The sequence below is a fragment of the Shewanella sp. SM55 genome, assembly GCF_025654025.1.
In the GTDB taxonomy this organism is placed as follows: domain Bacteria; phylum Pseudomonadota; class Gammaproteobacteria; order Enterobacterales; family Shewanellaceae; genus Shewanella; species Shewanella oncorhynchi.
This window is the reverse complement of record NZ_JAKKRS010000012.1, coordinates 57,672-170,591: the sequence shown is the minus strand read 5'-3', so window position 1 is coordinate 170,591 and position 112,920 is coordinate 57,672. Positions and strand designations below refer to the sequence as shown.

103 protein-coding genes and 1 pseudogene (1 of these 104 cut by a window edge) are annotated in these 112,920 nt (G+C 44.6%); 51 read left to right on the top strand and 53 right to left on the bottom strand.

Annotated features, from left to right (window positions below; genetic code table 11):
• The 23 genes and pseudogenes from L5L91_RS15640 to L5L91_RS15530 all read right to left on the bottom strand — a co-directional run.
• Positions 1–1,131 (bottom strand): annotated as a pseudogene (locus L5L91_RS15640) (hypothetical protein); the annotation flags it as partial.
• Between the two features lie 280 nt (positions 1,132–1,411).
• On the bottom strand, positions 1,412–1,711 hold the full coding sequence (locus L5L91_RS15635; RefSeq protein ID WP_263200859.1) for a hypothetical protein: 300 nt from the start codon (positions 1,709–1,711) through the stop codon (positions 1,412–1,414).
• Positions 1,712–2,278, bottom strand: a complete 567-nt coding sequence (locus L5L91_RS15630; protein ID WP_173497862.1) for a hypothetical protein — start codon at positions 2,276–2,278, stop codon at positions 1,712–1,714.
• 5 nt (positions 2,279–2,283) lie between these two features.
• The gene (locus L5L91_RS15625; RefSeq protein ID WP_049821674.1) at positions 2,284–2,703 is read right to left on the bottom strand and encodes a hypothetical protein; all 420 of its coding nucleotides are present in this window, start codon (positions 2,701–2,703) and stop codon (positions 2,284–2,286) included.
• Between the two features lie 7 nt (positions 2,704–2,710).
• Positions 2,711–3,217 carry a hypothetical protein gene (locus L5L91_RS15620; RefSeq protein WP_028759493.1) on the bottom strand — a complete coding sequence of 169 codons (507 nt, stop codon included), beginning with the start codon at positions 3,215–3,217 and terminating at the stop codon, positions 2,711–2,713.
• A gap of 38 nt (positions 3,218–3,255) precedes the next feature.
• Positions 3,256–4,062, bottom strand: coding sequence for a type III secretion system protein (locus tag L5L91_RS15615; protein ID WP_173248270.1), 807 nt, complete (start codon positions 4,060–4,062; stop codon positions 3,256–3,258).
• Between the two features lie 14 nt (positions 4,063–4,076).
• On the bottom strand, positions 4,077–5,120 hold the full coding sequence (locus L5L91_RS15610) for a VspD (RefSeq protein WP_173248272.1): 1,044 nt from the start codon (positions 5,118–5,120) through the stop codon (positions 4,077–4,079).
• A 156-nt stretch (positions 5,121–5,276) separates the two neighbouring features.
• Positions 5,277–6,449: a hypothetical protein gene (locus tag L5L91_RS15605; protein WP_173248274.1), complete on the bottom strand. Its 1,173-nt coding sequence runs from the start codon at positions 6,447–6,449 to the stop codon at positions 5,277–5,279.
• Between the two features lie 20 nt (positions 6,450–6,469).
• On the bottom strand, positions 6,470–7,657 hold the full coding sequence (locus tag L5L91_RS15600) for a hypothetical protein (protein ID WP_173248276.1): 1,188 nt from the start codon (positions 7,655–7,657) through the stop codon (positions 6,470–6,472).
• A 168-nt stretch (positions 7,658–7,825) separates the two neighbouring features.
• Positions 7,826–8,314, bottom strand: a complete 489-nt coding sequence (locus L5L91_RS15595; protein ID WP_173248278.1) for a tetratricopeptide repeat protein — start codon at positions 8,312–8,314, stop codon at positions 7,826–7,828.
• 29 nt (positions 8,315–8,343) lie between these two features.
• Positions 8,344–8,835, bottom strand: coding sequence for a regulator (locus L5L91_RS15590; protein WP_263162472.1), 492 nt, complete (start codon positions 8,833–8,835; stop codon positions 8,344–8,346).
• Positions 8,822–9,367, bottom strand: a complete 546-nt coding sequence (locus tag L5L91_RS15585) for a type III secretion protein (RefSeq protein WP_173248282.1) — start codon at positions 9,365–9,367, stop codon at positions 8,822–8,824. The genes L5L91_RS15590 and L5L91_RS15585 overlap by 14 nt, the downstream gene beginning before the upstream one ends.
• Positions 9,367–9,645 carry a type III secretion system inner rod subunit SctI gene (gene sctI, locus L5L91_RS15580; RefSeq protein ID WP_263162474.1) on the bottom strand — a complete coding sequence of 93 codons (279 nt, stop codon included), beginning with the start codon at positions 9,643–9,645 and terminating at the stop codon, positions 9,367–9,369. Before sctI ends, L5L91_RS15585 begins: the two co-directional genes overlap by 1 nt.
• A 541-nt stretch (positions 9,646–10,186) precedes the next feature.
• Positions 10,187–10,561 carry a hypothetical protein gene (locus L5L91_RS15575; protein ID WP_173248284.1) on the bottom strand — a complete coding sequence of 125 codons (375 nt, stop codon included), beginning with the start codon at positions 10,559–10,561 and terminating at the stop codon, positions 10,187–10,189.
• A 40-nt stretch (positions 10,562–10,601) separates the two neighbouring features.
• Entirely contained in the window at positions 10,602–10,835 is a 234-nt protein-coding gene (locus tag L5L91_RS15570) for a flagellar biosynthetic protein FliQ (RefSeq protein WP_173248286.1), read from the bottom strand.
• Complete coding sequence (locus tag L5L91_RS15565) at positions 10,822–12,474, bottom strand: hypothetical protein (RefSeq protein WP_263162477.1); 1,653 nt, start codon at positions 12,472–12,474, stop codon at positions 10,822–10,824. Before L5L91_RS15565 ends, L5L91_RS15570 begins: the two co-directional genes overlap by 14 nt.
• A gap of 4 nt (positions 12,475–12,478) precedes the next feature.
• Positions 12,479–12,874, bottom strand: a complete 396-nt coding sequence (locus L5L91_RS15560) for a hypothetical protein (protein WP_173497860.1) — start codon at positions 12,872–12,874, stop codon at positions 12,479–12,481.
• Complete coding sequence (gene vscN2 / locus L5L91_RS15555) at positions 12,828–14,090, bottom strand: type III secretion system ATPase VscN2 (RefSeq protein ID WP_263162481.1); 1,263 nt, start codon at positions 14,088–14,090, stop codon at positions 12,828–12,830. The genes L5L91_RS15560 and vscN2 overlap by 47 nt, the downstream gene beginning before the upstream one ends.
• A 2-nt stretch (positions 14,091–14,092) precedes the next feature.
• Positions 14,093–15,556: a secretin N-terminal domain-containing protein gene (locus tag L5L91_RS15550; RefSeq protein WP_168826338.1), complete on the bottom strand. Its 1,464-nt coding sequence runs from the start codon at positions 15,554–15,556 to the stop codon at positions 14,093–14,095.
• A complete protein-coding gene (locus L5L91_RS15545; protein WP_173248293.1) occupies positions 15,546–15,833 on the bottom strand; it encodes a hypothetical protein in 288 nt (95 codons plus the stop codon). Before L5L91_RS15545 ends, L5L91_RS15550 begins: the two co-directional genes overlap by 11 nt.
• Positions 15,826–16,503 (bottom strand): type III secretion system apparatus protein VscT2, encoded by a 678-nt coding sequence (locus L5L91_RS15540; protein ID WP_263237071.1) that lies wholly within the window; start codon positions 16,501–16,503, stop codon positions 15,826–15,828. The genes L5L91_RS15545 and L5L91_RS15540 overlap by 8 nt, the downstream gene beginning before the upstream one ends.
• A 7-nt stretch (positions 16,504–16,510) precedes the next feature.
• Positions 16,511–17,206, bottom strand: coding sequence for an EscR/YscR/HrcR family type III secretion system export apparatus protein (locus L5L91_RS15535; RefSeq protein WP_168826332.1), 696 nt, complete (start codon positions 17,204–17,206; stop codon positions 16,511–16,513).
• A 43-nt stretch (positions 17,207–17,249) separates the two neighbouring features.
• Positions 17,250–17,528 (bottom strand): hypothetical protein, encoded by a 279-nt coding sequence (locus L5L91_RS15530; protein WP_014620520.1) that lies wholly within the window; start codon positions 17,526–17,528, stop codon positions 17,250–17,252.
• A 565-nt stretch (positions 17,529–18,093) separates the two neighbouring features.
• Here L5L91_RS15530 and L5L91_RS15525 point away from each other — a divergent pair.
• Positions 18,094–19,188: a YopT-type cysteine protease domain-containing protein gene (locus L5L91_RS15525; protein ID WP_173497859.1), complete on the top strand. Its 1,095-nt coding sequence runs from the start codon at positions 18,094–18,096 to the stop codon at positions 19,186–19,188.
• A gap of 240 nt (positions 19,189–19,428) precedes the next feature.
• On the opposite strand, the gene L5L91_RS15520 is transcribed toward L5L91_RS15525, so the two are convergent.
• From L5L91_RS15520 to L5L91_RS15505, 4 genes are all read right to left on the bottom strand, one after another.
• Positions 19,429–20,295 (bottom strand): hypothetical protein, encoded by an 867-nt coding sequence (locus L5L91_RS15520; RefSeq protein ID WP_168826328.1) that lies wholly within the window; start codon positions 20,293–20,295, stop codon positions 19,429–19,431.
• 233 nt (positions 20,296–20,528) lie between these two features.
• Positions 20,529–21,905: a hypothetical protein gene (locus tag L5L91_RS15515; RefSeq protein ID WP_168826327.1), complete on the bottom strand. Its 1,377-nt coding sequence runs from the start codon at positions 21,903–21,905 to the stop codon at positions 20,529–20,531.
• Between the two features lie 395 nt (positions 21,906–22,300).
• Entirely contained in the window at positions 22,301–22,852 is a 552-nt protein-coding gene (locus L5L91_RS15510; protein WP_173497857.1) for a transcriptional regulator, read from the bottom strand.
• Between the two features lie 529 nt (positions 22,853–23,381).
• The gene (locus L5L91_RS15505; protein ID WP_263237069.1) at positions 23,382–24,824 is read right to left on the bottom strand and encodes a WH2 domain-containing protein; all 1,443 of its coding nucleotides are present in this window, start codon (positions 24,822–24,824) and stop codon (positions 23,382–23,384) included.
• Positions 24,825–25,125: 301 nt separating this feature from the next.
• Between L5L91_RS15505 and L5L91_RS15500 the strand changes: the two genes are divergently transcribed.
• The 4 genes from L5L91_RS15500 (at position 25,126) to L5L91_RS15485 (ending at position 30,863) form a co-directional block, all read left to right on the top strand.
• Complete coding sequence (locus tag L5L91_RS15500; RefSeq protein ID WP_263237067.1) at positions 25,126–26,208, top strand: hypothetical protein; 1,083 nt, start codon at positions 25,126–25,128, stop codon at positions 26,206–26,208.
• 471 nt (positions 26,209–26,679) lie between these two features.
• Positions 26,680–27,405 carry a two-component system response regulator OmpR gene (gene ompR, locus L5L91_RS15495; RefSeq protein ID WP_006079507.1) on the top strand — a complete coding sequence of 242 codons (726 nt, stop codon included), beginning with the start codon at positions 26,680–26,682 and terminating at the stop codon, positions 27,403–27,405.
• A 42-nt stretch (positions 27,406–27,447) separates the two neighbouring features.
• Positions 27,448–28,764 (top strand): two-component system sensor histidine kinase EnvZ, encoded by a 1,317-nt coding sequence (envZ, locus tag L5L91_RS15490; RefSeq protein WP_113940234.1) that lies wholly within the window; start codon positions 27,448–27,450, stop codon positions 28,762–28,764.
• A 128-nt stretch (positions 28,765–28,892) separates the two neighbouring features.
• A complete protein-coding gene (locus L5L91_RS15485) occupies positions 28,893–30,863 on the top strand; it encodes a methyl-accepting chemotaxis protein (RefSeq protein ID WP_263237066.1) in 1,971 nt (656 codons plus the stop codon).
• 37 nt (positions 30,864–30,900) lie between these two features.
• On the opposite strand, the gene L5L91_RS15480 is transcribed toward L5L91_RS15485, so the two are convergent.
• Positions 30,901–32,193 (bottom strand): DUF5666 domain-containing protein, encoded by a 1,293-nt coding sequence (locus L5L91_RS15480; RefSeq protein WP_263141446.1) that lies wholly within the window; start codon positions 32,191–32,193, stop codon positions 30,901–30,903.
• A gap of 86 nt (positions 32,194–32,279) precedes the next feature.
• On the opposite strand from L5L91_RS15480, the gene L5L91_RS15475 reads away from it, so the two are divergent.
• From L5L91_RS15475 to L5L91_RS15465, 3 genes are all read left to right on the top strand, one after another.
• Positions 32,280–32,948, top strand: a complete 669-nt coding sequence (locus tag L5L91_RS15475; protein ID WP_131525518.1) for a response regulator transcription factor — start codon at positions 32,280–32,282, stop codon at positions 32,946–32,948.
• Complete coding sequence (locus L5L91_RS15470) at positions 32,920–34,185, top strand: sensor histidine kinase (RefSeq protein WP_263182170.1); 1,266 nt, start codon at positions 32,920–32,922, stop codon at positions 34,183–34,185. Before L5L91_RS15475 ends, L5L91_RS15470 begins: the two co-directional genes overlap by 29 nt.
• 154 nt (positions 34,186–34,339) lie before the next feature.
• Complete coding sequence (locus L5L91_RS15465) at positions 34,340–34,729, top strand: YgiW/YdeI family stress tolerance OB fold protein (RefSeq protein ID WP_113940229.1); 390 nt, start codon at positions 34,340–34,342, stop codon at positions 34,727–34,729.
• A gap of 71 nt (positions 34,730–34,800) precedes the next feature.
• On the opposite strand, the gene L5L91_RS15460 is transcribed toward L5L91_RS15465, so the two are convergent.
• Both L5L91_RS15460 and L5L91_RS15455 read right to left on the bottom strand, forming a co-directional pair.
• Complete coding sequence (locus L5L91_RS15460; RefSeq protein WP_263179110.1) at positions 34,801–35,274, bottom strand: peroxiredoxin; 474 nt, start codon at positions 35,272–35,274, stop codon at positions 34,801–34,803.
• 80 nt (positions 35,275–35,354) lie between these two features.
• On the bottom strand, positions 35,355–36,302 hold the full coding sequence (locus L5L91_RS15455) for a choice-of-anchor H family protein (RefSeq protein ID WP_263237064.1): 948 nt from the start codon (positions 36,300–36,302) through the stop codon (positions 35,355–35,357).
• 367 nt (positions 36,303–36,669) lie between these two features.
• On the opposite strand from L5L91_RS15455, the gene L5L91_RS15450 reads away from it, so the two are divergent.
• The 10 genes from L5L91_RS15450 to L5L91_RS15405 all read left to right on the top strand — a co-directional run bounded on the left by L5L91_RS15450 (position 36,670) and on the right by L5L91_RS15405 (position 45,775).
• On the top strand, positions 36,670–36,972 hold the full coding sequence (locus L5L91_RS15450) for a PepSY domain-containing protein (protein ID WP_105250671.1): 303 nt from the start codon (positions 36,670–36,672) through the stop codon (positions 36,970–36,972).
• Between the two features lie 2 nt (positions 36,973–36,974).
• Complete coding sequence (locus L5L91_RS15445) at positions 36,975–37,670, top strand: response regulator transcription factor (RefSeq protein ID WP_105250672.1); 696 nt, start codon at positions 36,975–36,977, stop codon at positions 37,668–37,670.
• Entirely contained in the window at positions 37,663–39,027 is a 1,365-nt protein-coding gene (locus tag L5L91_RS15440) for an ATP-binding protein (protein ID WP_105250673.1), read from the top strand. Before L5L91_RS15445 ends, L5L91_RS15440 begins: the two co-directional genes overlap by 8 nt.
• 148 nt (positions 39,028–39,175) lie before the next feature.
• The gene (locus tag L5L91_RS15435) at positions 39,176–40,678 is read left to right on the top strand and encodes a DUF3300 domain-containing protein (RefSeq protein WP_263237063.1); all 1,503 of its coding nucleotides are present in this window, start codon (positions 39,176–39,178) and stop codon (positions 40,676–40,678) included.
• 259 nt (positions 40,679–40,937) lie between these two features.
• On the top strand, positions 40,938–41,588 hold the full coding sequence (locus tag L5L91_RS15430; RefSeq protein ID WP_263237061.1) for an alpha/beta hydrolase: 651 nt from the start codon (positions 40,938–40,940) through the stop codon (positions 41,586–41,588).
• 69 nt (positions 41,589–41,657) lie between these two features.
• Entirely contained in the window at positions 41,658–41,831 is a 174-nt protein-coding gene (locus L5L91_RS15425; protein WP_011790691.1) for a YezD family protein, read from the top strand.
• Between the two features lie 89 nt (positions 41,832–41,920).
• Positions 41,921–42,934 carry a sulfate ABC transporter substrate-binding protein gene (locus L5L91_RS15420; protein ID WP_263237060.1) on the top strand — a complete coding sequence of 338 codons (1,014 nt, stop codon included), beginning with the start codon at positions 41,921–41,923 and terminating at the stop codon, positions 42,932–42,934.
• 68 nt (positions 42,935–43,002) lie between these two features.
• Positions 43,003–43,827 carry a sulfate ABC transporter permease subunit CysT gene (gene cysT, locus L5L91_RS15415; protein ID WP_011790693.1) on the top strand — a complete coding sequence of 275 codons (825 nt, stop codon included), beginning with the start codon at positions 43,003–43,005 and terminating at the stop codon, positions 43,825–43,827.
• 4 nt (positions 43,828–43,831) lie between these two features.
• Positions 43,832–44,683 (top strand): sulfate ABC transporter permease subunit CysW, encoded by an 852-nt coding sequence (cysW, locus tag L5L91_RS15410; RefSeq protein ID WP_263237059.1) that lies wholly within the window; start codon positions 43,832–43,834, stop codon positions 44,681–44,683.
• A gap of 27 nt (positions 44,684–44,710) precedes the next feature.
• Positions 44,711–45,775, top strand: coding sequence for a sulfate/molybdate ABC transporter ATP-binding protein (locus L5L91_RS15405; RefSeq protein ID WP_263237058.1), 1,065 nt, complete (start codon positions 44,711–44,713; stop codon positions 45,773–45,775).
• A 24-nt stretch (positions 45,776–45,799) separates the two neighbouring features.
• Here L5L91_RS15405 and L5L91_RS15400 read toward each other — a convergent pair whose 3' ends face one another.
• Positions 45,800–46,276: a cytoplasmic protein gene (locus tag L5L91_RS15400; RefSeq protein ID WP_263237056.1), complete on the bottom strand. Its 477-nt coding sequence runs from the start codon at positions 46,274–46,276 to the stop codon at positions 45,800–45,802.
• Positions 46,277–46,373: 97 nt separating this feature from the next.
• Entirely contained in the window at positions 46,374–50,021 is a 3,648-nt protein-coding gene (locus L5L91_RS15395; RefSeq protein WP_263237055.1) for an EAL domain-containing protein, read from the bottom strand.
• 615 nt (positions 50,022–50,636) lie between these two features.
• Here L5L91_RS15395 and L5L91_RS15390 point away from each other — a divergent pair.
• The 6 genes from L5L91_RS15390 (at position 50,637) to cyoE (ending at position 56,210) form a co-directional block, all read left to right on the top strand.
• Positions 50,637–51,026, top strand: coding sequence for a hypothetical protein (locus L5L91_RS15390; RefSeq protein WP_168826289.1), 390 nt, complete (start codon positions 50,637–50,639; stop codon positions 51,024–51,026).
• Positions 51,027–51,215: 189 nt separating this feature from the next.
• Positions 51,216–52,319, top strand: coding sequence for a ubiquinol oxidase subunit II (cyoA, locus tag L5L91_RS15385; protein WP_263237053.1), 1,104 nt, complete (start codon positions 51,216–51,218; stop codon positions 52,317–52,319).
• 2 nt (positions 52,320–52,321) lie between these two features.
• Entirely contained in the window at positions 52,322–54,301 is a 1,980-nt protein-coding gene (gene cyoB, locus L5L91_RS15380) for a cytochrome o ubiquinol oxidase subunit I (RefSeq protein WP_263237052.1), read from the top strand.
• 1 nt (position 54,302) lies between these two features.
• Positions 54,303–54,923 carry a cytochrome o ubiquinol oxidase subunit III gene (gene cyoC / locus L5L91_RS15375; protein ID WP_011787513.1) on the top strand — a complete coding sequence of 207 codons (621 nt, stop codon included), beginning with the start codon at positions 54,303–54,305 and terminating at the stop codon, positions 54,921–54,923.
• Positions 54,923–55,264, top strand: a complete 342-nt coding sequence (cyoD, locus tag L5L91_RS15370) for a cytochrome o ubiquinol oxidase subunit IV (RefSeq protein WP_011920262.1) — start codon at positions 54,923–54,925, stop codon at positions 55,262–55,264. The genes cyoC and cyoD overlap by 1 nt, the downstream gene beginning before the upstream one ends.
• A gap of 13 nt (positions 55,265–55,277) precedes the next feature.
• Positions 55,278–56,210 (top strand): heme o synthase, encoded by a 933-nt coding sequence (cyoE, locus tag L5L91_RS15365; RefSeq protein ID WP_263237051.1) that lies wholly within the window; start codon positions 55,278–55,280, stop codon positions 56,208–56,210.
• Between the two features lie 111 nt (positions 56,211–56,321).
• Here the strand turns inward: cyoE and L5L91_RS15360 are convergent, their stop codons facing one another.
• From L5L91_RS15360 to L5L91_RS15340, 5 genes are all read right to left on the bottom strand, one after another.
• Positions 56,322–56,846 carry a protein disulfide oxidoreductase gene (locus L5L91_RS15360; RefSeq protein WP_012197815.1) on the bottom strand — a complete coding sequence of 175 codons (525 nt, stop codon included), beginning with the start codon at positions 56,844–56,846 and terminating at the stop codon, positions 56,322–56,324.
• 25 nt (positions 56,847–56,871) lie between these two features.
• Positions 56,872–57,756, bottom strand: coding sequence for a thioredoxin domain-containing protein (locus tag L5L91_RS15355; RefSeq protein WP_263237050.1), 885 nt, complete (start codon positions 57,754–57,756; stop codon positions 56,872–56,874).
• 136 nt (positions 57,757–57,892) lie between these two features.
• Positions 57,893–60,004, bottom strand: coding sequence for a protein-disulfide reductase DsbD family protein (locus L5L91_RS15350; RefSeq protein ID WP_263237049.1), 2,112 nt, complete (start codon positions 60,002–60,004; stop codon positions 57,893–57,895).
• 399 nt (positions 60,005–60,403) lie between these two features.
• Positions 60,404–60,832, bottom strand: coding sequence for a hypothetical protein (locus L5L91_RS15345; protein WP_173248345.1), 429 nt, complete (start codon positions 60,830–60,832; stop codon positions 60,404–60,406).
• A 403-nt stretch (positions 60,833–61,235) separates the two neighbouring features.
• Positions 61,236–61,985, bottom strand: a complete 750-nt coding sequence (locus tag L5L91_RS15340) for a 3-oxoacyl-ACP reductase family protein (RefSeq protein ID WP_263176904.1) — start codon at positions 61,983–61,985, stop codon at positions 61,236–61,238.
• A gap of 185 nt (positions 61,986–62,170) precedes the next feature.
• On the opposite strand from L5L91_RS15340, the gene L5L91_RS15335 reads away from it, so the two are divergent.
• Complete coding sequence (locus L5L91_RS15335) at positions 62,171–63,091, top strand: LysR family transcriptional regulator (protein WP_263176905.1); 921 nt, start codon at positions 62,171–62,173, stop codon at positions 63,089–63,091.
• Between the two features lie 46 nt (positions 63,092–63,137).
• Here the strand turns inward: L5L91_RS15335 and L5L91_RS15330 are convergent, their stop codons facing one another.
• Together L5L91_RS15330 and L5L91_RS15325 are read right to left on the bottom strand one after the other, a co-directional pair.
• Entirely contained in the window at positions 63,138–63,785 is a 648-nt protein-coding gene (locus L5L91_RS15330) for a CatB-related O-acetyltransferase (RefSeq protein ID WP_263185094.1), read from the bottom strand.
• 227 nt (positions 63,786–64,012) lie between these two features.
• Positions 64,013–64,759, bottom strand: a complete 747-nt coding sequence (locus tag L5L91_RS15325) for a class I SAM-dependent methyltransferase (protein ID WP_107949945.1) — start codon at positions 64,757–64,759, stop codon at positions 64,013–64,015.
• 266 nt (positions 64,760–65,025) lie between these two features.
• Here L5L91_RS15325 and L5L91_RS15320 point away from each other — a divergent pair, with 266 nt between their 5' ends.
• Together L5L91_RS15320 and L5L91_RS15315 are read left to right on the top strand one after the other, a co-directional pair.
• On the top strand, positions 65,026–67,290 hold the full coding sequence (locus L5L91_RS15320; protein WP_105250693.1) for a GGDEF domain-containing phosphodiesterase: 2,265 nt from the start codon (positions 65,026–65,028) through the stop codon (positions 67,288–67,290).
• A 93-nt stretch (positions 67,291–67,383) separates the two neighbouring features.
• Positions 67,384–68,229 carry a 23S rRNA (adenine(2030)-N(6))-methyltransferase RlmJ gene (locus L5L91_RS15315; protein WP_173497834.1) on the top strand — a complete coding sequence of 282 codons (846 nt, stop codon included), beginning with the start codon at positions 67,384–67,386 and terminating at the stop codon, positions 68,227–68,229.
• Between the two features lie 69 nt (positions 68,230–68,298).
• On the opposite strand, the gene L5L91_RS15310 is transcribed toward L5L91_RS15315, so the two are convergent.
• From L5L91_RS15310 to L5L91_RS15300, 3 genes are read right to left on the bottom strand one after another with little or no spacing between them, the layout of a single operon-like run.
• Positions 68,299–69,054 (bottom strand): lytic transglycosylase domain-containing protein, encoded by a 756-nt coding sequence (locus tag L5L91_RS15310; protein ID WP_263237048.1) that lies wholly within the window; start codon positions 69,052–69,054, stop codon positions 68,299–68,301.
• Positions 69,054–70,091 (bottom strand): DUF3137 domain-containing protein, encoded by a 1,038-nt coding sequence (locus L5L91_RS15305; protein ID WP_263237047.1) that lies wholly within the window; start codon positions 70,089–70,091, stop codon positions 69,054–69,056. The genes L5L91_RS15310 and L5L91_RS15305 overlap by 1 nt, the downstream gene beginning before the upstream one ends.
• A 49-nt stretch (positions 70,092–70,140) precedes the next feature.
• A complete protein-coding gene (locus tag L5L91_RS15300; RefSeq protein ID WP_105250697.1) occupies positions 70,141–70,707 on the bottom strand; it encodes a LemA family protein in 567 nt (188 codons plus the stop codon).
• Between the two features lie 559 nt (positions 70,708–71,266).
• Between L5L91_RS15300 and L5L91_RS15295 the strand changes: the two genes are divergently transcribed.
• Positions 71,267–72,889: an AbgT family transporter gene (locus L5L91_RS15295; protein WP_263237046.1), complete on the top strand. Its 1,623-nt coding sequence runs from the start codon at positions 71,267–71,269 to the stop codon at positions 72,887–72,889.
• A gap of 56 nt (positions 72,890–72,945) precedes the next feature.
• On the opposite strand, the gene L5L91_RS15290 is transcribed toward L5L91_RS15295, so the two are convergent.
• The 4 genes from L5L91_RS15290 to L5L91_RS15275 form a co-directional block, all read right to left on the bottom strand.
• Positions 72,946–73,269, bottom strand: coding sequence for a hypothetical protein (locus tag L5L91_RS15290; RefSeq protein ID WP_131524445.1), 324 nt, complete (start codon positions 73,267–73,269; stop codon positions 72,946–72,948).
• A gap of 424 nt (positions 73,270–73,693) precedes the next feature.
• Positions 73,694–76,828 carry an efflux RND transporter permease subunit gene (locus L5L91_RS15285; RefSeq protein WP_105250702.1) on the bottom strand — a complete coding sequence of 1,045 codons (3,135 nt, stop codon included), beginning with the start codon at positions 76,826–76,828 and terminating at the stop codon, positions 73,694–73,696.
• A gap of 9 nt (positions 76,829–76,837) precedes the next feature.
• Complete coding sequence (locus L5L91_RS15280; RefSeq protein ID WP_105250703.1) at positions 76,838–77,983, bottom strand: efflux RND transporter periplasmic adaptor subunit; 1,146 nt, start codon at positions 77,981–77,983, stop codon at positions 76,838–76,840.
• 814 nt (positions 77,984–78,797) lie between these two features.
• Positions 78,798–79,487: a DNA-3-methyladenine glycosylase I gene (locus tag L5L91_RS15275; RefSeq protein ID WP_131524443.1), complete on the bottom strand. Its 690-nt coding sequence runs from the start codon at positions 79,485–79,487 to the stop codon at positions 78,798–78,800.
• A 206-nt stretch (positions 79,488–79,693) separates the two neighbouring features.
• On the opposite strand from L5L91_RS15275, the gene L5L91_RS15270 reads away from it, so the two are divergent.
• Positions 79,694–80,341 (top strand): glutathione S-transferase family protein, encoded by a 648-nt coding sequence (locus L5L91_RS15270; RefSeq protein WP_131524442.1) that lies wholly within the window; start codon positions 79,694–79,696, stop codon positions 80,339–80,341.
• A 24-nt stretch (positions 80,342–80,365) separates the two neighbouring features.
• On the opposite strand, the gene L5L91_RS15265 is transcribed toward L5L91_RS15270, so the two are convergent.
• Both L5L91_RS15265 and prlC read right to left on the bottom strand, forming a co-directional pair.
• The gene (locus tag L5L91_RS15265) at positions 80,366–80,896 is read right to left on the bottom strand and encodes a thioesterase family protein (protein ID WP_011791203.1); all 531 of its coding nucleotides are present in this window, start codon (positions 80,894–80,896) and stop codon (positions 80,366–80,368) included.
• A 175-nt stretch (positions 80,897–81,071) separates the two neighbouring features.
• On the bottom strand, positions 81,072–83,111 hold the full coding sequence (gene prlC, locus L5L91_RS15260; protein ID WP_263162556.1) for an oligopeptidase A: 2,040 nt from the start codon (positions 83,109–83,111) through the stop codon (positions 81,072–81,074).
• A gap of 269 nt (positions 83,112–83,380) precedes the next feature.
• Between prlC and L5L91_RS15255 the strand changes: the two genes are divergently transcribed.
• The 17 genes from L5L91_RS15255 to L5L91_RS15175 all read left to right on the top strand — a co-directional run bounded on the left by L5L91_RS15255 (position 83,381) and on the right by L5L91_RS15175 (position 103,755).
• On the top strand, positions 83,381–84,172 hold the full coding sequence (locus L5L91_RS15255; protein ID WP_263162558.1) for a hypothetical protein: 792 nt from the start codon (positions 83,381–83,383) through the stop codon (positions 84,170–84,172).
• A 152-nt stretch (positions 84,173–84,324) separates the two neighbouring features.
• Positions 84,325–84,891, top strand: coding sequence for a hypothetical protein (locus tag L5L91_RS15250; protein ID WP_263162561.1), 567 nt, complete (start codon positions 84,325–84,327; stop codon positions 84,889–84,891).
• A gap of 147 nt (positions 84,892–85,038) precedes the next feature.
• Positions 85,039–86,394, top strand: coding sequence for a glutathione-disulfide reductase (gorA, locus tag L5L91_RS15245; protein ID WP_113940197.1), 1,356 nt, complete (start codon positions 85,039–85,041; stop codon positions 86,392–86,394).
• A gap of 181 nt (positions 86,395–86,575) precedes the next feature.
• Complete coding sequence (locus L5L91_RS15240) at positions 86,576–86,776, top strand: DUF1656 domain-containing protein (RefSeq protein ID WP_263162563.1); 201 nt, start codon at positions 86,576–86,578, stop codon at positions 86,774–86,776.
• Positions 86,777–86,782: 6 nt separating this feature from the next.
• Positions 86,783–87,646, top strand: coding sequence for an HlyD family secretion protein (locus L5L91_RS15235; protein ID WP_263162565.1), 864 nt, complete (start codon positions 86,783–86,785; stop codon positions 87,644–87,646).
• 5 nt (positions 87,647–87,651) lie between these two features.
• Positions 87,652–89,718, top strand: a complete 2,067-nt coding sequence (locus L5L91_RS15230; RefSeq protein ID WP_263237045.1) for an FUSC family protein — start codon at positions 87,652–87,654, stop codon at positions 89,716–89,718.
• A gap of 163 nt (positions 89,719–89,881) precedes the next feature.
• Positions 89,882–90,058, top strand: a complete 177-nt coding sequence (locus L5L91_RS15225) for a hypothetical protein (protein ID WP_263237044.1) — start codon at positions 89,882–89,884, stop codon at positions 90,056–90,058.
• Positions 90,059–90,061: 3 nt separating this feature from the next.
• A complete protein-coding gene (gene putP / locus L5L91_RS15220) occupies positions 90,062–91,558 on the top strand; it encodes a sodium/proline symporter PutP (RefSeq protein WP_263237043.1) in 1,497 nt (498 codons plus the stop codon).
• An 11-nt stretch (positions 91,559–91,569) separates the two neighbouring features.
• The gene (gene proB, locus L5L91_RS15215) at positions 91,570–92,670 is read left to right on the top strand and encodes a glutamate 5-kinase (RefSeq protein WP_263237042.1); all 1,101 of its coding nucleotides are present in this window, start codon (positions 91,570–91,572) and stop codon (positions 92,668–92,670) included.
• A gap of 48 nt (positions 92,671–92,718) precedes the next feature.
• The gene (locus tag L5L91_RS15210; RefSeq protein WP_263237040.1) at positions 92,719–93,966 is read left to right on the top strand and encodes a glutamate-5-semialdehyde dehydrogenase; all 1,248 of its coding nucleotides are present in this window, start codon (positions 92,719–92,721) and stop codon (positions 93,964–93,966) included.
• Positions 93,967–94,368: 402 nt separating this feature from the next.
• Complete coding sequence (locus L5L91_RS15205; RefSeq protein ID WP_263237038.1) at positions 94,369–96,555, top strand: TonB-dependent siderophore receptor; 2,187 nt, start codon at positions 94,369–94,371, stop codon at positions 96,553–96,555.
• A gap of 39 nt (positions 96,556–96,594) precedes the next feature.
• Entirely contained in the window at positions 96,595–97,236 is a 642-nt protein-coding gene (locus L5L91_RS15200; protein ID WP_263237037.1) for a DUF4198 domain-containing protein, read from the top strand.
• A 27-nt stretch (positions 97,237–97,263) separates the two neighbouring features.
• The gene (locus tag L5L91_RS15195; RefSeq protein ID WP_263237035.1) at positions 97,264–98,313 is read left to right on the top strand and encodes an efflux RND transporter periplasmic adaptor subunit; all 1,050 of its coding nucleotides are present in this window, start codon (positions 97,264–97,266) and stop codon (positions 98,311–98,313) included.
• 4 nt (positions 98,314–98,317) lie between these two features.
• The gene (locus L5L91_RS15190) at positions 98,318–101,485 is read left to right on the top strand and encodes an efflux RND transporter permease subunit (RefSeq protein ID WP_263237033.1); all 3,168 of its coding nucleotides are present in this window, start codon (positions 98,318–98,320) and stop codon (positions 101,483–101,485) included.
• Positions 101,478–101,846 (top strand): hypothetical protein, encoded by a 369-nt coding sequence (locus tag L5L91_RS15185; protein ID WP_173248398.1) that lies wholly within the window; start codon positions 101,478–101,480, stop codon positions 101,844–101,846. The genes L5L91_RS15190 and L5L91_RS15185 overlap by 8 nt, the downstream gene beginning before the upstream one ends.
• The gene (locus L5L91_RS15180) at positions 101,843–103,432 is read left to right on the top strand and encodes a PepSY-associated TM helix domain-containing protein (RefSeq protein WP_263162581.1); all 1,590 of its coding nucleotides are present in this window, start codon (positions 101,843–101,845) and stop codon (positions 103,430–103,432) included. The genes L5L91_RS15185 and L5L91_RS15180 overlap by 4 nt, the downstream gene beginning before the upstream one ends.
• A complete protein-coding gene (locus L5L91_RS15175) occupies positions 103,429–103,755 on the top strand; it encodes a DUF3325 domain-containing protein (RefSeq protein ID WP_263162584.1) in 327 nt (108 codons plus the stop codon). Before L5L91_RS15180 ends, L5L91_RS15175 begins: the two co-directional genes overlap by 4 nt.
• Before the next feature lie 311 nt (positions 103,756–104,066).
• Here L5L91_RS15175 and L5L91_RS15170 read toward each other — a convergent pair whose 3' ends face one another.
• From L5L91_RS15170 to L5L91_RS15160, 3 genes are all read right to left on the bottom strand, one after another.
• Positions 104,067–105,581 (bottom strand): KAP family NTPase, encoded by a 1,515-nt coding sequence (locus tag L5L91_RS15170; protein WP_263237031.1) that lies wholly within the window; start codon positions 105,579–105,581, stop codon positions 104,067–104,069.
• 61 nt (positions 105,582–105,642) lie between these two features.
• Positions 105,643–105,810, bottom strand: coding sequence for a hypothetical protein (locus L5L91_RS15165; protein WP_263162589.1), 168 nt, complete (start codon positions 105,808–105,810; stop codon positions 105,643–105,645).
• 8 nt (positions 105,811–105,818) lie between these two features.
• Positions 105,819–107,351 carry a DUF3612 domain-containing protein gene (locus L5L91_RS15160; protein ID WP_263237030.1) on the bottom strand — a complete coding sequence of 511 codons (1,533 nt, stop codon included), beginning with the start codon at positions 107,349–107,351 and terminating at the stop codon, positions 105,819–105,821.
• A 255-nt stretch (positions 107,352–107,606) separates the two neighbouring features.
• On the opposite strand from L5L91_RS15160, the gene L5L91_RS15155 reads away from it, so the two are divergent.
• On the top strand, positions 107,607–108,170 hold the full coding sequence (locus tag L5L91_RS15155; RefSeq protein WP_011845404.1) for a malate synthase: 564 nt from the start codon (positions 107,607–107,609) through the stop codon (positions 108,168–108,170).
• Positions 108,171–108,456: 286 nt separating this feature from the next.
• Positions 108,457–109,407, top strand: coding sequence for a YeiH family protein (locus L5L91_RS15150; RefSeq protein ID WP_106648891.1), 951 nt, complete (start codon positions 108,457–108,459; stop codon positions 109,405–109,407).
• A 23-nt stretch (positions 109,408–109,430) separates the two neighbouring features.
• Here the strand turns inward: L5L91_RS15150 and L5L91_RS15145 are convergent, their stop codons facing one another.
• Both L5L91_RS15145 and L5L91_RS15140 read right to left on the bottom strand, forming a co-directional pair.
• Positions 109,431–109,577 (bottom strand): hypothetical protein, encoded by a 147-nt coding sequence (locus L5L91_RS15145; protein ID WP_105253023.1) that lies wholly within the window; start codon positions 109,575–109,577, stop codon positions 109,431–109,433.
• Between the two features lie 113 nt (positions 109,578–109,690).
• Positions 109,691–110,236 (bottom strand): helix-turn-helix transcriptional regulator, encoded by a 546-nt coding sequence (locus tag L5L91_RS15140; RefSeq protein WP_113940183.1) that lies wholly within the window; start codon positions 110,234–110,236, stop codon positions 109,691–109,693.
• 145 nt (positions 110,237–110,381) lie between these two features.
• Between L5L91_RS15140 and L5L91_RS15135 the strand changes: the two genes are divergently transcribed.
• The 3 genes in view from L5L91_RS15135 to L5L91_RS15125 are tightly spaced (at most 1 nt apart) and all read left to right on the top strand, a layout consistent with a single transcriptional unit that may run on beyond the window.
• On the top strand, positions 110,382–111,593 hold the full coding sequence (locus tag L5L91_RS15135; RefSeq protein ID WP_263237028.1) for a metal transporter: 1,212 nt from the start codon (positions 110,382–110,384) through the stop codon (positions 111,591–111,593).
• Positions 111,590–112,618 (top strand): membrane fusion-like protein, encoded by a 1,029-nt coding sequence (locus L5L91_RS15130; protein ID WP_263237027.1) that lies wholly within the window; start codon positions 111,590–111,592, stop codon positions 112,616–112,618. Before L5L91_RS15135 ends, L5L91_RS15130 begins: the two co-directional genes overlap by 4 nt.
• A 1-nt stretch (position 112,619) precedes the next feature.
• On the top strand, positions 112,620–112,920 hold the 5' portion of the coding sequence (locus tag L5L91_RS15125) for an efflux RND transporter permease subunit (RefSeq protein ID WP_263237026.1). 2,753 nt of this gene lie beyond the right edge of the window; the window shows 301 of its 3,054 coding nt (coding positions 1–301); it begins with the start codon at positions 112,620–112,622; the stop codon falls past the right edge of the window.

The window sequence follows — 112,920 nt, the reverse complement described above, 5'->3', positions numbered from 1 at the left end:
AGGTCCTTGGGTATAATTGCTGCCCGTTTGCGCACCCTGACTCAGATTTACTGGTGTAGAACTACTCACCTCCCATTTACGGCCGGTGTATCCTTGCGCAGCATTCGCCTCAGGCACTTCTGTCGCAGGGGTGTCTTCCGTAGGCACGCCATCCGTCTGTGACGTTACTGGCGTGTTTGTGGTCTTCGCCGCGACAGGCGGACGAGCAGGTGTCCCCGCATTCGTCGGTGTTTCTGCGACGGCTGTAGGCGAATCGGTTTGCGTGCCATCATCTGTCATCGATGGCGAACCGTTGCCCGTCACTGTCGCAGGTGTATCGTCCGTTTGCGTCGCAACTGGCGTTGTGATTTTCGTTGTTGTACCTGCTAAAAGCCTAGGTAAATCGGATCCCGTCGCACGATCGTGCTCATCAATAACCAATGATTCACTATTAGGAATAACAGCATACGCTGTAGCACCATCTTTCCCTTTTATTTCGACCATTTGAGCACATGCATCATCCCCGCTTAGAAGTAAATTGAATAAGGTTACCAGCTGCGGATCTGCTTGCTCTTGGCACTCAGATATTAACGTCTTTAATCGCGCTTGACGCTCCTTAACTGGCGTCTCGACAACAGTGACTTCAGCAGCATCAGCAAAGGGTAACGTGACCCGCCCGATCGATGTTGCATCAGTTGTTTGCGTGCCGATATTATTAACATGCGACTCGTTAGGGGTCTTAACTTTATCTTCTGAAACCAGATTAATGTCTGGATCCTTGGAAGAGTTAATAAAGACATACCAACTGTTATGAAAGTTACTAACGTTGTTAAAACAGTTATTAAAAACATCTCCGCGTTCGGTGTCTTTGTCCGTCACATCTTCTGTATGCTTAGGTTCCGGTAGCTCGGCCAGGGAAGGCAAATGAAAAGGGCGCTTAGTTGGTAAATCTTTGGGGGCATCAACTTTAGGCGGCTCCAACGGGGCTTTTTTCTTCTCTTTATCGCCAGCGACAAATTGGGATCCACCATACATAGCTATCGCAGATGCATTACCATACATCACCACAAATACCGTCGGTAATAAACTAAATCCTAAGGTGAAGGGAGCTAACACAGTACCGATTGTTACGGCACCGGCGATCGCAGCCAAATGAAACTTAGCCTTTTTCTCTGTGCTCACTCTATTTGATTTTTTAGTGCTTTCTTTAATCTTTTTAGGCTTAACTTTAGAATGAGGCTCTTCCGTCTCCAAAATACTAGGGGCAGTAGAGACACTCTCTGGAATTTGAGGTTCCGCAGATCTAAGTGTTGGAGCTCTAACGTCCAATAAAGAGGTAGATCGTGCTATATTCCTAGGTAGAGCCTCACAGTCTAAACGTGATAACTCTGGCATAGAAGTACTACGAGTCAACGCTGGATTAAGTGCCATATTAAAATCTCATCTTTTCAAATAAATTAATGCTTAACCGTCTCACATTATCTTCGGAATAATCTTGCTCAGCTATTGTGAGAGTAAGAAATCCATCAACACGAATAAATACACCTTTTGAGGCCATTTCAAATTGTAAAATAAGATCAATAACGGCCTCCAAGTTAACGAGATGTATTAACTGAAAAAAAGGAAAAACTGGCAGCAATAGATTGTCTGGGTAATCTCTAAAAATAACACCCTCATTTTTTTCGAGGCGCTGTAAAAATTGTTGAATGTAGTCACACGTTCTAGTTTTCATTTACTTTGGACAAACCAATACAAGGTCATTATTAGTTAACGACAATATTTCTTCAACACTAAGACTAGTTTTAAACATAGTACAAGATGCCATCAGAACTAACGTTTTCGGTAATGAAGATAAACTAGTTTTCAAATAGTTAGCATCAATAATGAGTGTATCCACTTTTAACAATGCAGATATGTTGAAATCTCCTATAATAAGTTTGCAACTCATTAACAGAGGCAACTCATCTATATCCATCTCAGGATATGATTTAAACGCTAATCCATACTGGCTTAAGACTTGAGTGATTACATAGGATAAGTAATCCTGTTCGAGATGGTTCACATCCAAACCGAGCAACCTGCCTGCTTCGCATAAAGAAACATATAGTTCAGCCTCGATACCAACATGCTTTAAGCTGAGTAATATGAAATCCTGCTGCTGAAATCGATGACATACAGCCCCCACATCAACTCTAATCTCTTGATTATTAAAAGTTGTCCCAGCAATCTGATTAACTGCTCGGTACATTGCTGGTTTCATCTCATATTTTGGCATGAGAGTGACGCGCTCTTGTTTCATATATTTCACCGATTCCTAGATAACAGTGCTAATACATCCATACTCATTTTAAAATCTATATCATCGATCCAATCACGTATTCCAGCAGGTGTTTTGCAAACAAAGTCATAAAGCTGTTGATAAGCATCTTTCGAAGTCACCTCTTCAAAATCAACACTTTGTACTAATGTTAAAATAAAGGTAATTTTATGAAATTGACTATCTAGTATCCCTTCTACCACAATCGCTTTAACTGTTGTTTCAGAATAATCGCGCAACATAGCAAACCATTCGATTACCGCTTGTTTATCGGCATATATCTCCACATCAGATAATCTATTCCAACTAAGCCGTTCTGACTTAGCCTTTAATAACTGATAAGGATCAAGTGTTTTGCCCTTTAAGTGACAATGCGAGATACGAACATGGCGATTATTTGTAGGCATTTATACTTTACTCTTGAATATAGTAACGGCGACATAAAGCCAATAATGACAGTAAACCATCTAAATTATGTTCATAAGCGACAAGTTGCTGCACTGTTTTGCTATTAGCATCCATATCCCCTGCGGAAGACTTAACATCTGCAATATATTTTTTAAGCTGTTTTCTTAACGTTAATGGATATAAGTGCTCACAGTGCTCTGCCGCATGTAATATCCAAAGTTGAGCATCATTTAATGATTTAACATCAAGTAAATTATCAGAGAAACCTTGCCAATCGCGTAACGCCTTGAGCTGATAGCTATTAAGCTGTCGAGCAAATTGCCTTTGCTGATCCAATGTTAAATTTTTACGTTTAACCCGGAACAGACGAGGATATTTTTTAGTTCGCTTGTCGACTTGCTTTATATCTTTTACTCGGCGAGGCTGGCGGTGGTCACCAGCCTTTTGAGTTCGGTTAATATCCGAAATTTTTTCGGTGCGTTGTGTCACGGCAAAAGAAACGGGTCGAAGCATAGTTAATCAGAGCGAGCTTAGGCTCGCTCTGCTCCGTATTATCGGTTAGTCACTAAACTCGCTTTCGCTACAGCTTCAAGGATCTCATTTAACTTCACCGCTTCAGCAGTCAGATCTTGAATATATTGATCAAGCTGAGCATCAAACTTCTCTTTCAAGTCTTTGCTCGCTTGAGTCTCTTCTTGTACTTTCACCTGTTCAGCATTTTGAATTTCGTTTGCATTGCCAACCATACCATCAGCCATTCCACCCATTTGAGTGACAGAGTTGTACTTGGCAGTACGCTGCTGCTGAAGATTAGCACTGTATTGATTAAGCTCTTTTGCTGTTAGATCTGAGACTTTAGGAGACTTATCAACATTAGTGACTTTACCAGACTCAAGATCCGTCGTTTTTAATAACTTGACTCCTCCTGTATCCGCAGCCCCTCGGTCGCCCATTTTGGATAAGTGTTTATCCTTCAGCGTTTTAGTTTGGCCAATTCGAACAGTTGCTGCAGTTGTCATTCCCATGTTAACCACAGATGACGCTAAGGTAATACCGAAGCGTAATTTGGCATCTTGAGATTTATCTTGCGCGAGCATAGTCGCCAACTCTGACGTAGCAACAGCTTCACCAATGCGATTCTTCATCACTTGAGCGCGAACCTGTTGAGACGACTCAATAATTTGTGCTAAAAGTGCCAGTAAATCAGCCATTGAAACCGAGCCTTTGTTGGCCTCTTTCAATGAGTTTTCATAACTGCCCCATGCTTTTTGATCTATCGGCTTGAGATTATTAACAGAAGAAGTCTCTTCAGATTTTGTCGATGGTAGTGACAGTGCACTCATTTGTACTAAATTCATAAATTAACTTCCTCTTACATATTGATTGAAATAATCTTGTCGTTGTATTCGCGCTGATCACTATTAACTTTAAAAAGTGATTCAAAAGCATGGCTTACCGCACGCAACGCCTGATTAAGCATGGTCAAGATTTGCTGGATACGTGTTTCCAACTCCTCTTGGTTTGCTTTAGCAATCTCAAGATCTTTTGTAATGTCGGCAGACTTAATCGCGTAACCGCTACTCACGACTGAAGTTGCATTTGAAGTAACCGAACTTGCTTGAGCAATCTTTGAGGTCAGCTTTTCACCACCACTTGCAAATGACTTAATCTTATCGAGTAAAGGCTCAATCAACTTCATAACTTTGTTGACCATACCCTGAATTTTTGTCGATATAGTGCTGAATGACTTCAACGTTTTAACTGCGTCGACAGCCTTATCAACCATAGTTGCGACTTTCGCAGCCCCACTCGCAACAGCCTTACCCGCAGTCGCCATCATGTTCCCAGGATTGAAACTGACCACCATACTGATAATGCCAATAGCAATCTCTAATCCCATTGATACATAGCCCCTGATCTCTTCAGAGACACCTGCGGCTTCCATAATCTTATCGACAATTTTAGGCAACACGATCGAAGCAATCATGAAACCAATCATCACTGCAGCCATAACAGGATTGAATGGCGCCATTATAATTGCCGCAAGAAAACCTAATCCCATAGCAATCTTGCCCCAAATGCCTTGGCTCTTTTGGGCTTGCTTCTGTTCTTCAATCTGCGCCATACGCTCTTTAAGCGCATCGATCTGAGTATTTTTTTGAATATCTATCAGTGTTTTTTTCGCTTCAGAGTTTTCTTTACCGGTACCAGAAAACGCTTCAGCGGCCAGTTTCATACTCTCTTGCACCATGCGCCAGAGCTGACTATCGGACACTCCAATCGTATTGCCTGGTAAGGGTTGATTCGGCTTAGCCGATTCTGTCGCAGCAGTGTTTTGGCGCTGAACACTCTGGCTCTGTTCATCGACTGTACCAATAATGCTTGGCGCAGCGACGGTAATCATGAATGTACTCATAGTTATTTCCTTTCATGTGACGATACTGGGAATAGATGCGCACTCACTATCAGAGTTACTGAAGTGAGCTTGCACATCTAAATTCTCGCGATGCGAGCGGCATGTTCCCAGTGCTACCATGCCCTTCTATTTTGTACTTAATACAAACACGACTCTTTAGATGTTCCTTGCGAATGCCATTTGCTCATCACGGCAGACCTGAATCCAATACTTAAGGGTCTGCTGCAGCATCTTGACTTGATCGCCGATACGGTTAATTTCTTTAATATCTTCATCAGTAAGCTGTCTAGGCGAGAAGTTTTTATAAAGATCTGTTAAATATTGAGCCTGAATCGTTCCGTCATAATCGAAGGCCTGAGTCACTCCAGGTGGTAAAGGCTTATTTGTGTCCGACGAATTCTGCCAACCAGGACACTTAGCACTGAACAAGTACGCCATCGCATCCATATTGGCTAATTTAGTGAGTAGTCCATCAACCTCTGCTTTACTGCCAGTGAGAATGGTCTCGACCTCGGCTGCCGATACTGTTTGATCACCGTTTAACGCGCTCAGCAACACAATTCTTGCCATAGGGCTAATATCGTTAAGGCCGCTGGTGATCCAGCCACCGGCATTGGGATCGTTATACACAGACGAGGTAAAGCGACTCGATAACTCTGTGGGCGTCGTCGATGAGATATTGCCGCCACTCATAGCTGACATAGCTTGGTAAGCAATGCTATCCGTTGGAATTTTCCCCCCCTGAATCGCACTATTCAGAGTACTCCAAACATTATTGACCTTCGCCCCCAATTGCTCAGGGGTAAAATCCCAATTGGTATGACTGCCACTACCAGTTTTTTCCAGTAGAGTCCCCAATTCTTTCAAGAAGTTAGCGTCTTCTAAACCGTACTCTTTACTATTACTCAACACATCGAGCAGCACCAGCTGGAACATGTTCTCGTACTCAATTCCGTTAATCCCGCCCTCTTTCATAGCAGTAAACATCTGCATAATGGCGGCCTCGAATGCAGGTTTTCCACCACTGGTCCACTTATTAACGATGTCTAATTGACTTCCATAGCCCTCAATACTCGTCGCAAGAGCCGAAGCAATAACGGCCTCGGAATGTTGACCCGCCATAGCCATCACCACTTGTTTCTGCTGCGCCGCAACCATTAATAGCGTTGTTACATCCCCCGTTTCGACATCGAGTGAGGCGAGCGCACGGTCAGCAATCGCCAACTTAGATTCATTCGCGACAGGCTGCATAGTTTTAAGTGGTGCATTTTCGGTTGTAGACGGCAATGTCCACTGGGGCTGAAGACCAGAAACACCATTAATACTCATAGCAAACTCCCTGTTGATTGTTAGATATTTCTAGCGAATGCCATGAGTTCATCCCGGCAGATCTGAATCCAGTACTTAAGGGTCTGCTGGATCATTTTCACTTGATCGCCGATACGGTTAATTTCTTTAATATCTTCATCGGTTAACTCGCGTGGTGGAAAGTCGGTATACATATCTTTAAAATAACCGGAATCCAATCCAACCCCCTCCCAATCAATCACCTTATGCCCATTTTGAGTGACTTCACGCCAACCGCTATCTTCCCCGTGACCATCATTTTTAAAGAGAAAATCCATAGCAGATGTATAACTTCCGCCCGGTGTATTATTTTTAATAAAGTCATTCAACTCACCCACTGACCCAGTGAGAAATAAATTTATCGTATCTTGCGTTACGTCAGGATACTTATTTAAATAGGCAGCCATTAGTGCCATACGTAACATAGGCGAGACACCTGCATCACTTGGATATCCAGCATCACCAATAAACGAATATTTATTTTCAAAATTATTTTTAAAGTGGTCGACTAATGCAGATGGTGCGCCTTGTTTATCTTTTAAAAATGTCAGTACTTCATTACACAGGCTGTCTTTCGGAGCATTTTTCAACATAAAGTCAAAGATAGCTGTACTTTTATCTGCGAATTTCTGTCCATTCCAGCCCTCATGATATCCATGTGAACCAGAACCCGTGCTCTCTAAAAAATGCATCATGTCTTCCATCATCTGTGGCGTGAGATCTGGAAAGTCAGCTGAGTGTGAAATGTAATCCATAATGGCTAGCTGAAATAAATCTTCAATTTCATTACCTGTGATACCATCTTTCAGAAAACCTTCGAACATTTCTCTCATTGCACTTTCGAACATCGGCAGACCACCAGTTGTCCAACCTTGTATATGTGCTAATTGTTTACCATAAGCTTCAATGCTTCCCGCCAAAGCAGAGGCGATCGCGCTTTCAGAGCTCAGGCCAACCATTGAGCGTACAACTTCTTTCTGATGGGCAGCAAAAGTAGCAAGCGTCTGAAATGGAGATGGCTCACTCTTAGTAAATGGCAGAGCTTTATTTGTTTTTTCTTCTTGCTGGGAGGCAGACTTAACTAACTTTTCTATATCATTTAGATTTTTTTTATCGGCATCAGTCAAAGATGAACTTTTTTGTTCAAAATTTAGCGCATCTGATAACACTCGTGCATTATTCACTATCATTTATAGAGTCTCTACAATTTAAGAATCCTGTATCCTCTTGATGGTACAGGTTGGGAATGCACTCACACAGAACAGCTAAATGTGTGAGTCATGAAATTGGCTTATATCTCAAGAAAAAACTTAGATTCAAATGGTTGTTTCATATTGACTCTGCAATACTATCTATAATTAAGGTAAATACGGGCTCAGCTGCGACTTAAGATAATGATATCGTTGCAGATAGAAATCATTTAAATTATCTTCTTTTACAATAAGCCAGGTAACACTAGCCTCGGTATATTCATTTAACTTATAATGACACAAAGAAATGTTGAGAATAGTTTCATCTAGATCATTTGTCGGGAAAGTCTTTAATATGTTTAGCACTTCCAAAGCTTTTTTAAATTGCCCTTTTTCCAAAAAAATGGCAGCTAGACATCCTGGGCCTCGATGATCATACGGATTTAAACCAACATAGGCAGAAAAAACAATCTCAGCTTCCTTAAATTGGAAGTCAGTATAAAACTTAACCCCTAATTCATAAATTGATTTTAGTTGAGTTATTGTGATTTTCTGCGACTTACGCATAGCTGCAATATCTTTTTCAATGACTGTGCCACTCAATAGCTCAAAAAAGTCATCACAGGTTTCACCTGGGCGTATTGTATTTTTTTTCATATAAATTCAATCCAATTTTAACGGTTATTTTACCCGCCGCTGAGTTCGATATCTGTATCCTTGGCGACTTGTAAGATAAAGGCATCAAGTCTAGTTGAAGATTTTACTGCTAATATGGATTCTGGCAGTGATATACCTAGTCTTAAAGCCCAAATGATGGCATGACGTGGATTGTGAATAGCCAATAATGCTACTCCAAGTTTTTGGGTGCACATATTTTTTGACACATTAGAATCGAGTTTAATTCCTAGTGTACTTGACCAGAGATATTGACTTTGATTGAGATATTGCTTGCTCAGCAGCCAAGAGCGATCACTCGCGTCACCTTTGCGAGCTTGGTATATGACTACGCTACCCAATACTTTCACTAAAGCAGTAATTTTTGAACGTCTAGGTGTAAACCATACCTGTACCTCACTCTCGGTTAGTGATGTAAGCACACTATATTGATCCGGGGAAAGTCGCCGATTGACCAGTAAATAATGTAAGTATGTTTGATGAAGTTTTTTATACTTTTTCATTACCCGTATTCTGAAAAAAATAACTGACAGTTAATGTATCCAACTCTGAAACTAAGCCTTTCAAAAAACGCTCAATATTCAACTTATTTTCACGTTCGATTTCATCAAAGCTAAAAATAATAACCGAGACTCGCTTATTTTTTTCCCCAGTGACGATAACACTGCTCCGTAGCACATTGGGAATAACACTAATTTTGTTATATATTTCGCGGCTCTCAAGCAAGTTTCCCTTCACTATCTCTAACTTACTCAAGCTAGCAAATTTTGACTCAAGCAGATCATTTAGATCTTCTCGTTCAAAATAGAAATTGAATTTTGTTAACACTTCTCTCGCCTGAGCTAAGTGATCTTTATCAACATAGACAAGATGACGATCCTTACTAATAGATAAAGAAGCGGAAACCTGATATCGGGCCAGCAGAACAACCACTTTATTAGCTGCATCAGCGGAATCAAAATTGGCAACTTCTACTCGGCCCTGATCATTACATCCAAAGAGTACAAGAAAAACTATCCAGTACAGTTTTTTCATCACTGGGCCTTCATGACATCATTTATTGCAGTGGCAGACTTCGAAGCAATTTTAGTTACTGTTTCCTGATACATGCTGTAATGAAATACCGATTGTTGTAAGGCCAACGTATCCTGCAAGGTAATCGTTTTGCCATCATTTATCTTCTGTAAATTATTCATAATCTCTTGAAAACCTTCACCAATATTATTAAAGGTATCTTCAAATACAGAAGGTTGTATCGCTTGTACATTAAGATCTACCATTTCTAAACAACTCTTTAAATCAATACGCTTCACAATGTTTGATATTTAACCGCTGCTATCGTTAGCAAGCAAATGAACAAACTGGAATCAAAGTGAAAAAACACGAGTTTAAAAATAACTTTTTAATACAATGAGTTAATTAATAGCCCCCGAGTTATTAGTTAAACTCCTAACCCGTCATATCCAAATATATGCGCTTTAGGAAAGTATTTATCGGCTTCAGTTTTACGCTTTACCCAAAACTTCAACACCTTTCCTTCTCTAAGTAAGTCATTTGTAGTCGAACAGCTTCGCTATGGCCTACAACATAAATATTCTTAATACTTTATCGGGTAGACAATTGATTGCTAAAAGGGCTATAGATGACACCATTAGTCACATGACGAACACGCGTTGCATTGGATTTAGAATCAATAGCCACTTTTTCAGTGCATTATGGAGCCAGCTTAGTCGGATATACTGGAGACAGTTGATGAACAGATAATAATGAAAGAACATTAAAATTAACTAAATCATTTCTCTTGAATCATCAACTGCAGAAATTTCATTCCTGAATAATGATGTAAATTACTGGCTAGACTTTGATATATGCAACCATGTTATTGAACAGTTTCAGCTTACCGGCCAACACTCGTTCTACATTAGCGATATCTGCGGAAAACTCTGTCACTACTGTTAATTTCTCTTTCTTTATATTAAAAAAAACGTCTTCATCAGACATGAGACTCTCTATTATTTTAGGTGCTTTATTTTTAAGCATGCGTTGATCACGCAAGGGGATTTCAATAAAAGTTTGCAATGTTCTATCATTTATATAAACAAATATCTCTTCTCCGCCATTCAATTCGATTGCGATAGGATCATCACCCTCGATGCGAGATAATAAGCTTGGTGACACATTAAAATCATCTACGAGTGTTTTATAAACAATTTCTCTGAGTTTTTTCATAATACCTTCCGTTTAAAAGTTAATATTTAACTATTCAATGTTAGAGTTGCCCAAAAAGCAGATGGAATTGATCATAAATCCCACCGCCAACTTGTGTAAGTAAAACGATAAATACAACTAATTTAGCCGCCATAGGTAAGCCTGGATCTTGCACACTAAACACAGTTTGCAACAGACCGACAATAACTCCCGTGACGACAAAACTAAGCGAAAAAATAATAATCGCACTCTTGAGAATGTCTAAGCATGCCGCTGTGACATCAATGACGGTCATAATAATCCTCAAGAAAGTTAGTCACTTTGTTATCCTCAAACTGGAATACGTAGTACTTATTGCGAAAAAATACTCGATAGGTGTTCAATTGCGCATATTGGGTAAAATACTCGGGTGCGATTTGGTAATGCAGCATCAACGAAGACAATACAGGTTGGACAGTCATGCCTGCACTCACAGCTCCAATCGCCACAAGTTTAGAACCTAGACTTGGTAATTCCATCTGAGTTACTAAAACTGAAGATTTTTCCTCAATAAAAACCTTATTTATGTGCTGACCTCCCTCCTTTACTTCTAAATTTGAATGAACTGGTACAAAAGCTTTAATAACCGGGTCTTCTTTCTTCTCTCCGGCGGATAAGCCTTTATTAGCATTCGATTCTCGCTGTACTCGAGTCAAAACAGGTACATTAGAGTGAGCAACTGTTAATTCTGATTGCTTTTGAAGATTCACTCCAGACTCCCCCTCCATAGCCGCCAACCGACTTATTGGTGGTGATTTAATTGGTGACGACTGAGTAGGTTGAGGCACTGCCGCCATAGACTGGGGTGGTGTCGTCAGTGAGCGCGTAGCCTGTTCTGAATTCACAACTGGTTGCTCTACTATCAAGGATTTGCCAACCAGCGTCGTTGACACTTGAGCATTCGCTCCAGACTCTCGTCCGATAACAGCGGACGGCTGACTTATTAGTGGCGACTTAATTGGTGACGACTGAGTGGGTTGAAGCACTGCCGCCATAGACTGGGGTGGTGTCGTCAGTGAGCGTGTAGCCTGTTCTGAATTCACAACTGGTTGCCCTACTATCAAGGATTTACCAACCAGCGTCGTTGACACTTGAGCATTTGCTCCAGACTCTCGTCCGATAACAGCGGGCGGCTGACTTATTAGTGGCGACTTAATTGGTGACGACTGAGTCGGTTGAGGCACTGCCGCAATAGATTGAGGTAATCGCGTCTGTGAGCGCGTAGCCTGTTCTGAATTCACAACTGGTTGCCCTACTATCAAGGATTTGCCAACCAGCGTCGTTGACACTTGAGCATTCGCTACTGACTCAAACCCCATTGCCGTAGTAGGTTGCTTTATTAGTGACGACTTGAGTAATGGCTGAGAAAGTTCAGACTTTGCCCTCAGAGGGAGCGTAATCTTATCCGCACCTACTGTTGACTGAGCTGTGTTCAAAGACTTGCTGACTGGCACCGTTGAAGATGACACCTGGGTATTCATCGCAACCTCATCAGTGTTGCTCACTTTTAACTGAGATTGAACATGATTCGCTACTGGTATTGCACGTCTAGGCCGCTGCAAATTAGCCACATTTGCCAATGGTTCACTGGTCTCGAGTTTAAGCCGACTGCCACTAACTGCATCAGACGAATGGATTCTGATAGCTTTACTCGCCGAAAATATATGCTGCCGAAGTGGTACATAAGCCGTGACAGGTACAACATGCCCCCAAATAAAACCCTCTTCTTGCTCAGCCTCATGGCTTTTAATGGCCTCCTTTTCACCATCAAATGTTGATGTATCATGAGAAGAAGCCTGCCGTTTTGATAGATTCAAAAGCTGTTCAAATTCGCTCTCTACTGGGCTCAAACAGGCTATTTGGGCAACTGGGGCAAGTCTATCCATCTTTGTCATTTTGTCACTCATCTCTTAACTGTTCTTGGATCTCAGCTAAAGCGTCCTTTCGTTTTTCTTGCCTTCGCTTTTCAGCGATAACAAGGGCAATCTCGGCTGCTAATTCATTAGCATTTTGCTGGGTCACAGACGCATCGAAGAATAAAGACTCGATATGAGACTTAACGCTTTCTCTTCGCTGAAACAAACGAGAAAGCCCATTTAATTCGTCTTTAACGACTAGACTTTTTAACTTTTGTTGCTCATTGGCGATTAATGCCCATGAGGCCTCTATCGAATCCAATAGCTCTTGATGCTTCAAATTTAGTTTGGCTAATTTACGTTGTTGCTTGCCAATTCTGATGTCAACTACATCAATAAGTTGACCAAATTCGATCCATTGCTTGGAGGGTTTCTTCATATTCGACCCCGTCGTAACCTTGCTTCAAAAACTCCATGATATATGGGAAGCGCTCTATCGCTTCGTCGGTCGCCAAATCGTTACCTTTCTCGTACTCACCGACTCGGATTAACAATTCAACATTAAAATAGCGATACACCATATCTTTGAACTTTTCAGAAAGACTTACATATTGAGGATCCTGAACTTTATTTTGTAGACGGCTCTTACTCTTTAGTACATCAATAGCAGGATAACGGCCAGTAGAAGCAATTGTCGTTGAGTAGACCAAATGTCCATCAATCAGTGACTTAACTTCATGTGCAATAGGATCTTCATCAATTTCTTTTTCAATCAATACCGTAAAAATTCCAGTCACAGAGCCATGAATAGAGTTACCACAATTCTCTACCAGTCGTGACAGTGCCAAAGAGACTCCGATCGGAATTCCGCCCTCGATGGGAGTACCATCTAACATGGCTTGTGCACGTGCAAAACGTGTCAATGAATCGAAATAGAGCACCACTTTCTTGCCCTGAGCCATGTAATGCCGAGCAATAGATACAGCGACTAAACCCGATCTCACTTTCTCCAACGGATTTGCTTCGGATGTAGACACTATAGTGATCGATTTTTGAATCACAGCAGGACCAATCTCCCCCTCCAAAAACTCAACCACCTCCCTTGCACGCTCACCAATCATGGCGAAAATCACCACATCGGCATCCATGTTATTTGCCATGATCGAAACCGTAGTAGTTTTGCCAGCACCTGCGGGGGCAAATAGGCCCAAACGCTGCCCTACTCCAATGGTGAATAAGCCATCAATAATTTTAATTTTTGTTGGAAAGACAGTGTCGATTGGTGCGCGAATATTAAGCGGTATAGGCTTATCGATAATGGGTAAATCATAGTAATCACCCTCACCGGCCAAATATTGTTCACCATACAATGACTCGCCATAGCAATTAATGACCTTACCAATAAGAGCGGTTTCATTCAGCGGGAAACAGAAGCGCCGTGGGGTAATTTCAACTTTACTTCCCCGTTGAATAGCCCCTGGCTGAAGCAACTTAATTTCTACTCTTTTACCAGTAATTTTCATTATCTCACCACGAATGCGCTCATTAGCGACTGTGATAATGAAGCACTCCTGCCCCACAAAAGTATTTATACTGACATGACAAATCACTGTATCTTGATAAGATTCTTTAACCTTAAAAAAATGTTTGATCATGACTAGATAACCTTAAATGACACTGATACGTAACGTTTATATTTACGTTTAGTTTCCTTCTTACTCTTAAATAATTCACCTAACCAAGGAATACTTGAAAGGATAGGGACACCACTCTCGACACTATCAGTCACTGTATTGTCAAATCCTCCAAGAATAACGGTCTGCCCTGGTTCAATATAGACTTCTGATGTCAAAGATTGAGAGTTAACTCTAGGCGCCTGAGTCGCTCCGCCTTCTGTCTTATCATCACTCAGTGACTCTTCTATATAGCTAAATTTCGCCTGCACTTTTCCTGATGGCAATAAACGGCCAGTGACATACAAACTATTTTCGGCCTCAATTTTTTGAGTTGATACTTGCTTATCAGATATAAGTACAACTGTAGCCGTTTCTTTTTTACCAAAATGCCCTTGCTGGTTCTCTAAGACTAAGAGATTAGTTTCATATACTCCTCTAGCCATATTATTAGTATACAAAGCTTGAAAATTTTTGAAAAAATCTACTGTATCCGTAAAGGGTGGAACGATAATATCGTACAGACCTCGACTGCCATTCAACCATGAACTATTAACACCTAGTGCTTCAGTTCGTTCTACCGAAACATCATAAACCCGAAGGAAAAATAGCAACTGCTGCCGTTTAACATCAATAAGAGTGGCAATACGCTTAGCTAACTGGATCTCCTCAGGGGTACCACGAACTAGCAATGCATTACTTCCAGGTAATACCTGGACTTTAGAGGTAAACTCATCCTCTTCAAGCTGTTGTTTATCATTTTGGTTAAGTTTTAGTTTATAAGCGCGCTTAACCATTTCTCCATCGCTAATATTCTCAAACTGACCAATTTTCTCAATTGCCGATGAGATTAAAGACTGCGCACCAGGAAAAATAACATTACCGTCATATGAATCAATTTGGCGATCCATAACAGATATATAATCAAACTCGATCCGTGCCAATTCCAAATTATTACCATTCTCTAAAAACTGATTTTTATCAATCATATTAGAGTAGACAACAACGTCATTAACAAACTTACGTGTTCCTGAAATAAAGATAGAGTTGCCACTGCCCACGAGTTCAATTTTCGTCGTATTATTGGCTCTGAACGTACTCTTTAATTCTTTAAGCAGGCTAGCTGGCGTAATATTTCTGGGTTTAAATGCATGATTTATATAAGCCTGACCAGAGTGAACCGTTAGTGTCCCGCCATATACATACCAATCAAAATCATAAACATCAGAAAGCTGGTCCAACAAATCGAGACCGTCACCAGAGAGTGTTTGAGTAATAGGCTGTTTAGCCTTTTTTTCTTCAATATCATCAACTAACTTTAGCTGCATATCCTTGGCTATTGCCGCCAAGGCGCCTTTCAAATCGATATCAGACTGCTTGATAAATACCTTTGCCTGACAAGTAAATGCCGTAAACAAAAGGAAAATAAGTAAGATTCTAGACTTCATCAAGTATCTCCTTCATACGTTCCTGACTAACTTTCATTTGTCTGATACTTTGATTAATAATGGCCTGCTCTACTATTTTCATCGTAAACTCTTCTTCAGTAACATAATCATTTTGCTTACTAGCGTGTACTTTTACTTGGCTATCGGAAAATTGTTCACTTAAATGTACTTCACCAGCAGCTTTGAGTTCTGACTCAAACTGAAGGGCATCCTTTTCTGAAGTGGTTTTAATTTGCTGACTATTCAATGTGACATTCAATAAATTAATGTTACTCATACCCTGCCTTTTTCATTATTTGTTTAAAAACATAAAACTGATCTTGTAACAGCCATAGGTTAAGAATAATAATCATGGTGATAGCTTTAATATCTGCTGTTATACTAATAGATAAAGAAGCTTTTTTGAAAAAAAGGTCAACATAGCCACAACAAATAGTAATACACAACAACAGAACCATGTATTTACCAGTCACCATAGCCATCATAGTTAAGCTATCAGTGATGTAAAAATACAAAGTATCAAAACCAACATTAGCACCTTGTTCAATATTCTCTGAGATCACCGCCAGCAAAGGTCTAAAAACCACACCAGAGTCCAAGGCATACATCAAAAACATCAAAGAGCTAATCTTAGATAGCGCTTCAGACTCATCAGTAAAACGTTTATCTTGTACAGACTGTTCGTTAAGCAATAATAACTGTTGTATAACACTGCCAACCATACCACTGAGCCAATAAGGTACAGATGAAAACATAGCAAAAATAATAACGCTTAATACCCAAAAAGGAGTTGGAATATTTCCTAAATCACTAGAATCTATAACAATTGCAAGTCCAATAGCAATAGCAAGTGCCGTCGAATTATCAAGATAAAGACGTGTTGGATTATAAATTTTTAAAAATAAAAATAATCCTGCAAATAACAGCCAGTTAGGAAATAAAAGCATGTCCATATCACTGGAGCGCTCTAAATAAAATAGTCCAACTATCAGAAAAATAAAATACTGCGAGTTTTACAGGTGTCGATATTACCGTCGGTGATAACATAGTCATACCTACACCACTGAGAATCACGGCAATTAAAAAATCAATACTCACAAATATCATGTATAGCTTTAGGCCAAACTCGAAACCTTGATACAAATCTAAAATCAGATTACCAAGAAAATATTTTAGTGTATCACTCCCTGAGTCAAAATTAAGTGGAATGTCAATAATGCCAGTTAGTTCATTAGTTTTACGCTGCGCCCTCGCCAACAGTTCAGGGAAAAACTCAAATACATTGCTGACCAGATAATACATAGTCACTTGTTCTGGCTTTTTATCCTCAAATAGGGAGGATGATTGCAAGACGTCAGGGTCTATTCCTCCATTAATCTGCTCAATAAAATATGGCTTAACCCTCTCTAATCCGGGTTTTATATCAGGCCAAATACTATTAAGCGCCATTAATGCCGCAAGTAAATTCACTACTATTGTAGGTGGAATTTGTTGTGTACCCACCGCATTTTTAATGATGTTAAGTACAATATTATATTTAACATATCCAGAGAAACAGATAAAAAAGACGGTAGACAACAAGATCAGAGTCAGGAGCAAAATTAAATTTGCTCCTGAAAATGCATTATCTGGATTCAATAATTGCAACATCTATAGCACTCTCTATTGCCCATAATGCATTATAAAATTAAAGTTAAATGTTTCTTGCCGCTGCAGAAATAGAGTCTTTAATTGATTTTAATGTAGTTGTTGAGGTTTGAGCGGTAATGCTTTGATCTGCCATTAACTGTTGTAGCGATAAAGAATCAGATGCACTCAAAATAAGTGTACCATCTTTATCTGGTGTAAACTTTCCATCTTTATCAACACTTCCAGTATGATCGGTAATGAATGTACTGACCTTATCGTCGGCATTATTAACTAAACCGCCAAAAACACCACTTATATACCCAGTTGATAATTGTTGAGCCATTTAATACATCCCTAGTTATTCATACGTTTATTTCTAATGCTTAACATGCCTACTTATACTTAACATGCCTACTTAATTTTACATACATGCACACATGCACAAACTTCTAGATAGCTCTAGAATGCGCAAAATATAAGCCATCTGCGCCAGGCCAAGCCAGTGAAAACTTCTGATAAAACACGGAAAAAGCTCATTAAAAGCACAATCAGCTAATGTATTAATTTATCCTTGGCGCTTTGCGCGTCTGTTGAACACGGCCAAAAACCACTGATTAATATGGTTTTTTAAAAAATCAAATTACCGTAAATCACAATGACCTGTATCTTCTGAACCTTTAAGCTGTAGGCCGCGCCGAACATTCTGCATAGATATTATCTCTTCCCATACATTTAAGTTAAATCAAGCTGCATGACTTATAGTCATTTATATGTTGAATCGACAATTTAAACTCATAAGACTTGCATGGTAACCTTTGCCTTAATATTTCATAAACAATCTTACAATTATATCTAACTAAATATACTAATATTCACTATAAATATTGCAATTAAAATTTTAGGTGTCTATGTCTCTTGTTCCAATTTCAATACGATCTAATCTTGGATTAAGTGTTTCATCGATCGAATTGAGTAATCTTGAAAATATAGATGTGAAAAGCATTAATAAAGTCGACATTTCTCGGTTAGACAAAACATTATTAGTAACAAAAAAGCCTGTTAAACGGGAAAAAGTTATAATATTGAAGGATAAAATTAGTGATGCAAAATATGGTCGAATTTTTGATGTAAAACGAGAAGAAATAAAAAATGAAGTATCAACACTTAGTACTAAAGGATTAACGAAAAGTGTATTAAAAGCATTCAATAAAGATAAACGGCTTGCAAGCATCATTCATAAGACTAATGATAAAACGATTGGCCAATCTGCTATCATTAGAGATTTCCAGCTCGTAGGGGTTAAGCTGACCACTCTCCCTAGCAATTATCGAGAATTATTTGAATTCATAAGAGCAAGCTTCTCAGATAATAGTGTGGTTGATGGCATTTTCAAAAAATATGAAAATCGTGGTCAACTTGATGAAGCTTTAAAACCTAACGCGACTAAAAAAATTCTCTCGATACTTTTTTCATTACCACAAAATCAACAACTGCTTGCCAATTATTTCGGTGGATGTCTTGATGTCACTTGGGATCAATCGAGCATACTGAAGAATATTCAAGTAGGTAAAGATGGGCTATGTTCAACGCTCGCCATAAAATGGTGTGCTGACAAACATCAGGGTGTTCACTTTTTTAATGATATGGACACAAAAGAGGGTTTAGAAGAAGTTGTTAACCTAAAAATAAACAAAGAAGTAGCATCATATTTGCAATCTAGTGGGTTAGCTGTCTCGGAAAATGAAACAAACCTTAATATAAAAAAGGCAGGTTTCCATTTATTGGGTCTTTCTCCCAAAAATAAAGGTTATGGACATGAAGTCGCAGCATTTATCGACGACCAAGCGAAACAGTACAAATATTTCGATCCTAATCTTGGAGAGTTTTCTTTTTCAACGTCAGAAAAAATGAAGTCATTTATTCTGACTTCATCGACCAGAATATATACAGACTTAAAGCTGGATCAAGACTTAATATTAACTGCAGTTGAAGAAAATAATTAGCATAGCTCCGAAAATTTCTCTGATTTCCCAGTAAAATCCACTTTTCAAAGAAGGAGGTCGTCATTGCGACCTCCACTATCTGCAACTCTTAATGGAGAAATATTAACCTAGCCTTTTTCACTTCAATTGGTTGCTCGCAGCTTTATAGTGAGGATATTGAGTAACCATTCACTTCCCGACCATTTTTGTCCAGCCGTTTAACACTAACCAATACCCAATGACTATTCAAATTAATGAGTTTTATTTATTATAATCAACATAACGTTGACCATAATAATAAGGACCATGTTGTTGCTTAAACTCACGAACCTCCCTAGAGCGTTCGCTATTGCTCCTCGTTAATCCTATCTGTTTTGCATCAATAGGCAGATAGTCATATCTTCCATGTGAATTTTTGACTTTCATAAAATTATCAGGCTTTACATCAAAAGGTCTAAAACCTGCTTGTTCCATCATAACCAGCACTGAATATGGAATTTTTTCATGATTATCTAGATGCTTTGCACCTGGTATTTTTTGAAAAGTAAACACTCTTACTCGTGGAGAGCCACATACTCTATCATCCCTCATAGTAATAAGGTCATTGTTCGCAAAAATTGCATACTTACCATCATAGAAATTATGATTACGATATACATCATTTACTCTTAAGTCGGCATTAGTTAACGCTCCCCACGTACTATCTTGTTTAAAGATCTTATACCCTCTCCCTGTTTTTTTATCGATAAATACTTCTCGATTTGTCCCCTCAAATTTTTCATATTTTCCCGCCTTAGCCTCCTCTTTTAATTGAGATATTGTTTCTGGATGACGGATGTTTATTGAGTCAACATGACTTGACAGTGCTAGATGCAATGGCAGAACTTCATGCTGCAGTTGTGGCTTCAACCTTGGTCTTGGTAGTAGTAGTTTTTGTGGTGTAGCTAGCTTAGCTAAAAATGTGGCTATTACTTCCCTTTTTTGTATATTCAGGCTCCTTATCAAAGTTTGCTTTAAGCGTAAAATATCCACATTACGAACACTTTTTACATCCAACTTTTTTAATTCACTCGATGATATATTTAACCCAAGCTTTTCTCGAAGGGAAGGAATTATAATAAGTGACATATACACCTCTAAATTTGTTGATGAAAAGCACACCATCTTCCACGAAGAATGCAATCAATGACTATGCAAAATATACATTAATATTATTCTCATACTACAAATGGCTTTAGTTTATAAATATAAAAACATTAACCACATCTTAAATAACATCTGCAATAAAAAACCACTTTTAAAAGTGGTTTTTTATTAACACTGAGACATTGTGATATCAATTAATGCCAGAGACAAACTCATTACCTACGATAAGTCGTTGCCATCAAGTCTGTGATTTTTTTATCTGCATCAGAAATGGCACTCTTTAAACTACTATACATTTCATCATGCTTCATAATTTTATCATTTTTATCCAATACACCTTTATTTATTAGCATATTGGCTATATATGCCCCCTGTATCACTTCAGGTAAACTATGATGCACAGGCTGCTTTACGCTATCACCAACTAAGTGGTCTAAGCATACATCAAGCACTTGTTCGAAATTAAATGTAGCATTGGTGGCACGACAGAGTTTAGCTGTCTGAATGGTATAATGCAGAGCATTTCCAGATACACCTGCAGTGAAACCCTCCATATCAGGACGGCTGAAATTATCCATATTGAGGTTTACAGCTAAATCAAGTATATCTTGGCCTAACGTATCGATATTATTTTGATACACTTTTTCGTTAGGCTTAAAATCAAAATGTAACCCCCCAGAAGCTAAAATCCCCTCATTAAATAAGCCACTTTTACTTTTACTGGAATCGACAGGGTCCCGCATAATACCTTGCAAGGCACCACCAAAAAGCTGACCTAAATCAACTGGCTCACCTTTTTCACTCATAAATGCGTTTAATGCATAGGTTTCATGGAGCTTAGCGCTTGGTCTATCTAAAAGGCTGCTAGGAAAGCCAAAATTCTCAACTAATATCTTATTATTTCTTGCTTCAGTTTCATTTTTAACAACCGCAGCATCACCAGGAAACTCTAACACTAAATTTTCTGGTTTCAAGAGTTTGTTTGTATAAAGGTTATTACCTTGAGTGTCCTTCAATGCATCTTTAGTTAATTTTTCAAATAAGTGTTTCTCTTCACTTTCATTCAATTTTTCATTTTTTGATAATTTGTCTCTGATTGTGTTCAAACGTTCAGATAACTCACTTTGATTAGAATTCATAAACCCATCAAAACATACTGATAACCGTGAAAAGATCTCTGCTTTATGCACTAGTGTAAATTGATCAGATGTCACTTTGACAGGCTTACTTTGATCGCATTGAAGAAAGTTTTTCACATATACCTTCTTCCCACTTAGATCTACATCATCTGTTGCCGTATTAAGAATATTAGTTAAACTAGATGCCATTGCATCGAGAGCCCGTTCAGAAGCAGTACTTTTACCATTTATTAATTTATTTTTAATTAAAGAAGAAAAAATTTCACTGCCGCTTTTTAGTTCTACTTTTACTTTTTGGTAAGGTTTTGGACTCAACAATTTACTTAAAGAAACAATGGGATCTTTATTCTCAATGTGGGAAATTTTTTTGACATCTAAATCAATATTTTTTTTATCCATGATTTCAGATGTTTCAGTCTGTCCGCATGCAGCTAGTTTGTTTAATGAAAGCATAATATCTCCTAGAGGTTGAGCTTTAATTATCCATCATCCTGCACATCAATATCACCAGATTACTTATGAAAAAATCCGTAAAAAATAACTATCACCGAACGACATGTATAACAACCAACAGTCGCGCTTATACCAAGATGTAAAAGTGACTTTAAAGGAGCAAAAAAAGCCTTATCCTTGGCTCAAATCTCTGTAGAGAAGCCCATAAATTATAGAATACTAGTAGAATATTTAAGACAATCTTGCGTATGATTTCATTTCGTTTCAAGGTTGAATTTGAACGTGAAAAATTACACTAAAAATCTTTTAGATTGAATCAACTCTTATTTTAAAAACAAAAGTCAACCAATATGAATCTTGGCACGCATAAGTTTAAATTTACGTGAAATATAATTTTAAAAAAACTTATTGAAAACGACTATTGCTCCTACTGTTAACATAGATGCAAGAAGAGCAGAGAAAAAACATACCAATAAAAAATATATATTTCTCATTGGTATGTCAGTACGAATTGATAAATTTCGTTCGATTGAATATGGAGAAACATTGATATTACTTAAGGATTCTTTACGACTCTGCTTAATATTCTTTATCTCAAAAATCGGATATTCCTCTTCAATTAAAACGCCTGAAACACTTTCATCCAGAATCAGTATATAACCTTCTTTAGAAATGGTTTTTATTTCGCACGCTAAGTTATCAAATTGCGCAAGAGATTTTCTTAAATTAGAAATGGCTTTGGTCAATGATGTTTCACTCACGAAAACCTTACCCCAAACTTTTTCTTGTATATACTCCTTACCTACAACTTCATTTACATGATCACATAGTAGTTTTAATATTACAGCCTCACGTCCACCTATGCTAACTACATTATCCTCAGTGCTAACCTGTCTTTTAAGCACATCAAAAACCATCTGATTTCCTAACGCATAGTTTCTTGCCATTGCTATTCCTCCTAAGAATTACTCGTTCATCACAAAATTAACTCAGAGTTACATTGTGGTCTTTTTTTCAGAATAAAGTAATAAAAAATCGCCAAAAAAAGATGAATTAACCAGAAAAAAATCGAAAAAAACACACTCAAAAAACAAGGTGCGGACCTTTTGCAGCTTTGAAAACAATGGAAAAACAAACGAAACCAAATGTATCAAGCTGCCGAATGTAAATACTAATTATTAAGATTACAGTACATTGTGCTGATATGCTTAGAAGGTGATAAGGAACTACGGGAACCACAGAGAATATAACTAACAAAAACCTAAATATTCATACTTTAAAATATGACACACTTTATTATACTCACCTTAATTATTTTAAATTAAAAATTTACCTTTAGGAAAGTTTAGTGTTGAAACTTAATTTATTAATGTGTACACATATGTTTATGTTTATGTTTATGTTTACAAATCTATATATATTAAGTCATAAGCCAGGTCTAAAATATCTACTTAGACCCGACTTACTATGTTTAGCTTAACTGTTAGAATAACCCAGTTTTAATTGTAATGCTTTTATTAACTCGCTCTGTTTTTTGACCAAAGCCTCCTGTCCTAAAAAGGTAAAGTCTTCAAATCCAGTTTTCATATGAGTCGATAGAAATCTTGATATATCTGCTTTAAGACTGTCGGCTCCATGGATGTTTGCCATAAATTGCTTTTCCAACTTTGCCTGCGCATCTTTACCATTCTTAGTCGCGAATCCTTCCATAAAAGGCATTTCTGTAAGAACTTTGAGTGCTGACTGACGGTAATTTTTACCCAGTAAATTCAACTTTTCTTCATTTGTCGTCAGCTGATTGGCTGTGCGACGAGCCCCATCTAAAATGGCTTCCCCTTTTTTCATCTCAATGGCGCCACGGCTACTATCCGAACGGAAAAGCCGAGTTTTTCCTGAATCGAGGCGACTCATTGCCTCAGTGGCAACACCTTTACGCTGCGTCTGGAAAGGCTGATCAGACACAACATCGGCTCGCTTCCATAGATCAGGAAAACGTTTCACTTCGGCCCAATAACTTGAAATCGATTTAGACTGCCCGTTCATTGCCGCCTCTAACGTATCAATATCCGCATACAGCCCATATTGATCGAGTAAAATGCCTTCCCAATTAACCTCCATAGCATTGACAACATAATCACTAATTTGTTGGCAGAGCAACTCTCTATTAGCTTGATTCATATTGGGCGCTGTTTTAAGTAATTCATCAGAGTAGAGTTCATCCATGGGCTCATTTTTTGTTGCAGGTGCCTGAACATCGTTATTTTTGATTCCAGTAACTGCTTTTTTAAGGTTGTTTTTATTGAAACCTGTAATTGCATTTAGCAAAGCGTCCTTTCCTCCACCTGATGGCGCAACCACGTCACTTGCCATCGCACCTACTGGCAGGATCGGAGCCGGTGGCGGCAAAGGTGGCGGTGGCAATGTACCACTTGCCATAGTTAATGCGACAGGAGGCTGAATATCTCCTTGCACTGTGGATGGTGCAGTACTTTGGCTGGATAAAACCATCCGAGCGTCTTGCATTTTTTTCAATACTTCTTGTAAAAATGAAGTATCGGCATTGGGCGTCACAGGTCGCGCTTTCTGATCTGCCGTTACCGATCGCAACTCAACGCCATCACGAATCGCTTGCATTAATGACAGTCTAGAATCCGCATTTTGCTTCGGCGCTGTAACTGCCATTTTGGCAACTTGGGCTGGTTTGGCTAACTGAAGCGGTTTATTCGCAACTGACTTTTCTTTGCCATTCTTCGAGCGAGATTTAAGACGGATAGATTGAAACAGCGATAAAAAACGCTTTTTTATACTAGGCCTATTACTCACCTGCTTAATCTCGAGTTTATCAGTTGCGGCGTTACTGACGCCCTCACTCTTGATATCTGATGAAGGTGGATTGATGATGTGATTGGAAATTGGCATCTGGTACTCCTCTGATCATAGGCTCACTAATGTTATAAATGTGTGAGCAATTAACTAACTATCTACTCCATCACTATATAAATAAGTAGAAGAGGGACACACAGACTTTGTCTGAAATATTCTGAGTAAAAGTGGAATGACTTAATCACTCTGTTTATTTAGACAAGTAAAAGTAATCACTAGTTAGTTAAAAATTAGGATTGTGCAAGTAAATTAATCATTTTTTATTCATCATTTCCCATTAACCATTAATAAAATTTTCATTTATTTTAGTATTAATATTCCACTCAGAGATTTGATAATGCCTATTCATACAAGCAATTATTCTAATTTTTCCAGCTATAAAAGCTACAATCAATTCGCAGCTATACCTAACACGCTCAATATCGTAAAACTTTCCCAACGTAGAGCTGATACGCTAAAGCCTGTGAAAACGATAAGTTCATTCGCAGAGATCAACAATGTCAAAAAATCTCCCCATCGAGTTAAAATCGAAGCGGCTCAGCTAATACAAAAAAGTTATCGCTCTTATCAACAAAAAAAAGCTGAAAAAAAGCTCAATACAGTAGGTATTAAATCACTCACAAATGCTAAGGCAGGACGTAGCTACTTCTATAATGCACAAGCAGAATTAGTCGCAAAAACACCAACTAAGTTTCAACCTGCTGGGAAAGGAACCTACAAACAGTTAGTACGCCAAGATAGTCAATTTGTGCAATTACATATTTATAATGACACGTTTGATATAGATAAAAATAAATACAACCAATTAGCAATGAACCAACTTAGATCGCACCCTTCAATTTGTCCTTCTATTTATGTAAACGATTCGACCATGATTGCCCATAATGGTGGCATTGAAGTAGCGCAACTAATTGAACAAGGGGACAAGATTCCCTTAATTCACTTTAAATCACTCTTAGAAGATTTATGTTCCTTACATAGCGAGGAGATATTCCTGCACGATATTAAACCTCAAAATCTAACCTATAAAGGCAGCCATGTGTATCATATTGATGTGGAAAATCTGGTCGCGCCGGATTATAACGATGGCGAGAATGGCATTGTCTGCACGTCAGAGTACACCACAGCGCATTTAATGAATGCTATTGATAATGGTGATCCTCTCGCCAGCCAAAACCAAGATAACTACGCCATTTTATTGAGTATGATTGAAGCCACTAGCGGTGACTTCTTCCCAAATGCCCCAGTTGTAAACCCACAACGTATTTTCGGGCTCAAGGGTAAGGATCTAATAAGAGCTCAAGGCTGGATACAAGAGCACATCAAGCCTGAGTACCAAGCGACAGCAGGAGCATTACTTCAGTGTCCAGGAACCAATAGCGATTCAACGCCCTTAATCGATATGATTAATTGGAAGTAAACTGTCTCAAACCGCTTGTAACAATCAATGATTGGAGCTCTATTTCCATAGATGGCTCCATAACCACTTTTTATGGTTATGGAGCTAACAACGGTTCTTAGTTCTGTGATGACTTTATGAGCTGAACGTGCAAATAGTACATTCATCAAAGTATGTGTACTATTCTATCCACTAAATCATCTCTGTGCATAATGGCTTTTAAATCACCTCTTTTACTGATGCCAATTTAGTTACAATTTCAGCTATAGCGTGAATAAACGCGAGTATTCCCATGCAATTTCATTTGCTTAGTATTAACATTGGGCAATCAATGTCAGCATTTATCGCATTCAAGTTACTAAGGTGAGCTAGTCGCCTTGGTTGAATGCGGCTATATTAGGCAGATTCGTTTTCAATTTCAGCCAGTTGGTTAATCTTAACTGTTTCTCATCAGTAGAATAAGCACCAATCTGAGCAATTAAAGGACATCCCATGGGACAAGAAACCTCGAAAATCCTCGTCGTCGATGATGATATGCGCCTGCGAGCGTTACTCGAGCGTTACCTGATGGAGCAAGGTTATCAGGTGCGCAGCGCGGCCAATGCCGAGCAGATGGACCGCCTATTAGAACGCGAAAACTTCCATTTACTCGTGCTCGACTTGATGTTGCCCGGTGAAGATGGCCTGTCTATCTGTCGTAGGCTGCGCCAGCAAGGTAACCCCATTCCGATCGTGATGCTGACGGCCAAGGGCGATGAAGTCGACCGCATTATTGGTTTAGAGTTGGGCGCTGACGATTATCTGCCAAAACCTTTCAATCCACGGGAATTACTTGCGCGGATCAAAGCCGTGATGCGTCGCCAAACCCAAGATGTGCCCGGTGCGCCCGCTCAGCAGGAAGCACAGATTAGCTTCGGTGAGTTCTCGCTGGATTTAGCGACCCGTGAGATGTACCACGGCGACGAATCGATTGCGCTCACTAGCGGTGAGTTTGCCGTACTTAAAGTGCTCGTCACCCATCCACGCGAACCCTTGTCTCGGGATAAGTTGATGAACCTCGCCCGTGGCCGCGATTATTCGGCGCTAGAACGCTCCATCGACGTGCAAGTGTCACGTCTGCGCCGCTTAATCGAAAAAGATCCCGCGAATCCTCGCTACATTCAAACTGTGTGGGGATTAGGTTATGTGTTTGTACCCGATGGTGCCGCGCGTCGATGAGCCACGCTGCCATCTTAATCTCCTGCGGTTATTGAGCCCACGATGAAACCTAAGTTTTGGTGGCGGTTTGTTCCTCGCAGCGCATTTAGTCAAACCGTGATGCTGATTGGTTGTCTATTACTGATCAATCAGCTGGTGTCTTATGTCACGGTCGCAGTATATGTACTTAAGCCAAGTTACCAACAAATCAATCAGTTAATCGCTCGCCAAGTCAAATTACTGTTTGTCGACGGTATAGATATTGGCCGCGAACACTTAACCATAGTCGATGCCCTTAATGCCAAAGTCCACGACGATGGCATGAAAATCTACAATCAACAGCAAGCGCATGAAGCGGGTATTGAGCAAGCCACTTACTATGGTTTCTGGTCATCGCAGATGTCGGAATATCTTGGTGGCGATGCCGAAGTCCGCGTCACCCATGGCAGCGTATTACAGATTTGGATCCGTCCACCACAGGCGCCCTCGATTTGGATAAAAGTGCCACTTATCGGCCAAAATGTTTCAGATCTTTCGCCACTCACTCTTTATTTAATGGTGATTGGCGCACTCAGTGTCGCTGGGGGATGGTGGTTTGCTCGCCAGCAAAACCGCCCACTTAGGCGATTACAAAAAGCCGCGATTTCAGTCTCCCGCGGTGAATTTCCCGATCCCTTGCCGCTAAAAGGTTCGAGTGAAATTGTCGAAGTTACCAATGCTTTCAACCAGATGGCGCACAGCATGAAGCAACTGGAGCAGGACAGAGCGCTATTGATGGCGGGGATCTCCCACGACTTGCGCACACCGCTCACCCGTATTCGCCTCGCCTCTGAGATGATGGTTGAGGAAGATCAATATCTTAAAGATGGCATAGTCAATGATATCGAAGATATGGACGCCATCATCAGCCAGTTTATTGCGTATATTCGCCAAGATCAGGAAACCAGCCGTGAGCTAGGCCAAATCAATAAACTTATTCAAGATGTCGCTCAAGCAGAGGCCAATCGCTCCGGCGAAATTGAAGTGGTGTTAACTGACTGCCCAGAAGCACAATTTCAAGCGATTGCCATTAAACGGGTACTGAGTAATTTAGTCGAAAATGCCTTTCGCTATGGTTCTGGCTGGATCCGCATTAGCTCGCAGTTCGATGGCAAGCGTATCGGTTTTAGTGTTGAAGATAATGGACCAGGGATCGATGAGTCGCAAATTACCAAACTATTTCAACCTTTTACCCAAGGTGATATCGCCCGTGGTAGTGTTGGTTCGGGCCTAGGCCTCGCCATTATCAAACGGATTATCGACAGACACCAAGGGCAAATTACCCTCTCCAACCGCGCCGAAGGCGGTTTAAAAGCCCAAGTGTGGCTGCCGCTGGAATAACGCGAGATCACATATTTGCAAATCAAATGACAACGCTGACATCCAAGTGAGCACTTGTCATATTAATGTCACCTTAAATTCATAAACTCAGCACAGTTACTGGCTCTGACCATTATGAAGATTGCAAAATGAAAATTTCAACGCTGTCGCTTTCTGCTTCTGCCCTATTGTTATTGCTCGCGGGATTGCTAGCAGCCGTAGTGCTGTGGAGCAGTGATCAGCGGCAACAAATTGAGCAGCAAACACTGACATTACAAGCTATTCAGCAGGATTTTCTCGTCGGTGTACGCCGCGATCTCGATGGCTATTTAGCCAGTGGCAACGCTAGCCAACTTGAACAAGCGAAAACCAAACTCAGCGCCATTAAAAACCAGCTCACGCAGCTTAACCTCGCAGCCATGGGCGCGACCGACAATGACTTGCAAGCCAGCCTAAGCAACTTCATTCAAGATTTAGATACCAAGTACCGCGCCGCGGGTAAACTCGCTGGCAATCCTAGGCAACTGCTCGCCCACGCCGAATCTGAAATGCTCGACTACAACCGTCGTCTGGGCAGTTATGCCGATAAAGGCTTAGCCACAAATGCGGCGGTCGCCGAACAATATCTGCAATTGAGCCGCGATTTACCTTCTATCGTCTACCAACTTTCCCAGTTGACCGATGGTTATCTGATCGGTAAAAATCAGCAGCTCAAGGGCATTTTAGACAGCACCAGCAAAGAGCTAAATACGTGGCACGACACCCTCAGCGCACTGCCGTTAATTGGCGTATATGAACAGCAAGAAGCCGATGAATTTGCACTCGGCGCCAGCGAACCGGAACAAATTGAAATCGGCGAGAGTGACCGCAGTGAACTGCTCAGTCTCGCCAATCGATATAACAAAGAAGTCGCCAATACCCACCAATTACTGCAAACAAACCAAGAGATGCAAGATCAACTCATTCAAGCGATTAGCAATGTGGAACAACAGCTTATTGGCTTAGGTGAGGCTCAGGCAGCAAAGAACCAGCAGCTGAAATATGAGTTACAGCTAATCCTCTACACTATGGTTTCCATCATGGCCTTGTTTGCGATTGGTTATTTAATCCTGCAGCAAAATCGCGTCGTCAAACCGCTAAAACGTCTCAACCAAGCTTTTATGAAATTAAGTGAATCGAACAGCCGCGAGCATTTAGACATTAATCGTCGCTGCGAAACGGGCCAAATCGCAGGTCATTTCAACCAGTTGCTGCACAGGTTTGAACAGGAAGACGAGGCACAGCGCCAGCAAATCACTAAGGTTTCTCAATCATTAAGCCAACTGGTGGCGCGTATTACTCAGCTATCACAACACACAGAGCATACCCAAACGATTGTGGCCGATACGCAAACACAGACCGAGCATATCCGCAGCCTCGCCAATGAGGTGAGCCACACTTCGGCACTTGTGGAAGACAGCGCCGCCGAAACCATGCGCCAAATGCAGTCGAGTCAAGCACAAGCCGAGGCGGTATTGAGCGCGACCGAGCAAACACAAACCGCGGTCGGTCTGTGCCATTCGTCCCTTGAAAGCCTGAATAACTCAGTGACGGATGTATCGAAAATCATTGATGTGATTGGCAATATTGCCGAGCAAACTAACTTACTCGCCCTTAATGCTGCCATCGAAGCTGCGCGGGCTGGCGAGCAAGGTCGCGGCTTTGCCGTGGTGGCCGATGAAGTGCGTAATTTAAGCCAACGCACCCAAGTGTCTTTGAATGAGATCGTGAAAATTCTGCAACAACTGACCCAATCAAATCATGCTCTCAGTGAGAGTGTCGATGGCATAGCACAGGCGACAAGCAGCCAAAAACTGCGTGCTCAGAGCCTGTGGCAAGTGGCGCAAACAGTGCAAAACCAAGCAAGTGAAATGGCTAATACCGCCAAACAAGGCTCGCTAAATGCCAAAGAGCAAGTCGATTATCTCGATGAATTTGTTCGCACTATGGATAGTTTAAAAGAACAAGCGCAAACCAGTTCACAGCAAAGTGAGGTCATCGCCCAAGAAGTACAGCAGAGTGTAGAAGATATTGAAACCAGCTTGGGGATTGGGCAAAGCCAAATAAACCGTGCGGCCTAAAACCGCACGTTTACTCACTTAATTTCTCTATTTGTGTTTAATCGTCGATTCGACAATTGTGGATATTAGAGCCATCGAACTGACATTCGACATCAACCCATTTGCCTTCAAATGGCGTTAATGAAGCATCAGTCGCTTGATAGCCCCACAAGGTCTTTTGCATCACTAAACCCGACAAATCAAGCTCATTGCTTCGCACTTCAAGATCAACTTCTTTCACTAACCACTGGTTGTCTGCGAGTTCAACACCTTCTATTTGAATCCATTTTTGGTCAAGTGTCGCTAAGGTTAAACCGTCATCGAATTGAGTTCTGGCATCAATATCAAATGTAAATCCATTAATTTGTAGCTGATTATTGGTAGTCAGTGTCGCCAGACCTTCTAGCTCGAACTTTTTACCTAAGGTTGGAGGTATTCCACCATTATCATGTGATGTTTCAAATTCAACTTCTCTGGCCCATAAACCCTGCGGCATAGATTGAATATCTACATCGACTAACTTGCCTTCAACCAAGTTAGCTTGCTTGCCATCTTCAAATTGAGTATTTGTAGTGACATAGAGTCGAGTACGGGCATTAAGCTCAAACTGCGTCTTATCTTGGTTGACCCAAGTAATAGTCCCTTCTAGCTCCATATCGTTAAAAGACGCCGTATCTTCCACCTCGACTTCAGAGGCCAAAAATGAAGCACCACTTTGCTGGCCTTCCACTTCAACCCATGCGCCTTCCTGTAAGCTGCCTTCTAAACGTGCGTTGGCATAATTAATCACTGCCGAACCGATATTGAATTGTTGCGCAGCCTTGTTTAATCCAGAGACACGTCCCTCGATTTCAGCAAACGCAAAATTGGGAATAAGGTTTATAGAATTAACCTGCCATTCTCCCATTACCGTTGGATAACCATTTACCGCCACCCAATCGCCTACTTTATACTGGGTCGCGTCCGCTGGTTTAACGACTAAATTAATCCCATTAACGGCAATAGTATTTTGATTAACGGAACTGATTTCACCCACGAGGCTTGGATCTAATATGACATTTTTAGCCTGTTGGCCTTCATTATCAATTTTGACCCTCATCCCCATTTGAATGGCATTAACCTCTAACGGCTGTTGACCATAGTGAATCTTAGCATTAGCGATATTGACGTTATATCCGTTGACCGTAATCGAATTATTGTCAGAAGCAATATTTGTTACTGTACCGTTAATTTTTGCAGGTAACGTAGGTTGTGGAACGATAGGATCAGGTTTAGAGGTATCTGTTGATGAATCATTACCACCGCAACCTGCCAGCAAAATGGCCGTAATACAGACTAAGAGTTTATTCATTTTCTTCCCTATTATGTCTTGTTAAATCAGTGCTGGGCATCTTAGTATGAAGATCGTCAAGCAAATGTGAAGAAATGAATTAACCGATGAAAGTATTAATTGTTGATGATAATCATGATGTTATTGAAACAATCATGGATTATTTAACCCTAGAGGGTATTATTGCCGACTGTGCATATCACGGGGAAAGTGCAATCAATTTAATTCAACAAAACCATTACGATGTCATCATAATGGATATTATGATGCCCAAATTAGACGGTATTAATACGGTCAAAAAATTGCGTGAAGAAATTTATTGTAATACACCGATTATATTTTTAACCGCCAAAGATAGCCTGCAGGATAAAATTGATTCTTTTACATCAGGTGGGGATGATTTTTTAAATAAACCTTTCGCGATGGAAGAATTATGCTTACGACTGCATTCACTGCATAATCGTGGCCCACGTTTAGATGTGGGTATTTTGCGCTTCAGTGATATCAGTTTAAATTTGCAAACCCATCAAGTTACCCGTGCTGGTAAAGAAATTAAGCTCAGTAAAATTCAGCGCACCATTCTTTCACTGTTACTAAAACATGCGCCCGCTATCGTGAGTAAAGAGCAATTGGTAGATACAGTATGGGGAGATGATGCACCTTCGAGTGATTCACTTCGCAGCCACATATACAGCTTACGCAGTGCACTCGATAAAGGTTTTTCAGACTCAAAATTAGAGACTATCCATGGCCAAGGTTACCGACTTATCCCCTGAGCATTTTCCGAGTTTATATAAAAAAATACGCCTCACTTTTTTAGTATTAACTAGCTTGATGTTTGCCATTTTTTGGAGCCTCATTTATATCGCCGAAGAACAAATTGAGAAGATTAGCCTCGAGCAAACGCTGGCCACAGAGACTCGCGAATATCTAAAGAATTATCAAAGGTTTGGTGATAAAGCACAGCTCCCCGATATCAATGAATTGAAAACATATTGGAGCAAAGAGTTTGTACCAGCTTGGCTGCAACCTTATCAAAATACCGGATTTTACGAACATCAACTGGGTGACGAAGATAAACACTTTTTGATATCCGCTCATCCTTCTGGGCAAGGGCTGTTGTATGTGGTTTATAAGGATGACGCGGACGATTTCCTTGATAGCTATGAAGATAGAATGCACATTTTGATCTCTATTATGGGGATCGGTTTGCTCCTGTTTATCATGGCGTATGGATTGTATTTTGTACGTCTGCTATCCAGTCCACTCGCTGAGATTGAAAATAAAATCAATCAACTATCCCCCAAAAGACCGACATCAACACCGAGTACTTCATACCGTGAAACCCGCCAGATTGAGCAAACCCTATTAAGCAACAAAGCTAAAATTGCCGCCTACTTCACTCGGGAACAAGAATTTAGCCGTTTTGCCTCCCATGAACTACGCACGCCCATTATGGTGATCCAAGGTTCGGTCGAATTGCTCAAAAAAATCCCCAATGCGACAACCGAGGCTCAACAATTAATGGTCAAAAAAGCCATTACACGTATTGATTACGCAGGGCATCAAATGAAAACGCTCACCGAGGCCTTTTTACTTCTCGGAAAAGAAGACATTGAATCCCAGCACTACAGCCAAATTGATTTAGCACCACGCCTTGAACACATTTTAGCTGAATTGGCGCAGCACTTTGCCAAGCAAGAAATCACCTACAGCTTAACGCTTAAAGATTGCTTGAGCATCAAGGCGCCACTGAGCTTTATTGACATAGTGATAGGTAATTTAATTAAAAATGCTTTCAATTACAGTGCCGGAAACATTGAAATTACGATGCAAAGCAACCAATTATGGATACTGAATCCACTAAGCACTCAAAGTACTGATACATCAGGCTATGGCTGCGGATTAATTATTATTGAACGTATTTGCGAGCGAATGGGCTGGGCATTTTCAACCCAAAACGATGGTGCTAGCTATCAGGCTTATGTTCAGTTTATAGATAATGCCCATTAACTGAAGTTAGCTTGGATAAATGACCTCGTTTTAGCAAATTCTGAGTTGCAAACCCAATCTTCACAACCGCTTCACGCTTGTCTTGGCACTATGCTCGCAACACTGTAATAGCCATTGAGGCTGAGTTACATAAAACCATAGAAAGGACAAACAGATGAATAAAATGACTCTTACCGTTTTCGCAATGGCACTTTCATTCACGACTATGGCCAGCCAAGCAGGCTTTCAACCTACAACGGGTGAACCTCAAATACAGGGTGGCTTCCAAGGGCCGAGCGCAAGACAAGTGATTCATGATGTGGTGAGCGCGCTCAATGCCAGTGATGACGCCCAAATTGAGTTAACGGGCCATATCATTTCTTCCATTGGACACGATGATTATATTTTCCGTGACGCTACGGGTGATATTAAGGTCGAAATTGATGATGATTTATGGCGCGGCAACACAGTAACACCTGAGACTCAGGTCATTATTCGTGGTGAAGTGGATAAAGATTGGTCTGAAGTGACCATAGATGCAGACAACATTCAAATCGTACAATAAATTGATTTAGTTAAAGCCAGCCAATGAATGGCTGGCTTTGGTCACATCCAAACTTCATGTCTTAAATACGCTTAGATAGCAGCCAAAACAACTTCAGCTTTACTGGCTTCAAAAGCCTTTGGCTCTTCTACATTCAGTAGAGTCACTACACCATTATCGATGATCATGGCATAACGTTGTGAACGCACACCACCAAAACCGGCAGTATCCATATCTAAACCTAAGGCTTTAGTAAAGCTGGCATCGCCATCGGCTAACATCATTAATTCAGAGGCATTTTGTGCTTCGCCCCACGCTTTCATCACAAAGGCATCGTTCACAGCAACACAGGCAATCAAATCCACGCCTTTCGCTTTAAATTGATCGGCTAATACCACATAGCCAGGTAAATGCGCTTCAGAACACGTTGGAGTAAAAGCACCTGGCACTGCAAACAATACGACTTTTTTACCCGCGAACAATTCGGTAACTTGGTGATTCACCATGCCATCTTTAGTCAGTTGACCTAATGTGGCAGCAGGTAATGTTTGACCTTGAGCAATCATGTCTTTCTCCATTTAGTTAAAATAACTCATCCATACTAGCCCTATTTACCGCAGATAAACACCGAGAGAAATAAGGGCGATTAGACTCGAGTTCGATTCAACCGCAGCCCCGCACACAAACTAAGACATAACAAACCTAATACTGAGAAGGCGCCGCCACTTTCCTCAACAACGATAATGTCGGGCTCTCTGTCTCGATCGCTACTCTCCAATGGCAGCGCATACAAACTATCGGTCTCATCGGCGCTAATGGTCGCAACAATATCGCTGTAACCCACTTCATACACATCAATCAACACATCATAGTGATCCGTCGCATAACCCGTGTAGAGCGTGGTCAACACTTCGTAATCGTCCTGTGTCGAATCGCCGTAAATGGTAAATACGTCTGTGGTGTAGTAATGCACCCAAGGGCCACCATCACGACTGAGATAAAGCTCGGCAAATAAATCAGCTCTTTCATTAAGATATGAACCATTGACATCAACGTCGAAGATCACGCTAAACGTTTGATAAAAACCATCGTAGTCAAAGTCTTCAAACAAACGACTGCTGGCATCAAAAATCGAAAAGCTGTGATACACAGGTGCGCGGTAGGGATCTTCACTGGTCGCGCTCGAACTCGGAATCCCTTGGCTCGCATGTTTCGCAGTTACTTGCTCACGCGTCATAGGCGAGGCGCCCATAAGTTGCACTCGGTTTGTCGTCGGCGCTTTGGATGATAAGGCTGCTGGCGCCAAGGATTTCACGGCCGCAGCGGCGACTTCAGTGACATTTTTTGCGGGCGCGGCTTGTTGTAACAAAGCTAAAGCTTGTTGTTCCTGCTCAGCAGCTTGCTCGCTATTTTCTGCTTTTTTGGCAATACCAACGCTGGCTGCAGTAAATGGCGTTAAGCTTTGCGATGACTCCAGTTCGCGGGGCTGAGCGCTAGCGACAGATGACGCTAAAAACAGCGCAGCAATAGCCGTTGCCATAAACAGCTTAATATTAACTGTGGCTGCCATATCTTGCTTATTGAGTATGTTCATCTTGAATATCCTATGGATAACCCGTTCAAATTGGAGCTATTAAAGTGCAATGAAGGTGAACATAAGCTGAACATCAACGCCCACTGTTCTCAGCCAGAAGATACGTTCAGCCCGAGTTCATCTGGAATGGGTAACACTCACAAAACTTAAACGATACAAACGCGAGCATAGAGATAGACTCGCCAACAGAACTTCAGTTCTGTCACGAATAACAAAATAACTGCCAGAGTTAATTTTGAAGGAATTGTGCCAACCAATTGGCTGATCTCTATGTGTTTGTTAAGGTGATGAGGTATTCTTAGTCGACTCGATAAGTTATCCATCTCACTCATTAACTTAAGATCGCTGAACATTGCGGGTACCCGATATGAAACTTGGTTTGACCTTGGCCCTAATCACTTGCTTATCAGCCTCCTTTGGTTGCATAGCAGGTAATGATAGACATGATGATCGCAATCAGCCTCGTAACCAAGGTGCGAAGAATGAGCAGCGCCGTCTAGCGGTCAATAGCCCTGATCAAGCGGTGGCAATGGCGCAACGACAATTTCAAGGCAAAGTATTGAGCGTACAATCCAGCGGATCGGGATATCGTATTAAAATCCTCAATAATGATGGCCAAGTATTTTCTGTTTCAGTAGATGCCGCAACGGGCCGAGTCTCGAGGAACTAACGATGCGATTGTTACTAGTTGAAGATGATATAGAACTACAGACTAACTTAAAGCAACATCTCCTCGATGCCCATTACAGTATCGATGTGGCGAGTGATGGTGAAGAAGGCTTATTTCAAGCGCTCGAATACAACTATGATGCAGCAATTATCGATGTCGGTTTACCTAAACTCGATGGTATCGCCTTGATCCGTAGCGTGCGTGAACAAAAACGCGACTTTCCTATCCTGATTTTAACCGCAAGGGACAGTTGGCAAGATAAGGTTGAAGGACTCGATGCCGGTGCCGACGACTATCTGACGAAGCCTTTCCATCCCCAAGAACTCATCGCACGACTAAAAGCCCTGATCCGTCGCTCCGCCGGCAAGGCCAGCCCCCTGATCTACAACGGCCCCTTTAGCCTTAACACCAGCAGCCTAGAAGTACGTAAAGGCGAAGAACTGGTTAATCTCAGTGGTTCTGAATACAAGTTATTCGAATTTTTTATGTTGCATCAAGGCGAAGTCAAATCAAAAACTGTACTCACAGAGCATATTTACGATCAGGATTTTGATTTAGATTCTAACGTCATCGAAGTCTTTATCCGCCGGTTACGCAAAAAACTCGACCCAGATAATCAATACAACTTAATTGAAACTCTGCGCGGCCAAGGTTATCGCCTAAAAGCGTTAACGTCTGGGCAAGCAGCCGATGAGTAAACGCGCCATGGCGTGGCAAGTGCTGAACTCCCTAAAAGCACGCTTAGTTGCCAGCGCGCTATTATTTATCTTAGTGTTATTGCCTTTGATCGGCGTTGCCTTAAACGATGCCTTTACCGAACAAGTTAAAAGCGCAACCAAGAATGAACTCAGTGCCTATGTCTATTCGATTCTCGCGGTGACTGAAGTCGAAAACAAACAAATCTCCATCCCAGAGTTAGTGTTAGAGAATCGTTTTAACCTCATTCAATCAGGGCTGTATGCCATTGCAACCACTGAAGACGCCAGCGGCAAACAAGATATAGTGTGGCATTCGCAATCTTTTATGGGGATTACGCCACCGCCACATTTTACCATCCCAGCCACAGGTCAAAGCGCATTTGAGCAAATCGAGCTCGCCGATCAACTCCATTTGATTTATAGCTTTAGTGTCAGTTTTGCCAGCCAAAATCAAAACGTGCCTGTGACAATCCACATCATTAAAGACGAGCGAGAATTTCAGCAGCAAATTGATCAGTTTAATCAACAGCTTTGGACTTGGCTGCTGATCTTAATGTTAGTCATGTTAGTGTTTCAATTGAGTTGGTTACTGTGGACGTTGCGACCTTTAGCACGCTTTACCCAAGAGTTACATTCCGTCGAGCAAGGTAAGTCGATGCAGCTAAGTAGCCAGTACCCCACTGAATTACAAGCGGTTGCTCGGCAGCTTAATATTTTGCTCAATACCGAACAAACCCAACGAAAACGCTATCGTAATGCCTTGGCCGACCTAGCCCATAGCCTCAAAACACCACTGGCGGTGATCAAGAGTCAGGCCGACTTAAGCGAATCCTCCAGTGAGCAAGTATCAGTGATCAGCAGGATCATTGGCCACCAGCTAAAACGCGCCCAAACCGCAGCGGCGGCCTCGTGGCATTTAGGTATTCGTGTCGATGAAGTCGCCGCTAAGTTATTACGCACCTTAGCTAAAATTTATCGAGAGCCACAAATCAATCTCAGCGGCGAGATGGTAGAACACGCAGTATTCAAGGGGGATGAAGCAGATCTGACTGAAATTCTAGGTAATTTACTCGACAACGCCTGTAAAGCCGCGAAGTCTACGGTGACATTAACGGTCACAGGCGATGCCTATCAACTGCTAATCTGTATCGAAGATGATGGCCCAGGGATCAGTGAAGCCCTGCAAAATCAAATCTTTGAACGTGGTATTCGCGCAGACTCCTACCTTCAAGGTAATGGTATTGGACTTGCTATCGTGCGCGATTTAGTCGACAGCTATAACGGCAGAATTTCTGTCTCTCGTTCAGAAACCTTAGGTGGTGCCAAATTTAGCATCAGCTTTGCACACTCAGTTTAAGTCTTTATTTTCAATGTGATAGATTTATTTCTTCTCTTAAAACTTGGCTATAAATAAATATTTAACCGCAAAACACTTTCAGCTTATGTTCATATTCACACGCCTAATATGCCCATAACATCCTCGAACAGGATTATTGGAGCAAACCATGAACAGACTACATCGATGGAATTGGCTAGTGTTAACGGCGGCATTAGTGGCCTTGCCTTTCACTACCACAGCACAGGCTGCGGGCATATCTGCGAGCCAAGGATCGAGCACAGCGGCAAGCCAAGCCGAACTCGAACAAATGCTGGCGCCTATTGCCCTGTATCCCGATAGCTTACTGACCCACATACTTATCGCTTCAACTTATCCACTCGAAATAGTGCAGGCACAGCGTTGGTTAACCCAGCGCCCCAAATCATCGATCGACCAAATTATGTCGCAAGCCGAAGATCAGGACTGGGACCCGAGCGTCAAAGCCTTGCTGGCCTTCCCGACTCTGCTGCAAAAAATGAGTGAAGATCTCGAATGGACTCAAAGACTCGGTGAAGCCTTCTTAGAAGATGAAGGCCAAGTGATGAACAGCATTCAGTCCCTAAGACAACAGGCTGATAAAGCGAATAGCTTAGCGGACATGGATAACATGGCAATTACCCGCGCCAACAATCAGATCATCATAGAACCCGCTAAGCGAGAAATCGTCTACGTCCCCTATTACGATCCACGCGTGGTTTACGGCACATGGCGTTGGGGTGTGGCTTATCCACCTGTATATTGGAAATTTGGCGGCTATGCTGGCTACCCCTATCGTCCGAGTCATAACCATTTCTACTGGTCGCCGGGCATCCATATTTCCTTTAACTACTTCTTCAGTTCGTTCCACTGGCACAACCATAAAGTGGTGGTGATCGACTATCGCCATTCACACCGATATCGCCCACGGGAAAGATACAGTGTTAGCCATGGCGCACAACCTTGGAAACATAAACCCGAACATAGACGCGGTGTGAGTTATCACAATCCAGTGGTGAAACAACGCTATTACCATGATGATAAATATCGCGGCAGAGATTCACACTCAAGCGGCAGTAAACAGCACTTCAATAGCCAATATTCGAAGTCAAAAGAACGCCAAGATACCCATAGCAATCAGGGCAATATGAGTAATCAGGGTCATAAGAGTCGTGACAATAAGGACTATCACAGCGTCAGCCGTGAACGTGATAACCGCACGCCGAGTTATCAGAAAACGCAAGCCGAGTTAAAGGAACGTCGCTCCGCCCCTATGGTACAAACACCAACCCACAAGGAGCGTAATGACATGCAATCAAGACCCGTGCAGTCAAAGCCAATGCCATCAAAGGAGCCTCAGCAAAGGCAATATCAAACTCGTGAGCCGCAACCGCGTAATATCGATCAACAAAGGGCACAGTCACAAAGGCAAGAAAAACCAAGAACTATGACCCCAAGAGTTGAAACGCCACGACCTGAAACAAGACGTACAGAGCCACAACGGATTGAACAACCAAGACAAGCTGCGCCTAGACAACACGAAGAAGTGAGAGTGAGACAAAGTGAGCCACGCCAAAATGCGCAAACCGCTCGCTCGGTAGAACATAACCAAGGTCGATCAACTCAAAGCCAAGAACGCCGTCATAGGGAATAACAAGATATAAACTGAAAACGAGTGCCCAGAAGACTCACCCTCTTACTGGGCATTTTTATGGATTATTTATCTGTAACATCACCTCACAAAGGCAACTTCCTCCAGAGTTAAGATCCTAAATACATCTCATATTCCAAAATGAACTATAAATAACAATTTTAATAACCAAATTTGCAGATATAGTCAGAGTGCGAGTCAAACTGGCTTCATCCGGTCGTCATTTGGCTCTCTTATCAACTCACATCTTGGAGGATGAAATATGGCAACCTTATTAATTGTGCCAGGGTTTGGTGGTAGCGGCCCTTTACATTGGCAAAGTTGGATTGCACAAAAATATGAATCAGCTATATGGGTCAATGACTTACCACTATTGGAGCCTAAGATTCATATCTGGGCCAATGCCATTTGCCGCGCAATCGATCAAATCGAAGGTGAAATCCTCATCCTCGCCCACAGTTTTGGCTGTTTAGCGACAAGCCTTGCCATCGCTCATCATCCACAGCGGGTAGCAGCAGCTATTTTAGTCGCGCCAGCATCACCAGCACGATTTTCTGAGAATGGACACATTCTGCCTGAACACGATGGCACTCAAACGATCAAACACTTGTTGCCAAAACATCCCTTAGGTGTCGCAGGGCTTGTCATTGCCAGTGAAAACGATCCTTGGATGCCCTTTAATCAAGCTGCAAAACTGGCAAAGAAATTTGGATTCCCAACAATCAACTTAGGGTTAAGTGGCCACATTAATGTCGATTCCGGACATGGACAGTGGCCCCTCATTGATGTGCTTATTGGTAATCTTATCTATCAAATAGAAAGTGCAACTCAGAGCCAGTCTAACGATCTCGTAAACTCAAACACACAAAAGACACACTTATTACATAAAAGAATATCAAATCGCAAAATGTAACTTTTTAGTTATCAATATTTGATTATAATTCCAATTACGTTGTCAAAAACCACTTACATGAGGACTTATATGGCAACCAAAGAAGATCTACAAACCGTGATCCCCTTGCTCGTCAATAGTTTAGAAAAACTACTGGGTAGAATTGAGTTTGGGACAGTGGAATTAACCTTTCACCATGGGAAATTAGTGCAATTAGAAAAGAAAGAAAAAATTCGTTTAGACCAAGTTACGCCGTCGAAATAAAAACGAAATTTACCACCCAATCAACACAGTTAGACCACATCGCTGACCGGTCAACCGGAAGCCTTATTAAATAATATGAGGATTTCGGTATGAATATTTTATCTCACCTACAAAAAGCAACACTCACCTTAGTTTTGGCCTCTACTAGTTTTCTCGCACTCGCTGAAGATACGCTATTGAATGTTTCCTATGATCCAACCCGTGAATTCTATCGGGAATATAACCAAATCTTCAGCCAATACTGGCAAAAACAAGGCCATAAAGCCCCAACCATACGTCAATCTCACGGTGGTTCAGGCTCGCAAGCTCGCTCAGTTATTGATGGATTAGAAGCGGATGTTGTCACTCTGGCACTGGCCTATGACGTTGATGCATTAAGGCAAAAAGCGGATTTAATTCCTGAAAATTGGCAAAGTCGCCTGCCACACAATAGCTCGCCCTATACCTCGACCATAGTGCTATTGGTTCGCAAGGGAAATCCCAAAAATATCCATGACTGGAATGACTTAGTTCGTGAAGGTGTAGAAGTCATTACCCCAAATCCTAAGACTTCAGGCGGGGCGCGCTGGAACTATCTCGCTGCTTGGGGTTATGCACTGAAGCAATACGGCTCAGAAGAAAAAGCGTTAGAGTTTGTCACTCAGATTTATAAAAACGTACCTGTGCTGGACTCAGGCGCCCGTGGCGCAACCAATACCTTTGTACAGCGAAAAATTGGCGATGTGTTCATCGCTTGGGAAAATGAAGCCATATTATCTGTTGAGCAGTTAGGAAAAGGTGAATTTGAAATCATTGTTCCAAGTGTCAGCATTCTTGCTGAGCCACCAGTGACAGTAGTAGATAAAAATGTCGAGCGCAAAGGGACACGTAAGTTAGCAGAAGCTTACCTAGCACATCTCTATACTGATGAAGCACAACACTTAGCCGCAAAACACTTTTATCGCCCGACAAACCCAGACATTGAGTTGCAATACAAAGACAAGTTTCCACAACTGACGCTCTTTACCATTGATGAGGTTTTTGGTGGCTGGAACAAAGCACAAAAAACGCATTTTAATGATGGTGGTCAATTCGATTCTATTTTAACCAAGATTAGCAAGTAATCTTTTACGCGGTTTCACTCATACGAAACCGCCCATGAGTTTCACTTATCTCGCGACGGAATAATGATATGAGCAAGGTTGTCATAAAATCTGTGCTACCTGGATTTGGTATTACCTTAGGCTTCTCAGTTTTATATTTAAGTTTGCTATTTCTTATTCCTGTAGCCGGATTAGTTCTGTTTACGCTGCAAATGAGTTGGGCTGACTTTTGGGTCGCCATTAGTCATCCTCAGGTTGTAGCCTCATACAAGCTGTCATTTACGGCGTCTTTTATTGGCGCCAGCATTAATGCCATTTTTGGGACTCTCGTCGCTTGGGTGTTAGTACGTTATCAATTTTTTGGTAAAAAAGTCGTCGATGCTTTAGTCGATCTGCCTTTTGCCTTACCGACGGCTGTCGCAGGTATCGCGCTCGTAACGCTTTATTCGACTACCGGGTGGGTAGGTCAATATTTACATTTATGGGGCATTAAAGTCGCCTACAGTCAAATTGGTGTTGTGATCGCCTTAACTTACATTGGATTGCCCTTTGTCGTACGAACAGTACAACCGGTTTTAGCAGACTTTTCAAAGGAACTTGAAGAAGCCTCAGCATCCCTCGGTGCTAATCGATTAACCACCATAAGAAGAGTGATCCTACCTGCGGTATTACCTGCATTATTAACGGGTTACGCCTTAGCCTTTGCACGTGCAGTAGGCGAATATGGTTCCGTCATTTTTATCTCGGGCAATTTGCCCTATCGCACCGAAATTACTCCGCTACTGATAGTGTCCAAAGCTGAGCAATATGACTATAACGGCGCTGCGGCTATCGGAGTGGTCATGCTCGCAGCAGCTTTCCTCTTATTGTTATTAATTAATAGCCTACAGTGGTGGGCGAGTAAAAGAGGTTAAGTCTATGGGCCAAATATCGACTGTAAATTATCACGCTACCACTGAGGCACCTTGGATAAAGTGGAGTTTAATCGGGATCGCATTAAGCTTTCTCGCACTGTTTCTGGTTTTGCCATTAGCGGTTGTGCTCTACGGCGCCTTTGAAGCGGGTCTCAAGATCTGGTGGCAAGCCGTGACCGATCCCGATGCGCTCGCTTCCATTCGCCTCACCTTATTAGTGTTAATTATTGTTGTACCCACCAATGCTATTTTTGGTGTCGCCATCGCTTGGGCCATTGCTAAATTTGAGTTTAGAGGCAAAACCATACTGATCTCGATAATCGATATGCCCTTCGCCATTTCACCCGTCGTGGTCGGGCTGATTTTTGTGATCCTCTTTGGTGCCCAAGGCTGGTTTGGGCCTTGGCTTGCTGCCCATGATTTAAAAGTGATTTTTGCCGTTCCGGGCATAGTCATTGTCATCATGTTCGGCACTTTACCCTTTATTGCCCGTGAACTCATCCCACTGATGCAGCAACAGGGCAAAGATGAAGAAGAGGCCTCACTCACCTTAGGCGCCAGTGGTTTAAAGACCTTTTGGTACGTCACTTTACCGAATATTAAGTGGGGCTTACTCTACGGCGTGATCCTGTGTAATGCCCGCGCTATGGGCGAGTTTGGGGCAGTAGCAGTAGTCTCAGGGCGCATTCGAGGTGAGACCAATACTATGCCGCTACACATAGAAGTGCTTTATAACGAATACATGTTTACGGCCGCGTTTGCCGTGTCATCCCTACTCACAGGTTTAGCACTGGTCACTATCGTGCTGAAAAGCCTTGTGGAGTGGAAAGATGAGCGAAAACATCAAATTAACTAAACGCAACGTCCTTGGGAACAGAGCATTATGAGCATACACATTCAACAAGTTAATAAGCGTTTTAGTGATTTTGTTGCCGTGGACTCGGTCAATTTAGAGATCAAAACCGGAGAGCTGACGGCCCTTTTAGGCCCATCCGGCTCAGGCAAAACAACTTTACTCAGGATTATTGCCGGACTCGAACAGGCCGACAGTGGCATAGTCAGATTTAATGGTGAAGACATCACCACACAGCATGTGAGTGAACGCGGTGTCGGTTTTGTATTCCAACATTATGCCCTATTTAAACATATGACTGTATTCGAAAATGTCGCCTATGGACTCACAGTCAGACCACGAAAAACACGTCCGAGTAAGGCAGACATTGCCGATAAGGTGCATTCATTACTCAAACTCGTCCAATTAGATTGGACTGCTAATCGCTATCCATCACAACTTTCAGGCGGTCAAAGGCAACGCATCGCACTCGCCCGCGCGCTTGCGGTCGAACCTAAGGTTCTACTGTTAGACGAACCCTTTGGCGCGCTCGATGCAAAAGTCCGCGCAGAATTACGCCGCTGGTTAAGACGCTTACACGATGAGATTAATGTCACTACCGTATTTGTGACCCATGATCAGGAAGAAGCACTCGAAGTCGCAGATAAAATTGTAGTGATGAATCAAGGTCGTATCGAGCAGCAAGGTACGCCAGAAGAAGTCTATGATAATCCAAGCAATCCTTTTGTGTACGAGTTTCTTGGCAATGTGAACCTATTTCATGCCCGGGTAAAACAAGGGCATAGCACTATAGGCAATATCCACATTCCCTCACCTGAGCACACGATTAACGAAGAGCAACAAGGCTTGGCCTATGTTCGTCCACACGAAATCGAGGTACTGACACAACCAACTGAAAATGCCCTTAAAGTCAGTTTAGACTTAGTGACCATAGTTGGCCCTGCAGTAAGATTAGAAGTCCTAACTGAGCTAAATAACCAACTGATCCATGTTGAATTATCTAAAGTGCAATTTAAACAGCTTGGCATAAACAAAGGTGATAGCGCTTGGATCCAGCCACGCTATACCAAAGTCTTTTTAGGGGAAGGCATTTAGCCACTCACCGCCATAATCAATAGATTAAAACTTCAAGGTCAAGGACTGACCTTCTCCCATTCCCTGCCACTCGACACTCAAATCCATAATCTCATTGAGAATATGATCAAAATCTGTTTGGTTAACAGTAGGAACGGCCAAGTCTCGACTGCTACAGGCTTGCTCTAACAGATAAATAAAGCCGTCATAGGTTGGCGTTTCACCCGACCACAGTAGCAACTGCAGGGTCTCAACTATGGATTCGGTTTGCCACGCCTCCGTTTTATCAGCGATGCCGCGGGAGGTTTCATTATGCTCTAAGGTAAAGCTGATATCGGCGCCAGCTCTGATCTGCGAGAAGAAAGCGCCTTGAATATGCAGGCGTTTTTCAACCACATAGTGGATCATATCGTGAGGTGCTATACCTTGTTCTGGCATTTGGGTTTGGGTCGCACTACCGTCCATGCGCACACAGCGCAACTGGCCATAACGCTGAGTACCTTTAGTGAAGATGACTTGCATAAAACCATCCTTAGTATTTTGATTAACGCATGCATAATGCGAACTCAAGTATAGTCCAACTCTGCGCCAGCATTAGAAAAACAACAACACTCTGCTGTTATAAATTACGCTGGATAAAGCGGAAACACTCTTCTGCCGCTAAGGGTTTACTAAAGTAAAACCCTTGCACTAAGTCGCACCCCATGCTCGACAATAATACCAATTGCGCCTCGTTTTCAACCCCTTCAGCGACCACAGTTAACCCCAATTCATGGGACATAGAAATAGTTGCAGCGCTAATGGCTGCATCGTTCGAGTCGGTCTCAATATCCTTCACAAAGGATCGGTCGAGCTTTAACCTGTCTAAGGGCAAGAGTTTCAAATAGGATAAAGAGGAATATCCTGTACCAAAATCATCGATGGCGAGCTCGATACCATGTTGGCGCAATTCCGCTAATAGGCGCGCATTCTGCTCAGGATATTGCATCGCCACACTCTCGGTAATCTCCAGCTCCAGTGCGCCTTTGCCCAACTTATGCTTCACCAGCACATTGGTAATATCGGCGACTATCGTATCCTTACGGAGTTGATGCGCTGACAGATTCACCGCCATTCGCAACTCAGTGGCACCCGCTGCGCGCCAGACAGCAAGTTGCGCCATCGCCGTTTCTAACACCCATTGGCCAATTGGGATGATCATGTCGATCTCTTCGGCAATGGGAATAAAACGGTCAGGCGCTATCATGCCAAATTCGGGATGCTGCCAGCGCACAAGCGCTTCGACACTGACCACTTGCCCGCTTCTAATATCAATTTGTGGCTGATAATGAAGTCGTAATTCGTCGTTTGCTAACACTTGCCTTAGGCCAGTTTCAATATGCTGGCGCTCAGTGATCAAAGTGTTCATTGCCGCAGTAAAGAATTGATAGTTATTGCGTCCAGCCGCTTTTGCGCGGTACATGGCCATATCAGCATTTTTCATCAAGGCTTCAACACTGTCACCATCATTGGGAAATAAACTGATCCCTATACTTGGCGACGAATGTAATGCTTGATTATTAATCACATAGGTTTGACTCAAACCACTGCGCAGCGCCTCGGCTAAACTGGCCACTTCATCATGGTTTGTATCGGACAAGGCAACCACAAACTCATCGCCTCCCAAACGCGCCACAGTATCATTATCACCAACGATGTATTTCAAACGTCGGGCCACCTCTAGCAGCAGTTGATCGCCCACATGATGGCCCAAGGTATCGTTGATATTTTTAAAGTGGTCCATGTCGATGAACATTACCGCTATTTGGCTGTGGGATATCAGAGCATCCTTAAACACCACTTCGAGGCGCGACTGCAAGCTCAGTCGATTAGGCAATAAGGTCAAAGAGTCATGATGAGCAAGGAAATGAATGCGTTCCTCACTGACTTTACGCTCACTGATATCGGTAAAGCTGCCAATATAGTGACTCACGGCACCAGAATCATCCCGCACCACAGACATCATCAACCATTTCGGGAAATCGTAGCCTTGTTTATGCCTGTCCCAGACTTCACCTTGCCAGAAACCCGTTTGCTCGAGGGCAGCACGGACTTGAGAATCGATACTTTTGTCCGTTCGTTCAGCCTCTATAAAACGGCAGTTTTTACCAATAATGTCCTCTCGGGAATAACCCGTGATCTGAGAAAATGCGCTATTCACATCCACAATGATATCGTTGGCATCCATAATCGTGATGCCTTCACCACTCTGCTGAAATACTTGCGCCAAGAGATTTACCCGCGCAACGGTACGCTCCTGCTCGGTAATATCTTCGACAATAAACAAAATTAGCTGTTCACCATTAGCACCAGTAACTAAAGCCCCGTTGAGGCGCACCGCCACTAATTGGCCATTTTTATGTAAATAATGCTTCTGATAGGGGCCGTAACGGCGCGTCTGCTTTAAGCGCTCTAATTGCTCAGTTTCACTTAATTGATAACGCTTTGGGGTAAGATCCCAAGGATCAAGTTGATTAAGCTCATCGAGTGAATAACCCGTAATCGCTTGAAAGGCGGGGTTAATCGCCACAAATTGACCATCATCTAAACGTTTAAGCACATGCCCCACTGGGGCCTTATCAAATAGGTTTCGATATTTTTGCTCACTTTCGACCAAGGTAGCTTGAAAAGCCTGACGGCGGGCAATTTCCTTCGACAATGCCATGGTTTTTTCTGTCACTTTTTCGGCAATACGTTGGCGCTCGCCGGAGGAAACCAGTGTCATACCGCCCACGACCGCACAAGTGATAAATGCGAGCAGCAGCATCAGTAGCGATAAGCTAAAAGTATCGCCCATCAGCACCGCATAGGATTGATAAATCACTATATGCCAATGACGATCCGCTAACATCAAGTTTGCCTGAAAATACTGCCCAGTTTTATCGCTGAAGAGCTTACTGCTAAATTCGGGAAACGATTTTTGAGTATTGCTATAAAGTAAGGTACCGCCCGCACTCATATCTGTCAGTTGCCACTGCAACCCTTTTACACTATCAACATCATCAATAATGCCTTGCAAATCAATTACAGCAGAACAAAACCCTGAGATCTTACCCAATCTGTCAAAAGCAGGAGCAATGAGTAAAGTGCCACCAGGACCATTGGGATCTTGTGCTAATTGAATCTTGGCTGTCATCACGGGTGCTAACGTCGCACGCACTTTTGCTATGGCAGCGGCTCGCGTCGGCTCACTATTGAGATCTAATCCCAAGGCCGCTTCGTTACCTATCTGCGGCTGAATATACATCACAGGGACTAGCCAACCATCAGTATTCGCCTGCCAGCCTTCGGGACGAGTCACTTTGTAGGAACCGCCAACCACAGAACGAATTGATGCCTCAAAACTTTGCTGATCGGCTGCCGCCACAAGCGGTGACCAAGACCAAGCTCTAAAGCCATCCTTCATCAACATATTGCGTTTGCCAAACTGTACAAACTCATCCTCAGAAACCTGCTCGCTATTATCGAACAAGCTTGCTAAGGCAACAATTTGTTGGAGGTTAGCATCTTGAAAACTTTCAATATTGCTAATAATCGCATTAGATTGAACCAGAAACTTATCCTGCAACTGTTGGCGCTGATTCATATCTGAGTAGTAATAAATCCCCACGCAGAATAAAAAGCCCACCAGCAAAGGCACACCCGTCTGAATGCGGCGAGAACGCCAAATAACTCGCTTATCAAATAACAACATAGTCAGAGGGATAAAAATCACGGCACCGAGCAAATCCCCAGTCCACCAATTTATTAAACTACCCAGTAAATCGGACTGTGGAATCGTACCGTTAATCACTAAGGAGAAATTGCCAAAAACAGTCGCTACAGTACAAGTTAAAGCTAAACTCAAGCAGGATTTAATGACGGCGTTAGGATTATCTAGGGTGAATAAATGATCGACTCGCCCAAGAACATAGGCAGAAAGCACTGCCTGTATAGATGAGCCAATTGAAATCGCAAAGGGCAACCACCCCCAATGGATATGTCCGCTGATGTTGAGATTAATCAACAAAGAACCAATGAACACGCCAATCCAAGGCGCATATTCTTTCCATAAAACACAAGCGGCAATAGCAATACCTGCGGCAGGCCAAATTGCAGCAGAATATCCAGGCGGCAAAGCAATCATCAAACCAATCTTACCTACAATAACGTAAGCTAAGGCGATGAAAATGTTTACCTTAAGGTATGGGATAAATGACTTTATGTGTAGTCCTTTATGCTGACGCACTTCGAGAATTGAGAAGCATCATGCCCTACTCACAGGCTCAATCTCAAGCACATATCAGGGGCGAGATAAGTTCACAGTTTAATAATCGGTTTATCTAATGTAAATAGCGTAAATGACTGACACAATCACTCATTTAACGTGATGTTTTTATTTGGGATGCCGATCTCAAATGCACTTAATCACACAGCCAAACTTGGCGAGCCCAATCTTGCGACAAACAAGCTAACCCATCAAGACAACTATCGGCAACATTAGCCCCGCCATAGAAGTTAAGCTTAGTCTTTTTACGGGTAAAGCTAACATGTTTATAGGGGCTATAATCAACTCAATGACACCACAAGCAAATCAACTTTAGTCAAAATGAATAAATGAGAGGCTTCACAATTTTTTATTTTATGAGAACAAAATCAGTTTAAACACTGTTAATTTTGTAAAATTAACGATCGCATTTAGTTTTAATTAAGGTTTTTTTAATACTTAAGCCCTTTTACTACGGGGATCCGCTTTCATTCAATAGCCGCTTCTTGGTATCCTCCTGCCGCATAAAAAAGTTACATGCTGAATATTTTTTGTTCTGCCAACTGACTCCTTTTCCCGTTCAGCCGGACTCATTAATTGAAATTAGCTCTTAGCCAATTCATTGTTGAAAGATTGAACCTAACTATTCGGCTTTCAACCTTTAGCATGACAAACCTAACCCTGTTTTTCGGGTTATTGTTTGTGCTGCCTGTAGCTGACGTTTTATACGTATTAATCGGCGGTTGTGTTGATATTAGTGAACTCATCAGCCTCAGCAATGGCTTTTTGGTCGAGTTTATCGGCGCTAGTTTGCTCAGCCTGTTATTACTCAATCCCCTCGTTATTCTGCAGTTATGGCATTTAATCGACTGCTGCTTCAAATTTTTCAATCATCTCGATTTAACTAACGCTTCACTTTTTTTAGCACCCCCAAGGCTAAAATCCCTCGAACATACCGCCCACGGTTGTCGCGCTCCGCCATTTTAACCCTCTGTTTTTAAATTCAAATTAAGCATTAAGCGCTGAAAGCGGATCTTAGATTTGCCTCGGGATGGCGGCACATTATTGTGTCATGCCTCTTGGGTTTCAGGATTTGCGCTCAGATAACGCCGCTTAGTGCGACTGCCGGTTAACGCTTGGCAGAGTTGTAAACCTTAGGGTTAGAGGAATCTTCCTTTGTTAATTCGAAAATTAAGTAAAGCAGCAATCGCGGCACTAGCACTCATGCTCGCGGGTTGTGATGGCGGTGTATTGGACCCTAAGGGCCAAATCGGTATCGATGAAAAACACCTGATTATCGTCGCCACCCTACTCATGCTCATTGTCGTTATCCCTGTGATTGCCATGACATTGTACTTCGCGTGGAAATACCGCGATGGCCGTGATCAGGAAATCTATGCGCCTAAATGGGCACACTCAACGGCGATTGAAACCGTAGTGTGGATAGTACCGATTGTGATCGTGATAGTGCTAGGTGTGATCACTTGGGGTTCGACCCATGATCTTGATCCATACAAACCTTTAGATCACGAAGCTAAACCCGTCACGGTTGAAGTGGTGTCGCTGGACTGGAAATGGTTATTCATTTATCCAGAACAAGGCGTGGCATCGGTCAATGAGTTGGCGTTCCCAGCCAATGTGCCGGTGAACTTTAAGATCACCTCTGACACTGCGATGAACTCCTTTTTCATCCCTCAGTTAGGCAGCCAGATTTATTCTATGGCGGGCATGACCACTAAGTTGCATTTGATCGCTAACGAGCCCGGCACCTTCGACGGTATCTCAGCTAACTACAGCGGCGCCGGATTTGCGGGCATGAAGTTTAAAGCGATTGCCACTCAAACACCTGCCGACTTCGAGGCATGGGTTGCCAAGTTAAAACAACAGGGCAAGACATTGGACTCAGCGGCCTACGCCACACTGGCTAAACCGAGTGAATACCATCCGGTTGAATACTTTGGCTCAGTCAGCAAAGGGATGTTTGACCAAATCGTGATGCAATACATGCACATGGACTCACATGAGGGCATGAAAGGTCACGAAGGAATGGACATGCACGCAGGCATGGAACACATGGGCACTGAGCACACATCTGACATGGCAGACATGAAAGGTATGCACGACATGGCACATATGGCAGGCGAGCACGCGATGGAAAATACACAGAACATGGCCGACATGGATAGCTCAACACCTTCTGCACCGTCATTAACACAGGATTCATCCACAGAACCTTCATCATTAGAGCACTCATCCACTCACAAAGTGGAGGCGGAGTAATCATGTCATTTCTCGGTAAATTAAGCTTAGATGCGATTCCGTATCACGAGCCCATCATCATGGTGACCCTAGCGGTCGTCGCAGTGGTAGGTTTGTATATCGCAGCCTTGATCACTAAACACAAAAAATGGAGTGTACTCTGGAATAATTGGTTAACCTCAGTTGACCATAAACGCCTCGGTATCATGTACATAGTGTTGGCTTTGGTGATGCTCATTCGTGGCTTCTCCGATGCCATTATGATGCGTACCCAGCAAGCACTCGCCACCAACGGCGCAGCAGGTTATCTGCCGCCTGAACATTACGACCAGATCTTCACCGCCCACGGCGTGATCATGATTATCTTTATGGCGATGCCATTTATGATAGGTCTAATGAACTTAGTCGTGCCGCTGCAGATTGGCGCACGCGACGTTGCCTTCCCCTTCTTGAATAACCTCAGTTTCTGGCTGACCGCCTCTGGCGCTGTGCTGATTAATATTTCATTGGGTTTAGGTGAATTTGCTAAAACAGGTTGGGTGGCGTATCCCCCCCTCTCAGAACTGGCTTACAGTCCGGGGGTTGGGGTCGATTACTATATCTGGGCACTGCAGATTTCGGGCATAGGGACGACCTTAACCGGGGTGAACTTTATCGCCACCGTACTGAAGATGCGTGCCCCCGACATGAAGCTGATGCAAATGCCAATCTTCACTTGGACTTGTACTTGGGCGAACATTTTGATCGTCGCCTCATTCCCAATATTAACCGCCGTGTTAGCCATGTTAACGCTCGACCGTTATATGGATTTCCACTTTTTCACCAATGACGGTGGCGGTAACGCCATGATGTATATCAACCTATTTTGGGCGTGGGGACATCCTGAAGTTTACATCCTGATTTTGCCTGCTTTTGGTATTTTCTCCGAGGTGATCTCAACCTTCACGGCTAAGCGTTTGTTCGGTTACACCTCTATGGTGTGGGCGAGCGGTGCGATTTCAATTTTAGGTTTCATCGTTTGGTTACACCACTTCTTCACTATGGGCTCAAGTGCCAATGTCAACGCTTTCTTCGGGGTGATGACTATGGTGATTGCGGTTCCAACCGGGGTAAAACTGTTTAACTGGTTGTTCACTATCTACCGTGGCCGCCTACGGTTAACGGTACCTGTGTTGTGGACGCTAGGCTTTATGGTGACTTTCACCATAGGCGGTATGACAGGTGTGTTATTAGCCTTACCGGGAGCCGATTACGTTCTACATAACAGTTTGTTTTTAATCGCGCATTTCCATAACACTATTATTGGTGGTGCGGTATTTGGTTACTTAGCAGGCTTTGCTTACTGGTTCCCGAAAGCGACAGGTTTCCACTTGAATGAGCGTTTAGGTAAAGCGTCATTCTGGTGCTGGCAAATCGGTTTCTACGTGGCCTTTATGCCGCTGTACGTATTAGGCTTTATGGGTATGACGCGCCGAATTAGCCATACGGATAACCCAGCATGGAACCTGTGGATCTACTTAGCCGCTGTGGGTGCTTGCATCATCATGGTCGGTATCATTCTGCAGTTTATCCAACTGTACGTGAGTATCCGTGACCGCGACCAAAACCGCGATACTGCGGGCGATCCATGGAATGGCCATACGTTAGAGTGGTCAACCGCTTCACCACCCCAGTGCTATAACTTCGCTAAGCTGCCACAGGTTGCTGATATCGATGCCTTTACCGATGCGAAAGAAAAAGGCTTGGCTTATCAAGGCCTCAAACACTATCAGCCAATCCATATGCCGAAAAATACCTCAAGCGGTATCTTAATGGCGCTGGGGATCACTGCCGCAGGTTTTGCCGCTATTTGGCACATTCTCTGGTTAGCCATTGTGGGCTTAGTGGGCGCGTTTATCGTGTTCTTATTCCGTGCCTATAACAATGACGTCGACTATTACGTGCAACCCGATGAAGTGGCTCGCATTGAAAATGCCCACTTAAACAATGTAGTAAGGGGCTGATATGAGTATTGCAATACCAGCAGATTTAGAAGTAGCTCACGCAGAAGATCACCACGAACACCATGACACCAGTGGCAACACTCTGTTTGGTTTTTGGATTTACCTGATGACCGACTGCATTTTGTTTGCTTCGGTTTTCGCAACCTATGCTGTGCTCTACATGAACACGGACGGTGGCGTTTCGGGTAAAGACATTTTCGAATTGGACTTTGTGCTGATTGAAACTGCCGCCCTGCTCGTTAGTAGTATTACCTATGGCATGGCGCTGATTTTTGCTAAGCGCCACAACAAAGCCGCGACCTTGGCTTGGTTACTCGTCACCTTCGCCCTCGGTTGTGTGTTTATCGGGATGGAAGTCTATGAATTCCATCACCTGATTGAACATGGCAATGGCCCGCAGCGCAGCGCTTTCCTGTCGTCCTTCTTCACCCTTGTCGGTATGCACGGTTTGCACGTGACCGCAGGTCTGATTTGGATGGCGATCATGATGATTGAAGTGGCGAAAACCGGTTTAGGTCATCGCAGCATCACCCGCCTGAGCTGCTTAAGCCTGTTCTGGCATTTCCTCGACATAGTGTGGATTTGTGTATTCACGGTCGTGTATTTATTGGGAGCACTGTAATGAGCGCACATAGTCATACTGATAAGCATAGCCATGGCACTGACAGTCTGGCCGCGAGCATTAAGTCATATCTAATGGGCTTTGTGCTGTCAGTGGTATTAACCGCCATTCCGTTTTGGGCCGTAATGACCCATCACTTCGAGAAAGCGACCACCCTTAGCTTAGTGCTAGTGATGGCGATAGTGCAGATAGTGGTACATCTTAAGTACTTCTTGCACTTAGATTTCTCGAAAGAAGGCAAAGTAAATACCTTCTCCTTCCTGTTTACCGCCCTGATTATTGTCATGGTCGTCGGCCTGTCGGTGTGGATCATACTCGAAGCCAACGCTTTGATGATGTAACGAGAAACAGTCTATGCAAACACAAGACAGATTTATGTCACCGCAATGGAAAGCACGCTTCAAAGGGTATGTGCAGGTGACTAAGCCTGGCATCATTTTCGGGAATCTGATTTCCGTTGCTGGCGGTTTTTTATTAGCCGCCAAAGGCGACGTAAATCTGATCTTGATGCTGGCGAGCTTAGTGGGATTGTCCTTGGTTGTAGCCTCGGGCTGCGCTGTTAATAACTGTATTGACCGTGATATCGACGCCAAGATGCAGCGAACCTGCAAACGCGTAACCGTCACGGGCGAAATTGCCGTGGGTAACGTACTCGCGTTTGGACTCGCCTTAGGTGTGTTGGGCTTTAGCATCTTAGCCTTGTTTACCAATGCATTAGCCCTGCTATTTGCCGTTATTGGTTACATCGTTTATGTGGGGGTTTATAGCCTCTACATGAAACGTAACTCAGTGTATGGCACTTTAGTTGGCAGCTTCTCGGGCGCAGTACCGCCCGTGGTTGGCTATTGCAGTGTGACAGGGCAAATGGACATGGGCGCGGCTATTTTGCTGTTGATGTTCAGTCTATGGCAGATGCCACATTCCTACGCCATCGCAATTTTCCGTTTTAATGACTATGCGGCCGCTAATATTCCTGTGCTACCGGTTGCAGAAGGCATGACCAAGGCAAAACTGCATATCGTGCTGTATATTGCTGTGTTCGCCTTAGTCAGTGCGCTGTTGCCACTCGCGGGTTACACAGGTATCGCCTTTATGGCGGTCACCTGCGCAACCAGCCTGTGGTGGCTTGCCATGGCATTAAAAGGTTATCGCCACGGCGTCGACATGCACCGCTGGGCTCGCCAAGTGTTTGGTTTTTCAATCATCACTATTACGGCGCTCAGTGTGACTATGGCGCTCGACTTCCAAGTCGTGAGTCAGGCGCCACTGCTCACCTTAGTGAAGTAAATCCTAAGCTTTCAGCTAGTTGTCTAGTCCTGAAATAAGTTGATAATACAAAAGCGCTAACCTAGATTAGCGCTTTTTTTCTCCCTTAAAACAGCCCCTGATGTATCACTTCTAAGTGAACATCATTCGCCACCACATGCCTGGCAGGCTAGTAAAGCCAGTCGTGTAGTGTTTTAACTCGCCATCTTTAAAGATCATAATGGTTGGCGTCGCCTGCAATGACCAATCACGGGCAATCTTGCTGTCACTATCGTTAATAGTGTCAAAGCCATAATCCTGATGCTGAAGATATTTTCTCAGTTTCTCATCCTCCCCCGAATTCATGGCAACCGTCACCACGGGGTAATAGGCCGACATTTGATTGACCGCCGGGCTGACAAAATTACACACAGGGCACCAAGTGCCCCAGAAGTACACCAATACCGCCTGATCTTGGCTGAGCGTGGCAATATCAAGCATCTCCCCAGCCAACGTCGTCCCTTGGAGCTGCGGCAAATTATCCCGCGGAATATCTTTGCCGCGCCAGATGTCCATCACGCTGGTCACGATAATGACAATGAGCAGCAAAAGTGCCAGCTGCTTAATCCAGCCCAATATGCGTTTAGGTAAAGATATCGAAACTTGTTCGGCGCTCATATTTTCAGTTTCCTTTGGCGGCATCTTAACTGCCCTTCTGCGTCTTATCTTTAGCGGCAATCGCGGCTTCAAGCTGCTCTTTTAACACTTCGTAAGGCACTAATCCGGGAATAAGCGTATCGGCCACTATCATACTTGGCGTGCCACCTATGCCTAACTCATTCATTAATTTCACATTATCATCGACCATTTTAGCGACGCGCTCATCTGTGTTGCCGACCCAGCGCTCGGTTGCCGTCAGTTTAGCGACCTTAGCGATGGCGGCGGCATCGAGTCCACGCGGGCTCGACATCAACATATCCTTCACCTTGAGATACTTTTCAGGCTCGTTTAACCAAACCGTTTGGGCAAAATCGACCGCCATTTTGGAGCCTTCGCCCTGCAGCGGCACCATTTTGACTATGATTTTTAACTGCGGAAATTCTTCAATCAGCTGGTTCAGCGAAGGCTCGATTTTCTTGCAGTATGGGCAGTTAAAATCGGTGAAGTACACCATCTCAATCTCAGGTGTCGCAGAGCCCTTCCACGGATCGCTTTTAGTCTCATACATGGCTTTATGATGGGTCACTAGGCTCGTTTGCATGGCGGTATTGGCACCCTCTTGCTCCCTTGCTTGCCACGCAATAATTGCTTCTCTCATTAGGTCAGGATCATTGATCAAGGCATCTTTAAGAATCGCTCGCACCTCTTGCTGCTGGGCCGCCGATAAACTGCTGTCCTTGGCATAGGCCATGGTGCTCACCGAAGGCAAGGAAACCACCAGCATGGCCATGGCGACACCCGAGACAGCAAACATCTGTAACTTACGATGTTTGAATAAAGAGCTAAATTTCGACATTTGGGCGCCTCCAATGGCTTGAGTTTTCTGCATTGATTCAGTGTTGTTTTGTACTTCAATCTTCTGTTTCATAATCGATTTCCATTGTCTTAGGTCAGAGTTATCCCTGACCTAAGTATTTGTTGAGTGCCACTCGACTCGCTATTGAATGAGACTCGCCAGTGATATTGCCGAATGACATGTCCGAGTGAATAGCTGTTCGTTCGCGTTATTCCCCTGCCGCTACGGATGACTTTTCAGGGGATGCTGAGGCCTGCTCAATCGCAGCGAGCACAAGGTCAGTCGATAGAATTTCAGGTAATTCAATCCCCTGCGGTGCACCCGGTCCGTAAACCACGTTGAATGGCACCCCGAAACGATTATGGCTTTGCAGGTAGTGAGTTATGGGCTCAGAAGGCGTGGTCCAATCGCCCTTCATCGGCACAATATGCTGCTGTTGCAACAGGCTATAGACTGGATCTTGCAAGATCACGCCAACTTTATTGGCCTTACAAGTAATGCACCAATCGGCAATCACATCGACAAACACAGTTTTGCCTTGGGCGACCTGCTGATTAATCAATGCTTGATCCAATGGCGTCCAAGCAAGATCCGTAGGTAAAGGTTTAGCCCACTGGTTCGCCGTCATAAATGCGATAATCGCCGACAGTAAAATGCCGATACCTAAGCAGCTCACAATGGCAATCGCGCCATATTTTTTAGCCATAAACACCATAAATATCAGTGTAATAATGCCAGCTAATGGCCACAGGTAGATTGTATCAATGAAGCTGGACAACAGGCTAATGAGCCACAAACTGGTGAGTAGTAACATGCCGGAGAAAAACACTTTGACTGTGTTCATCCAGCGACCGGGTTTAGGGAAATAACCCGCCACTTGCGGAAATGCCGCCACAATCAACCAAGGGAACGCCATACCCACGGCCAACGCGGTAAAGATGGCAAACAAGCTCAGTACATCGGCGCCCAAAGCGAAGGCGACCGGAGTACCCAAAAATGGTGCACTACAGGGCGTCGCCAGTAGCGTCGCAAACATGCCCTGTAAAAAGTGGCCGCTGTTATTATTGCCGCCCGTCGTCGCCAACTTAGTTTGCACGTTAGAGGGTAAGTTAATCTCAAACACACCTAACATATTGAAGGCAAACACTGTGGTCACCAGCGCCATAAAGCCGATAAACCAAGGGTTTTGGAACTGCACCCCCCAACCAATCGCCTGCCCCGTGAGCTTAAGCATTAAGATAAAGCCAGCGAGTAACCAGAATGAGGCCAATATCCCCAGCGCTGATGCGATGAACTGTTGGCGGATTTGATTACGCTTAAGATCAGGTGCTGCAACCACTGAACTGAGCTTCATGCCAAGCACTGGTAACACGCAGGGCATGACGTTTAAGATCAAACCACCGATAAGCGCTAACAAAATCATGCCAAATATCGAGGTACTTGCTTGGGTAATCACCACAGGCTTAACTTCGGCGCTGTATTCCAACGCCCGCTCGCTATCGGCGACAGTCATGTTCAGCGATTTGCCCAAAACTTCAGGCTCGCCCAGCCAACTTTTACCGCTAAAAATACCGACCAATTGCTTGCCGTTAACATCGCTTTCACTCGGTTTTAAGCTCACTAGCTTAAATGTGGTATCTGGCTCACCATCGATAATCACGGTTGGACTCTGCCAGTTGGCATCATTGAGTCTGATTTCAAGTTGACCTTTGGCGGCATCCCAACCCATTGTCATGGCAGGATTTTGGCCATCTTGGGTCAACACTTTTTGTGGCACAAGCGACACAGCTTTGTTGTAGGCCAACATGGCATCGGTATCCGCTTGCAGCGCATTAGGCGTGAAGTCGAGACTAATCTGATAATCCGTCAGTACACAGATAGTGGTACAGGTCGACAAGGTCACTTTGCCGCGCAGCTGAGTTGGCGCAGCGATATCATCAACTTTTAGGGTTAATGGAAAGGTGGTATTACCTTTATAACCAAAGGTTTGTAACCCCAATAATGAGAATTCCTCTGGCGTAGGCCATCTCCAATCCACTTGCTGTAGATTGTGTGAGCCATCCCATTTTATCGTCGGTGCGATACCGCCTTCCCCAGGACTGCGCCAATAGGTTTTCCAATCGCCCTCAAGTTGTACTTCAAGCACAGCAGGCAAAGTATTCGTTGCAGGATCAACCTCCCCCGTTAGCATAAAACGTACTTTGGCTGGAGGGTGATTATCATTAACCAACCACCCCGTCGATGCGGCCATTAGCGACGGACTCGTCACTATCAAGGCGAGTATCCAGAATCTGGTTAACATGGATTTTAATGTACTCATTTTGTCCCCCCAATATGCACTAACTGTTTGTTATTAAATTGCATATTAATCTCTTCGATATATCGTCAGCATTTGCCATTGCAATACTTAAGCGCTGTTAGACCAAGCTAAGTTAAACAAGACTCTGTGATGCTGCGTGCATGCTTACCTTGCTTCTAGGCCATATAAATATTGGCTAACGCTATGTTCTGGTTACCAATATCGTTATGGCTTAAGAAACATCAGCGTGATAGAAGGCTTAAGTTCAAGCAGTCAGATAGGGAGGTGTGATGTGTAAAATTGGATGTTCTGCAGCCGCTTAACTTTCTTTTCTACCGGCAAACTGGCGAGAAAAGTCAAATATTGACTGAGAGAAAGCATGCCTAAACAAACCCACCTATCAAATTGATAAATAAGTTTTTATTCTTGAAAGCGACAATGTGTGAGATGTATTCGCCTAGGTTTAGCTTGATAACCTTGTATGGGTAACAGTGTTATCACGCGGGAGGCGCGGGGAAGTAACGGCAGTAGGAACAGCAGGATAAGAAATGGGATGGTACTCGGAGTGTCGATACAGGTTCGGATCGATTTCTCAGACAATTCACATTTTTTAGGTTCACTTTTGACCAGCTCAGTACCCGCCGCTTGAGCATCGGCATGGCTAGCCATATTGTTTGAAGCTGAACTGCTGTTTAAAGCAGAACTTGAGTTTAAAGCTGAGTTGGCGCTAAAACCAGCACCAGAAAAAGACGTAGCCGACATCGCTTGCGCGCTCGACTCCTTGAGCAACAAGTTAAGTATTCCACTATTTTGAGTCAAACAGAACAAGGTCAGAATGGTAAACACCATCACGCCCCATAGGTTGCCTGTTTGCTTAGTCGATAACTTAGAAATTTGGATTTCCCTTCGTCTTATTCTTTGATAATAAAGATAAAAAATGAGTGTCTTTCAACAGATAGCTGAAGATAAGACCGGCGGATTGTAACAATAGTTCATCAACAAGCAAATTATTTTGCCTTGCCTGAGTCAAGCCATAGTCCACCATTTCAATAAAACCGCGCTTTGCTGACGGATAATTTGAGTAACAACGACCTAAGTTATTACCATCATACTCAACAAGTTTTTATGCTCTAACATATTGATTCTACATAACTAGCCACAACTTAAGCAAAGCCCGCCAGAGTGACTCTTGTGCAGGCTTATTAATGATTGGAATCAAACTTTTTGCCTAAAAGATAAATACAGGCAAAACTTATGCAGAAAACCCACCATCAATCATCAAACTCGCCCCTGTGATATAGCCCGCTTCTGGGCCCGCAATAAAGGCGACAAAGCTGGCGATCTCTTCGGCTTTACCATAACGCCCTAGGGCGCCCATCGCCTTAACGGGCTCGGATGAATCACCATTATCAGGGTTCATATCGGTATCCACAGGTCCAGGCTGAATATTGTTCACCGTAATAGCTCGTGGGCCTAAATCCCGCGCGAGTCCTTTAGCCAAACCGACTAAGGCCGATTTACTCATGCCGTAAATCGCACCACCTACAAACGGAATACGCTCAGCGTTTGTGCTACCGATATTGATGATGCGGCCGCCGTCATTCATATGCAGCGCGGCTTCTTGACTGGCCACAAACACACTGCGCACATTAGTATTAACAGTTCGCTCCCAGTCTTCTAGCGTCAGATTTTCAATGCTATCCCAAATCAGCGTACCCGCATTATTAACCACTATATCTAAGCCACCGAAATGCGCTTTGGTCTCGCGGATGGCACGACGGATCGCCTCAGGCTCTGTACTGTCGGCCTTAATGGCAATGGCTTGACCGCCATGAGTGATAACTTCGTCCACCAGCAATTGCGACTGCGCCTCAGATGAAACATAGGTAAAGGCAACTGCGGCGCCGTCACTCGCCAATCTTTTAACAATGGCGGCACCGATACCACGACTACCACCTTGTACAAAAGCCACTTTACCTTGCAAATTATTCGACGATTTCATAGTTTGCTCACTCAATAGGAGGTTAAGGTTGATTGTATAGAAAAACCTTTTTAATCAATTACAAAATGACGTTCGCTTGTACGTTAACGCTCATTTTCATACTGTGGTAGTAGCTTACGCGATTCACTTACCATGATTAAGTCACTAAAATGACCCTCACTAAGTCCTATAAGGAATTAATTGCCGTGATAAATAATCAATTTGTTGAGATACGCCATTTCGTCACAGTTGCCCAGCTAGGCAGTTTTACCTTAGCGGCGCAGGCGTTAGGCATGACTGGTTCGGCGCTCAGTAAAAGCATAGTGCGATTAGAAACCCGCTTAGGCACTAAGCTGCTGCACCGCACCACACGGCGTGTGAGCTTAACCAATGATGGCGATTCATACCTCACAGATTGCCAAAATGCCATGGCAATCCTAGACAATGCACAGAGCCGACTCGGCAGCGAACAGCAAATTCCCTCTGGTCGAGTGCGAGTGGATTTACCCGTGACATTTGGGCGGCGATATATACTGCCAACCCTATTATCACTATCGCAAAAATATCCCAAGCTCGAGTTATCTATTACCTTCAACGATAGAGCGACTGACTTGTTCAGTGACGGCATTGATTTGGCGGTGCGTGTCGGACAACTCGGCGACACTGTGGATTTAGTCGCCCGTAGATTAGGAGAACAACGCCGAGTGATCTGCGCATCTCCCGCCTATTTCGCTCGACTTGGCACGCCACAAGGCAAAGAAGATCTCAGCCAGCACCAATGCATTGTCGGCTGGCCGCTTGGGCAGCAACATCGCTGGTTACTTAAAAATGAGGATGGGGTCACTGAGGCCTATGACATTCCAGTACGCCACGAAATAGCTGATTGCGAAGCCATTTTAGCGGCCACACTGGCGGGAGTGGGTTTAGCGCAAGTGCCGATATGGTTAGTTGAGGACTATCTTAAAACTGGTGAACTTATCTCAGTACTAGACGAACTCGCCAGTGACGACACACCCATCCACTTAATTTGGCTTAAAACTCCTTACCTCCAACCCAAGCTACGAGTGATCATCGAAGAACTGGTCGACTTAGCGAAAGCGCCCAAAAGCAGATTTAAGGCAGGATAAGTAAAAGACCTCGACTGAGCGCGACCTTTGACTTTGGGACTAACGGTTACTTGCTTTGATGTACGGATTGGTCATAGAGAGTGATCGCTTTGCTGAGCGCGTCAAAATCCGCCGAACACAAATACCGCTTTAAACTTTCAAACTTTTCGGCAGGCCAATCGTAGATTTTTAACGCCAGTAACTCAGTAATGACGTCTTTATCAAACCGATACTTGATTAATTTCGCGGGTGATCCCGCCACAATACTGTAGGGTTCGATATTTTGGGTGACAACACTATTTGCGGCAACAACCGCACCTTCACCTATCGTCACCCCTGGCATCAACATACATCTCATGCCTAACCAAGCCCCATCATCAATATGAGTATCACCTTTGCCTACGTAGGCATCCTCGATGAAATCCATAAAGGGGTATAAACAAAACCAATCTGCTCTATGCGTATGATTTCCGCCCATTAAGATCACAACTTCGGCAGCGATACACACATAATTACCGATATAAAGTTTATCGATAGACCACTTAGGTTCCCACTCACGGCTCACTTCATCGCCATGAAGATATCTCACCGCTGCTCCCTCAAAGCCAGCATCCCAGCAATCACTGTAATAGCTATGCTGACCTTTGACTATGATATTGGGATTGGTGACCACCTCGTGCAATAACTGAACTTTTGACCAATGCTTGTTCCGCATTGCAAATCCTCTTTATAAACAAAATAGTTAATACGAAACATAATGTTATGAGAAGTTTCACATTAGAATAGTCAGTGAATACGCGGCTGTTTTAGCAGAGGAATGAGTTTCATATAAAAATCACAAGTGAGTATAAAAAAGAAAATAGCCCATAAAACTGAAAAATCGACATGAGCTAAGCCGTTGTCACTGAAAGCATACAATGTTCGCGATGAGAAAAATTTTCGCTATTTCATCGCAGCTTTTACATAGACATCAAAACGGTTTTTCTTAGTTTCGATAACTGTATTTGGCTTAACCCCATCCAAATCTTCGGCATAGTCTGGGCGCTTAACGACGACACGTTTAGTTGCTAAGGCTAAAGCTGGGGCGAGTAAGCCATCGGCATCTAAATCGGCACCGACTAAGGATTGGAATACACGCATTTCTTTTTTAACAAGGGCCGATTTATCACGGTGGGGGTACATAGGATCGAGGTAAACCACATCCACCTCTTGTGCCAATTTCGATAGTGCTTCTAGGCTAGATCCATGAAACAGGCGCATCCGCTCACGCATCCAATCGCCAATTTCAGCATCTTGATAGGCGCGGCGCAGGCCGTCTTCAAGCAATGCCGCAACCACAGGATGACGCTCTACCATAGTCACTGTACAACCAAGGCTTGCGAGCACAAACGCATCACGCCCTAAACCCGCAGTGCCATCAACCACACTTGGTGTTACCCCTTGCTTCAATCCCACCGCTTTAGCGATAGATTGGCCGCGACCACCACCAAACTTACGTCTATGGGCGACGGCGCCAGTCACAAAATCCACCACTATGCCATCGAGCTTAGGCTCATCGCGTTTATGCAGTGATAAAGTATCTGATTCAAAACGCAATTCGAAGGTCGCATTCGCATCGTAGACGAGTTGCCAACGTGCACAAATATCCACAAGTGTTGGGTATTGCTGATTGAAAAAAATCGGGGTCACAGGCTGTCTTCTAACCAACGAAAATGATGGCCATTATGCCTAAAAATCTTGTTTATGAATATGCTAGTAAGCAAAACACATCACCAAGCTCATCACTGTATTAGCCAATTTGTCTCAGTGCGCCCTTAATAATTCAAACAAGTATCACACTGTAATATACTGATTTATAAAGGCGGCAATCTATTTGTATAACAGTTTAGTGATTTATGTTATATGTTACGTCCCCAGCCAACCTGCGTGACTTCCGTACGGGATAAGGACTTTTTTTGCTTCAATGGCTAAAAGGTTTTTTGTTTATCAGGGAGCAAGATTTTTTAAATCCTGACAAAACGATATTAAAAACCAGCTTATTGCGGATTATTCTGCTCAGTGGCGCCATCTTGACCACTAGCATAGTGCTGCATAGCTCTTTAATTGCGTATGAGTTAAACCTCACTTTCATTATCAGCATTACGGTCAGTTTTTTAACCGTACTATTCCTGTCTTTATGGTTTACGCGCAAATATTTACTCGTCAGCTCTATCAGCCTGCTGGCTATGGTTATTGCAGCCTGTTTATCTATGCTGTTGTTTATCCCTGACTTTAACTTATCGCAGGTAGGTATTACTTTCTTATATACCTTGCCCTTGATGGCGCTTTTCCTGTTTGGCAGAAAAGTCGCTTTTATTATGATGTGTTTCAACGTATTGCCTTTTTTACTGCTACTGCGTAACCAAAACCTGCCTCCCATTATCGATATTGATATCAGCCTACCTGCGACCCACGCTTATCTAAACGGTTTGCTGTTTATGTTTTTTAATATCTGCATCCCGTTGTCGGCGATGCGCCTGCTAAAAACCCAGAAAATCCATGCACAGCAAATGATCCAGCATCAAAATGCACTGCAACATACATTAGATCAATATGCTGAAATCTTTGAAAATAATGGTACAGCCTCCTTCTTCTGCAATGAGGATGGAGTCATTCTCAACCTGAATAATGCCGCGAGGGAAATCGCTGGAGAAGTCACACTAAACAGCACTCGCCTATGTGACATTTTTGAACTTACCGAAGATACCAGCACGAATTTACTGGCGGCCTCGTTTCCGACCCATTTAAAGAACAATAACAGCACTAAATATCTGCTGCAAAAAGCCTCATTACAGCACCATGATACTTTGTTGTTTCACTGCCACGATGTCACAGAACAGGCAAACCATGCGATTGAACTGAGTCGACTTAAAAAGCACCACATCAGCACGCATTTCTATGATTTAGTGACAGGATTACCCAACGAAAATCACTGGTATAACCCAGCGCCAAGCTTGATCCATCAGGAAATGACCGTAGCCTTAATCAAAATTGATAATCTTAGCCAAATTAATGCTGCTTTCGGTATCAGCGTCGGAGATGCCATCCTAAAAGCCTTTGCTATTGAACTCAAAAATCGCTTTGGTCATATCGCAAAAATATACCGATTTAGAGGAGCATCGTTTGCACTCGAGTTTACTAGCCTGCCGCTTATCTCCCCTGAAAACCTAGCGCTACAATTACGCGAGCGTATTCCAACAAACCTACAACTTAAGCAAGAACAACAGACTGAATATCATCTCGAGTGCAGAGTCGGTTGCAGCTCAGGTAATAAAGCCTCACCGCAGCAAGCCGCAGAGCAATGTTTAATTGCCATAAAACAAACCACCCAAGCTAGCCCAGTGATGGTGTATTACATTGGTTTGATTAACAATCTTCTCGAAGCTTCATCGCAAAAAGCCAGAATCCGTGACGCGCTGAAACACAACCGCCTTGAAATGTGGCTGCAACCTAAAGTGATGGCCAATGGCCACATTACTAGCTTTGAAGCGCTAGCCAGAATGTTTGACGAAGACGGCACTATGATCATGCCGAATACTTTTATCCCCATCATAGAGTCATCTCAATTGCAGGCGATTTTTGCGATAAAAGTTTTCAGGCAATTACTACAACTGATCCGTTCTTGGCCTAAAAATGTGCCTCTGGTTAGGATTGCCTTTAATTTATCTGGGCAAGATATTCTGTCGGATCGCTTCTTTAAAGTGTTGATCCAAACCTATATGAATCATCCTGAACTCATCCCATTGTTGGAAATTGAAATTACTGAAACCTCTGTATTTTCAACCCATAAAGAAACAGGCCGACGCCTAAACACCTTAGCTCGCATGGGGGTTTCTATCGCTATTGACGATTTTGGCACTGGCCATGCATCATTAAGCCAGCTCATTGATATCAGTGCCGACACGATTAAAATCGACCGTTACTTTGTCAGTCAAATGGGCATTAGTGAACGCCATACCCAAATTGTTAACGCCGCCATCCTGTTAGCCAAGAGCTTAAAACTCAACGTCATTGCCGAAGGTATCGAAACCGAAGCCCAGTTATTGCAACTCACTGCGCTAGGATGCGAACAATTTCAAGGTTATTTATTCGGTAAACCCGCACCTGCGAATCTCTGGCTGAAAACCTTTCAAATGCAAACCCCCACACATTGGTTTGCCAATAAAAAGAGCGCCAACTGAGGCATTAAATTTACGCCTAGAACCATCGCAGGTATAATTGCCGACTGGCATTTGCCTCTCTTTGCTATGTTTGCAAATTACTAGGATTACCCCATGTTAAGTTACCGCCATGGTTATCACGCTGGCAATTATGCCGATGTGTTGAAACACGCCATCTTGCTACAAACCTTGCAGCTGATGCACAAAAAAGACAAACCACTCGTGTATATCGATACCCACGCAGGTGCGGGTGGTTATGCTTTAAGCGATGAATTTGCACAGAAAACAGGTGAATACCTCGAAGGTGTAGCTAAGCTTTGGGATAAAACTGACTTACCACAATCGCTGCAGGACTATGTCGCCGCCGTGCGCCATTTTAATGAAGAAAATCCAGACGAACTCAACTTCTACCCAGGTTCACCCGCCATTATCGACATGGAGCTAGGGCCTAAAGATCGCATGGTCTTGCACGAGCTGCACAGCACTGATTACGTGTTATTGGATGATTATTTCTGCGAAGACAGACAAGTTAAAGTGATCAAAGGTGATGGCCTAAAAGGCCTTATCGCCGCAGTACCACCATTAGAGCGTCGTGCTCTGGTGCTAGTCGATCCTAGCTACGAGATGAAAACCGACTACCAAGATGTGGCCGAAACCCTGATAAAAGCACACAAACGTTTTGCGACGGGTGTGTTTATCCTGTGGTATCCAGTCGTAAATCGCGCTCAGACCGAAGGTATGTTATCGCGCCTCGCCAACAGTGGCATTAAACGTCAGCTGAGAATTGAACAAGCCATTAAGCCCGATTCAGATGAATTTGGCATGACTGCGGCAGGATTATGGATCATCAATCCACCTTGGCAGTTAGACGAAATCGCAACTGAATTAATGGATTACTTAGGTAAAACACTTGGACAAGTGGACGGTAACATTACTGTAAAATGGGAAGTCGGCGAGTAACCTTCGACTCAAATGGCGGCGATGATCTCCGGATTTTCGCCACTTCATTTTAGCTTATCAATGCGGCAACTAAACGTCCTTCTGCTCGCGGTAACGCTTCAATAAAATTTTCACACGCTCAACATAGGCTTGGGTTTCAGGATAGGGCGGAATGCCATTGTACTGAACCACGGTCGTCGGCCCCGCATTGTAAGCCGCACAGGCCAATGCGACATCACCATTAAACTGTTTTAGCATCTGCGCCAGATACTTACTGCCACCTAAGATATTTTCTTCGGGTAAAAACGCATTTGCTACCCCCATTTCTTTCGCCGTTTCTGGCATTAATTGCATCAATCCCATAGCGCCAGTACGCGACAATGCACGCGCATTAAAGGCTGATTCCGCGTGGATCACCGCGCGGATTAAGGCGGGATCAAGTTGATGCTTATGGGCGGCATGGGAGATCAGGGCATCATAATTAGCGGTAAATAGCCGAATACCATTCCAATCTATGGTCGAATCGGGACGACAGGCAAAACAGTCATATAACAAAATTTGATACTGGTTATTTGCGGGGGCTTTGTCGGTAAATACGGTGACACCATTAGCTTGTTGGTATTGATAAATTTTGAGTTTTTCTAAACCTTCACGACTCACTATGCCGCTCTGTGAGTACCGCGCCACAATACGCGGCTTAGCTTTTTCGCGCGCCTCCTCAGCATTTGCATTTATCATCAAACTCGATATCAATAATAAGCACAGGCCTAGCCCCTCAAATCTGCAGGGCAATGAAAAGGCTGCAAAAGTCGGTGTACGAGCAAGCGCTGAGCGAGTAAGCAACATCAAAGTCCCGTGTACTGATTAAGTTTAAGTACTTCAATAATAGCAAAGAGTTGCTTCATTTCTCGGTTTATCTGACTAAATTCTACTGAAAAGGTCGCGCCATGAAAAATGGACTGCATTTGAAAATGCGTTCTGCGATTCGGTAGGAACAAAGTTAGTTTATTGCGGAAAAATGCACATTGAATATTGCCATCGAAATGTTTGGCAAGCTCCTGTAAGCGCTCCATAAATGCCGTATTGAGCAAATAGCGTGACTCGATTTGATCCGTTGAAAACACGTCGAACTCTTTTTCAAATTGCGGATCTTCAAGTTTGACTCGTACCAGTCCCGCATGGCTGTCGGACAGGAAATTGGCTAAACCACCGCGATCCCTCAGCACAACAGTATGACCCATAAACGCTTTATGACTACTCAGCTCAACCACTAAGCCACGAAACTGGGTTTCCGTGCGGGTCACAGTTCTGCGCCTATTCGTACCGACATCCAGCTCTTCGACTTGCACATTCTTGGTCAGGGTAAGCTCATTGACCGTCAACTCAACGCCCTTATAGTAGCCTTGTATATAGTCACCGAAGCTGACTTTGTCGTATCGCGGTAATACTTTAGCCGCAACGAGTCGATTCATGTCGAGGCGCATTTCGCGGCTATAAATAAAATCATCGCCGAAATATTTAAACATCAGCGGATAAATATCATTTTGAACCAAATGCTTAAACTCACGAGTCGGAGCAAAGCTCCACCAGCTTAATCCGACTAAGGCAAGCAATGGCAAAGGCGGGAAATAAGCGCCACCGCTGTAGTAGCCAATAACGGTGAGCAAGCTCAGCCCAAGCACTATCATCAAACTCAAATACAAACGTTTACGCGCCGCCTTAAGGCAAGCCACACGCTTAGTTTCATATTTGCGACTGATTGGAGCGATATATTCTTCGTAATAGGCTTCGAGTTGAGGTAGTTCGTCCAAATCCGCAGACAAACCAACAGGCCCCCGATAAGTCCGAATCGGGCTACCTAAAATAAAAGTGATGATATTCATATTGATGTCATAGTATTGCAGGGTAATAACTCACCCTGCACTGCTAAGCTTACAAGTATTCGGCCGCATCTACGGGCGCTTTTGCCGCTTCGCTTACCTCATAGAATGGCATCACTTTAATACTCGCCATAGAAGCGATAATCGAGCCGGGGAAGATTTCTACCGCAGTATTAAGCTCGGAAACTGCCGAGTTGTAAAAACGCCTCGCAGCTGAGATATGCGCTTCGACCTCGTTATAGGTCTGCATCGCCTGCAACATAGTGTTGTCGGACTTGAGCTCAGGATAGTTCTCCACATTCACCATCAAGGTACTCATTTTGTCGTTCAACCGCTCAGCCTGAACTAAATGTTCTTTAACTGCGCTAGGGTCGGCCTTGTTGTAATTATGGCTTAGCAGAGTCCGCAATTCGGTGATTTCAGTGAGCAGTGACTTTTCATGCTCCATAAATCGTTTAGCAATTTTTAGAATATTAGGCACAAGGTCGGCACGCTTGGTCAGCTGTACATCGATACCCGACAAGGCTTCGAGCGCGGTATTGCGCTTTTTGACTAGGCTGACGTACCAAAGATAGGTCACGATAAAAATCAGCGTTAATCCCAATAACAATTTTTCCATCTTCCATCCTTAGGTTTCTTATTCTTGTTAATAGGATACAGCTAACCATAAATGAGTGAAAATTTCACCTGCAGGCTGATTAAGACAATGAAATTACTCGCTGGTCAGAGCTGGCGATGTTATCTAACGAGCAATCATCAACGAAACTGGCCATATTCAACGATGAAAAGTGATCATCTGCATAAAAAACAGCATTTAACCTATAAATTTATCAATATTCAGCTCCGATACAGCAAACAAGGTCTATAGTGATATGGCACAACATTAGAGCATCCAATTTTGCTCGTGAATACTGGACTCCTCGAGAGTCCATTTTTTTATCCTAATTTTAGCCCTGCTCACTTCAACACAGTCAATAGCAACATTTAAGTTTCAATTAAAACTTAACAATCATACTTTGCCGCTAATTTTTTAACTTTTACCTTAGCTTTCACTCCGAGTCTTGCACCTAGAGTTATCCCCTCAGCCACGTCATCCACAATCGGCCGTCGGCAATGTCTCGAGTCTGTTATAGGGTCCAAATATTGCGCTGCGTAAAGGTCGACATAAAGGAAGGACGATGAGTTTTAATTCCGGCGATATTCCTCCAAAAAAAGCTTCTGAACCCAATCCACAACAGGGCGATATCAGCTCTAGTGGTTGGTTTGTACGTTTTCTCAATATTGTTGAACGCTTAGGCAATCTGCTGCCCCATCCAATCACCTTATTCGCACTGTTCTGTGTTGCAGTGGTCATTATTTCAGGTATTGCGGGCTACTTTGGGTTAACCGTGGTTGATCCTAGACCTATTGGCTCACACGGCCGCAGTGCCGACGGTTTAATCCATGTGGTGAGCCTGATGAACGCCGAAGGTTTGCGGATGATAGTCTCGCATCTAGTGACCAACTTTACTGGCTTTACACCGCTCGGCACTGTACTCGTGGCGCTACTCGGCGTCGGGATTGCCGAACGCTCAGGCTTATTATCTGCGGCTATGCGCGCCTTAGTCATGGGTGCCTCTAAACGATTAGTCACTGTGACCATAGTATTTGCCGGCATTATGTCCAACACCGCTGCCGAGCTTGGCTATGTGGTACTTATCCCTATGGCGGCGATGATTTTCCACTCCCTTGGCCGCCATCCACTTGCAGGTTTAGCTGCCGCTTTTGCCGGGGTTTCAGGAGGTTATAGCGCTAACTTATTGCTTGGTACTGTCGATCCCTTGCTATCGGGCATTACCGAAGCTGCCGCGCGCATGATAGATCCTCAATACAACGTCGGCCCAGAAGTAAACTGGTACTTCATGTTTGTCTCCACCTTTGTGATCACTTTCCTTGGCGCCTTTGTCACAGAGAAAATCGTCGAACCTAAGTTAGCTCAATACCAAGATGATGATGCAGACGAAACCGTACTGCAATCGATGGAGAGCATCAGTGCTATTGAGAAACGCGGCTTAAAATGGGCTGGGTTATCTATGTTAGTGCTCGCGGTTATTTTAGCGATTTCAGTCGTACCAGAAGGCGCACCGCTGCGCCATCCTGAAACCGGTCTCATCTCAGGTTCACCATTCCTCAAGGGCATAGTCGCCTTTATCTTTATCTGTTTTGCCATACCGGGCTTTATTTACGGCAAAGTCGTGGGCAGCATCAAAAATGATAAAGATGTCATCAATGCCATGTCCCACAGCATGAGCACTATGGGCATGTATATCGTCCTCGTCTTCTTCGCCGCACAGTTTGTCGCCTTCTTCAACTGGAGTAATTTAGGCGCAGTATTGGCGGTGTTAGGTGCCGATGCTCTGCAATCCATTGGCTTGACGGGCCCGATCGTATTTTTGTTCTTTATTATGCTCTGCGGCATTATCAACTTGATGCTTGGCAGCGCCTCGGCCCAGTGGGCCATTACCGCTCCTATTTTTGTGCCTATGCTCATGTTGGTTGGTTATGCGCCCGAAACGATTCAAGCGGCGTACCGTATTGGAGATTCGGTGACTAACTTAATCACACCTATGATGAGCTACTTTGGTTTGATCTTAGCGGTTGCCTGTCGTTATCAGAAAAACCTAGGGATAGGTACGCTGATCGCCACTATGCTGCCGTACTCGCTCGTGTTTTTCGTGGGTTGGACAGCGTTCTTCTTCCTGTGGGTATTTGGCTTTGGTCTGCCCGTTGGGCCGGGAGCCGCGACTTACTACACGCCTTAACCGCAATAAAAAGGGCGTCGATGATGAAGTCGACGCCCTTTCTTTATTCAATAGCTTTAGTCGTATAGCCATTCCATTAACAGACTGCAGATCATCAAAAAAATACCTAGATTAAACACATAGGTCTGTAGGGTAGATTTTAATGTCGAGTCCTCAGCTTGCGATACTATCTGGCTCACTGACATAAAAAATAATTGAGGGGCTAACCCCATTCCTACAAATAACACTGCAGCACCGACACAGCGAGTTAACTCTGGTAGTACAAGCTCCTGCAAGTAAAATGCATAAACGCCATAGGCCAAAAATGCCAGCGCTATGCCATGACATACCATTCCCACGATAAGTTGCTTAGTGGCAAGATTACCCCACGAAAACACCATGTCACCCCTACACTCAGCTTAACCAGAACTATTGATACTATTGGGCGCGCAGTTTATCTCGCTTACAATTAATCTGCACCCACACAAACCAACCAAATAAAATACCGCCAATGGGATAAATATAGAGCGCTCTTTGCAGTTCCGCCCAGAATGGATCGCCCGAGGTATTAAAGCGACCACGAGGGACGTCAGCATACCCCAGAAAAATACGCCAAAGACCAAAATGACGTACATCTTACCCTTAGCAATGAGTGCATCTAGTTTTTGCCATTCCAACGCAGCATCATCCATGTTTCGTCCTCTTAACTGCCTAAGCGCAATATGCCAGAACTCGCGCACAGTGCCTATCCATCTTTATAACTAACAGCATTAAAATAACAAAAAGCCCTGCAATTGCAGGGCTTTAGTTTAGAAACGATCGAGCTTATTCAGCTGAGTTTGGCTTCTGTTCTTTACCTTTCTTCTCGCGCTTACTGAAGAGACGCTCCACTATCACGAAGAATAATGGTACGAAGAAGATCCCTAGGAAAGTCGAGCTCATCATACCGCCGAGTACACCTGTACCAATGGCGTTTTGACTACCAGAGCCGACACCGGTACTGATAGCTAACGGCACAACACCCAGACCAAAGGCTAGAGACGTCATTAAGATGGGGCGAAGACGCACACGCACCGCATGTAAGGTCGCCTCAACTAAGCCTGAACCTTTCTCATAGAACTCTTTAGCGAATTCCACAATCAAGATGGCGTTCTTAGTCGCTAACCCTACTGTGGTTAACAGCCCCACTTGGAAGAACACGTCGTTTGGCAAGCCGCGACCATTCATTGCAATCAAGGCACCGATGATCCCGAGCGGAACCACGAGCACAACTGCAAAGGGTACCGACCAGCTTTCATAGAGTGCTGCCAATACTAAGAAGACCACTAAGATCGACAGAGCATACAGCGCTGGCGCTTGGTTACCCGATAGACGTTCTTCATACGATAGACCGTTCCACGCGACACCAAAACCAGGAGGAAGCTGCTTGGCTAAGTCTTCCATAATTGTCATAGCTGCACCGGTACTGAAACCAGGAGCCGTGGCACCTTGAATGTTCATCGATGGTAAGCCGTTAAAGCGTTCTAAACGTGGAGAACCGTATTCCCATGCACCAGTGGCAAACGCAGAGAATGGCACCATGTCACCCTTGTTATTGCGCACGTACCAAGAATCTAAATCTCCCGGTTGCATACGATACTGGGCATCACCTTGCACATATACTTTCTTCACGCGGCCGCGGTCAATAAAGTCATTCACATAAGAACCACCCCAAGCCGTTGCAAGCACATTGTTCACATTAGTGATTTCAATGCCTAACGCGCTCAACTTAGCGTGATCTACATGTAATTGATAAATTGGCGCATCTTCTTGACCGTTTGGACGCACACCCACCAGATTTGGATTCTGTGCCGCCATACCAAGCAGTTGATTACGTGCCGCCACTAACTTCTCGTGGCCTTGGCCGTTCTTATCCTGCAGGTACATGTCGAAACCGTTCGCCGTCCCCAACTCGATTACCGCAGGCGGTACGAAGGCAAATACTAAGGCATCTTTCATCTGACCGAACACACCCATAGCGCGACCAGCAATAGACTTCACGTCCATACCAGGCGCTTCACGCTCAGACCAATCCTTCAAACCAACGAAGGCGATACCCATGTTTTGCCCTTGACCCGCAAAACTGAAGCCCGCCACGCTAAACACCGACCTCACGCCCTCCTCAGCCATAAAGTGATCAGACACTTTCTCCAATACTTTTAAGGTGCTTTCTTGAGTTGAGTTAGTCGGCAAAATGGCTTGCGTGAACAAAATACCTTGGTCTTCATCTGGTAAGAACGCCGTAGGCATACGGATAAAGATCCAACCCACTGCAATAACCAGCACAACGTAAATCGCCATCACTCTAAAGCCGCGCTTGATGATCCCAGCAACGCTCGACTCATAACGATTAGTCAGTTTATCGAAACTACGGTTAAACCAACCAAAGAAGCCAGTTTCGATATGAGCATGGCCCTTCTTAATCGGTTTGAGCATAGTCGCACAAAGTGCAGGTGTTAAAATCAAAGCAACTAGAACAGACAACGCCATCGCAGATACGATAGTGATAGAGAACTGACGATAAATAACCCCCGTTGAACCTGACATAAATGCCATAGGGACAAACACTGCGGAGAGGGTCAGACCGATACCGACTAAAGCACCGGTAATTTGATCCATCGACTTACGCGTCGCTTCCAGTGGACTTAAGCCCTCCTCGGCCATTACCCGCTCGACGTTTTCCACCACCACAATCGCATCGTCCACCAGCAAACCAATGGCGAGCACCATAGCAAACATGGTTAAAGTGTTAATCGAGAAACCCGCTAACGACAGAATCGCAAAGGTTCCCAGCAATACCACAGGTACTGCAATAGTCGGGATCAAAGTTGCGCGGAAATTTTGCAAGAAGAGGTACATGATGATGAACACTAGTACAATAGCTTCAAGCAGGGTATGCACTACACCTTCTATCGATTTTTCAACGAAAGGCGTTGTATCGTAAGGATAAACAACTTCTAGCCCTTGCGGGAAGAAAGGTTTCATCTCAGCAATTTTTTCACGAACAGCTTCAGCAGTATCAAGCGCGTTAGCACCCGTTGCCAGCTTAATCGCTAACCCTGTCGCAGGTTGACCGTTATACAGTGACACCACAGCATAACTTTCAGAACCTAATTCAACCCGTGCCACATCACTTAGGAAGACGTTTGCGCCTGAAATATCCGATTTAAGGATAATTTTGCGGAACTCTTCCGCCGTTTGTAAACGGCTTTGAGCCGATACCGTTGCGTTCAACTCTTGGCCTGCCACAGAGGGCGCGCCACCTAACTGTCCAGCTGAAACTTGAGCGTTTTGAGAACGAATCGCTGCGATAACGTCTAAACTGGTCAAGTTGTATTGAGTCAATTTCAACGGATCAAGCCATATACGCATCGCATATTGGGCACCAAACAGCTGAATTTCACCTACGCCCGGTACGCGACTCATAGGATCTTGAATGTTCGCACCAACATAATCGGCGATATCGCCTTTATCTAACGAACCATCGGTCGATACGAAGCCTAATACCATTAAGAAGCCAGAACTCGACTTGTTAACGTTAACCCCTTGCGCCTGCACTTCTTGCGGTAACAGGGTCATAGCGCCCTGCAACTTGTTCTGTACTTGAACCTGTGCAATATCCGGATCGGCTTCAGCGTTAAAGGTTAAAGTGATCTCAGCATTACCAAAACTGTCACTGGCTGAGGCGATATAACGAAGGTGATCGATACCCGTCATACGTTGCTCAATCACCTGAGTCACAGAATCTTCAACAATCTTAGCGGAAGCGCCAGGATAGTTAGCACTGATCACCACGGTCGGTGGTGCAATGTTAGGATATTGGGACACTGGCAGCGAGCGGATCGAAAGGATCCCCGCCAGCATAATAATCAAGGAGATCACCCACGCAAAGATGGGGCGATCAATAAAAAAACGTGCCATAGCTATGCCCTATTGTGCTTGCGTTTCAGAAATAACTTTGGTGGTTACTGGAGCGCCGGGACGAACTTTCTGTAATCCTTCCACAATCAACTTGTCGCCCACAGTTAAACCAGAAGTGACTCGCCATTGGTTGTTAATCACTTCTGCGGTCGTCACAGTTTTCGCTTCGACTAAACCTTGGTCATTCACCACCATAGCCACAGCTTCACCCTTAGAGTTACGCGTAATCGCTTTTTGTGGAACCAAGATAGCCTGTGGATCAGTACCCGCATTTAACATAGCGCGAACATACATGCCAGGTAACAAGATACCTTCTGGGTTAGGGAATTCTGCGCGCAGAATAACTGAGCCAGTGTTTGGATCCACGCTCACTTCAGCGAACTGCAACTTACCCGGATGACTATATTGAGTGCCATCTTCAAGCAATAATTTCACGTCTGCATTTTCTGAAGCTTGTAGCTTACCTTGCTGCAACTTAGCTTTAAGACGTAACAACTGAGCACTCGATTGCGCAATATCCACATTGATAGGATCAAGTTGTTGAATCGTCGCCAATGTTTGGCTCTGGTTGGCAGTGACTAACGCCCCCGCAGTCACACTCGATTTACCGATACGACCAGAGATAGGCGCTAATACTTCAGTATATTGCAGGTTGATTTTAGCGGTGTTAATCGCAGCTTCAGCCACGGTTACATTTGCCAATGCTTCTTTATATGCCGCTTCAGCTTCATCGAACTCTTGCTTACTGATGGCGTTGGTTTTTACCAATTGCTGATAACGTGCCGCCTTAGCTTTTGCTGAGGCTAAGCCCGCATTCGCTCTGGCTAAATCAGCATTGGCACTCACTAAAGCAGCTTTATAAGTTGAAGAATCAATCTGATACAGAGATTCACCCTGTTTCACATTGCCACCTTCAACAAAACTACGCTTAGTAATAATACCGTTAACCTGTGGACGAACTTCAGCCTCGAGGAAAGCTTTACTGCGTCCTGGTAATTCCACCTGAATCACTTGTGGCTGGGCAACAACATTAAGGATTCCCACTTCCATACTACGTGGACCAGCACCCGCCTGAGCGCTCTCTTCTTGAGGGCTGCAAGCTGCCATCCATAACGCCACGCTTATAACTGAGGCAAGTTTAATTGTCTGCCGCATGAGAACTCCTTCAAATATTAACTGCCCACATACCAGTACACTTATTGCGCTGACACGAGCCGTAATTATAACTAAAATCAAATCCGTTATTTATCTCATAGCCTATATGAATCAACAAGGAAGATAACGAAACTAAATTGTAAACTAATGAAAATTTTCACTCATTCAGCATTACTATATTCATCGAATTGTTATTCGATTTAAAAAATCGGTTAACTTTGAGTGGCATTGTTAGGGGGATATGCCGTAAAACACCCAATAAGCCTACTCCATATTGAATATGTTGCAAATCTGTTCATATTCTAGACTTGCGGCAGGCCAAGGCCCACAGCTCAATGACGTTAGCTTAACTGCCACTTGTTGCAATAATTTGTACATAGAGACGAAAACGCAGCGCGCTTGTTTTTACTCAGGCCACTCTCAGCATCAAGTCGTTAAAAACGACCCTATCAAGACTGACAATACCGAAAGAGAGTAAGCAAAGAGCAGGCTTCAGACTGCTTGTGCGTAAAAACATGAATACATCCGATAGCGGATTGCTGTGCAGTTTATTACATCTACTATTTGTGCACGGCTAAAAGGCAGCGCCAGCGTTATGAGGTAACGCCACACAATTAAACAGTCACAAATAATAGCTAGCGGGCTATTTTAGTGGTTACCCCAAAACGGAGCAAACCCGAAATTCAGATTAATACCCCATTAAATGAAACTCAGACTCCCACAAATAATGCTTCTGTAATGAAAAATATTGCTAACAAAGCAATATTTGTCTATTAAAACTAATTTGTTCATCTTCAATCACAACTTAACAGGACTAAATTCGATTATCGCCCACGCTGCAAGCCAAAATACGGCTGATATCAGCCAAACAACGACCCGACTCCTGTTGCCACTGATTAAATACGGCTTGCACTTGTTTAAGCGCCGTTTGTGATGAAAAACCCGTATCGACTAACTTATGTGCTTTAAAATAGCCTTGTACATCATCGGTTAACAAAAAAGTATCTTTGCCAATACCGCGCAGAAAATAGGGGCCCGTATTGCCGCCCAGTCGGGTACCGCGTTTCTTTAAAAATGCCCACAACCCGATAATATCCTGCGTCGGCCAAGCGGCGATCAGCTGCGCCAAGCTGCCATGTTCGCGAGCAACATCGTGGATCATCAGAGCATTATCATAAATGGCTTGAGTCTTTTTAAGATGGCGAATCAAGGTCGCATCACTTGCCCGCGCTTGAATTTGCTCAGGCGATAACATTAATACTTTATGCGGTTCGAACCCAAAGAAAGACTTCTCATACTCGGGCCATTTGTTCACAACCACCCGCCATACAAAACCACTTTGAAACACCTGACGGCTCATCGCCGACAATAATTCAGCATCCCGATATTGGCGAATTTCATCATCAGACAGGCAACCAGACAATAAGGCTTCGAGTCCAGCAGGTCCGCCTTTGCGCTCACTGGCTCTGGCATAAATAGATGAAAAACGCTCTAACTGGCTCATATTATTACCTTTAAAATGATTAAATCCCGACACTTCCTATATGGGCTCATAATACCTATTTTTACCCCTGATGGATCACTTGGCTTTGCCAAGAAAAATTGTGTTTATTCCAACATTTTTTAAGAAAACTCTTACAGCAAGCGCTTCAATTACGACTAAAGTTAAAACGTAAAGTCCGTAAAAGACTGGGTTTGGAGTGAGTGCCTATGGAGCTTTTTTATCACCCGTTATCACGCTATTCACAGAAAGTGCTCATCGCACTTTATGAAAAGCAGGCCAACTTCTACCCCAGAATCATAGATCTACGCGACCCTTTGTCCCGCAAGGAATTTCACCAACGTTATCCGCAAGCGCGAATCCCCCTGCTTAAAGCCCAAAATGAACAGCTGATACCCGAATCCAGCATTATTATCGAGTACTTAGATAGGCATTTTGAAAACAGTACCCAGCTGCTGCCACAAGAACCACAACGCAACTTACAGGTACGTTTGTTCGATCGCATCATAGACAATGATATTAACAACCCATTATTTCAATTAGAAAAGTTAAAGCACATAGAAGACAGCAATGAATTCGAAATCAAACAATTAGAGAAGCAACTACTGACACAGTTTCAACGCTTAGACGCGCAACTCACACAACATCATTGGGTCTGTGGCGACAGTTTTACCTTAGCCGACTGTGCACTCATCCCTTGTTTAAGCTATAGCTTCCAACATCTAAACCTGTTGGATTTAGATGAAATCGTGCGCTATTGGCAACAGGCACAACTGCGTGGCGCTTGGATGTTAGTACAAGAAGAGGTGTTACTGGCTGAGATGGAGGAAACGGCAGGAATAAGAGGCATACCTTAGCGAGTAAGTCATGCCTCAACACAATCACATATTGCGTTCTTTCTTCAACTGCAAAAACGCTTTCCACTTCACGACTTCGGGCGGCAACTCAGGTGCAGGATCGGTATAACCCGCCTCTTTCACTAGTACATCTAACGGCACTTGCTTACCTTTGCACACAAACACACCGCGCACATGCACGATACAATGTAGGCCACGTTCGCTCACAAAGCGTTGTTCAATATAGAAATATTTTTCATCCCAACCGACGACTTTGGTTTCAATCTCAAAAGTTTTCAGCGGCTTAATATCGCGAATATAGGTAAATTCGGCGGCGTTAACTATCGGCATCCACTTCAACTTTAAGAAACGTTTCAGCAGACCCATCTCAGCCAACATATAGGTCCGCGCCAGATCCATAAACGCGGGATAGCGAGAATTAGTGAGATGGAAATTGATGTCGCAATCGCTCGGTAAAGCACGATAAGTGATACGGCTTGTCCCTAGAAAATCGATCTTACGACAATGGCGCGTGCGCCAAAATAACAACCAAAACAAACGAAAATACAGATTCATAACGCGCCGCCCTTGAAATAAGAGCCACAGGCTAACAGAGGTCATACCACAGGGCAAGCGGGATATCGCTCACAAAAAAGACGCCCTAAGGCGTCTTTTTATCGTTCGATTAAGCTAAATACCCTCAGATAATCAGCCCATTAAAAGGGGCTGATTTATCAAAACTCACAATTGCTTATGCAGCAATGCCTGAATGTCTTAACAGGGCATCGATATTCGGCTCGCGTCCCATAAACTGTTTAAACAAGTCCATAGGTTCGGCAGAGCCTCCCATTTCGAGGATATTGTGCAGGAAGCGACGACCCGTTTCAGGGTTGAAAATACCTTCCTCTTCGAAACGGGAAAAGGCATCCGCCGAGAGCACTTCAGCCCATTTATAGCTGTAATAACCTGCGGCATAACCGCCTGCAAAAATATGGGCAAACCCATGTTGGAAACGGTTAAAATCCGGCGGCGTTAATACGGCCACCTGACGACGCACTTCGTCTAAGGTTTCTTGAATGCGCGCGCCTTTAGCTGGGTCGTATTCGTGGTGCATTCTAAAATCGAACAATGAGAACTCGAGTTGACGCAGCATCATCATGCCAGACTGGAAATTTTTCGCCGCCAGCATTTTATCCAACAAGGCTTTAGGTAATGGCTCGCCCGTTTCGAAGTGGCCAGAAATTTCGGCTAATGCTTCTTCCTGCCAGCACCAGTTTTCCATAAATTGACTTGGTAACTCGACCGCATCCCAAGGCACACCATTGATGCCCGACACGCCTGCAACATCGATTTTGGTCAGCATGTGGTGGATACCATGGCCAAATTCGTGGAACAGGGTTGTCACTTCATCATGGGTAAACAGCGCGGGTTTGCCATCGACCGGACCATTAAAGTTACAGGTCAAATAAGCCACTGGCTTTTGTAATCCATTAGCGGTTTGACGGCGCACACGGCAGTCATCCATCCAAGCACCACCACGTTTACCTGTGCGGGCATATAAATCGAGGTAGAAACTACCTCTGTGTTCGTCAGTTTCGTCGAAAATATCGAAGAAACGCACGTCTTTATGCCATCGGTCAAAATCCTTTTGCTCAAGGATTTTAAGGCCGAACAAACGCGATACTGTGTAGAACAACCCCGAGAGCACTTTATCTTCGGGGAAATACGGACGCAGGATTTCCTGTGAAATCTCATACTTATGCTGCTGCAACTTCTCAGCATAGAAACTTAAGTCCCAAGAGGCCATTTCAGTCACGCCATATTCGGCCTCGGCAAACGCTCTCAGCTCAGCCAGTTCTGCCTTAGCTTGATCCTTTGAGCGCAGCGCTAACTCATTTAAAAATGCCATCACCTGCGCCGGTGTTTCAGCCATTTTCGTCGCCAGGGATTTGTCAGCAAAACTGTCAAAACCGAGTAACAATGCGAGTTCGTGGCGCAAAGCAAGAATTTCGTCCATCAGCGGGCTGTTATCAAACTCTCCGGCATTGGGACCTTGATCTGAAGCGCGAGTGACAAACGCACGGTAGCATTCTTCCCGAAGACTGCGGTTTTCGCTGTAGGTCATGACGGGTAGGTAAGATGGAAAATCTAAGGTAAATAACCAACCTTCTAGCTCACGCGACTGCGCCATCGCTTTAGCGGCGGCTTTGGCAGACTCAGGCAAACCAGCAAGCTCAGCTTCATCAGTGATCAACTTAGTCCAAGCTTGCGTCGCATCCAGTAATTGATTCGAAAAGCCACTGGTGAGTTCAGAAAGACGTTTTACAATCTCGCCATAACGCACTTTTTGCGCGTCATCTAAGCCAATACCCGATAGTTCAAAGTCGCGCAGGCTGTGCTCTATCACCATCTGCTGCGCTTGGCTCAATTGTGCAAATTCATTGGATGCTCGCAGCGCTTTATAGGCTTGATACAAACCTTGGTGTTGGCCAACGTAAGTACCGTATTCCGATAAAAGAGGTAAACAAGCATCATGGGCGGCACGCCACTCATCTGTGCTAGTCACTGAATTCATATGAGAAACGGGCGACCAAATTTGGCTTAGCTCATCGTCAACCTGTTCTAATGGCGCGACCAAGTTGTCCCACGTAAAAGAACCTTGGTTCTGCAGCACTTCATCAATCTTAGTGCGGCACTGAGCAATGGCATGCTCAACGGCGACTTGAATATGTTCCGGTTTAATCTGTGAAAAAAGCGGTAATTTTGCGCCGCTAAGCAAAGGGTTGCTCATATTGACTCCTCAACAATCTGTATCTGTTATAAATAAGGGCTAATGGCCTATTTATCAAGGCGAGAAAACCGATTGTCCCCTTCGAACGCCTTACTTAACCCTATTTCCCCTGAAAAAAAGTGAACTAGTTCGCATTTAGGATTTACGTTTTATTTACCTACACATTGTTGCAATCTCGATCGCAAATCGAATCAATTCGCATTAATGTTTGTATGTGGGCAAGGTATTATCTGCATAACTAACGTACCTCGACCAAAATCAGCAAAAATATGGCAACACACTCAGTGAAACTTATCGCCAGCGTCCTCTGCACATTAGGGATCAACTGCCTTAGTCACAACGCAGTTGCTAATGAGAGCCTAGAACAAGTCGATAGTATTTCAAACACCATATTACCCCGCCAGATAACAGAACCTTTGGCGGTGACGCTGGATTTAGGTTGGGACAGCAAATATGTCTCACAGGGTCGCAATAACTTGCAAAATGGGGGTATTTATTGGCTCAATGCTGCCGTTCAACACGGCAACTTAACCACTTATGCCTTAGTCGGACGCGGTGATAGCCAAGCCTATACAGAGTGGAATATCGGCCTTGAATATGGGTTCAACTTAGCCGAAAACCTAGAGGCTAATCTGGGATATCAGCGCATTGAAGGCTATAGCAATAGCCGCTGCCAAGATAACGAGCTATTTGCAGAACTCGCCTACAGCGCCACAGCTTGGTTGGTACCATCGATGAGTTATGTCTATTCCACAGAGGCGGCAGGCTACTTTGTTGAAGTGAGTTTGCACAGTTATTGGAATATCACAGACCAGTTCAGCCTCACGCCCTATATCACTCAAGGGTTTGATTTTAAATACCGCACAGAAGAACACGATGGCAGTAATAACCTGCAGTTTGGCCTCGAAGCGAATTATCAACTGACCCCAAGCATGAATATTAGCGGACACATTAGCCACAGCATTGCCCAGAGTGATATTGAGCAAGAAGCCTCAGCCAATGGCGATATGAGTTCACAGGATCAAACCTATGCAGGCATCCACTTTGCGATAACGTTTTAACGTCGTTTTAGCTCTGTGTTTCTAGCGCCGTATTGCAACCTCCCTCTGTCAATTTATCCCGCGACATTTGGCAAAAACAAAGCTCTCTAACTAAACTCAAAATGTCGACGGAGCGACTCACTATTCACATCGATTTTGCCGAGGAACAGGGAATGTTAACGTATCATTTCTATCTTATCCGAACCGCTATCATTATCTTGCCCCTGCTTTTTATCCAAGTGACAAGCTCGACTAATGCGCAACAGGTATCTGAGCCTGAACCGAGTCTAGAGTCCTTAGCGCAACCGACACAAACCGCGCCTTTGCCCCTAGGCACTTTGCTCGACAATGAAGGTAAGCCGATTAATGTGCCTAACCAAGTGCAAAGTGCATTCGAGTATTCGCCCCCCACTGTCACACCCGCAGAGCCATCCAAAACCACTAAATCAACTAAAGCCACTCAATCGAACAAAGCCGCTAAGAGTAAAAAACTCAGTCGCAAACAACAGCTAGCCAGTCGTGAACATGTCGCCAATGATCCTAATTGCCGTTGGCTCGATAAACGTATGGATCAGCTAGAGTCCCTACTCGGCGACAAGCAAGATAACGCTGCTAAACATCAAGCCGACGAACTCAGCGCCCGCCAAAAAGAGTGGCAGTGTTTGAAATGTGGTGCAGAAGGCCCAGCTCAAAACGATCACTCTAAGTGCCAATATCGCCGCGAAACAGCCACGCGATAACAACTGAGTGCAGCTTTAGTAATATTTTTTATTAAAAGCAATGCCTTATACGTTAGTGATGCAATAGGCTGGTCTGTTACCACAAAGCCCCCTACAATGACCTTCTGCTGTAAAGCATCTCATCCTTGAAGTAAGACGGAGAAACTCATGGCTCAACATTTTGACTATATCTGCCTAGGCGCAGGCAGCGGCGGTATCGCCTCAGCAAACCGAGCGGCAATGCGTGGTGCTAAGGTTCTACTCATCGAAGCCAAACACGTGGGTGGCACCTGTGTAAACGTAGGTTGTGTGCCCAAAAAAGTCATGTGGTATGGCGCCCATGTTGCCGAAGCGATGAACCTTTACGCCAAAGATTATGGTTTCGACGTCACTGTTAATAAATTCGATTGGAACACTTTGGTCGAAAACCGCGAAGCCTACATTGGTCGTATTCACGATGCCTATGGCCGTGGTTTTGCCAACAACAAAGTGACGCTGTTAAATGGCTACGGCCGTTTTGTGGATGGCAACACCATCGAAGTGGACGGCGAACATTACACCGCCGATCACATTCTTATCGCCACTGGCGGCGCACCGACGATTCCGAACATTCCTGGCGCGCAATACGGTATCGACTCCGATGGTTTCTTCGCCCTACGCGAGCAACCTAAGCGTGTTGCCGTTGTTGGCGCGGGTTATATCGCCGTAGAAGTCGCTGGCGTGTTACACGCTCTGGGCAGTGAAACTCACTTATTAGTGCGTAAACATGCGCCGCTGCGTAACTTTGACCCTATATTAGTCGATGCTCTCGTCGATGCGATGGCAACCGAAGGCCCGACATTACACACCCATAGCGTGCCAAAAGCCGTGGTTAAAAATGCCGATGACAGCCTGACATTAAACTTAGAAAACGGTGAAAGCATTACAGTCGATTGCCTAATTTGGGCAATTGGCCGCTCACCTGCAACAGGCAATATCGGCCTAGAAAATACCGAAGTGCAATTAGATAGCAAAGGCTATGTCATCACTGATGAGCAGCAAAATACAACTCACAAAGGGATTTACTGTGTCGGCGACATTATGGCGGGCGGCGTAGAGCTCACCCCTGTTGCGGTTAAAGCGGGCCGTTTGTTATCTGAGCGTTTATTTAACGGTATGACAGATGCCAAAATGGATTACAACCTGATCCCAACCGTTGTGTTCAGCCATCCACCTATCGGCACTATGGGCTTGACCGAACCTGAGGCCCGTACTCAATACGGCGACGATAACGTCAAAGTGTATACGTCGACGTTTACCTCCATGTACACCGCCGTTACGGCCCATCGCCAAGCCTGTAAGATGAAGTTAGTCTGCGCTGGCAAGGACGAAAAAGTCGTTGGTATTCATGGTATTGGTTTTGGTATGGACGAAATCCTTCAGGGTTTCGGCGTCGCCATGAAAATGGGCGCGACTAAGGCCGATTTCGATGCGGTCGTTGCTATCCACCCCACGGGCGCGGAAGAGTTTGTTACCATGAGGTAGAAGCGATTTTCGCTTTGATTTCATCATATTTAGGGCCAGCTTATGCTGGCCCTAATTGATCACAGATAGCATAAAACCATTAACTCTCACGCGACTTTCCTATAATCTCGACTGAGTACTTTGCATTTTAAACACTTAGCGCTGTTATCGCTGCGCCACTGTTATCGGGATGAATAGCGTAATGCTTAAAGAACTCGCGTTCGATGGTTTGTTATTTAGTCCATTAATTATATTTATCCCCTTCGCTTTTCTGCTTTCCTGCATCACTCGCGGGGTACTCTATCAAACTGGGCTCTATCACAAGCTGTGGCGCGCAGCTTGGTTCGAAGTTGGGCTGTTTATCTGCTATCTGGCGTTGGTCATTTACTTGCTTGGGAGTTGATTGTTCATGGGAAAAATCTTTCGTATCAGCCTCACCCTTATTGTGGTCGCGATTGCAGGTATCGCCGGACATTGGATATGGTCGCACTACCTTTATTCTCCTTGGACCCGCGACGGCCGAGTTCGCGCCGAAATCATTACCATAGCGCCAGATGTATCCGGTTGGGTAAACCAACTGAATGTAAAAGACAATCAAGTCGTTAATAAAGGTGATGTATTGTTCACAGTGGACGATACCCGCTACAAGGCCACAATTGCCGAATTAAATGCCAAAGCGGAAAGCCAAAAATTGACATGGGAACTGGCAAAACATAAATACAAACGCCGTATCGATTTGACCAACGCCAACTTAGTCAGCAAAGAAACCTTCGACGAAGCCTTTATCAATACCGAACTGGCAAGAACCAGTTATGAACTCGCACAGGCACAATTGAATACCGCCAAAATTGACTTAGCGCGGACGCAAATTCACGCTCCCGAAAATGGCACCCTGATCAATTTAAGCCTGCGTAATGGCAACTATGTCAGCAAAGGCAACTCAGTATTTTCGCTCGTCAAACAAGACTCTCTCTATATCACAGGCTATTTTGAAGAAACCAAAATCCCCTTGGTTCACATAGGTCAAAACGCCGATGTCAGCCTAATGAGTGGTGGCCATGTCTTGCACGGCAAAGTGGTCAGCATAGGTAAGGCGATTGCCAATACCAATGTCACCGCTAATGGGCAGTTATTACCGCAAATTGGCCAAACCTTTAATTGGGTGAGGTTGTCGCAGCGTATTCCGGTCGATATCCAGCTAGATAGCATTCCTAAGGACATAGAACTGAGCGTCGGCATGACAGTTTCCATCAAGCTACAGACTGACAAATAGTCATTATGACGCTATTACTTAAGAGTTTATTTTTTCCCGACCGACGAACCCTCATCTTCGCGATTAAAGGCGTGATCTCGATGGCGCTCGCCTTATATGTGGCCATGTTTTTAAATTTAGAACGGCCATATTGGGCGCTGGTGTCAGCGGTATTTTTGCAAATTCGCCCCGAAAGTGGCCTCGTGATCGAAAAGGGCTTATGCCAAATTGGCGGCACCTTAGTCGGCGCACTTGCAGGGATTGCCATACTCAACGGGTTTACACCCTATCCCGAACTCGCCTTAGGATTACTCGCCTGCTGGATAGGGTTAAATTCTGGGTTGTCGGCCATGGTGCGCCAGCAAAACTTTGTCTATGCCTTTGCTATGGCGGGCATGACAGCCTGCTTGATAGTGCTCATTGTGATGGCGAGCCCAGGCACAGCCGATAGTGCAAAAATATTCGATGTGGCGCAGGCGAGGATCAGCGAAATTATCGTCGGCGCAATTTGTGCCGTCTTGGTCAGTTCGCTACTTTGGCCGACTAAGGTAAAACATGGCCTGCAACTGCATGCTAAAAACACAATTAATCAAACGCTTAACTATCTTGCATTAGAACTCGATTTACAGGGCGTACATGCGAGCCGCCATGAACATATCGACACTATTATGGAATCAGTATCGGCGCTGAGTGACGACTCCAGCGCAGTGATTTATGAAGGCCCCGAAGGACGCGGGCAGAGCCATGCGCCGAACTTTCTCTGCAATAAAACCCTTTCGCTATTGGCGGCAATCCAAATATTTGGCCGGCTGCAACGTAATCATTCCCATCTGGTTAGCGAACCACTCGCGAAATCCTTAGCCAATATGCGCAGTAGTTTTACCTTGATGGCGCAATCCAGTGATGACCAAGAATGCTACAAAATGGCGCGCACCTTGAGGTATCAACTCCAGCAAAACCTGATGCAATACCGCGACCGAAGCCCATTAGAGACTCGCTTACTCAAAGTTGCGATGGAATTAAGCGCCGATCTGATCATGGTGCTCAAAAGTTATAACGTGCTGACAAGCAATTCTGCGGTACAACTCAACGCGCCGCCAATGGAATTTCACCGAGATCCACTGATAGGGTTTACGACCGGTCTACGCAGCATGGCGGTATTTGTCATTGGGGCTTCGCTGTGGATCGGCACAGGGTCGAGTGCGGTACTCATGATGATCCTGATGCCTGTAGTCTTTTCCATCATGATGGCGCGCCAGCCACTGCCGATACTAACCACGATTTTGCGCCGTATTCTTGTTGGTATCACTATCGCTGTGCCCCTCACAGTGTTTTACGCTTTACCTTTGCTGGCAGAGAGTAGCGGCGATTTCGAAATCCTCATTTTAGTGCTCGCAGGCCCCTTTTTTATTGGGCTACTCGCCTTAGCGAATCGACCGACCTTGCCCTATGGTCTCGGGATTTGCGTGCCGTTTGCTGTGTTAGTACAGCCCAGTAATACCATTTCATTTGCGATAGAAAACACCGTCAGCAATGCCTTAGCGATTTTTGTTGGCGTTACTGTGCTGTATTGGTTGTTTAAATTGATTACCGAACCTAGCCAGCGGCTGATGCAATATCGTCTGCTGCAATCTATCCAAAAAGATCTAGTGCATATCGCGCAGCATAACGATCCTGAGCCTTGGTTTAACGCCCGCATGGGCGATCGACTGCTGCGGATCGCCAGTTACGAAAAAGGCTCGGGCAAGAGTTCGAGGGTATTTACCGATCTGGTGTTCACTGCACTTAATCTAGGCCATGTGTCGATTCGAATGCGACGCATGTTGCAGGGGATTTCAGATACGCACTCAGACTTAGAAAATGCACTCAACCTCTGGCAACACAATTTAGGTCAGGCATTTATCGCCTGCGCCCACGGCCAAGTCGCAGAAGAGTTTAACACCAGCAGCGAAGCCTTATTACAAGCGCTGGCGCAATGCCCGTTACCCCACGAACAATTCACTCTGATTACTGGGATGTTTGAACGCATCACCTTAACCTTCGAACGCACTGCCCACAGTATCGCCGAGCAGAAAAACACCTCTGAAAAATAGTCAGTTCTCAAACTATTTTCCGCCCCAAAAGCCACTCTCGTACCGCCACCACAACCATTTAAATCCAATAGAAGCTTGATATTTGGCCGATAAAATGCCTTAATATAATTAGATCACTAACTATATTGGTGATATAAATTCAATTATCAACCAAGGAGCAATTATGTCTACGGAGAACCCACCAGAGGAAAATCTTATCTCGCAAGTAGCAAGCTTTACCCGATTACACACCAAGGAAACCATGCAGTTTATGTGTTTATGCGCAATATTAAGCACCTATCTCTTTGTCATTTTGAAACCGAGTATTATTCAAAATAACAAAGCGTTAGGAGACAAATAATCCATGAATTACCTGGCTTACGTTTCCTTAGCGATTTACTTTATCGCCATGCTTGCTATTGGCTTATTCGCCTATAAAAAATCCACCAGCGATGTATCCGGCTATATTTTGGGCGGCCGCAAGGTGAGCCCACAGGTCACCGCACTCTCAGCGGGTGCATCTGACATGAGTGGCTGGATGCTAATGGGTCTTCCCGGCGCAATGTTTTTGGTTGGTTTCGAAACCATTTACATCGCACTTGGACTATTGATTGGTGCTCTAATTAATTACTTGGTCGTTGCACCCAAATTAAGGGTCTATACCGAAGTCGCGGATAACGCCCTTACTATCCCGGAGTTTTTTGCTAAACGCTTCGGCAATGCTAACGGGAGTATCCGTATTATCTCGGCCGTGATCATTGTGATCTTCTTTACCTTGTATACCTCAGCGGGTTTAGTGGCTGGCGGTAAGTTATTTGAGTCAGCATTTGGCCTGAACTACAACATAGGTTTAGTCGTCACCCTCGGCGTAGTGGTTTCTTATACCTTGTTGGGCGGATTCTTAGCAGTGAGCCTCACTGACTTTGTCCAAGGCTGTATCATGTTTGTCGCTTTAATCTTAGTGCCCGTGGTGGCATATCAAGAGTTTACCAGCGCTGACACTATGCTGAACTTTGCGTATCAATCGATTCCACACTTCACCGATGCCATGCAAAACGTCACTATGTTAGGGCTTATCTCAAGCTTATCTTGGGGACTCGGTTACTTTGGCCAACCGCATATTATTGTGCGCTTTATGGCAATTCGTTCAGTCGCTGACATTAAAACCGCCAGACACATAGGTATGGGCTGGATGACAGTGACCATTGTGGGTGCACTGGCAACAGGTCTTGTCGGTATCGCTTACGCCAATAAATTTGGCATGAAGCTGACCGATCCTGAAACCATCTTTATCGTGTTTTCTGAGTTATTGTTCCATCCGATCATTAGTGGCTTCTTATTAGCCGCAATTCTGGCCGCGATCATGAGCACCATTTCATCGCAACTATTAGTGTCATCAAGCTCGCTAACGGAAGATATCTATCGCGTGATGTCGAAGAAAGAATCTAGCGAAAAAGACATGGTGAAAATGGGACGTTTTGGCGTAGCAGGCGTGGCAATTGTCGCAAGTCTACTGGCGCTTGACCGCTCTAGCAGTGTGCTATCACTGGTGAGTAATGCATGGGCAGGATTCGGTGCAGCCTTCGGTCCGTTAGTCTTGTTTAGCTTGTATAAAGCTAACCTAACCCACAAAGCCGCGATTGCCGGCATAGTGTCAGGCGCAGCCACAGTGCTGTTTTGGATTTATGCACCAGTACTTGCTGACGGTAAAGCTTTAACCACAGTGGTGTATGAGATGATCCCCGGCTTTGCCGTGAGCAGTGTGGTGATTTGGATAGTCTCGTTACTCGATACTGATCCCTGTGCCAAAACCACTAAATTATTCCATAAGGCTGGCCGTGTTTTAGCCGAAGATAGATGAGGCGCGCAGGCATGACTGACTTACCCTGGAAACGCATTGTCGTTAAGGTAGGTAGTGCCCTGATTGCTCCACACAAACAAGGTTGCAGCAGCCACTACTTACTCGGCATTGCCCAATTTATTACTTATTGTCGTGCCCAAGGGATCCAAGTTGTCTTGGTCTCTTCGGGCTCAGTCGCTGCAGGATGGCATCACTTTGGCGAGGTTGATAAACCGAGCGTCACAGTGAAAAAAGCCATGGCTGCAGCGGGTCAGGCCGATATGATGGCCACATGGAACAAGTTATTTGATTTCCCAACCGCACAGCTACTGTTAACCCACGGTGATTTACGCAATCGAGATCGTTACATCAGTATTAAAGACACGATTTTCAGCCTACTCGAACATGGGCTATTGCCTATCATCAACGAGAACGATGCCGTCACCGCCGACAAGCTCAAAGTTGGCGATAACGATAATCTCTCGGCCATGGTCGCCGCGGCGGCCGATGCCGATACGCTGATTATCTGTTCGGATGTGAATGGGCTTTACACGCAAAACCCCCATGAATATCCCGATGCACAGCTTATCAAGCAGGTGACCGAGATTAATGCCGAGATCTACGCCATGGCGGGCGGCGCCAGCAGTGCCGTCGGTACAGGGGGAATGCGGACTAAGATACAAGCTGCCAAGAAGGCGATTTCCCACGGGATCGAAACCTTTATTATCAATGGTTTTGATGCCGACTCATTCAACCAATTGTTGAAGGGCCAAAACCCAGGAACCTTATTTACCCCCAATGAGAAGCCAATGCAGGATCACTTGCACTGGATGACACATACCTCGCAGGCTCAAGGCGAAGTCATTGTTGAAAATGACTTTAATATCGCCCTTGATATCCATAGCGAGCAATTGACCAGTGACGATGTCGTTGCCATCAATGGGGACTTTTCTGTCGGTGACACCATTTTAGTACGCAAAGACGATGGCACTAAATTGGCAAAGGCCAAATCCAATTACAGCAGTTGTTTACTTAGCTTTATCACAGACCAAGACGATCGCGAGTTTGCCAGTGAATTTCAGCAAAAGACTGGACCGATTATTTCCGAGAAAAACATCGCCATTCTCGAATAAGCATCAGCCGAATAAAACTAAGCGAGTAAACATCTAAGCGGAGTAAATATGACTTTAATCAAAAACTTATCTCAAGAAGCTGCCAAAGCGGCTCTGATCCTCGCCCAAGTTGACGAACAGCTTAAAAATACTGTACTCCTCGATATGGCACGCTCATTACGCGAAAAGTCCTATGAAATCCAAAGCGCAAATTTAATCGACTTACACAGAGCGACCGCCGATAACGTCGGCCCAGCCATGCTCGACCGATTAACGCTAACGCCAGAACGTATCGAAGCTATGGCGGTAGGCATTGAAACCATCGCCGCCTTGCCCGATCCGATTGGCAACGAACGCTATATTGGTCAGCGACCTAACGGCTTATCCATCAGTAAGATGCGCGTTCCCTTAGGCGTGGTTTGTATGATTTATGAAGCGCGTCCCAATGTCACCGCCGATGCGGGTGCCCTGTGCTTTAAATCCGGCAATGCCGTGATCCTGCGCGGTGGTAAAGAGGCGCTGCACAGCAGTAAAATTATCGCCACTATTTTGCAAAGCGTATTGAAACAATACGGCTTGCCCGAGGCGTTAATCACAGTGGTGCCCGACCCAGATCGCGCCCTCATGCTAGAACTGCTGCAGCAACGAGATTATATCGATGTGATCATTCCCCGCGGCGGCGAAGGCTTGATTAACTTTGTGACTGACAACAGTAAAATACCAGTGATCCAGCATTTTAAAGGCGTGTGTCATTTATACGTCGATAAAGATGCCGATCTGGATATTGCTATGGACTTACTGCTCAACGGTAAAACCCAGCGCACTGGCGTATGTAATGCCCTCGAAGCCCTATTAGTACACCAAGAAATTGCCTCGCAATTCCTGCCTAAAGTAGCCAAAGCGCTGGCCGAGCATAAGGTTAAAATCAACGCTTGTACTCAATCCGGTGGCTACTTCGAAAACTGTACGTATATGGAAGAAGACGATTTCGGCCAAGAGTATTTAGATCTCGAAATTGCCATTCGCCAAGTCGATCATTTTGACCATGCTATCCAACATATTGCCCGTTTTGGTAGCCAGCACACCGAAGTGATTTGCACCGAAAACGAAGTTACTGCCGCACACTTCCAACGTGCGGTCGATGCTTCTGTGGTAATGGTCAATGCCTCTTCGCGCTTCTCCGACGGCAGCGAACTCGGCCTTGGAGCAGAAATCGGCATCGCGACATCTAAGCTACATGCCTACGGCCCAATGGGACTCGAATCCTTGACCGCTGAGAAGTATTTAGTCTCAGGCACAGGCCAAGTGCGGGCATAAACCTAAGGTGTAAATCACACTTTTAGGCTTAACAAGTCCGCTGGATTTCGATTCAATTGTAAAGATTAAAGGCCACAGTCAGTAACGACTGTGGCCTTTTTGTTGGCTAAATTGACCCTATCCACAACAGCCTGAATTCCAAGTCAATGCCCTGAAACCGAGTTATAGTAAGGCATGCGCTAAAACCTCAGATCCCACTGCGACGGCTTATCACAGCTCGCTGACAAGCTATTCGCCAATAAGTTACAACCCAGCTTAAACAATTTACACATTGAGCATATTGCATTTATTTTCAACAAACCTATCATGCGATCGATTCTCATTTGCACCTAAACGCTTTATTTGCACTCAGGATCACCAATCATCATTTAATCTGAAATCGCCTGAAAGGATTGAAATACCATGCCTCCCCTATCTGTTTTAACGTCTTGGCGCTCGCCATTGATCCCTGTACTTCTCAGCACACTTACTCTGACGGTTCAAGCCAATACTGACCCTAAGCAAGATGAGAAAAAAGATACAGAACAGATAGAAAGATTGAACGTGGTAGGAACATACACCCGCGCAGCAATGAATAGCGCCACGGGTTTGTCTATGTCACTCAAAGAAACCCCACAAAGCGTCACTTTGATTACCGAAGAGATGATCAGCGACAAAGGTTTGGTCACTATGGAGTCAGTGTTAAATCACACTCCTGGCGTGACTATGGTGGGCGATGCCTCTGAAAACAGTCAGATATTCGTGCGCGGCTATGCACTAGACAGCGGTGTCCAAATTGACGGCTTAATCACGACCTCTTCATCCCATGTTTACAGCGGCTCAATTGATCAAGGTTTAGACCCTGTGATTGCCGAACGGGTTGAAGTATTAAAAGGTGCGGCAGGGATTTTAAGCGGTTTAGGTGAACCTTCTGCCACGGTTAATTTTATTCGTAAACGCCCAACGGATGACACCCGCGCCACGGCAAGTGCGAGTTATGGCTCATGGAATACCTATAGATTAGAAGCCGATGTTTCTGGCTGGCTAACGGATTCGGGCAATGTGAAAGGTCGATTCGTGAGTGCGGTGAAGAAAGGCGATTCTTTTATCGATCGCTATCAGCGCGATACCACAGTGCTCTATGGCGTAGTTGAAACGAGTCTAAGTACCGATACTAGCTTGTCACTGTTTGCGGACTATCAAAAATCACAAACCGACGGTGTGTATAACTGGAACTCTAATCCCGCATTTTATACCGATGGCACAGCTGTCGATTTTGGCCGCAACTACTCTAGCTCACAGGACTGGACCCATTGGGACGTGACCCAAAAGAGTCTCATGGCCGAATTTAAACATAGATTCGATAACGACTGGTCACTCGTCAGTGCCTATCGTATCGCCAACGCCACCATAGATGCATTGGCCTTTTACCCTGGCGATTATATCGTCAAATCAACCGGCGAATTTGTTGGCCCTTGGGGCGATACTTATGCCGCCCAACATGATCGCGAGTCAGATACCAACAGTTTCAACCTGTATGCAACGGGTAACTTCGACTTACTCGGCCGTGAACATAGCGCTGTGATCGGTTTTAACTACGGTGACAACGAGTTCGATAACATCAACACAAACTCCGCACGCCAACGTCGCTATAACGTGGCGGATCAAGGCCATTATCCCAAGCCTAATATTCCTAATTCACCCACCAATGGCCAAACCAATGAGCAAAGCCAATCGGGTGTTTACGGCACTGTCCGTGTCAATCTGTTGGATTCACTGAAATTAATGGTCGGTGGACGCGTAAGTAACTGGTCCTATGAAAAGCATGATCTCGTGGGTAACAGCACAGATGCAACCATGGAAAAAACCGGTATTTTCATCCCCTACTACGGCCTAGTCTACGATGTGACCGAGCAGATCGCTGTCTACGCTAGCCGTACTGAAATCTTCAAACCTGGCACCTATTTTGGTGAAGATGGCCAACTGCTCGAACCTGCAGAAGGCACAAACGTCGAAGGCGGCGTCAAGGTCGCGCTGTTCGATGACACGCTAAACATGTCAGCCGCCATCTACGAAACCAATAAAGACAACGAACCTGAATATGCAGGTAAAGGTCAGCTACCTTCCGGTGACTCTATCTACGAAAGTGTGGATGGGATTACCACCAAGGGCTATGAGTTAGAAATTGCCGGACGTCTTACCGACTTATGGGATATCAGCGGTGGTTATACACACAACGATGCAGAAGATAAAGATGGCCTACGTCGTCAAACTTATCTGCCCGAAGATATCTTCAAACTCACCACTAAATATAACTTTGAAGATATTCTACCGGGCATTACTGCAGGTGCGAGCTGGCGCTGGCAGAGCAGCACCTTCTATCAAGGCACTATTTGGGGTGTCGATGGCGCGCCGAATGTGGCTTACCGCCAAACACAATCCGCCTACTCACTCGTTGACTTAATGTTTGGCTACCAAATCACACCATCTATTTCTATGCAATTGAACATTAACAATATTTTCGACAAGAACTACAACCGTTCACTCTGGGGTTACGCCGACTTTGGCGAGCCACGTAATGCCACACTGTCACTACGTTGGACGCTCTAAAACATAGCCCTAACCAGAAATAACATTAAGGATGATCAAATGAAACAAGTACTTGTAATACTCACTTTACTCGGCGGTATCGCTTTTTCGGCTCAAGCACATGAAGTATGGCTTGAGCGTAATAACGATGGTTCGGTTAAAGTGCAATTTGGCGAACCGGGTTCAGAGCAGGCTTCGGCAGAAGAGTTAGCATCGTTAAGCGCGGCGCGTATTTTCGCCGCCAATGCCAAGACACCGTTAACCGCCACAGCACAGGCCGATCATCTACTGGTCAAAACCCAAGATAGCAAGAGTGACATCAGTTTCTATGCCGATACCGCGTGGCAACCATGGAAAACCGAGACCGGATTGCAGGCCGCAATACTCTATGCCCGCACGGGACAAGAACACACAAAAGCGCTGCAAGATTTTGAATTTACGCCAGTAAAGTCAGGCGTTCCCGAGTTTGTGCTTAGCTATAAAGGCGCGCCACTGGTGAATCATCCAGTGCAAGTGTATCGCCCCGGTTTTTGGAGCAAGTCTTTCACCACCGATGCCCAAGGTAAATTCGCCCTCGATACCCCAGATGCGGGCCGCTACTTACTCGTCAGTAATCACACCACAGAAGGTAAACAAACACTCGCAGGCAACGAGGTTGATAGCGTTTTACACATCACCACCACGAGTTTTATCACTCAGTAATAATCTTAATAGTGAGATGGAGTTAACGTGCGTTATTTAATGATAGGTTTATACATGCTGTGTTCTGCAGTCCACGCAAGCACAGCACCTGTAACAGTCGCCTTGCCCCAAACAGGCAGTACCAATGAACTTTTGCCACTCAGTGGCTCCATTAAATCCGCACGGGTAGCCCGCTTATCTGCACGTACCGATGGCCTAGTCGCCAAAGTGCTGGTCGATGCGGGCTCGCAAGTCCGCGCTGGCCAGCCTCTACTCGCACTCGATGACACCTTAGCCATACACCAATTAGCACAGCGTCAGGCCGATGTAATGGCCGCTAAGACCATGCTGGCAGAAAAACAGCGACTCCTCACCGAAGCGCAAACACTCAGTTCTCAGCAATTATTCCCCGAAACTGAGCGCGCGATTCGCCAAGCGGCGTTAACCGAAGCCGAAGCTAATCTGCAGAGTTTAACGGCGGCATTAGCACACCAAAAAGAGGTGGTCGCCCGCCACCAACTGATCGCGCCGTTTGCGGGAGTGATTTCAAGCAAACAAACTGAAACTGGGGAATGGGTCAATGTCGGCACTGAAATCTTCACCTTAGTATCCCAAGAACAGCTCTGGCTCGATATTCAAGTCCCACAGGAAATGTTCCAAAACATAGCCACTGCAACTCAAGTCGATATTGCCGCAGATATGCTGCCTGAACAGCAGTTTATCGGCCATGTGAATGCACTCGTCCCCGTGAGCGACCACAATGCTCGCAGCTTCTTGGTGCGCTTAACCATTCCTGATGCGAGTGGACTTTTGATGCCCGGCACATCGGCCACTGCGACCTTCCACTTACAGCGGGCGCAACACAGTGTTGTCGTGCCGCAAGATGCGCTAGTCCGTCACCCGGACGGCCAGTTCAGTGTCTTTACCGTGCAAAACAACATAGCCCAACGGCATACCGTTCAAGTGGGCCACACGAGCGCCATCGGGATTGAAATCCTTAGCCCATTACCTAAAGACGCGCCCGTAGTGATCCGCGGTAACGAAAGCCTACAAGACCAACAGCCAGTCTCTGTACTCAACTCTGCAGTAGGAGATTAGTGGGATGCTGAAGTTTGGAATTAAACATGGCACCTTACTGTCGGTCATCGTCTTGATATTTTGCGTATTGGGCACGGCTGCAGCACTGCGTATCCCAATCCAAATGATCCCCGACTTAGATGTGCGCACCATCAGCGTGGCCACAGGTTGGCCGGGAGCGACACCGCAAGACGTCGAAAAAGAAATTCTGCTTGAGCAGGAACGCTACCTGCGCACCCTGCCCAACTTACAACGCATGACCTCTTGGGCCGATACGGGTTCGGCATGGATAGAACTCGAATTCCCCCAAAGCACTGAGATAAGCGACGCGCTTATTCGTGTTAGCAATGCGCTCAGCCAAGTATCGTCCTACCCTGAAAACGTCGATCAACCAAGGCTTTACAGCAGTTCATATTCAGACAACGCTTTCATGTATTTCCGCCTCGTGCCTGTCGCGGGGAACCCGCTGAATCTAGACATAGACATGATGCGCGATTTCGCTAACGACTTTATTCGCCCACAAATGGAGCGCGTCAAAGGCGTTTCCTCTGTCACTATTCAAGGCGGCGCTGAACGGCAAATTCAAATACGGCTCGATCCCGCCAAACTCGCCCAACGCGGCATCAGCATTATGGACGTGCGCCAAGCCATTCGAGATCGCAACAAGGACACTTCTGCGGGCGATATCGACAGTGGTAAAAAACGTTATTTACTGCGGGTAATTGGCCGTTTTGAGGATTTAAATCAACTTAAGCAACTGATTTTAAAACGCCAAGGTAATACGAATATTCTGCTGCAAGACGTTGCCGAGATAAAACTCGACCACGCCGAGATCCGAGAACTGTCCTTTGCCGAACAAGAACGCACCCTCAGCTTAGCGGTCAAACGGGATGTCGGTTCTAACGTTATCGCCATCAAAGATGCCATGATGCCCGTGATAGCGCAGATCAATCAAAATCAACTCGCCCAGCACGCCATGCAGTTAGAGTTATTCAGTGATGATGTGCGCTATGTGCAAGATTCGGTTGCAAATGTGTGGGTCAATTTAGGTCTAGGTGCCTTACTGGCAACCTTGGTCATGTACCTCTTCTTGCGCTCGAATCGAGCCACCCTGATTGGTGTTATCGGTATTCCGCTGTGTACCTTAGCCGCCTTCGTCGGGCTGCTGGTGTTTAATCGCACTATTAATGTCATTTCACTGGCGGGTGTTGCCTTTGCCATCGGCATGACGGTCGATAACAGCATTGTGGTGCTCGAAAGTATTGAACAAGCGCGCAGACGCGGATTAGAGCGTCTCGAAGCAGCCATAAGTGGTATCTACGATGTCTGGCCCGCAGTATTAGCCTCGACGCTCACCACAGTGCTAGTGTTTGTACCCATTCTATTTATCAAACAAGAAGCGGGGCAACTGTACTCGGATATCGCGATTGCCATCGCTTCATCCATTATCGCTTCTATGCTGGTCGCGGTGTTCATCGTACCCGCCGCAATTGCCCGTTTTGGTTTCGGTAAGATGCACTCGGCGCAGACAAACCAAAGTGAGCCCCCCAAAGCATCACGCATATTGAGCTTAGTCAGCCAACTTGTACTGTCGGCAAGACGCCGCACCTTTGTGATTGTGCTGTCACTCGTCTCGACGATCGGGCTTGCGGCTTGGCTGATGCCTCCGGCCGAATATTTACCCGAAGGTGAAGAACCAAAAGCCTTTACTTCTATGGTCGCACCGCCGGGTTACAACCTATCGGAAATGGCTAAAATTGCAGAAGAATTAACGACTCAGCTATCCGCGAGAGTCAATGCCGAGGCGGCATCCTTTGAACGTGGTGAGCAAAAAATTCCGCCGCTAAAATACTATACCCTCAGCGTAGGTGTCGGCAGTATTTGGGTGATGAGCGAACCCGTTCGCAGCCAAGATATGGATGCCATGATGAGCTCACTCACCGCCTTGTTTGAGCAATATCCGGGCATGCGCGCCTATTCATCGCGGGGTTCCATTATTTCCAGCAACGATGGTGGCACCCGCGCTGTCGCCTTGGATATTTCTGGCCCAAATCAAGCCAGTCTCTATCGCGCTGCCGAAGCGGCGTATCAAGCGGCGGAAAAAGTATTTGCCGAACCACAGCTGTATTCAGACCCATCGACCTTGTCGCTAGATCAACCGCTGTGGCAGATTTCCCCTCGCTGGCAACGTCTTGTAGAACAAGATTTTAGCGGTAGCGAGTTTGGCTATGCAGTTTCGGCACTGAGCGATGGCGCCTATGTCGACGAGTTTTTCCTCAGTGATAACAAGGTGGATATCTTTCTATTTAGTCTGGCAGGCAATCAACAGAGTCTGTCGCAATTGGCACTCGCGCCGATAGTCACGCCTAAGGGTAATGTACTGCCACTGCAAGCCTTGGCCGACATTAGTGAGCAAATGGATAGCGACAGTTTACGCCGCGTCGATGGCCGCAGAACCGTGACTCTTTACATTATTCCGCCGCGTTCCATTGCGTTAGAAACCGCTGTGGCTAAGGTGCGGGAAGAATTAGTCCCCATCCTCTATCAACAGGGTGCTGTCGGCAAAGATGTCAGTTTGGATATTTCGGGCGCAGCCGATCAGCTCGAAGCGACGAAAGCGGCACTCTCCAGCAATTTTCTGGTCGCCGTGTTGATCATCTACTTGTTATTAGTCGCGATTTTTAATCACTGGGGTTATCCGTTATTTGTGCTGATCACTATCCCGCTAGGACTTGCTGGCGGTTTAGTCGGCTTACAAGCGCTTAATTATACTGGCAGCTTATTTGCGTATTTTGGCGGCCAAGGTTGGCACCAACCCTTTGATATGATTACTATGCTTGGGTTTTTAATCCTACTCGGCACTGTCGTTAACAACCCGATTTTGATCGTGGAACAGAGCCGTAAAAACCTGCAATCGGGTCAGTTTGGTGTCGTTGAAGCCGTCAAATCTGCCGTCGCCAGTCGATTACGACCGATTCTAATGTCTACCGCGACGACCTTGTTTGGCTTATTGCCGCTGGTGTTATTCCCCGGTGCTGGAAGCGAACTCTACCGCGGCGTTGGCATAGTGGTATTGGCAGGTCTTATCGTGGCAACGCTACTTAGCTTAACCTTTTTACCCGCCCTGTTAATCTCTGTGCTATCCCGCACCCACAAGACAAATTCAGCAGAAGTGGCACACCATCATGACTGAAAAAACCAACATGACTCCGCCGTTAACACAAAGACTGATGCGCTGGAAAACGTCAGCCATCTGGAACGATAGCCTGCACATAGGCAATCGCTGCCTCGCAGCGACCTTTGGCGGCTATTTGTTAAGTGCAGTAGCGACTATTTTGCTCGCACAAATCCTGCCGTTATCTCAGGTTGATCGGGTGTTAACCGCCATGATGCTGTCATTTACTGTGTACACCTGCGCCGTGATTTGGGTGTTCAGCGTTAAATCAACATGGCGATACTGGCTGGATTTATTCGCGCTCAGCGGTCTGCTGTATTTAGCTTACCTCGCCGCTAAAGCGTTTGATGTTACAAGTGTTCAAGGGAGTGGATTATGAAAGACTCCTTTTTTCGTTCAATGACTTGGCTACACACTTGGGTTGGATTGCTCACCTGCTGGGTGTTGTTTCTGGTTTTTTTCGCCGGAACAGCGGCCTATTACCGTGCTGAAATCAACCTGTGGATGCAACCCGAAAACCACGGCAGCCAATATGATGCCAATGCGGATAATCAACAATTGATACTTAAGGGCCTCACGTCCTTGGCACAACAAGCGCCTGACGCTGAGTCATGGTGGATTTACTTACCCACACAACGGATGCCATTACTGACCTATGCATGGAGCGATCCCGCCGCTGAAGGCCAGCGATTTGGTGATTATCATCAAGGCTTTATTAACCCTGCGACAGGTGAAGCCTTACCTAAAGCACGGGAAAGCCGAGGGGGCGACTTTCTCTATCGACTGCATTTCGACTTGTACTACATGAGTGTGCTCACGGCGCGTTGGATTGTCGGCTTTTGCACTATGTTCATGTTGGTCGCCATCATCAGCGGGATAGTGATCCACAAACGTATTTTTAAGGATTTTTTTAGTTTTCGCCCCGGAAAAGGCCCGCGCTCTTGGTTAGATGCCCATGTCGCCAGCTCAGTTCTCGCATTGCCCTTTCATCTTATGATCACTTATACCGGCCTAGTGACCCTGATGTTTATGTATATGCCATGGGGACTTAACACGCAATATGGTGATGAAACTCAAGCCTTTTATTCGCAATGGAAACCCATTTACCAAACTCCCGCCGCCACTGGCACACCAGCCACTATGCTCGATAGTCAGAGTTTACTCAGTGCGATTCACAGTGTCGTGGGTGAGTCGCCACTTGAAGGCTTGCAGTTTGATAATCTCAACGACAGCAATGCCAGCGTAACAGTCAAAATCGCCCCTGAGCACAGCTTAAATCAGCAAGCGCCTTGGTATCACTTGTCTACTGTGACAGGTGCTGTGTTGGCGCAGTCGGCTGTGACTTCGGGAGCGAATCAAACCCAAAGTGCCATGATAGCCTTGCACAGTGGTCGCTTTGCTGGCCAAGGCCTACGTTTACTGTATTTACTGGCGGGATTAACGGGCTGCGTGATGATCGCCAGCGGCGCGATTATGTGGGCCGATAAACTGGCACAAAAGCAGCTTAAAAAAGATAAGAATCATAGCGGGCTTACGCTAGTGAACATGTTAAATCTCGCCACCTTTGCTGGCCTGCCCATTGCGCTAGCCTGTTATTTTTATGCCAATCGACTCTTACCTGTCACCTTTGCAGATAGAGAGAACTGGGAAATCCATTGTTTCTTTATCAGTTGGGCGTTAGTCGCACTGCTCGCTTGCTTCAAACGAGATAAACAAACATGGCAACGACTTTTTTTACTCACAGCCTTGCTTTATGGCCTGCTACCCCTGCTCAATGCCATGACTTCGCAGTATCAGCTGATAAGCAATCTACAGCGCCAAGCCTATGTTCTCGCAGGATTTGATCTCATGATGCTCGCACTTGCAGCGCTATTTTACATGGCAGCCAAACGCTTGCGTAGCCCTAAAAAAGTGCTGGCTACACGGGTAACCAAAGCGACGGCAGAATTAGGAGTTGAATCATGATAGCCACAGTCGAATTGTTAACCTGTTTTATCGCCATGGGGCTGTTGGCCTTATCTTATTTTAGCCACCACCGAGCCGTGCGTAACCGCCCGTTAACCGATGCACAGGCACGCGGATTTCGCACCGCTGGTACTGCAACGCTCGTCCTGTGCTATTGGCTTGCCAGTCGTCATTACGGCCCAGCGTACGCCAGCGTATTACTGCTCGGCTGGGTGTGTTTGAGTTCGATAATCCTAGTAATTTTACTCAGCTACAAGCCGCGTTGGCTACAGCCCATATTACCCGCCAGCACCGTAGTGTGTTTGCTCGGTTTGCTGTATTAAATACCGAATGAGATCGATTATGAGCGGGGCTAATTGATAAAAATCATAGAGTAGGGATTGTGAGATGAGTTCTTTTTTAAAGCCATATACACATCGAGTGACGATATAGCTAATTAAGCACCCACATTCCAGTGACTCGCCATTAACTCATCCCTGAGGGCTCGACGGCGGCATCCATGCCGCCAACGGTCACTTACATGCGAGTGCTTAATCTCTGTATATTTTTGAAGCTTACTATTGTTACATTAATACCAAAATTTCATAAATGGATAGCTCTAAAATGACTAAGGAGTATAGATAAGCGCTTCTTTCTATTCATCAAAAGACACTGCTAACTCTACCCAGTTTTTATAATCCGTTTTACTTGCAGAAAGATTTAATAATTGCTCTTGACGGTGACAATCTATTTTATCAAAGTAAGATATACTTTTTCCATGTTTTTCATCTAAATGCTTTATATACATACTCTTATCTCTAGGTATCCAATTCGAGCACATTTTATTCATTTCAGCCAGCAATCCATTTAATCCTAAATTAAAAGAAAGGCCACATGGTGATGTAACCACTTTAGGTAAAAATCCTTCATCACTATGAAAAGAAATTGGTAGAACATCTATAAAATAACCAACATTTGATATTGAAATAGAAAAATCATGGTTTTTATCATTTGCTTCAACCCATTCACTATAAAGAGAAAAATACTTATCCCTCAAGACAAATAACGTCAGCAATAAATAAGGATTAAATGTCTTTGGTGTATTGCTTAAAACAGCTAAAAACCTATCTGTTAACTGCTCAGTTTCCCTTAGCGATAATCTAAATCTATCGGCAACAATAGAAACAACTCTTGTGAAGTCATCGATCTTATCTAATCTAGGAATATATTCTTTCCACTTAGGATTATAAGTCACTTTGCTTTCTGCGATTCGGCTTACAAACTCATAGCGGGAAAGCTCAGTTAACGAATAACGGCGCCTAAAGAATCGCCCTAAATAGGTTTGTGCATCAAAGCCTTCCCCATAGACTGCTTTAACTGCATGCTGTAATTGCTCAGTATCAGTCGCAACAACAAATGCAATATTATCTAGCTCAAAGAAATGCTTCACTACTTCTAACATCTCTACTGCGTAACTTGGACGACAGCGGTCTAATTCATCGATAAATATAAAAGCCGGTGCTTTTAAAGTATCATTTTTATGTGCAATTACCGCAGTAATTAATTCTTTAATTTCGGATCGTAAATATTCAACCGACTTCAGTTTATCGTTGTGATCTTTCACTAAGCATTGTGCAATAGCTGCAGCAGACTCACTAAAAATATCTGATGAACCTTTGTCATCATTTTTAAGCTCATGTGTAATTTTGTCTTCGATTGAAATGTCATCTAAATTCAATCCAGTTGCCTTTTTAACCAATCCTTTGAGTAAAGCAGGTGCTGCAGCTTTGATAAAACGAGCCGTTTTTTCATTGATATTAGATACTATTTTATTTCCATGAGGTAATTGATCACTTAAAGCGTTTATCAAAGATGAAATCACCGTAAGCATTGGGTCGTCTGAATAGTCCTGCTTCCAAGCATCAATATAAACGACAGGGTGACTCTCTTTAATGCTCTCTATCCAGCGGTTAATGAAATAGGTTTTACCCGATCCCCACTTAGCGTTTAGGTTTAATACATAACCGCCATCGATGGCATTACTTGCCAAATAGTTGTGCAAAAATGAAGCGTATCTTGCTCTATTTAATGTGTCTTTTGGAAATAATTCCGTTCCATCAGTGCATAACATAGGCTTCTGCCAGTTAAACTCTACAATATCATCAGACATAAAATCCCTTTTTATTAATCAGTTACTCATACTTCAGAATAAAGTCGTTATTTTTTAACTATCAACTAAATGAGCGATACAGACAAACACAGAAGTCCGCAGAGTTAAGCACTCTCGCGGCAGTGACCGTTGGCGGCATGGATGCCGCCGTCGAGCCCTCAGGGACGAGTTTATGGCGAGTCACTGGAGTGATAGTGCTTAATAGCAACCACTTTATAAAACTTCCCACGACATCCTTTACGCTACTCCATCACACTGTGATTTACCCGCTTGATAGCAACTGGGTTGGCGTGGGCATACGGCGCCGCGAGAGCAAATAAGGCGAGCGTCGTTTTTGATCCCGCGTTCTATCCAGTTGATATTGAGGATTTTTGCGACGCTGACCAGATCGCTTTTAATGTGTTTGGGAATAGCGACTGAACCGCCGCTGGCGACACAGGCATCTTTCAAATCGTGGGCGATTGAGAGAGCATCTTTGCCTTGGGCTTCAATCGCTGGATTTAAATCTATGCCGGCACAGAGGACATGGGGATTGCCTGCCGAGTCTTCGACTTTAATTGACTCGCAGCAGTAAATGCGGGGTTCGTTGCCGACGTTTAAAATCGAAATCTGTGCCGAAGTGCCGACCGTCGGCTCACTGATCATCCTAAAGACGGCCCAATGCTGACAAGGGTCTTCTACTAGTCGCATATTGCCCCAAGGCAGTGGAATACCGTTACCACGGTAAACCGCCTTGAGCTTGCCTGGTGCGTAAGCGTCGAAATAATGCCAATGAGGATAAGGGGAGACGACTGTCATGCGCCGCATGGCGACTGAGGCTGACACTTGCAGTTGCTTGTGTACTTCAATCTCGTAACCGTGGCGGTCGAGTAATTGGCGATAAGGCACTTTAGGACACAGCAGCGCACCGGCGAAGAAGCTCGATTCAAAATCGCGCCACGCATGCAAGATATCCTGCGCGTTCAAGGTATTGGACTGCATACCCGCCTCTTCATCCACTTCTAATTTGCGGCCTGAGATCATCACACTCTTGAGGCCGTCCTTGTTGTGCAACACGCAATGACCTATGTGCACGGCTAAATCATATTTGAGTCTGTTGGGGCGATTTTTGAGGATTTTATTTACATAAATCGTGCTCGGCGGCTCAATAAATGAGGTGACCAACTGACGCGAACTCACGCCCATTTCATCGATAACTTCCTGCGGCGTACTATCTATCCACTTGATTTTTAATCCCATTTCCTTAGCGATATCCAGCATATCGTCCAGAGATAAGGGCATACGTTTGAGGCCGACTTCTTCGGCGGCACGTTCAAGATCAGGGAAATGATTTTGATGATGTTCTTGATGGGCGCGGATCAATAAATGGGCAAACTGCCGACCTGATATCCCTGTTTGCGACAGCATCTCAGGTATCGCTATTTGTAAAATATCATTGGAAAACAAAAAACTGGGTTCAAGTGCCATACCACTTATGCCACCACGTCGGCCCTTGTCTGGCGTAATGGCGTTTTCTTCGGGCACATCGTCTAAGAACCATTCGGCGTCTTTTTGAAAAACTGCGGCGATGACTGCCAGCATTCCGGCACTCGGCACACGCTTGCCACGTTCGATCATCGACAAATATGACACAGAGGGCGCACTTCCGGCGTCGACTCGAATGCATCGTGCTGACAAATCTTCCATCGTTAAATTATTACGTTTCCGTAGGTTACGTATTTTTGTGCCTAGGAAATGTGATTTTCTCATCAAGCTCTGGTCATTGCGCATTTTGTAAAATTCACAGTGTAAAATTTTTATTGTGAAATTGTAGTCAAAAAAAGACTAGACTACAAATCAAGCAATCAAGGAAAGGCTAATGCGAACAAGCTAAGCCATTCCAGTACAAGAAATGCTTAACCACTCCCACTAAAAGTGGCTAAGCACTCAAAGCGGACAAACCAAATTGAAGACAAACTTTGATAAGCCAAAAGTTAAATCAAAACCCTGAATTTTTTTAAATTGAAAGAGTGAGAGGAACAAGCGATGAATATGTCAATTATCAAGAGCAACCAGATCCAACCGAATCTAAACAGCCTCATCGCAGAAGAAGTGCTAGCCGTGGCCCAAGTGAATGTCGCCGAGCACGAGAAGATCGCTAATGCGAAACAATTCCTCGACCGCCTCTTTCCACTTAACTCTGGTTCACACCAAGATGTGAGCAGCTATGTGGTTTACTACCAACACCTGTTGGCCTTTTTTGCCGACGGCAGCCACAGTGGTTTACGTCAGCCAAAACAGTTTGTGGCCTTTAACGGCACTAAAGATGCGCCTTGCGCCATAGTGTTACAGGACCTAGGTTGCCACGTTGAACTCAGTTTCGACCGCAGTGGCATGATAGGTGCGAGAGACGTTGCCAATCTGGAAGATATCCAAATCGGAACGTCATTAAACATGGTAGTCGGAACACCAGAGTCACGTTCTGCCGCATCGCGCCATTGGCTCAGCCTATTACATGCGGGAATGTCCAGCGCCAACGACACCCAAGATAAGTTGTTTACCGCAAAGGATGGCAGCGATTACAACTTGAAAAGTATCGTAAATTTATAATTTCACGCTTTGTAACCTCGCCATTTATTATCTAGCCAAGAAGATGAACTGAGCTCAGTTCATCTTCTTCAATTTACCCTCCTGCTTTGCACAATCCTCTGAGAGTCAATAAAACTGATTAACTAGATAAGTTTAATTGATTTTATTGATGCTCATACACACAGCTATAATGCCCTCTTGCATCTGTCTCCATGATCAATCCAATTGATCGCCATTTTGTATCCGTCGCTTAATGTGAAGATCTGTGGTTGGAACGATAAACCGAATCGCTCGAGCCTAAGGCGTTATGAATTCTTCATCGACATCACAGCAAGATAATAAGACTCATCGCATCGTTTTCATCTGTGCGGGTTTGTTATGCCTCGCGCCTTTTATCTCATCGCCCATGGCGCTAGTGCTCGGTTTTACCTTAGCCAGCCTTGGTTGGGTGCCAGTGCAATGGAATATCGCCGCACTCACCAAAAAACTCCTGTCTTATTCGATCATTGGCTTAGGGTTTGGGATTAACTTAAACGCGGCGATCGAGGCGAGCACCCACAACTTCGGCCTGATTGTTGGCTCAATCTTTTTCACCCTCAGCTTAGGGTTTGTGCTCACCCGCGCCCTGAAATTTGATCATGTCACGGGCCACTTAATCGCCTCTGGTACCGCTATTTGCGGTGGCAGCGCCATTGCCGCAGTCGCTCCGGCCATCAATGCGCGTAACGATCAAACCGCCACTGCGTTAGCCTGCGTATTTGTGCTGAACTCAGTCGCGCTATTTTTATTCCCCGCACTCGGCCACTTACTCAATATGAGCCAATACGATTTTGGCGTGTGGAGTGCCATCGCCATCCACGATACTTCATCGGTTGTCGGCGCGGCTTCGGCCTACGGCGATGAAGCCTTAAAAACCGCAACCACTATAAAACTCGCCCGCGCCCTGTGGATTATCCCGATCGCATTGGTCAGCGCTATGTTGTTTGGTGGCGATAAGCGCAAGCTTAACCTGCCGTATTTTATCGGTTTTTATTGTTTAGCCATTGCTGTGGCCCATTGGTTGCCACAATTCCACGCTGTTTATGACACCTTATTTATGGTGTCGAAACGGGCATTAGTCCTGTGTTTATTTTTGATTGGTGCAGGAATTACAGTGCAGAAAATGCGGGCGAGTGGCCCCAAACCTTTGTTGCTTGGGGTGATGCTGTGGGCAGCGATTGGTATCACGTCTTTAGTGTATATTCTTTATTTTCAATAGCTAAGATTTAACTCAAAGCCAATCTACTCTGCCGTCGGCTTCATTCGCCAAGCCCAGTAGAGGACGCCAACAAAGGCGGAGAATTCGATAAGTGAACGCACGAGTCCTGTGGTTTGCGTCGAAGCGACCAAGGCAATCAGGCAAAACACGATAATCAGCCAGTTTTTCAATTGCATCTTCCAGCAAACTTAGGGGATGCTCATTATTGTTTAGAACTAAAAACTCAGCAAATATCGATTTTCAATAACAAATAGCTATAACAGCTAAGCCAATCCTGCGTTGATTAAGCTGCCTTAGGGCTTGATGCCGCTTCATTCGCAGCAAGATCTTGATTATGTTCTTGAATAAAATCTTCCATAAACCAAGCGCAAAAAGTATGGCGTCCATCGACTGCCGCTTTACCGTAAATGGTCGATGCCTGTTGTCTGACGGTTTTTTCTTTAGTCTGGCGCACTTCAGCAATTTCTTTAAAACTTAAACCCTTAAGCAGTAAAAATGCCACTTGCTGCTCACTCTTAGTAAAGCCCCAAGTCTCGAATTGCTGCGACACAGCTTGGCTGTATTCTTGTCTGGCAGAGCGCATTTGCGTCGACATATTGTCGATTTTTTTATCCGCATGCTCCAACCGTTTAGCCAACGCTTTCACTTCGCGGGAGCGACGAATAAGGTCATAACTTAAGTACATGGCACCAAGCACAGTGAGCACTAATAACATGGCTTCCTGGGCAATATGCCATTGGGGAATACCCAATTGAATGTCGGAAGTGATGTCAAAAAGCTTAAAGCATATGATCAAGGCCAACAGACCAATAATGACAAGATCCTTCATCGAAAAACTCCTAAATAAAAGCAAAATCAACCCATTAATTTATGGGACATATGTACCATAGACGGTTTTATGATACATGTCCCCCACGACTTTCGCCCACCAATCCCTACACTGACAGCACACTTTATTACCATAGAATCGTCCTATGTCTGTCAGTACGTCTTGTATCAAGTTATGTCTGTTGACGAGCTTAGTCAGCAGCAGTTTCCTGTGCCACGCCGCTAATTCCGAGCTATCTCAAGCACTCACCACCAGCCAAGCAAGATTACATTCTCTATCTCAATCGGGTGGTCAGTTACCGCAATCACAAATAAGCTTAAGCAGTTCATCTTGGCTCAATGGCCTGCCGAGCATTAGCTTGAGTCACTTAGGTAGCCTAGATAATGGTAACAGCTACGAGCAGGAACTCTCACTCAATTTGCCAATAAAATCCCCTGCTTTGCACAGCAGCGATAAGCAAATTAAACAACTCATCCAAGGCATTCAGGTGCAACAAGCCGCGCTGCAAGGCCTGTATTTATCGGGATTATTGCGACAAAGCCTGTGGGAACATCGTCTTGCCGCAGTGAAACTGGCCCAATTAGATCGCAAGAGCCAATTACTCGACAAACTCCATAACCAGCAAAAGCAACTCACAGATGCGGGCGAACTGCCGATTGCCCACATACTCTTGTTAGAACGCGAACTGGTGGATATTGCACTGGAGCGGGTCGATCTTAATCAGCAACAGGCTGAAGCGCTTGCCCTCTATCAACAACTCACCGGACAAGAGCAAATACCGCAGGACATAGCCGAAACTGCGCGGCCACTTTCTGCCAATAACCAACCCAATGACATTCTCGCGCAGCATCCATTATGGCAATTATTGAGCCTACAGAAACAGCAACAGCTGTTGATCATCCAGAGTCAGCAAGCGGGGAATAACGATCCTTGGGCTGTCTCACTCACGGCCAAAAATACCGTCGATGATCAACAGCTTGGCATCGCCGTTTCTGTACCACTGACCTTAGGTTCTGCCCTATCACAAACCGAATTATCCCAATGGCAACAAGCTAATACCGAGCACACGCTCAACCTCGACCGTACCTATATCGAGCTGAAAACTCAGCTTAAAAAACTAGAGCAACAGCAACAAAACTTACTCGACCAACAGACATTGCTAACTCAAGCCTTACACCTTAGCCGCACCATTACTGAAGAGCTGGCTAAGGTCAAAGACCAAAACCAAGTTAGCTACGAAGTCTGGCTGCGCCGCTATATGGATGCCCTCGATACCGAATCCCGCTTGGCACTGAACCAAGTCGCGCAGCAACAACTGCACTCCCAACAACTGCAAGCCTTAGGAATTTCATTATGATGGCCAAATACGGCGCATGCCTTTTCTGTTTATCCGCCAGTGTTGCCACTTTAGTGCAGGCTGAATCCTTAACGATAAGCTCCCTCGGTAATTTAGACCTGAGCTACGTACAACCACAGAAAGTCGCCAGTTATGAGGGCAGCCCGTTGCCCGCGCAGGTTGAAATCCTCCCCGGTAACGATTATTGGATCAGCACGCCGGAGAATATCCAGCAGATCAGCTTCCTCGTCGGCCAAGGCCAGCTCGTCACTAAGGGCCAAGCAATAGTTAAACTGACTGGGCCAGAAGTGTTCCACTACCTCGCCCAAGTCGAAGCTGCCAGCAGCTTATATCAACTGGCCAAAAGCCGTTATGAGCGTAATAAACCCTTATTAAACAATGGCAGTATCAGCGCAGAAAAATGGCAAGAGATCAGCCAAGACTACTTCAGCACTCACCTCGAATACGAGCACATGCAGCATTTTATGGAGATAGTCAAAAGCATAGATGCCACCACAGACTCCCTTGTGGTAGGCACGCCAGTGGCGGGGATCGTTAAACTCAACCAAGTGAATGGACCTTATATGGCGGGTTCGCAGCTATTCTCACTGGTGCCCAGCAACAGCATTCGCGTCAAGGTCAGTGTGCCAATGAGTCAGTCGCACTCACTCTCGGCGGTCAATATCAATCAGTGCCATATCGCCATTGAATCCGTGTCGGCCATCGCCGAAGGTGCCTTTGTGACCGCTTGGTCATCACCCGTACCGCAGGAGTGTAACTTACTGTTAGGACAACAGATCACTGTGATACCCGAGTATCAAAAGGCGGTGTATTTATTGCCTAAAAATAGCGTATTCAGTTGGGAGCAAGACAGCCAAGTCTTCACTAAAACCGCAGACACGCTCACCTCGATTACGATCGATATTCTCGGTTCAACCCCAGAGCAATATATCGTTGAAAGCGATCAAGATCTCAGCCAAATCCAAGTGTTATCCCAGTCAGTTGCTGCAGTCAAAGGCATAATGCTTGGCCTAGGAGGCGAATAAGATGTTGACCTCAGTCATCCGCTTTTCGCTTACGCAGCGCTTATTTGTGCTGATTGTGGCGCTGATCATCATGTTAGCGGGAGCGCGAGCCTGGTTTTCCATTCCCTTGGATGCCTTTCCCGATATTTCGCCCACCCAAGTGAAGATCATCCTCAAGGCGCCCGGCATGACGCCGGAGGAAATCGAAGCGCAAATTACCGTGCCGATTGAAACCGAATTGTTAGGTATTCCCCATCAATCGATTCTGCGCTCGACCACTAAATACGCCATCAGCGATATCACCCTCGATTTTGACGAAGGTA

What these genes read in the sequence shown, in the direction of transcription:
- L5L91_RS15635 (WP_263200859.1), bottom strand. Translation starts at nt 1,711, where the DNA reads ATGAAAACTAGAACGTGTGACTACATTCAACAATTTTTACAGCGCCTC.
- L5L91_RS15630 (WP_173497862.1), bottom strand. Translation starts at nt 2,278, where the DNA reads ATGAAACAAGAGCGCGTCACTCTCATGCCAAAATATGAGATGAAACCA.
- L5L91_RS15625 (WP_049821674.1), bottom strand. Translation starts at nt 2,703, where the DNA reads ATGCCTACAAATAATCGCCATGTTCGTATCTCGCATTGTCACTTAAAG.
- L5L91_RS15620 (WP_028759493.1), bottom strand. Translation starts at nt 3,217, where the DNA reads ATGCTTCGACCCGTTTCTTTTGCCGTGACACAACGCACCGAAAAAATT.
- L5L91_RS15615 (WP_173248270.1), bottom strand. Translation starts at nt 4,062, where the DNA reads ATGAATTTAGTACAAATGAGTGCACTGTCACTACCATCGACAAAATCT.
- L5L91_RS15610 (WP_173248272.1), bottom strand. Translation starts at nt 5,120, where the DNA reads ATGAGTACATTCATGATTACCGTCGCTGCGCCAAGCATTATTGGTACA.
- L5L91_RS15605 (WP_173248274.1), bottom strand. Translation starts at nt 6,449, where the DNA reads ATGAGTATTAATGGTGTTTCTGGTCTTCAGCCCCAGTGGACATTGCCG.
- L5L91_RS15600 (WP_173248276.1), bottom strand. Translation starts at nt 7,657, where the DNA reads ATGATAGTGAATAATGCACGAGTGTTATCAGATGCGCTAAATTTTGAA.
- L5L91_RS15595 (WP_173248278.1), bottom strand. Translation starts at nt 8,314, where the DNA reads ATGAAAAAAAATACAATACGCCCAGGTGAAACCTGTGATGACTTTTTT.
- L5L91_RS15590 (WP_263162472.1), bottom strand. Translation starts at nt 8,835, where the DNA reads ATGAAAAAGTATAAAAAACTTCATCAAACATACTTACATTATTTACTG.
- L5L91_RS15585 (WP_173248282.1), bottom strand. Translation starts at nt 9,367, where the DNA reads ATGAAAAAACTGTACTGGATAGTTTTTCTTGTACTCTTTGGATGTAAT.
- L5L91_RS15575 (WP_173248284.1), bottom strand. Translation starts at nt 10,561, where the DNA reads ATGAAAAAACTCAGAGAAATTGTTTATAAAACACTCGTAGATGATTTT.
- L5L91_RS15570 (WP_173248286.1), bottom strand. Translation starts at nt 10,835, where the DNA reads ATGACCGTCATTGATGTCACAGCGGCATGCTTAGACATTCTCAAGAGT.
- L5L91_RS15565 (WP_263162477.1), bottom strand. Translation starts at nt 12,474, where the DNA reads ATGACAAAGATGGATAGACTTGCCCCAGTTGCCCAAATAGCCTGTTTG.
- L5L91_RS15560 (WP_173497860.1), bottom strand. Translation starts at nt 12,874, where the DNA reads ATGAAGAAACCCTCCAAGCAATGGATCGAATTTGGTCAACTTATTGAT.
- vscN2 (WP_263162481.1), bottom strand. Translation starts at nt 14,090, where the DNA reads ATGATCAAACATTTTTTTAAGGTTAAAGAATCTTATCAAGATACAGTG.
- L5L91_RS15550 (WP_168826338.1), bottom strand. Translation starts at nt 15,556, where the DNA reads ATGAAGTCTAGAATCTTACTTATTTTCCTTTTGTTTACGGCATTTACT.
- L5L91_RS15545 (WP_173248293.1), bottom strand. Translation starts at nt 15,833, where the DNA reads ATGAGTAACATTAATTTATTGAATGTCACATTGAATAGTCAGCAAATT.
- L5L91_RS15540 (WP_263237071.1), bottom strand. Translation starts at nt 16,503, where the DNA reads ATGCTTTTATTTCCTAACTGGCTGTTATTTGCAGGATTATTTTTATTT.
- L5L91_RS15535 (WP_168826332.1), bottom strand. Translation starts at nt 17,206, where the DNA reads ATGTTGCAATTATTGAATCCAGATAATGCATTTTCAGGAGCAAATTTA.
- L5L91_RS15530 (WP_014620520.1), bottom strand. Translation starts at nt 17,528, where the DNA reads ATGGCTCAACAATTATCAACTGGGTATATAAGTGGTGTTTTTGGCGGT.
- L5L91_RS15525 (WP_173497859.1), top strand. Translation starts at nt 18,094, where the DNA reads ATGTCTCTTGTTCCAATTTCAATACGATCTAATCTTGGATTAAGTGTT.
- L5L91_RS15520 (WP_168826328.1), bottom strand. Translation starts at nt 20,295, where the DNA reads ATGTCACTTATTATAATTCCTTCCCTTCGAGAAAAGCTTGGGTTAAAT.
- L5L91_RS15515 (WP_168826327.1), bottom strand. Translation starts at nt 21,905, where the DNA reads ATGCTTTCATTAAACAAACTAGCTGCATGCGGACAGACTGAAACATCT.
- L5L91_RS15510 (WP_173497857.1), bottom strand. Translation starts at nt 22,852, where the DNA reads ATGGCAAGAAACTATGCGTTAGGAAATCAGATGGTTTTTGATGTGCTT.
- L5L91_RS15505 (WP_263237069.1), bottom strand. Translation starts at nt 24,824, where the DNA reads ATGCCAATTTCCAATCACATCATCAATCCACCTTCATCAGATATCAAG.
- L5L91_RS15500 (WP_263237067.1), top strand. Translation starts at nt 25,126, where the DNA reads ATGCCTATTCATACAAGCAATTATTCTAATTTTTCCAGCTATAAAAGC.
- ompR (WP_006079507.1), top strand. Translation starts at nt 26,680, where the DNA reads ATGGGACAAGAAACCTCGAAAATCCTCGTCGTCGATGATGATATGCGC.
- envZ (WP_113940234.1), top strand. Translation starts at nt 27,448, where the DNA reads ATGAAACCTAAGTTTTGGTGGCGGTTTGTTCCTCGCAGCGCATTTAGT.
- L5L91_RS15485 (WP_263237066.1), top strand. Translation starts at nt 28,893, where the DNA reads ATGAAAATTTCAACGCTGTCGCTTTCTGCTTCTGCCCTATTGTTATTG.
- L5L91_RS15480 (WP_263141446.1), bottom strand. Translation starts at nt 32,193, where the DNA reads ATGAATAAACTCTTAGTCTGTATTACGGCCATTTTGCTGGCAGGTTGC.
- L5L91_RS15475 (WP_131525518.1), top strand. Translation starts at nt 32,280, where the DNA reads ATGAAAGTATTAATTGTTGATGATAATCATGATGTTATTGAAACAATC.
- L5L91_RS15470 (WP_263182170.1), top strand. Translation starts at nt 32,920, where the DNA reads ATGGCCAAGGTTACCGACTTATCCCCTGAGCATTTTCCGAGTTTATAT.
- L5L91_RS15465 (WP_113940229.1), top strand. Translation starts at nt 34,340, where the DNA reads ATGAATAAAATGACTCTTACCGTTTTCGCAATGGCACTTTCATTCACG.
- L5L91_RS15460 (WP_263179110.1), bottom strand. Translation starts at nt 35,274, where the DNA reads ATGATTGCTCAAGGTCAAACATTACCTGCTGCCACATTAGGTCAACTG.
- L5L91_RS15455 (WP_263237064.1), bottom strand. Translation starts at nt 36,302, where the DNA reads ATGAACATACTCAATAAGCAAGATATGGCAGCCACAGTTAATATTAAG.
- L5L91_RS15450 (WP_105250671.1), top strand. Translation starts at nt 36,670, where the DNA reads ATGAAACTTGGTTTGACCTTGGCCCTAATCACTTGCTTATCAGCCTCC.
- L5L91_RS15445 (WP_105250672.1), top strand. Translation starts at nt 36,975, where the DNA reads ATGCGATTGTTACTAGTTGAAGATGATATAGAACTACAGACTAACTTA.
- L5L91_RS15440 (WP_105250673.1), top strand. Translation starts at nt 37,663, where the DNA reads ATGAGTAAACGCGCCATGGCGTGGCAAGTGCTGAACTCCCTAAAAGCA.
- L5L91_RS15435 (WP_263237063.1), top strand. Translation starts at nt 39,176, where the DNA reads ATGAACAGACTACATCGATGGAATTGGCTAGTGTTAACGGCGGCATTA.
- L5L91_RS15430 (WP_263237061.1), top strand. Translation starts at nt 40,938, where the DNA reads ATGGCAACCTTATTAATTGTGCCAGGGTTTGGTGGTAGCGGCCCTTTA.
- L5L91_RS15425 (WP_011790691.1), top strand. Translation starts at nt 41,658, where the DNA reads ATGGCAACCAAAGAAGATCTACAAACCGTGATCCCCTTGCTCGTCAAT.
- L5L91_RS15420 (WP_263237060.1), top strand. Translation starts at nt 41,921, where the DNA reads ATGAATATTTTATCTCACCTACAAAAAGCAACACTCACCTTAGTTTTG.
- cysT (WP_011790693.1), top strand. Translation starts at nt 43,003, where the DNA reads ATGAGCAAGGTTGTCATAAAATCTGTGCTACCTGGATTTGGTATTACC.
- cysW (WP_263237059.1), top strand. Translation starts at nt 43,832, where the DNA reads ATGGGCCAAATATCGACTGTAAATTATCACGCTACCACTGAGGCACCT.
- L5L91_RS15405 (WP_263237058.1), top strand. Translation starts at nt 44,711, where the DNA reads ATGAGCATACACATTCAACAAGTTAATAAGCGTTTTAGTGATTTTGTT.
- L5L91_RS15400 (WP_263237056.1), bottom strand. Translation starts at nt 46,276, where the DNA reads ATGCAAGTCATCTTCACTAAAGGTACTCAGCGTTATGGCCAGTTGCGC.
- cyoB (WP_263237052.1), top strand. Translation starts at nt 52,322, where the DNA reads ATGTCATTTCTCGGTAAATTAAGCTTAGATGCGATTCCGTATCACGAG.
- cyoC (WP_011787513.1), top strand. Translation starts at nt 54,303, where the DNA reads ATGAGTATTGCAATACCAGCAGATTTAGAAGTAGCTCACGCAGAAGAT.
- cyoD (WP_011920262.1), top strand. Translation starts at nt 54,923, where the DNA reads ATGAGCGCACATAGTCATACTGATAAGCATAGCCATGGCACTGACAGT.
- cyoE (WP_263237051.1), top strand. Translation starts at nt 55,278, where the DNA reads ATGCAAACACAAGACAGATTTATGTCACCGCAATGGAAAGCACGCTTC.
- L5L91_RS15360 (WP_012197815.1), bottom strand. Translation starts at nt 56,846, where the DNA reads ATGAGCGCCGAACAAGTTTCGATATCTTTACCTAAACGCATATTGGGC.
- L5L91_RS15355 (WP_263237050.1), bottom strand. Translation starts at nt 57,756, where the DNA reads ATGAAACAGAAGATTGAAGTACAAAACAACACTGAATCAATGCAGAAA.
- L5L91_RS15350 (WP_263237049.1), bottom strand. Translation starts at nt 60,004, where the DNA reads ATGAGTACATTAAAATCCATGTTAACCAGATTCTGGATACTCGCCTTG.
- L5L91_RS15345 (WP_173248345.1), bottom strand. Translation starts at nt 60,832, where the DNA reads ATGGTGTTTACCATTCTGACCTTGTTCTGTTTGACTCAAAATAGTGGA.
- L5L91_RS15340 (WP_263176904.1), bottom strand. Translation starts at nt 61,985, where the DNA reads ATGAAATCGTCGAATAATTTGCAAGGTAAAGTGGCTTTTGTACAAGGT.
- L5L91_RS15330 (WP_263185094.1), bottom strand. Translation starts at nt 63,785, where the DNA reads ATGCGGAACAAGCATTGGTCAAAAGTTCAGTTATTGCACGAGGTGGTC.
- L5L91_RS15315 (WP_173497834.1), top strand. Translation starts at nt 67,384, where the DNA reads ATGTTAAGTTACCGCCATGGTTATCACGCTGGCAATTATGCCGATGTG.
- L5L91_RS15310 (WP_263237048.1), bottom strand. Translation starts at nt 69,054, where the DNA reads ATGTTGCTTACTCGCTCAGCGCTTGCTCGTACACCGACTTTTGCAGCC.
- L5L91_RS15305 (WP_263237047.1), bottom strand. Translation starts at nt 70,091, where the DNA reads ATGAATATCATCACTTTTATTTTAGGTAGCCCGATTCGGACTTATCGG.
- L5L91_RS15300 (WP_105250697.1), bottom strand. Translation starts at nt 70,707, where the DNA reads ATGGAAAAATTGTTATTGGGATTAACGCTGATTTTTATCGTGACCTAT.
- L5L91_RS15295 (WP_263237046.1), top strand. Translation starts at nt 71,267, where the DNA reads ATGAGTTTTAATTCCGGCGATATTCCTCCAAAAAAAGCTTCTGAACCC.
- L5L91_RS15290 (WP_131524445.1), bottom strand. Translation starts at nt 73,269, where the DNA reads ATGGTGTTTTCGTGGGGTAATCTTGCCACTAAGCAACTTATCGTGGGA.
- L5L91_RS15285 (WP_105250702.1), bottom strand. Translation starts at nt 76,828, where the DNA reads ATGGCACGTTTTTTTATTGATCGCCCCATCTTTGCGTGGGTGATCTCC.
- L5L91_RS15280 (WP_105250703.1), bottom strand. Translation starts at nt 77,983, where the DNA reads ATGCGGCAGACAATTAAACTTGCCTCAGTTATAAGCGTGGCGTTATGG.
- L5L91_RS15275 (WP_131524443.1), bottom strand. Translation starts at nt 79,487, where the DNA reads ATGAGCCAGTTAGAGCGTTTTTCATCTATTTATGCCAGAGCCAGTGAG.
- L5L91_RS15270 (WP_131524442.1), top strand. Translation starts at nt 79,694, where the DNA reads ATGGAGCTTTTTTATCACCCGTTATCACGCTATTCACAGAAAGTGCTC.
- L5L91_RS15265 (WP_011791203.1), bottom strand. Translation starts at nt 80,896, where the DNA reads ATGAATCTGTATTTTCGTTTGTTTTGGTTGTTATTTTGGCGCACGCGC.
- prlC (WP_263162556.1), bottom strand. Translation starts at nt 83,111, where the DNA reads ATGAGCAACCCTTTGCTTAGCGGCGCAAAATTACCGCTTTTTTCACAG.
- L5L91_RS15255 (WP_263162558.1), top strand. Translation starts at nt 83,381, where the DNA reads ATGGCAACACACTCAGTGAAACTTATCGCCAGCGTCCTCTGCACATTA.
- L5L91_RS15250 (WP_263162561.1), top strand. Translation starts at nt 84,325, where the DNA reads ATGTTAACGTATCATTTCTATCTTATCCGAACCGCTATCATTATCTTG.
- gorA (WP_113940197.1), top strand. Translation starts at nt 85,039, where the DNA reads ATGGCTCAACATTTTGACTATATCTGCCTAGGCGCAGGCAGCGGCGGT.
- L5L91_RS15240 (WP_263162563.1), top strand. Translation starts at nt 86,576, where the DNA reads ATGCTTAAAGAACTCGCGTTCGATGGTTTGTTATTTAGTCCATTAATT.
- L5L91_RS15235 (WP_263162565.1), top strand. Translation starts at nt 86,783, where the DNA reads ATGGGAAAAATCTTTCGTATCAGCCTCACCCTTATTGTGGTCGCGATT.
- L5L91_RS15230 (WP_263237045.1), top strand. Translation starts at nt 87,652, where the DNA reads ATGACGCTATTACTTAAGAGTTTATTTTTTCCCGACCGACGAACCCTC.
- L5L91_RS15225 (WP_263237044.1), top strand. Translation starts at nt 89,882, where the DNA reads ATGTCTACGGAGAACCCACCAGAGGAAAATCTTATCTCGCAAGTAGCA.
- putP (WP_263237043.1), top strand. Translation starts at nt 90,062, where the DNA reads ATGAATTACCTGGCTTACGTTTCCTTAGCGATTTACTTTATCGCCATG.
- proB (WP_263237042.1), top strand. Translation starts at nt 91,570, where the DNA reads ATGACTGACTTACCCTGGAAACGCATTGTCGTTAAGGTAGGTAGTGCC.
- L5L91_RS15210 (WP_263237040.1), top strand. Translation starts at nt 92,719, where the DNA reads ATGACTTTAATCAAAAACTTATCTCAAGAAGCTGCCAAAGCGGCTCTG.
- L5L91_RS15205 (WP_263237038.1), top strand. Translation starts at nt 94,369, where the DNA reads ATGCCTCCCCTATCTGTTTTAACGTCTTGGCGCTCGCCATTGATCCCT.
- L5L91_RS15200 (WP_263237037.1), top strand. Translation starts at nt 96,595, where the DNA reads ATGAAACAAGTACTTGTAATACTCACTTTACTCGGCGGTATCGCTTTT.
- L5L91_RS15190 (WP_263237033.1), top strand. Translation starts at nt 98,318, where the DNA reads ATGCTGAAGTTTGGAATTAAACATGGCACCTTACTGTCGGTCATCGTC.
- L5L91_RS15185 (WP_173248398.1), top strand. Translation starts at nt 101,478, where the DNA reads ATGACTGAAAAAACCAACATGACTCCGCCGTTAACACAAAGACTGATG.
- L5L91_RS15180 (WP_263162581.1), top strand. Translation starts at nt 101,843, where the DNA reads ATGAAAGACTCCTTTTTTCGTTCAATGACTTGGCTACACACTTGGGTT.
- L5L91_RS15175 (WP_263162584.1), top strand. Translation starts at nt 103,429, where the DNA reads ATGATAGCCACAGTCGAATTGTTAACCTGTTTTATCGCCATGGGGCTG.
- L5L91_RS15170 (WP_263237031.1), bottom strand. Translation starts at nt 105,581, where the DNA reads ATGTCTGATGATATTGTAGAGTTTAACTGGCAGAAGCCTATGTTATGC.
- L5L91_RS15160 (WP_263237030.1), bottom strand. Translation starts at nt 107,351, where the DNA reads ATGCGCAATGACCAGAGCTTGATGAGAAAATCACATTTCCTAGGCACA.
- L5L91_RS15155 (WP_011845404.1), top strand. Translation starts at nt 107,607, where the DNA reads ATGAATATGTCAATTATCAAGAGCAACCAGATCCAACCGAATCTAAAC.
- L5L91_RS15150 (WP_106648891.1), top strand. Translation starts at nt 108,457, where the DNA reads ATGAATTCTTCATCGACATCACAGCAAGATAATAAGACTCATCGCATC.
- L5L91_RS15140 (WP_113940183.1), bottom strand. Translation starts at nt 110,236, where the DNA reads ATGAAGGATCTTGTCATTATTGGTCTGTTGGCCTTGATCATATGCTTT.
- L5L91_RS15135 (WP_263237028.1), top strand. Translation starts at nt 110,382, where the DNA reads ATGTCTGTCAGTACGTCTTGTATCAAGTTATGTCTGTTGACGAGCTTA.
- L5L91_RS15130 (WP_263237027.1), top strand. Translation starts at nt 111,590, where the DNA reads ATGATGGCCAAATACGGCGCATGCCTTTTCTGTTTATCCGCCAGTGTT.